The organism is Afipia felis ATCC 53690 (assembly GCF_000314735.2).
In the GTDB taxonomy this organism is placed as follows: Bacteria; Pseudomonadota; Alphaproteobacteria; order Rhizobiales; family Xanthobacteraceae; genus Afipia; species Afipia felis.
Window position 1 is genome coordinate 1 of sequence record NZ_KB375270.1, and the last position, 110,668, is coordinate 110,668.

Genomic DNA, 110,668 nt, shown 5'->3' on the forward strand with positions numbered 1-110,668 from the left:
GGTCGGCGTCGGTTGTGCGACCGCTAACCCACTGAATTACCTTGAGAGGCCGATAACTCTTAATCAGCGGGTCGTAGGTTCGAGCCCTACATCGCCCACCAAAAACACCGAAGGTTATCAATAACTTAAAAAGATGCCGGTGGCCGATCCTTAGACCGGGTTGGCATCCTTTGATGATCCTGTGATGTTTTTGTTCGCGAAAAAGACCCGCTCAGGTTTCCCCGGCGGGTCTTTGTCCGTGTCACCGATCAGCAGCTTGCGGCGGCGGCCGAAGCTTTCGGCCAACCAGAAAATCTTCGGCTTCGCGAACGTTGGTACGCTCCTGATCAGCCCGCTATCAATGCGAGCGACCCGGAGTCCGTGGTGTTCGTCCGGTTGGTCGGCGCTGATCCCGATGTGGTGCTAGCGCCGGAATAATGTCATTTCCGGCGCAGGCTATTTCTCCAACGACGAGTGCGAACAATCCGCAATGGTCTTCCGAGGTAGTATTTCCGCAATAGCTGCCAGCGCCCGAAAAGACTCACGTTGAAACTGTCCGGACTCGGAACATACCAGCTGTTATCACCGGTTCTGCGAACGCGTTTATACCCGTGCGCTTTCATGAAACGATGAATGCTATCGTTTTCGATGTGGTCCTCGATCAAGACAAGGGGCGGTTTCCATCTGCTGATATCGAAACCGGCGAGAACGTCCATTTCTGCGCCTTCGACATCGATTGATATAAAATCAATAGAGGTCGGCTGCTGCGCCTCCAAAATTGAATCCAACGTTACGACGCTTACAATCTCGTATTCATCGTAGCGCCGGTCGTTCTCGAACCGATCCGCTCGGACGGTGCTGAGACCGCCGAGTTTCGCTAGCTTCATGGTCGTGCCGTGCTGCGCAGGGGAGCCGCAGGCGACCTGAATGACTTTTGACGTTCTATTCTTGCGACACCGGATAGCGTGCTCTTCACAAGCCTCGATCATGAGGCCAGACCAGCCATTGTCCTCTAGCCGCTTCGATTGCGACAGCAACTCAGGATCGAACGCGCCAACTTCGATGAAGTAACCCGGTTTTTGATTCGAAAAATAAGTATCAAGAACGTCATCTTCGACCTCCTGCCGAAAAATGGCAGGAGCCAAAAGTGCTCCGAACAAAGCAGAAAACATAATTCCAGCCCAGATAGTCCGCCCAGCCCGAGCGGCGGCATTATTCTACCTGACCAAAAGGATCATCTCAATGCCCTCACGGCATCCTACAGCGCCATGATAAAGCTCGAAGTGAGCGAGGGCATCGTCAGAGAGGGAAACCCCAATAACGGAAGCCATGACGATGGGCCAGCAAGAGCAGGTCGCCCGCATCGAGCGGATGCAGGAGGAGACCCGGAAGTTCGCCGTCATCGCTCAGAAAATAATAAATATAATCAATTAGTTATGATGAGGCGGCTCGTCCGGAGGACAAGTCTTTTTGCTGCCGGATCTGATGCGGAAAAGATGTGAAGTAAGTTCCGTCCGATCAGCCGCGGCACTTAATTCGCATTTAACTAAAACCCGCATTAATGGGCCATCGCGACGTCATGTGGGAATCCCTGCAGATTCAGGGTTGCCGTCATGACAAATCCGCATTTGAATGGCCTATCGGCATGTGTGCACCGCATGCACGATGGGGGCCCGGGGGACGTAGTGCATACCACGAGGCAGATGAAATCACGCCCACGCAGGCCGGTTGATGCGCGCGCGGCTGAGCGCGAAGCGCGCTCGCGCAAAGCCATCCGGCAGACCTTCGTTGGCGGCATCCTGCTGGCGGGTGGCGGACTGTCCTGCCTCTGGATTCTGAACGCGAGCCTCGGCAAGGCCGCCATTCCCGCCCAATCGCTCCCGCAGTTCGATATCGCGACCACCGTTCCCGCCCCGAGCGCCGATCCAAAACAATTCGCTGCGTTGCTCGACACCACGTCCTCGCTTGGACCTGCGACGTCCTTTAACCGGCCTTATGCATTCGAGGAGCGCTGGGCCGGAATAGCCTTCGAGGATCGCTGGGCGGCGGTTGCACCCGCGCCCGCACCGGAGCAGGCCAAGGTCGATGTCGCGACGACTCGTCCTGTGACGCCGCCTGACGATGTGGCGCAGGAGGTCGCGGAAGCCGTGCCGATGCCGCTGCCGCGTCCTTCTATCGATAGCGCGAAGAACGCCCCTTCGCGCCAGGATGCAACCCAGGAGAACAGGGACGTCGCGCTTGCCGAGCCGGCCAAGCAGCCTTCGATCTTCGAGAGACTGTTCGGCAAGCTGCGCCCCGCCAACACGACGCTGGCCTATGCCTCGCCGGATGGGGGCATCTTCAGCAACGGCACCAGCCGTATCGGCGGCCGTTACGACCCCTATACCGCCGTCTACGACATCTCGGCCCGCACCGTTTACATGCCGGATGGCACCAAGCTCGAGGCGCATTCCGGCCTCGGCAGCCGGCTCGACGATCCGCGCTACGTGAATGAGCGGATGCGTGGCGCAACGCCGCCCGCGACCTATGAACTGAAGCTGCGCGAAGCACTGTTCCATGGCGTCGAGGCGATCCGCCTGACCCCGGTGGACAGCAACGTCTACGGACGCACCGGTCTGCTCGCGCACACTTACATGCTCGGACCGAACGGCGACTCCAACGGCTGCGTGTCGTTCAAGAACTACAACGCCTTCCTGCAGGCGTATAAGAAGCAGCACGTGAAGCGGCTCGTCGTCGTCGCTCGCCTCGATACCTGATCTCCTTCTTGTGATCTCTTTCCGGTACGTAGCAGGCCTCGCATGCGACGCGGGGTCTTGCCAAAGCGTGCCGTTCCGCGCGATGCACTACGATATATTGCAGCGGCCGATAATCACGGGCGCCTTCCAAAGGTATAGCGACTGAAATGGAATTCGATTCCCCGCGCGATATTTTGCGTCATCGACCATTTCAGTTTTTCTTCGTCACGCGCAGCTTTTCCCGTTTCGCAAGCCAGATTTCGACGGTCGCGATCGGCTGGCAGATCTACGATCTGACCGGTAGCGCGCTGTATCTCGGTCTCGCCGGCCTCACGCAGTTTCTGCCCACGGCGATCCTGGTGTTCGTGGCGGGTCACGTCGCGGATCGTTACGACCGTCGCCGTGTGCTGCAGGCCTGCCAGAGCGTGGAAGGCCTGACGGCGGTGGCGCTGGCGCTCGGAAATTTCCTAGGCATTCTCACCGTGCCGTGGATTTTCGCAGCCCTTGCGGTGCTCGGTACAGCGACTGCGTTCGAAAGCCCGGCGACGGCGGCGATCCTGCCGGCGGTCGCGCCGCCGGGGCGCCTGCAGCAGGCGACCGCGTTGTCGACCGGCGGCAACCAGATGGCGACCATTGTCGGCCCGGCACTCGGCGGCTTCGTTTATGCGATCTCGCCCGGCGTGCCGTACGCGCTGATGACCGTGTTATGGTTCCTCGCCTCGATCCTGACGCGCTTCATTCACTTCGAGCGGCCCGCGCAACCGAAGGAGATGCCGACCCTGAGCGCACTGTTCGGTGGGGTGCGGTTCGTGCGTGACAACCCGACTATCCTCGGTGTGATTTCGCTCGATCTGTTCGCGGTGCTGTTCGGCGGCGCGACGGCGCTGCTGCCGATCTATGCGCGGGACATCTTGCAGACCGGGCCATGGGGCCTCGGCCTGTTGCGGGCAGGGCCTGCGGTCGGTGCGCTTGCGATGACGGTCGTGCTTGCGCATCTGTCGATCAACCGGCGTGTCGGCCTGCGGATGTTTCAGGCCGTGATCGCGTTCGGGGTGGCGACCATCGTCTTCGCGCTGTCGACAAAAATCTGGCTGTCGCTGCTCGCGCTCGCGGCGATGGGGGCGGTCGATACCGTCAGCGTGGTGATCCGCTTTTCGCTGGTGCAGCTGTCGACGCCCGACGACATGCGCGGACGCGTGGGTGCGGTGAACTATCTGTTCGTCAACGCCTCGAACCAGCTCGGCGAATTCGAGAGCGGCGTGGTCGCGGCCTGGCTCGGCGCTGTCCCTGCGGCGCTGCTCGGCGGCATTGCCACGATCCTGATCGCGCTGACGTGGATGCGGCTGTTTCCCACCCTGCGCAAGGTCGAACGATTGGAATGAAGTCGTCTTGACCGCCCGGTACGACGCCTGAACAATCGTGGCCAAACCGAGCGGGGTGCCGCCATGCCGGGCTTTACGTTTCAATCGACAAAATCGCTGCTGATGGAGCCGGGCGCGTCGGCACGCATCGGCGAACTCGCAAAGGCGCTCGGCTGCAGTTCGGTGCTGCTCGTTACCGATCCGGGTGTCATGGCCGCAGGCTTGCTGCAGGCCGGATTGAAGGGGCTGGCGCAGGCGGGCATTGCCGTCGCGGTTTTTTCCGAAGTCGAAGCTGATCCGCCGGTGCATGTCATCGAGCGCGCCGTTGCGATGGCGCGCTCGGCGAAGGCCGATGGGATTGTCGCCATCGGTGGCGGCAGTTCGATGGATGTCGCCAAGCTGGTCGCGCTCTTGGCGCTCAGCGACGAGAAGCTCGCGGATATCTACGGCGTCGGCATGGTGAAGGGACGGCGCCTGCCGCTCGTTCTGGCGCCGACGACGGCAGGCACCGGATCGGAGGTGACGCCGATCTCGATCGTCACCACCGGCGAGAACGAGAAGAAGGGCGTCGTCTCTCCCGTGCTGTTGCCGGACTGGGCCGTGCTCGATGCCGAACTGACACTTGGTTTGCCCGCGCATGTCACAGCAGCGACCGGCATCGACGCAATGGTTCACGCCATCGAGGCTTACACCAGCAAGCGGCTGAAGAACCCGATGTCGGACGTTCTCGCGCGGGAGGCGTTGCGGCTGCTCGGCGGCAACATTCGCACCGTCTGCCGTGACGGCGCCAATCTCGAAGCGCGGCACAACATGCTGTTCGGCTCGATGCTCGCGGGCATGGCGTTCGCCAATGCGCCGGTTGCTGCCGTTCATGCGCTGGCCTATCCGGTCGGCGCGCGCTTTCATGTCGCGCACGGCCTGTCTAATTCGCTGGTGCTGCCGCAGGTGCTGCAATTCAATGCACCGGCGGCCGAGGCGCATTATGCCGAGATCGCCGACATTCTTGTGCCGGGCGGAGGGAATGATGTGGCATCGCGCGTGGCGGAGATGGTGAAGTGGCTCGCGCAATTACCGTTCGAACTGGGCTTGCCGACGCGGTTGCGCGATGTCGGGATTGCAGAGGCAGATCTCGACGCGCTGGCCGAGGATGCGATGAAGCAGACCCGGCTGCTCATCAACAATCCGCGCGAACTGACGCAGGCGGATGCGCTTGGTATCTATCGTGCGGCGCTGTGATGTGGCAAGGATTGCGCCGTTCCCGGCGTGAGACGTGATGGACACCATTATCCTGCAATTCGGCGATGACGAGACGCCCGCGCGCACTGCTGCGGCCGAGGGGCTGCCATCGCTCGACAACGTCGCCAATCTCGGTCTCGCATTCTTCGATATCGCGCGGGTGCGTGGCGATCATCCGGCCATCGAGACGGAGAAGGGCACCTTCACCTACGGCTGGCTATTGCGCGCCGCCGAGAGCGTGCGCCGCTATTTGTGCAGCCGTCCCGCTTTTGCGCCGGGCGCGCGCGTTGCACTGAAGCTCTCCAATTCGCCGGAGTATGTCGCGGCCTATTATGGCACGCTGCTCGCGGACGGCGTCGTGGTGCCGTTGCCGGTTGCGCTCGAGCCGATGCGACTGAAGCAAATCGAAGACGCGTGTAGCCCTGACATCCTGATTGCGCCGAAAAATCTCGCGGGCGAGGCGGCTGCGACGGTGACGCTGATCGCGGAACATCTCGGCGACATTGCGCGCCCCACGCCGCAACGCGGACGCGACGATCTGGCGATGTTGTTGTTCACATCGGGCTCGACAGGTTTGCCCAAGGGCGTGATGCTGAGCCACGGCAATATTCTGTCCAACGCGCAATCGATCCTGCACGACCTGCCGATCACGGGAGATGAGCGTGCGCTGGTGCTGCTGCCGTTCTGCCATGCGTTCGGCAATTCGATCCTGCAGACGCACATACTGGCGGGCGCGACCATGATATTCGCCGGCGCGCTGATGTTTCCGGCGACGATTCCGCAGGCCATCGCCAAGTTCAACGCCACGAGCTTTTCGGCGGTGCCTGAAGTCTACGGCATGCTGATGAAATACGGCCGGCTCGACGAACAGCAGATGCCGCATCTTCGTTATATGTCGGTGGCGGGTGGCGGATTGCGCCACGATCTCTCGGTGCAGATGGCGGAGCTGATTGCGCCTGCCGACTTCTACGTGATGTACGGCCAGTCGGAAGCGAGCGCGCGGCTTGCGGTGCTGCCGCCGGATCAGCTTACGGTTCGCGAAGGCTCGATTGGCAAGGCGCTGTCAGGCGTCGAACTTGCCGTTCTGGATGAATCCAACCGGTCCTTACCTCAGGGTGAAGCCGGGATGCTGTGCGCGCGCGGGCCGAACGTCATGCTCGGTTACTGGTGTGATGAGGTTGCGACCCATGAAGCGCTCAGCGATGGCTGGCTGCGCACCGGAGATCTCGCCCGCGCCGACGCGGACGGCTATTTCTATATCGAGGGCCGGGCGAACCTGCTCGTCAAGGTGCAGGGCTATCGTGTCCATCCCGTCGAAATCGAAAGCGTTGTGGAGGCGGCCTTTCCGGGCATCCGTGCGGTAGCGGTGCCGATACAGCATGCGGGCGAGACCCGCTTCGCCCTGTTCGTTGCGCCTCAGGGGGGCGCGGCGGTCGATGCCGCGGGCCTGCGCGCGGCCTGCCAGCGCGATCTGCCGTCCTATAAAATCCCTGTGTATGTCGAGATTCTGGAGGAGCTTCCCCTGACATCCGGCTACAAGGTGGATAGGGCTGCATTGAGCAAGCGGCTGCCAGTCGGTTGAGGGGCGGTACTTTTCCTTGAAATAAGGCTATGAGGATGGCCTGCGGGACGCCGCAGCCGAAGATGTTGAATTGGAGATCGAGCGAAGATGGTACCGGAGCGGACACAGGTCGAGGCCGATATTTTGAAGTTCGTGGCGTCGCGCTGCCCTAACTATCCCGGCCTCGCGCTCGATACCGATCTGCTCGAAGAGGGACTTCTGGATTCGCTGCTCCTGATCGACGTGATCTTTCAGATCGAGGAGAAGTACGGCATCAAGCTCGGCGGCGAGCATGTCGGGCCCGCGCATTTCCGTTCGCCCGCCGCGATCGTCGATCTGGTGATGAGCCAGAGCGCGGCGGCGCAGGCGTGAGGATCGCACAGCGATGAAATGGCCTCTCGTCAGCCGCCCGCTGTCGAACGCGGACATCCCGCTCTACAATCGCTATTATCTGCACGCGCCGAAATCGAGCCACGTCGATCCTGTGATCGTGATGGGGACCGAATTCGAGGCCGACGCGCTGCTTGCGTTTCTGCAGCAGAAGAATCGCGCGGGCGGCACCATTCTCACCACCGCGCATGCATTGATCCGCGCTACCGGCCTTGCACTCGCGCAATACCCTGACATGAACACCCGCGTGGTCGGACGCAGCGTTCGTCGTTTTCGCGACATCAGCATCCGCATGGGGTTCTTCCATCGCAAGAACAACGAAATCGACTTGCTGCTGGTGACGTCTCCGGACAAGAAAAGCATCGAGGACATCGCCACTGAGGTCTGGCGGCGACTCCTGGAGGCTGCGCGCGGCAATGGCGGGCGCGACCGCGATCTCGCGCGGATGCGCAAGGTGCCTGCGTTCTGGTTTCGTCAGATGATGCGTGTCTACGGTTTTCTCGACCGTCACTTCCATCTTCCTGCGGTGAGCCGTCTCGATGAATTGCGTGGTGGCAGCGCGATGGTGAACGATCTCTCGCATGCGGGCATGCCGCCCCTGCGCAGCTACAAGCCGAGCCGCTTCGCCGACGGCAGTGACTCCATCAACCTGACATTGGGTCCGGCAGAAACCAAGCTGGTGATGCGTGATGGTGCGCCGGCGGAGGTCAAGGTGATGCCGCTGTTCATGCGCGCCGATCACAGGCTGGCGGATGCCTATCAGATCGGACGTTTTCTCGGCGCTGTGCGCGAGACGCTGCAGAACCCAGAAAGGTTGGCGATTACGCCTGCCGCTCAATAAATCCCAGGCAATACGCGCGCGGTGCGCCGCATGTAGGCGCGGTATTCGTCACCGAACGTGTCGATCATCATCTGCTCCTCGCGCCCGACGCGCATGAAGAACAGGATGCCGAAGCCGATAAGGCCTGCTGGACCCGCGATCCAGTTCGGCAGCAGGAACGCCTGCGCCAGCGCCCACAGCCAGAAGGCCGCGTACATCGGATGGCGGACACGGTTGTAGACACCCTCGGTCACGAGGCGGTGCTGCTCGCGCACTTCGAGCGTGACTGACCAGTTGCGCCCCAGATCCTTGTGGGTGCGGCGGAACATCCACAGCGCCACCACGAAAATGATGCCGCCGATCACGACCTGCGCCGGATGCAGCGGGTAATCGGCGAAGGGAAAGGCATGGCCGAACACGTAGAGCGCGGGCAGGATGCCGAGCCCGGTAGTCGAGGAGCTAAGGAGCAGTTTTTCACGCAGCCCGGACGCCTGGCGGGCCTTCGGCGTGCGTTTCGAGCGGCGGTCATGCGGCAGGCGGATGATGAACCATCCGATCACGCCGATTGCCCAGATGATCTTGCTCGCCAGCAGAAGCACGGTGGTCCCGTTCTGTCCAAAAGATGCCAAAAGAAACGGGGCTCTATCCCATACTCCGGCGCTGAAAGCCACCCGCGGGGCGTTACCGGATCGTCGCAAAACCCGGCAGATTCGGTTCCCGAGTGAGCGAATTTTGCAACACGCATGGCGATAACGGCGATAGCACGGTGAAACCCCCGGGGTTGGCTTGATTTCCGTCTGACGGCTCATTTAAGTGCCGCCGGGAGCAACCCTTTTCATAACGGTGGATGATGCGCACGTTTTGGTTGGCGATTGTTTTTGCAGTCGGATTGATTTTCGCACCCGCAGGCGCACAGGCGGCTCCGGGCCATGTCTATTTGCTCAAGGGCCTTGCGAACGTGTTCTCGACCGGCCTCGATAATTACGCGGCCGAGCTGAACCGTCGCCACATTCCGGTGACGGTCGCCAACCACAGCGAGGCGGCCGGTCTCGCGATCGAAGCGGCGCGGCTCTACAAGGCAGGCAAGGGTCCGATCGTCATCGTCGGCCACTCGCTCGGCGGCGCGGCTTCGACCCAGATGGCGGAGATCATGCAGCAGCAGGGCGCCAAGGTGGCGCTGATCGTCAATTACGGCCCGCCCGGCAATCAGGTGATTCCGGCCAATGTCGCCCGTGTGGTGAACTATTACGGCGTCGTCGGCGGCATCGCGGTGCGTGGTCCGGGCTCGCGCGCGGCAATCACCAACGTCAATCTGAGCGCCGATCCGAACATCAACCACTTCAACATGGACAAGTCGCCGCGTCTCGAAGCCAAGACGATGGCCCAGATTCTGGCGGCGCTGCGCAGCGGCCACCGTGCGGCTCCGAAGGTTGCGGCCACCCCGCAGCATTCGGCATCGGCCACGCCTGCCCAGTAAAAGACTTATCGGTTCAATCGCGACAATCCGCGCGGCGCCAGTCGCGCGGATTTTTTTTATGCCTCGCCAATCGAAAGGCGGCGATGGCGATCGGTTTCCTCGGCGTAGCGGCGCAGCGCATGCGCTTCGGTCAGGATGCCGATGACCCGGCGCGTATCGGCCGTGTCGATCACCGCGAGCGATTCCGCTTCGGCGCGGTCGAATGCCGCCACCGCATCCTGCACGTTCATCTCGGGCAACAGGCAGGCGTCGGGATAGCGAATGATGTCGCCGACCGTATCTGCCGGGGTGTCGAGCGATGCATATGCATCGGCGACGAAGACGATGCCCGCAAATTTCTGCTCGGAATCCACCGCGATCACCTGTGTTTTCGAGCCAAGCGGGTAATCGTGCCGGAAGGTCTCGATCGGCATATCCACAGGCACGGTGGTGATGTCGCCACGCATCATCCTGCCCACGGTGAGATCGCGAATCCATCCGATGTCGGCGGCGCTGCGGATGGTTTCTCCGCGCAGATGGAAGCGCCAGGTCGCGAAGGAGTAGCCGAACAGTTCGCGTGTCATCTGGGTCGAGACGATGACGGCGATCAGCACCGCCGTCGTCACCCACAGGTCGCCGGTGGTCTCGAGCGCGATGAAGGTCATGGTGAGCGGTCCCCCCACCACGGAGGCCGACAACGCGCTCATGCCGATGACGGCATAGACGCTGATGTCGAGATGCAGTCCCGGCACCAGCGTGTTCGCAGCGACTGCGAACAGGTGGCCGCCGAGCGCGCCGCTGAGCAGCGAGGAGAAGAACAGGCCGCCGCGAAAGCCTGAGCCGAGCGAGATCACCGAGGCCAGGATTTTCAACGCGAACAGGAGCGCAACGGTCAGGATCGGCAGCGTCACCACGTTCGTCGTATGCAGCGCGCCATGGCCGGAGGACATGATTTGTGGGGTCTGCAGCGCGAACAAGCCTACCAGCAGGCCGCCGATGGTGAGACGCAGCGGCACCCACAGCCGCGAGCGGGCCATGAGGACATCCCACAGCGCGACCGCGCGCATCACGGCGATGCCAGCCAGCGCGCAGAGAAAGCCGATGACCACCGCGATTGCGATATCCTTGCTTGTCACCTCGCCGACCTGGCTGAGGACGATGCCGGGGATGGTCGGCGCGAGCTGATGGGCCACGGCGTAGCCGATGACCGAGGCGACGCCGATCGGGGCAAGGCTCGCGGGCGTATAGCCGCTGACGATGAGCTCGAAGGCATAGAACGCACCAGCCAGTGGCGCGCCGAAAGCGCCTGCGATGGCGGCGGCACAACCGCAACCCAGAAGGATGCGCTGATCGGAGCGACGCAGGTGAAACGCCTGTCCGAGCACGGAAGCTGCGCCGCTGGAAATCTGGGTGTAGCCCGCTTCGGTGCCGACGGATGCACCGACGCCGCTCGACCAGATCGTCTGCAGCGCCACGATGATGCTGCCGCGGAACGACATCTGACCGCCGTGCAGGGCGTTGGCCTCGATGGGGTCGACTTCCCGGCCGGGCCGCCAGCGGTTGAGAAGGAGCAGCGACAGGCCGAACAGAAGGCCGCCCAGCGTTGGCATGAGAACCGCGCGCCACGGCTCCAGCACCGATTGCGACGACAGCCGCGCGCCGTGGGGGAGATTGAAGAGAACCTCGTGCAGCAGGCCGACAGCGCGGCTCATCAGCACGACGAAAAGCCCGCCGAGAGCGCCGACGATCGCGGCAAGAACGATCAGGCTCGATTCCCGCGCGCGGACGAGGGCGCGCAGACGGCGCGGTGCTTCCAGATAAAGTTTTGAGGTGGGGGCCGTCATACTTCAACGCGGTTGCCGCCGGCGCCGTGCCAGGGATTTCGCGTTCTCTACAGCAATGAAAACGGCATGGGAAACTGAAATGACCGCTGCAATGCGGTCACTTCCGGTTCATTTCGGAAAGAGGAATATAGGGGGATCACATGTTGATCCGAACCTGTCGTGCTCCGAGGTTCCTATCGCAACTCGCGCCAGTCCCGCAGATCCCGGAGGTCGCCCCAGCGTAACCGGCGGCGCGGGGCCGGGCGATTGAGCAGCAGCGCGAGCCCGAACCCGATGGCGCCTGCCGCGAGCAGTGCGCCAAGTGGTCGTTCTCTCATGACGGAGGCGACGGCCCGGTTGCCCTGCCGGTAATACTGCCCGCCGGTTTCGACCGCCTGCGAAGCGAGGTCGGACGCGGCATCTCCGAGATTTTCCGCCGCGTCCTTCGCCTGTCCGTAGATTCGCTGCACGGTACCGGCGGCATCGCGCGCGTGTCCCTTGGCCTGCGCGGCGGTATCGCCGGTCAGGCGTCCATAAGCAGCCTCAGCCTTGCCCGCGACCGAATTGGCCGCACCTTCCAAACGCTTTTCGTCCATGATGTTTTCGCTCCCGTTTCGGAGCGCCAACAGCCGGACGCGGCGCAGGTTCCGTGCGGAACATTCCTCTGTCATTACGCATTGCCCTTACGACACACGAAGCGGTTACGCGCGAAGGGAGAGGTTGATGGACGACAAATTCGATCCGGCACCGCACGACAAACACGCGGAAAGTCCGCACAAGGCCGCGGAGAAAGATCGTCGCGTGAAGAAGGAGCTCGACGAGGGGCTGCAGGATACGTTTCCCGCCTCCGATCCGGTCAGCGTCACGCAACCCACCACCACGAAAAAGGCCGCCGAGAAGGTGACGCGCAAAGGTTAATGCGCGCGCCTTGACGAGGCGCCCTGTGGGTTCATCTTTTTCAAAAGGTGAAACTATCTTGCGCTGCTCTGCAAAAATTGCGACGAAAGTTGAAGGCAATTTTTGAAAGCGCATCCATCAATGGCGTCCGACGTTTCGGCTATCGAGCGAAAATCTCCGTCTCCTGACTCCCCAAGCCGGGACGACGCACCGTCGTCGCAGGCAGATGCGCAGTTGCGCGCGGAAATCCGGCTGCTCGGGCGAATTCTGGGCGATACCGTCCGCGATCAGGAGGGTGACGATGTTTTCGACCTGGTCGAAAGCATTCGTCAGGCGTCGATCCGCTTTCACCGTGACGAAGACGAAGGCGCGCGGCACGAGCTGGAGGCGATGCTGAACGGCCGCTCCATCGCCGAGACGGTACGCATCGTGCGCGCGTTCAGCTATTTTTCCCACCTCGCCAATATCGCCGAAGATCAGAATCACATCCGCCAGACCCGCAACCAGAGTGGGGCGGGATTGGCGACCGCAGCGACCACGCTGGCCGGAACGGTGGAGCGTGCTCGTGACGCAGGCTTCTCTGCGCAACAGCTCCGCGGTTTCTTCGACGACGCGCTGGTGAGTCCGGTACTGACCGCGCATCCGACCGAAGTACGCCGCAAGAGCACCATCGATCGCGAAATGGATATCGCGGCGCTGCTCGACAGCCGCGACCGCACGCAGATGACGGCGGAAGAACTCGCGGATAACGATGAGCAGTTGCGTCGCTGCGTGCTGACGCTGTGGCAGACTAACCTGCTGCGCCGGAGCAAGCTGACCGTGCTCGACGAGGTGCAGAACGGTCTGTCGTTCTACGATTATACTTTTCTCAAGCAATTGCCGCGGCTGCTGAACCTTCTGGAAGATCGGCTCGGCGCCGACGCGGACGGCAAGGAACTGGCATCATTCCTGAAAATGGGAAGCTGGATCGGCGGCGACCGCGACGGCAATCCGTTCGTCACCGCAGACGTGCTGCGTGGCACGCTGCAGATGCAATGCGAACGTGCCCTGAATTTCTATCTCGATGAACTGCAGAAGCTCTACGGCGAACTCTCGCTCGCCCGGGATATCGTCCACGCCTCGGAAGAACTGCTGGCGCTGAACGGACGCTCTCCGCCTGTCTCCGCGCATCGCGATCGCGAGCCTTATCGCCGCGCGGTCAACGGGGTCTATTCGCGGCTCAAGGCGACGGCGAAAACATTCGGTGTCCGTGCTGTCGGGCGGCCGGGAGGCGAGGCTGCGCCTTATGAAAGCGTCGAGGCGTTTCGCGAGGATCTCGATATCATCAACCGTTCGCTGATCGGGCACGGCTCCGGCGTGATTGCGCGCGGGCGGCTGCGGCGGCTGCGGCGCGCGGTGGATTGTTTCGGCTTCCATCTCGCCAGTCTCGACCTGCGGCAGAATTCGGCCGTGCATGAGCGCACCATCGCGGAATTGTTCGAGGCGGTCGCGCCGGGCACGAATTATCTCGATCTGCCGGAAGACGAGCGCTGCGCCCTGCTGGTGCGCGAACTGCACACCGCGCGGCCTTTGATCTCGCCGTTCGCCAACTATGGCGAGGAGACGACGAGCGAACTCGCTGTGCTGCGCACCGCCGCCGAGGCCCATGCGCGGTTCGGGCGGCAGTGTATTCCGCAGAGCATCGTATCGATGTCGGAGGGCGTTTCCGATCTTCTCGAGATCGCCGTGCTGCTCAAGGAGGTCGGGCTGATCGATCCGAACGGCGCGAGCCGGATCAATCTGGTGCCGCTGTTCGAGACAATCGAGGATCTGCGCAACTGCGCCGGCATCATGGATCGCGCGCTGTCGCTGCCGGAATATCGCCATCTGGTCGACAGTCGAGGCGGGCTGCAGGAAGTCATGCTCGGCTATTCCGACAGCAACAAGGACGGCGGCTTCATCACGTCCGGCTGGGAATTGTACAAGGCCGAAATCAGCCTCGTTGAGGTGTTCGCGAAGCATAACGTGCGGCTGCGGCTGTTCCACGGCCGCGGCGGTTCGGTCGGTCGCGGCGGCGGCCCGAGCTACGAGGCCGTGCTGGCGCAGCCGGGCGGGGCGGTGAACGGACAGATCCGCATCACCGAGCAGGGCGAAATCATTTCGTCGAAATACACCAATCCGGAAGTTGGCCGGCAGAATCTGGAAATCCTCGCGGCCGCGACGCTGGAGGCGAGCCTGCTGCAGCCGCAGCACTCGGCGCCGCGTCAGGAATATCTCGCGGCGATGGAGGAGTTGTCGGCGCTCGCTTTCGCATCCTATCGCGGCCTCGTCTACGAGACCGAAGGCTTCGAGGAATATTTCTGGGCCTCGACCGTCATCAACGAAATCTCGACGCTCAACATCGGCAGCCGTCCGGCTTCGCGCAGCAAGGCGCGGCGGATCGAGAACCTGCGTGCGATCCCGTGGGTGTTCTCATGGGCCCAGTGCCGTCTGATGTTGCCGGGCTGGTATGGCTTCGGCAGCGCGGTCAACGAATGGCTGCGCAAGAATCCGGACAAGGGTCTCGATTTCCTGCGCGAACTCTATCGCGAGTGGCCGTTCTTCCGCATGCTGCTGTCGAACATGGACATGGTGCTGTCCAAGAGCAGCATCGCGGTCGCCTCGCGCTATGCCGAACTGGTGCCGGACAAGACGCTGCGCGACACCATCTTCCAGCGCATCCGCGCCGAATGGCAGGGCTCGATCGACTGGCTGTTGAAGATCATGGATCAGGACCGGCTGCTCGGACACAACGAACTGCTCGAACGCTCGATCCGTCACCGCTTCCCTTATCTCGATCCGCTCAACCACGTGCAGGTCGAGTTTCTCAAGGCCTACCGTTCGAAGAATGAAGACCCGCAGGTGCTGCGCGGCATTCAGATCACGATCAACGGCATCTCGGCGGGCCTGCGCAATAGCGGGTAGAGAAGCTCGTTGCTTCAGCGCGTCACGGTCCGGCGGAAATAGGCTTCGGTGTCGGTGAGGCGCTGGTGGCTGCGGCGGACCAGAATGGTGCCGGTGCGCAAATTGCGGTTCGCCATATGCAGAAGCCTGCGTCCTTCACCGACCAGCGCGCGGGCCTGCCGCAACTGCTCGTCGAATGAAGCGGCCGGCGTGGCGGTCTCTGTGCCAACTTCGGCGGCGGTCTGAGCGGAGGTCATGATGCGGCTCCGTATCTGGGTCCCTGGCTGCGTGCACCTCAACGCGCAGGTTGCCAAATCGTTCTGGAGCTGTCCGCCGGCAATTGTGGATTCGGGGCGTCATCCACAGGCCCGTGGTCGCAAGCCTCTTTACAGGGCCCTCAGCGCGGGAGCGTCGCGGTGCGCGGCGGCGTCTGCGTGAGTCGGGCGGTGATGGCCTGAATCAGCGGCTTCATGAAAAAAGCGTCCCCGGCGGGAGAGATGTCGGTCTGCAGGCCGTAGGTTTTCAACTCATTGGAGACGACCGGGCCGATCGAGGCGACCGGTGTCAGCGCGAACCCGAGCCGCAACTGCTCCTCGCTGCCCTCCGCACGGGCGGCCTCGACCAGTCGCCGCACCTGGCCGGAGCTGGTGAGCGCGATGGCGTCGACGCGCCCCGCGGCGACCTCGGCAATGGCGGCGGCAATGTTCGCGTGCGCAGCTTTCGTATCGTAGACATAGGGCTCGACGGGGACAGGCGTCGCGCCTGCCGCGCGCACGGCGTCAAGCAGGGCGCTGTGATCCTTCTCCGGATAAAGCTGCAGGCCGACACGGTGGCCCTTCAGATCGGTGCGGGACACCGTGGCGATGATGCCCTCTGTGGTGGGTGGCTCGACCACGGTTTCGGCGGTCAGGCCGAGTTTGCGCAGCGCGTTCACCGGCTTCGGCCCGCGCGCGTATTTGCGCGGGCGGCCGAGCGCCGCAATGAATTCATTTTCGAGCCCCATCCGGCCCGCTGCGGCGACCAGCCGCCGCACGCCTTCGCCGGTCATCAGCACGAGATCGTCGAGCGGCTCATGGATGGCGTTCCCGATCCAGGCGCCGACTCCGTCATGATCGGGGGTGTCTTCGATGGTGAACATCGGGCACTGGATCACGTCCGCTCCCTGCTCCTGCAGCAGGCGGGAAAACTGCGCTTCCTCCCGGGTTTCCAGAATGAGGATGCGGTATCCGCTTAATTTGCCGGCCATGATACCTCGCAGGGGTCGGGTGGATTCATATCATTTCATCATGTCGGCGTGGACAGGATTGGCGCAAGGGGAGGCGGGTGCTAGAGCAGGGCCGTTTTCATCCCTTCTGCCCACCAAAGATCAGATCCCATGCTTGCCCAGCAATTCGTCCTGACCCTGTCCTGCGACAACCGCCCCGGCATCGTCTCCGCCGTCTCCACCTTCCTGTTCGCCAGCGGACAGAACATTCTCGACGCCCAGCAGTTCGACGACACCGAAACCGGCAAGTTCTTCATGCGGGTGACGTTCAACACGGTGGACGGCTCCTCCGACCTCGCTACCCTGCGCGGCGGTTTCGGCGCCATCGCCGTGCCCTTCGGCATGACCTGGCAGTTACGCAGTTCAACCGAGCGCCATCGCGTCATGCTGATGGTGTCGAAATCGACGCACTGTCTCGCCGATCTGCTCTATCGCTGGCGCTACACCGACCTGCCGATGGTGCCGACCGCGATCGTCTCCAATCATCCGCGCGAGACCTATGACGGCATCGAGTTCGGCGACATCCCGTTCCACTATCTGCCGGTCACCCGCGACACCAAGGCGGAGCAGGAAGCGCAGATCTGGAATCTGGTGCAGGAGACGAAGACCGATCTCGTCGTGCTGGCGCGCTACATGCAGGTGCTGTCCGACGATCTCGCCGCGAAGCTCTCGGGCCGCTGCATTAACATCCATCACTCCTTCCTGCCGGGCTTCAAGGGCGCGAAGCCTTACCATCAGGCGCATGCGCGCGGCGTCAAACTGATCGGTGCGACCGCGCATTACGTCACCGGCGATCTCGACGAAGGTCCGATCATCGAGCAGGATGTCGAACGCATCAGCCACCGCGACCCGCCCGAAATTCTCGTCCGCAAGGGCGCGGACATCGAGCGGCAGGTGCTGGCGCGCGGCTTGCGCTATCATCTCGAGGACCGCGTCATCCTCAACGGCCGCAAGACGGTGGTGTTCAAGGATTGAGCAAGATGGCGGCTGCGCTGCGGCATATCCTCTGCGTCGTGCTCGCGGCTTTCGCGATGGCGGCCCAGCCTGCCGTTGCCGCCGAGCCGACATTGAAGATCGGCCTTGTGCTGCCGCTGTCGGGCCCGCTCGCTATGACCGGCGTGCAGATCGACAATGCGATGCGGCTCTATCTGGAGCAGAACGGCGACACCATCGAAGGCACCCGGATCGAAGTGCTGGTTCGCGACGACGAGGGCAATCCCGATCACACCCGCGAGGCGGTCAGGAGTCTGGTCGAGGAAGACAAGGTCGATGTACTGGCTGGCTTCGGCACGTCGCCCGCCGCTGCCGTCGCCGCGCCGTTCGCGACTCACGCAAAGATTCCCGAAGTCGTGATGGGCGCGCAGACATCGCTCGTCACTACGCGTTCGCCCTTCATCGTGCGCAGCGGCGGGACACTCGCGCAGTCCGCTTCGACGCTGGGAAAATGGGCGGCGAAACACAACATCCGCAACGTTGCGGCGCTGATCTCCGACTACGCGCCCGGCAACGATGCGCTGAGCGAATTCTCCAAGGCGTTTGCTGCCGACGACCGCACGGTGAGCGACGAGTACAGGATTTCTCTCTCGGAGCCGGATCTCGGCCCACCACTGATGCAGATCAAGCAGGCCAAGCCTGATGCGCTGTTCGTGTTTGTGGCGCCGGGACAGGCACGTCAGGTGCTCGATGCCATCGCAGCGCAAAAGCTTGTCGAGAGTGGCATCAAGCTGATCGCGACAGGCGATCTCACCGATGATTCCTTTCTCAAGAACCTCGGGCCGTCCGCGCTTGGCGTCGTAACCGCGCATTTCTACTCGGCGGCTCATCCTTCCCGCGCGAACCGCCAATTCGTCGAGGCGTACCGCGCGGCCAATAACGAGACGCCGGGCGCGATGGCGGTGAGCGGTTATGACGGCACCCGCCTGATCTGCGAGGCACTGCGGGCCACCAAGGGCGTGACGGATGGCGAGGCGCTTCTGAAGGCCATGAAAGGCGCTGCGTGGGAGAGCCCGCGCGGCCCCTTCGCCATCGATCCGCACAGCCGCGAAGTTGTGCAGAACATCTACATGCGCAAGGTCGAAGACGTGGGCGGCGAGAAGCAGAATGTCGAGTTCGCGACCTTCGACAATGTCAGGGACCCGAACAATTCCCGGGAGCACTGATCCGTCTGCGCAATCCAGAATGTCATCAGTGACGTCTTATGTGACATTTCGATTTGGAAACAAAATCGAAAAATGCACGGGTTTATGTGTTGGGCAATATCTGCAATAAGCGTTCGCGTGCTCACCCAAGCAAGGGCTATCGACTTGCTGAATTGAAACGGAGGTGTTGGGTTGCGGATGGATTTTTTACGCATCAATCGAGCGAAAGCTGTTTTCGACGCAATTTATGATTTGGACGATCCAAGAGCTTATTTCTCTGTCCTCGGAGACTTGGATTATATGATCCCGGATGTGGCAGAGCCGGTCGTGCGTCAAATTCTGTCAGCCAAAACTTCGATGACCGGTGTTAAGCCGACCGTGTTGGATGTCGGGTGTTCATACGGCATCAACGCGGCAGTGCATCGGTTTCCCTTGACGTTTACCGGCCTGCGTCATCGTTATGCCCGACGCGAGATGCGGGCGGTCAGTTCCGAGACCCTGGTAGAGCTTGATCGTCATTTTTATGCGGCCTGGCCTGATGTCGGTCTGGCTCGGTTCATCGGGCTCGACGTCTCAGCTCCCGCGATCAGGTATGCGACAGGCGTCGGCCTTCTTGAGCAGGGCGTTGTCGCCGATCTTGAGACGGGCGATTTGTCGGCCGAGGGCGCGCGCATTATCAGCTCCGCTGATGTGATCATGTCGACGGGCTGCATCGGCTACGTGACCGAAAAGACGTTCAGCAAAATCCTCGACGCGACCGAGAGGCGTCCGTGGATCATCTCCTTCGTGTTGCGGATGTTCCCATTTGAGCCTTTGGCGGCGACATTCGCGAAGCGGGGGTTTGTGACCGAACGCCTTGCCGGCGCGACATTCATCCAGCGCCGCTTCCGCGATGCGGACGAATTTGAAAATACCTTGGCCACTCTGGCGGCCCTCGGCATTGATGCGACCGGTCTTGAATCGGAGGGGCTGTTCCACGCCGATCTTGTCTTGTCCCGTCCTGAAGCGGACGCGCGTGCGGCTCCCTTGGAGGATATCGTCACGGTCGCCAGCGGTCGTGGCCGACCGATCGGGTCGCGTTACGTTCATATCCAAGGTGACGAGGGTTTGCAGGTCGCGTTGGAGCCATAGGGCCGGGAATTCGCGGCCTTATGCCGAAGCGGCACGGGCTTCGGCTCGATCGATAACGCCTGTGTGCCGACGAAAGACGGTGCGGGCAGGCGCGGGCGATCATCGAAAGCTGCAGCCGTCAGGGGTGGGCCACGATCCGCCACCGTAACTTGCAGGCCGTGCCCACCCTCGCGCTGCTCCCCTGAAAAACCCGTGATCTCCCAAAGAATCTTGGCTGGTCGGGTTTCGTCTATGGGCAGATAGTGGTAGGAAGCCTGATCGATATCGTTCTGCCCACTCACTCGTCCCCCGCAGGCCTCATGAAAAACGAAGCCCTTTTGGCTGAGATTTCAGACTATTGCCGCCAGGCAGGTTTGGCGGAATCGACCTTCGGTCGCCGCGCGGTGAACGACGGCAAGCTCGTGACCCGGCTGCGCGAGAACAAGCGGATTACCGTCGATACGCTGGAACGGATTCGTGCCTTCATGGCCGACGGAACCCCGGCGCGGCGGCTGCCGGAGCCGCCCATCGAGAAGCGCGATCCGGCCGGCAATTTCCGTTTCTTCGAGAACCGGCAGAAATACCTGCTGTTCGTCCACACCTGCAGCGAGAAGCGCGTCATCGCCCAACGGGTCGCGCTGGAGCTTGGGAGCATCCACCCCAGCCCACCTGCGCTCCGAGTGTTCGACGCCGGGGTGGGCGACGGTACCGTGCTGTCACGCGTGATGCGCTCGATGCACGTCCGCTTTCCGCACATGCCGTTCTATGTCGCTGGCAAGGAGATCAGCCTCGAGGACGTCAAGCTGACGCTCGACAAGGTGCCGGACCGGCTGTTCGAGCATCCCGCGACCGTGTTCGTGCTCACCAACATGAACTACGCCGAGGCGCCGTGGCTGACGCCGAAATCGGCCACCGCCGCCGCCGCGACGATCTGGAAGGAAGTGGTCCTCACCGGGTCTTCGTCCGGCGAGTTCGAGGCGCAGATCGCCGAGCTCGAGCCTTTCCTCGAGGAAAACTGGCGCGCCAGCATCTCGCCGCGGTCGGGCATGCCGGTCTATGAGCGGCCGGTGGCGATCGTGATTTATCGCAACGACCATCGCTTCATGCTGGATTCGGTCATCCCTCGCGCGGGCAAGGTCGAGGCCAACTTCGATCTTGTCATCGCCTCGCAACCTTATCGTGCCAAGTCCTCGCTGAATTTCCGCGCCAAGCGCATCATCGGTCCGTTGGCCCGCTCATTGCGGCCCGGCGGGCGGCTGATCGGCATTCACTCCCACGGCAACGACCCGGGGATGGAAATCATCCAGTCGATCTGGCCGGACGAGAACCCGTTCTCGGTCAATCGCCATGAAGTGCTGCGGGCGGTGAAATACGAACTGGGTTCGGCGGGGCGCGAACTCAACTTCAACGCCTATGCCGATAATCGCTCGATCTTCCGGTACGATATGGAAGCCCTGCCCAACGAGGTCACCGGCGCCATCGGTTCCTCGACCGCTTTCGCGGCGTGGAATGCGGCGGTCTATGTCGCCCAGATCGAGGACGAGCGACTCTCCGGAATTACCGAAAGCGGCCGTTATCTGGAAGCCACGCGCGAGGTCCTGCGGCGGCATAACGGATTGTGGTTTTACGATGAATCTTACGTCATTTCGCGGCGACGCGATTGACGCCTCCCATGGAATTTTCCAAACAACCGCCAGTCAAATCGAAGGAAGACAAGATGCGTTCGTCCTATCTGTTCACCTCTGAATCCGTCTCCGAAGGCCATCCGGACAAGGTCTGCGACCGCATCTCGGACGAGATCGTCGATCTGTTCTTCCGCGAAGGTCCGAAGCAGGGCCTCGATCCGTGGCAGATCCGCGCCGCGTGCGAAACGCTCGCCACCACCAACAAGGTGGTGATCGCGGGCGAGACGCGCGGTCCGCTGTTGCCGAAGGAGCAGCTCGAGCAGGTCATCCGTAACGCGATCAAGGATATCGGCTACGAGCAGGACGGCTTCCACTGGAAAACCGCCGACATCGAAATCCTGCTGCACGAACAGTCTGCCGACATCGCGCAGGGCGTTGATGCGCAGCAGCCGACGAACCGCGAAGAGGGCGCTGGCGACCAGGGCATCATGTTCGGTTACGCCACCAACGAGACGCCGGAGCTGATGCCGGCGCCGCTGCACTACGCGCACAAGATCCTGCGCCTGATCGCCGAAGCGCGCCACGCCGGCACCGAGAAGGTGCTCGGCCCCGACTCCAAGAGCCAGGTCACCGTGCAGTACGAGAACGGCAAGCCGGTTGCGGTGCGCGAGATCGTTGTCTCGCACCAGCATCTCATCGAGGACATGACCTCGAAGCAGGTGCGCGAGCGCGTCGAGCCTTACATCCGCAAGGCGCTGCCGGAAGGCTGGATCAACGACAAGACGATCTGGCACATCAACCCGACCGGCAAGTTCTTCATCGGCGGTCCCGATGGTGACACTGGCCTCACCGGCCGCAAGATCATCGTCGATACCTACGGCGGCGCGGCCCCGCATGGCGGCGGCGCGTTCTCCGGCAAGGACTCCACCAAGGTAGATCGCTCGGCCGCTTACGCCGCGCGCTATCTCGCCAAGAACGTCGTCGCGGCAGGTCTCGCCGACAAGTGCACGCTGCAGTTGGCGTATGCGATCGGCGTCGCGCGTCCGCTGTCGATCTACATCGACACGCACGGCACCGGAAAGGTGTCGGAGGACAAGCTCGAGAAGGCGGTGGCGCAGTCGATGGACCTCACGCCGCGCGGCATCCGCAAGCACCTCGATCTCAACAAGCCGATCTACGCGCGCACCGCGGCCTACGGCCATTTCGGCCGCGCGCCGGACAAGGATGGCGGCTTCTCCTGGGAGAAGACCGACCTCGCCGAGGCGCTGAAGAAGGCGGTTTGATTTTCACGACGTCATTCCGGGATGCGGCGTAAGCCGCAGGCCCGGAATCCCGAACTTCCCAATTCCGGGTTCGCGCGCTGCGCTCACGCCCCGGAACGACATGACACAGACAGGAACACGCAACATGACCACCGCCAAGGATTACATCGTCGCGGACATCGGCCTGGCCGACTTCGGCCGCAAGGAATTGTCGCTCGCCGAAACCGAAATGCCGGGCCTGATGGCGACGCGCGAGGAATACGGCCCGAAGCAGCCGCTGAAGGGCGCGCGCATCGCGGGCTCGCTGCACATGACGATCCAGACCGGCGTTCTCATTGAGACGCTGAAGGCGCTCGGCGCCGACATCCGCTGGGTGTCGTGCAACATCTATTCGACGCAGGATCACGCTGCGGCCGCGATCGCTGCCGCTGGCATTCCGGTGTTCGCCGTGAAGGGCGAGACGCTGAAGGATTATTGGGACTACACCGCCAAGCTGTTCGACTGGCACGGCGGCGGCCATCCCAACATGATCCTCGACGACGGCGGCGACGCCACGATGTACGTCCACCTCGGCCTGCGCGCCGAGAACGGCGACACCGCGTTCCTCGACAAGCCGGGCTCCGAGGAAGAGGAAGTGTTCTTCGCGCTACTCAAGAAGCAGCTCAAGGAAAAGCCGAAGGGTTACTTCAAGGCGATCGCCGACAGCATCAAGGGCGTATCGGAAGAGACCACCACGGGCGTGCATCGTCTCTACGACATGCAGAAGGCCGGCACGCTGCTGTGGCCTGCGATCAACGTCAACGACTCGGTGACCAAGTCGAAGTTCGACAACCTCTATGGCTGCCGTGAATCGCTGGTCGACGGCATCCGCCGCGGCACTGACGTGATGATGTCGGGCAAGGTCGCGATGGTCGCGGGCTTCGGCGACGTCGGCAAGGGTTCGGCGGCATCGCTGCGTCAGGCCGGTTGCCGCGTTCTGGTCTCCGAGGTCGATCCGATCTGCGCGCTGCAGGCCTCGATGGAAGGCTATGAGGTCGTGACGATGGAAGACGCCGCACCGCGTGCCGACATCTTCGTGACCGCGACCGGCAACAAGGACATCATCACCATCGACCACATGCGCGCGATGAAGGATCGCGCCATCGTCTGCAACATCGGCCACTTCGACAACGAGATTCAGGTCGCGACCCTGAAGAACATGAAGTGGACCAACATCAAGCCGCAGGTCGACGAGATCACCTTCCCGGACGGCAAGCGCATGATCCTGTTGTCCGAAGGCCGCCTCGTGAACCTCGGCAACGCGATGGGCCATCCGTCCTTCGTGATGTCGGCGTCGTTCACCAACCAGACGCTGGCGCAGATCGAACTCTACGCCAACAACAAGGACGGCAAGTACAAGAAGGAAGTCTACGTGCTTCCGAAGTCGCTCGACGAGAAGGTCGCGCGCCTGCACCTCGCCAAGATCGGCGTGAAGCTCACCGAGCTGAAGAAGGACCAGGCCGACTACATCGGCGTGAAGGTGGAAGGCCCGTACAAGGCCGAGCACTACCGCTATTGATTTTCGCAGAGGCGAGAAGGAAAGCCCCGGAGCGATCCGGGGCTTTTTGTTTGTGCATCTGCTGGTCATAAGGTCTGCCGGAAGCGGCAATTCGCCTCCCAATGACCATAATTGAGCCCTTTGGCTTTGGCCCGGGCCGTGCTATGGACGCGCATATTCGATTGCTGGCCCTTCTTTTGTTAACGCGCCGCCAGGCTCCTTTCCCAAAGACGATGCTGAAATTGGATGCTTCACGCATGGTGCGTGAGCGCGCATTCGCGCGTCTATTGGAAAGATGAGACACATGGCTCAAGGTACAGTGAAGTGGTTTAACGCCCAGAAGGGCTTCGGATTTATCGCCCCGAACGACGGCGGCAACGATGTGTTCGTTCACATCAGCGCGGTCGAGCGTGCGGGCCTCAGCAATCTCGCCGAAGGGCAGAAGATTGAGTTCGAAGCCAAGACGGACAAGATGCGCGGCAAGACCAGCGCGGAAAACCTCCAGCTTCTCTAAGCAAATCATCGGCCGCCTGCTGTCATCCTGATGTGATGACGCGGGCGTACCATGCAGGGATTCAAAAGCGTCGTCACCGCGGATGTACCGGGATGCGCTTTTAGAGTTTCACGCCTCGTTTCACGGATGTACTGAAACGGACGTTCAGGGGCCTCGTCAGAAATGACGGGGCTTTTTGCTGTGCGGGCAGGGATGGCACAGGAACCCCGACCGCATGCGTACGTTTTCTCGCGGAATTGCCAATCGCGAGGGACCGATGGAACATCTGCAATATCCCAATGAGAGCGCGGAGTATCGCGCCGCGCGCAACGCGCTGCTGGACGAGGAGATCAAACTGCGCGCGCAGATCGAGAAGGTCGCCGCACAGCGCCGCGCGCTGCCGCCGGGCGGAGAACTCAAAGAGGATTATGTGTTCGAGCGCATCGGGCAAAACATCATGCCCGAGAAAGTGAAACTGTCCGAACTGTTCGGCGCGCACGACACGCTCATTCTCTACAGCTTCATGTACGGCCCGGAGCGGGCTTCACCATGTCCCGGCTGCACGCATCTGCTCGACGGCATCGATGGCGCCGCGCGGCATCTGTCGCAGCGAACGGCGTTTCATGTGGTGGCGAAATCGCCGATCGCGCGTCTTGCAGCATGGGCGCACCAGCGCGGCTGGGAGCACATGTCGCTGATCTCGACGGTGGGCAATTCCTATGACGCCGATTACTTCGGCGACACGTCAAAGTTCTCAAAGGGCATGCGCGCGCAGCACAAGGTGCCGGACGGTGAGAACTGGGACGAGACGATCTTCAACGTGTTCAAAAAAGAGGGCGGAAAAATCCGTCACTTCTGGGGATCGGAAATGGCCTTCGCACCAAGCGAGCCGGGCCAGCATCACCGCGCCGGCGACATGGCCGATCCGTTATGGAATCTGCTCGACATGACGCCGGAGGGAAGAGGGAAGGAGTGGTTTCCGAAGGTGGGGTATTGAAATTCGCCCGCGACATCATTTTGTTGAATGAATTATCAGTGGCCTAATTACGTTCCAAATTGCTTTCAGGTCCGATTTTCCAGGATGAAAATTCGCATTGTGAACATACTGATGCATCGAGTGGGCGGATACTATCGGCTTATCACTTTCGAATTTTCGAATAATGCTGCGGCCTTTTTGGTCAATAAACCCCCGATTTTGCATTGAATCTGCAATGGCTGAAACCTGTTGAGCGAAAGTATTGGCTCTGGGAAATGTAATTCCTTGTTCGCGTGCATAATGCGTAATCGCCAGATCGAGCAACACTCTCATTAGAACTGCGATGGCGTTGTCATGGGCGTCGAATTCCAAGTTAAATTGCAACTCGCGCCAAATCTGATCTGCTCGTTCGCAGGATGGGAGATTTACAAATGGATTGTCGTCGGCATGCGATATTAGATTTTTATCTCTAGGATTTCTTTTTCTGTGTTTTGGTGGTGTGTGCGATGGGCCTTCGTTTTCAGCAGGTGTTTGAATCTTTGCTGGGGCTCGATCTATCGCATGACCGTCCGTTTTTAGCTGATCGAGATATTTATGCTTTCCGGCATTATTCCATAAATCGCCTAAAACGATTTTTTTGTTAGACAAATCATTTGAAACCCGCTGAAGGGTTTTAAGATTGTCCTCTTTGTTGCCGAGATAGACAAGGCTGCCTCCTGAAAAAGATATGCCTGCTCTTTTTCGAATTGGCTCTGAACTCAGTAGGCGATCTAGGTTTGATCGAGGTACTTGAATATCTGCGCCAATCAGATTTTCCGCTTTCAAGACCTTCTCGATGGTCTCCGCCAAGCCAGCGCTTTCTTTGCCGGTCCGTTGTAGGAAGTTTGATTTTGCTTCTGGGTCCCATTGGCTTTGGCCGACGCCGTCTTGGCTCCCAGTGTGCCTGCGGTATAGGGTCTCTTCTATGATGTCCAAATCTGACTCTACTTCGCATTCGATCTTCGAAAATGCATTTCGCATTTCAGTTTGGTTATGGGATGCGAAGAAGTCTTTCCACTTCTCGCTCGGAGCTTTTGTGGGATCCAACAGAAGTTTTATGCAGCTTGTTCGCCGGTTGCCGTCATAAACAACGTACAAACCGCCTTCTTTCCTAACTAAAGGACGCTCGAAGAGTTTTTTTGTGGCGGCAAGATCGGAAGCTAGCGCGCGCATGTGTTGTTCGCGCTTTTCGAGTAACCATTGTATCGATGCTGCCTCATCGCGCAGCGATCCATGCCGATCATTGTCTCTATTGACGCTAAGATCAGAGACCAAAATTTCTTTGATTTCCATTTGTCAGCCAGAACCATCAAAATATGCCCAACTCTGGGTTGAGGTGCTGGATGCGTCAATAGTGCAGATGTTGAAGGCCGGATTAAATCTGCAATTTTGAGATCATATTTTTGGTGCTTAGTTCAGTCTCAATGGTTTTTCGCAATGCGGAAATTGCAGGCGTGGCGATCATCCCCGGCAGGTCTTTAAGCTTTTGCACTCGCCGTCGGCGTTTGACGAAAAAACGCCGAACATCCTTATCCCCGGTCGCCCAACCTCGCTTATGATGCGCCTGTCCTGCCCCATGATTGAGGGGCGTTTCGCGATCGTCACGATGCGCGGGGCGGGATGCGGTGGACGCCGCTCGCGCGAGACGAACGTGCGAGAAGCGTACGGCCCAAGTCGCGATATCCCGGCGCATCGCCTTGCGCCATGGGGCAGCGCCAAGGCTTTCTCCTCGTACAGAGGGAGGGCGGCGGCGTGTCAGTCCCCTCCAGCGGTGATGGACCGAAGGGCCGGTCACCGGGGGTTTTCGCGGAGCAAGCCGTTAAAACCATTGCGTGCGGAACGCCGGATGTTGCGGCGTGACCGTGGTGACTATGCTCGTGCGCTTGTTTCTCAATGCGCATGAGGCTGCGGATGCGTTCGCGCATCCGGCGTTCCGCGCGCCCTTGTTTGAGGGTGGGAATGCGAGAGGTTCAGACGCGCCCGCGTCTTTAATAACAGGGTGGCTGGCGCACACCCTCAACGCATGACCCCGAAAAGTGTGAAGCGGTTTTCGGATCAGGTCATGCGCAATAAAGCCAATTGGCTAAAAGCGATCTTCCCTCAAAGCTGCGATAATCCATTTCGAATCACAGGATGTTTTTCTGCCATGCCCACAACCATCTTCCTGTCCCTTCTCGCCGCGCTCGCGGGTGCTGCTGTCGTCACCCAGCAGATATTCAACGCCAATCTGCGCGGCGTCCTGAACTCTGCGCCGTGGGCGGGTTTGGTCAGCTATGCCGTCGGCACGCTGTGCATGATCGCGTTCATTCTCGCGACGCGGGATTCGGTGCCGTCACTCTCCATGGTGCGCGGTGCGCCATGGTATCTGTGGATCGGCGGGGCGCTGGGCGCGGTCTTCATCGCGCTTGCGATCTTTCTGGTGCCGAGGCTGGGGGCAGCGGCGTTCATCGCGTTGCTGGTCGCCGGGCAGATGCTGGCCTCGATGGCCTTCGACCATTTCGGTGCGTTCGGGCTGGAGAAGCAGGCCGCCAGCCCGGTCCGGCTGTTCGGCGCGGCCTTGCTGATCGCGGGCGTTGTGCTGATCCGCCGATGAAGAGGAATTGTCGATGATACGCTTTGCAACATTCGCTGTCCTTGCCGCCGTCGTGCTGGGCGGCACGCCGCTTCATGCCGAAAGCCAGCCCGCGCAAACGGAGACGGCAAAGCCCGTTATCGTCCGTCCAGTGATGTCGGCCGTGACGACATCGAGCGGCCAGCCGATCGTGCTGCCGCAAAAGGATGCGCAGGTCGTCGTCTCCACTTACGAGATCGCGCCCGGCGCGGTGCTGCCGGTGCACAAGCATCCGTTCCCGCGCTATGCCTATGTGCAGGCGGGCAGCCTGCGCGTCACCAACAACGACACCGGCAAGAGCGAGGATTTCAAGCCCGGCGATTTCATCGTCGAGGCGGTCGGCCAATGGCACTTCGGCACCAACACCGGCAAGGACGCCGTGAAGCTGCTGGTCATCGACATGGTGGAAAAGGGCAAGCCGAACACCATTTTGCACGGCGCCCATTAAGGCCGAGGCAGTCGAAAAAGCCCCGTCAGCTCTGCATTTTGCTGCGGACGCACATGGAACTGCGGGTGTAGCATCGCATTGTTATCACAGCCCCTGTAGGAGTGCTGAGCGATGCGGATCGAACCGTTCCGGGATCCTCGCGAAAGCGATCAGGGCTGGCGTGCCAAACGCCTCGTCGATATCGGTAGCATCCTTGCGCTGCTCGCCGTCATCCTGGCGGGTTATTACTACTTCACCCAGCCTGAAACCGCCCCGACACAAACATCCTTCATCGTGCCGAGCCAGCACGTGCACTGGTAAGAGTGCCGCGTTGCCTCAGGCGATATTGATCGACAGCGGCTCCAGCCCGTCGACGCCGCATTCGATGCGGTCGCCCGGTGCCAGCGCGGAGACGCCCTTCGGCGTGCCGGTCATGATGATGTCGCCCGCGCCGAGCGTCACCTGCAGCGACAGCCGCGCGATGATTTCCGGCACGTTCCAGATCATCTGCTCGAGGTCGCCGATCTGGCGCTCCTTGCCGTTGACGTTGAGCCAGATCTTGCCCTTCGCCGGGTGACCGATTTCGGACGCTGCACGCAAGGGCCCGCACGGCGCGGAGTTGTCGAACGACTTGCCGATCTCCCAGGGCTGCTCCTTCTTGCGCGAGGCCATCTGCAGGTCGCGGCGGGTCATGTCGATGGAAACGCCATAGCCGTAGACGTGTTCGAGCGCCTTTTCGGGCGCGATGTTCGCACCGCCGGATTTCAGCGCGACGATCATCTCGACCTCGTGCTGGCAATCCTTGGTGAGGCCGGGGAAGGGGATGGTCGCGCCGCTCGGCACGATCATGTCGGCATGCTTGGCGAAGAAGAACGGCGGCTGCCGCTCGTCGTTGCCGAGTTCGCGGATGTGCTCGAGAAAATTGCGCCCGACGCACCAGATCCGCCGCACCGGAAATTTCTTCGCCGTGCCGGCGACCGGCAGCATGGGATAGTCAAGCGCGGGGATCACGGTTTCTGGCAGGCTCATGGGGTGCTCTCGGAAAATCTAGGCGTTGGCGGCAAGCGGGGTGACGTTGTGTTCCTCGCGCTGCTGCAGGCGGAAGAAGGAGGCGTAGCGCCCGCCCGCGCGCAGCAGTTCGTCATGCTGGCCGGTTTCGACGATCTCGCCGTTCTCGATCACCAGAATGCGGTCGGCATGCATGATCGTGTGCAGGCGGTGCGCGATGACGATGGTGGTGCGGTCCTGGCACAGATGGCCGAGGGCTTCCTGCACGTATTTCTCCGATTCCGAATCCAGCGCGGCGGTAGCCTCGTCCAGCAGAATGATCGGTGCGTTCTTGATGAGTGCCCGCGCGATGGCGATACGCTGGCGCTGGCCGCCGGACAATTGCGTGCCATGCTCGCCGACCGGCGTGTCGTAGCCTTGCGGGAAGCTCATGATGAAATCGTGCGCGAAAGCGGCCTTCGCGGCGGCGACGATCTCCTCCTCGGTCGCACCGATGCGGCCGAAGGCGATGTTGTCGCGGACGGTCGCGCGGAACAGATAGACGTCCTGTCCCACATAGGCGGTCTGCTGGCGCAGCGAGGTGCGCGAGCAGTCGGAGACGATCTGGTTGTCGATCACGACGGCGCCGCGATCCACTTCATAAAGCCGCAGCAGAAGCGCCAGAACCGTGGACTTACCGCCGCCTGAGGGGCCGACCAGTGCGGTCGTCTGGCCGGGCTCGGCGACGAGGTTCATCCGCCTCAGTACCGGCTCGTCTTCGCGATAGGAGAACGAGACGTCGCGCAACTCGACGCGGCCTTCGCCGATTCGCAGCGCCGGCTTGTCGTCATCGCTTGGCTCGGAAGCAGGGCTGTCGACGATCTCGAGCAGCTTGCGCGCGCCGATCAGAAGGCCATTGAGGTCGATGTTGAGGCGGGCGAGGCGCTTGGCGGGCTCATAGGCCAGCAGGAAGGCGGTGATGAAGGAGACGAACTGGCCGGGCGCGGCATTTGTCGCGATCACGCGGTAGCCGCCATACATCAGCGCGCTGGCGATGGCGATGCCGCCCAGCATCTCCATCAGCGGGCCGGAGCGGTTGGAAACGCGCGCCATCTTGTTGGAGTAGGCTTCGACGTCCGCGATGCTCTTGTTGATGCGGGCCTGCATCACCTCTTCGAGCGTGAAGGCTTTCACGGTGCGAATGCCCTGCAGCGATTCCTGCACCGTCTCCATGATGTTCGTGGTGCCGGTGAACTGGTCGTGGGCGAGATGGCGGATGCGCTTGACGAGCTTACGGATGAACAGGAACGCGGGCGGCGCGACCACGAAGCTCAGGAGCGACATCAGTGGGTCCTGAACGACCATCACCACCAGCAGGCCGATCAGCGAGAGGAAGTCGCGACCGAGCGAGGTGACGAGCAGTGCCAGCACCTGCGTAACGGCGGATGCGCCTGCCGAGAGGCGGGCGAGAAATTCGGAGGAATGGCGTTCCGAGTAGAATGTCAGGTTCTCGCGCATCAGCTTGGCGAACAGCTTGCGCTGGTTGTTGGCGAGGATGGCGTTGCTGATCCGCGACAGGATCACGGCCTGCCCGTAGGTTGCCGCCCCCTTGATCGTGAACAGCGCGATGATGATCCCGGACAGGGTGACGATGCCCGAGATGCTGCGGTTGACATAGGCCTGGTTGATGACCTGACCGAGCAGATAGGCGGAGCCCGCGGTTGCGCCTGCGGAAAGCCCCATCAGGCAGAAGGCAACCGCATAGCGGTGCCAATAAGCGAGGCCCTGCTCGGCAACCAGCCGCTTGATCAGCTCGGCTGCGCCATAGGGGTCATCGGTGATCTTGCGGGGAACCTGGGTCATTCCCGTGCCGCGCTGCAATGAAACATGCGCCTCATTGCCCGCTATGGCGGGTGTTTTCAAGACAAAACACGGTTTTGAGGGTCAGGCCGGAACCGCATCCTGCCGGGTGGCGAGGCGCTCCTGGAGCAGCTTTTCCTCCCAGGCGAGGGCATGGGTAGCGATGGTGTCCAGGTCGTCGTAGCGGGGCGTCCAGTCGAGCGTCTGTCCAATTCGGGTCGTGTCGGCGATCATGGTCATGATGTCGCCGGGCCGGCGCGGACTCATCTGGACTGCGAAATTGCGGCCGGCGACGCGGCGGACCGCTTCGATCGTTTCCAGCACGGAATAACCGCGGCCATATCCACAGTTCAGCGTCACCGATGCGCCGCCCTGATTGAGATAGGACAGCGCGGACAGATGTGCCTGTGCGAGATCGGTGACATGGATGAAATCGCGGATGCAGCTTCCGTCCGGCGTCGGATAATCGGTGCCGAACACGTCGATCTTGGCGCGCTGGCCGGTGGCTGCTTCGACCGCGATCTTGAGAAGATGCGTCGCGCCCACGGTCTGCAAACCGATGCGTGCCTGCGGATCGGCGCCCGCCACGTTGAAATAGCGCAGCACGACATAATTCAGGCTATGCGCGGTCGCGACGTCGTGGAGCATGATCTCCGTCATCAGCTTTGAGGAGCCGTAGGGAGACAGCGGCCGCGTCGGCGCGATCTCCGGCACCGGTACCTGATCGGGGTTGCCGTAGACGGCGGCGGTTGAGGAGAAGATAAAGTTCTGCACACGACCCTTGATCGCGGCATTAAGCAGGTTGCGCGTGGTCATGGTGTTGTTGCGGTAGTAGGCGAGCGGATCGCGCATCGAATCCGGCACCACAACAGAGCCCGCGAAATGGATGATCGAAGTGATGCCATGGGCGGCGATCACGCCTTCGACGAGATTTTCGTCGGCTGCGTCGCCGATGAACAGTGGCACGCCTTCCGGCAGCGCTGTCGAGAAGCCGGTGGAGAGGTTGTCGATGACGACTACGTTCGCGCCGGATTCCACCAGGGCGAGAACGGTGTGGCTGCCGATGTAGCCGGCGCCGCCTGTGACGAGAACGGTCATAAGCGCTTCCATTATTCGTTGGCCGCTCGCGGCGGCAGCCTTCTGTCGACACCCATGGTGTCGCGCAAGCAAGGAATGGAAGTCTTAAACCTGCGGCTTTCGTGGCCGATTTCGTGGCTTTTCCGCCGGGAAACTGCTTTATGGTTTCCAAACCGTAAGACTATTTCTCCAAACTCGCGCCCGTTCAATGACAACCGTTCTTGTTGTGAAAACCTCCTCGCTGGGCGACGTCGTGCACCAGATGCCAGCCATGACGGACGCGCGGCGGAACCGTCCCAATGTGAGACTTGTGTGGGTCGTGGAGGAAGCCTTCGCGCCGCTCGCGCGATTGCATCGCGGCGTGGCCGATGTGATTCCCGTTGCGACACGGCGCTGGCGTTCGCAGCTTTTGTCGTCCGCGACGTGGGAGGAGGTCGGCGATTTCAGAATGCGGTTGCGTGATGCCGGGCCGGAAGCGGTCATCGATACACAGGGCTTGCTTCGTTCTGCGCTGATCGCGCGCGCGACTCCCGGCAAGCGTCACGGCTACGACTGGTCCAGTATTCGCGAGCCACTGGCGTCACTGTTCTATGACGTGAAGCACAGCGTGTCGCGTGCGCAGCATGCGGTCGTGCGCAACCGTGCGCTCACGGGTTTAAGTCTCGGCTATACGCCGGACGGCGCGCCCGATTACGGTCTCGTGCGGCCGCCTGCGGCAGAGGGGGCGCGTTATGCGGTGCTGCTGCACGGCACCTCGAAGGCCACGAAGGAATGGCGTGAGAGCGAGTGGATCGGTCTCGGCAAATGGCTGCACCAGCAGGGGTTGGAAGTGGTGCTGCCATGGGGCTCGGAGCGAGAACGGCTGCGATGCCAGCGTCTGGCGGGCGGCATTCCCGGCAGCCGTATTCTCGACCGGCAGCCGCTCGATGCGACGGCGAAGGTGATCGCCAATGCCGCGCTGGTCGTCGGCGTGGATACGGGGCTGCTGCATCTCGCCGCCGCCTATGGCGTGCCGTTGCTCGCGGTGTTTCTGGCGACCGATCCCGGTTTGACGGGACCTGTCGGCAGCGGGCCGATCGTCATTCTGGGCGGCAAGGGCGCACAGCCTGCGTTCGGCGAGGCGATCAGGGCGGTGGAGAGCAACGGGCTTTTGCCGGTGCAGGCCTAACTACTGTTGCGCGAGAATGTTTGCGACAAACGCATCGATGTCGCCGCCTTCGAACAGATAGCCCGCGATGTTGGCGGCGCGCGCTGCCTCAAGATCGCTATCCTTGTCACCGATCACAAAACTGCGCTCGGCGTCGACCGGCCAATGCACGATCAGGTCGTGGATCATGCCAGGCTTCGGCTTGCGCCAGGGATGGTCGCCACAGAATTCAGGAACGCTGCCGTCGATGTGATAAGGACAGTAGCGGATGTCGTCGATGCGCGCGCCCTCGCGCGACAATTCCTCGATCATCCATTGGTGAAGCGCGCGGACATCTTCTTCGGTGAAAAGACCACGTGCCACGCCGGACTGGTTGGTGATAACGAAGACGAGATAACCAGCTTCGTTAAGACGGTGGATCGCGGCGGCGACGTTCGGCATCCAGCGCACGCGTTCGCGCGTGCCGATATAGCCGTCGTCGTGATTGAGAACGCCGTCGCGATCGAGAAACGCCGCCGGACGAAGCTCGGCCGTGTCGCTCATGCCTTGCCGGGCTCGTTCATCACCGCGCGCTCGACGTCGTCGCAGATCGCATGCGCGGCGACCATGTGGATCTGCTGGATTACCGGTGTGTCGTCGCTCGGTGCGATGAGCAGGTGATCGCAGAGCGAGCGCATGCTCTCGCCCTTGGTGCCGGTGAAGCCCACGGTAATGACGCCAAGTTCGCGCGCGACCTGAAGCGCTGCAAGAATGTTCGGCGAGCGGCCCGAGGTGGTGATCGCGATCAGCACGTCACCCGCGCGCGCCAGTCCTTGCACCTGTCGCGAGAACATCTGTTCGATGCCATAATCGTTGCCGATGGCAGTGAGTGCCGAGGTGTCGGTGGTGAGCGCGATGGCGGCCCACGCCGGGCGTTCTTTCTTGTAGCGGCCGACGATCTCGGCGGCGATGTGCTGGGCGTCGGCGGCGCTGCCGCCATTGCCGATCAGGAGCAGCTTGTTGCCGTTGCACAAGGCATTGGTGATGGCATCGGCGATGGCTTTGACGGTGGCCTGCAATTCCTCGCTTTGCGCGGCGCGCGTCAGCCCTGCGAGCGAGTTCTGGAAGTGATCTGCAATCGGATTCTGGCTCACGGGTCACCCTGATCGGAAAAGGCTGGCGAACGTATATCGTAATGGCGGGACGAAAGGGCGCTTAAGTTGATACCGGCACGGGCCGGTTCTGTGTTTTCTCGGCGATCACCTCGAGCGCCGTGTCCACCACCTCGTTTGTGGTGATGTCGCGCATGCAGTGATGATCGTAGGCTGTGCAGATCGGCTTGTGGCAGGGCTGGCAGGGCAGATTGGTCGCACGCTTCATGGTAGCAGCGAGCCCGTTCAGGGGCGCCCAGTGGTAGGGACTGGTCGGCCCGAAAATGCCAATCGAAGGCGTGCCGATCGCGCCCGCGACATGCAGCAGGCCGGAATCGTTGGAGATCACCTCCGTCGCCGCCGCCAGCGCGAGGATGCCGTTGCGCAAATCGGTGCCGGTGAGGTCGCGCACGCGGGGTCCTCCCGCGGCGGCGATCTCGGTGGCTTGCTGCTTCTCGCCGGGGCCACCGACGACCCAGATGTCAAAGCCACGATCCGCAAGCTGCTGTGCGGCTTCCTCGTAATAAGTCCAGCGCTTGGAGGGGCCGACCGCGCCCGGCGCGAGCGCAATGGCAGGGCCTTCGCCGAGGCCGTTCTTCGCGCGCCATGCGGCAATCTCGGCTTTCGGCACTTCGAGCTGCGGCATAGGCCAATCGCGTGCCTCGTGCACGGCCCCGGCGGGAAGAACAAGCGCCGCCATCTTGTCCACCATGCGCGGCAGGGCGCGTTCACCCCAGCGCAGGTCGGTGACGACGCCGAACCGCGCTTCGCCGATGAAGCCGATGCGCTCCGGGATGCCGGCCAGCGTCGGGGCCAGCGCCGATTTCCAAGTCCGCGGCATCATCAGCGCGGTCTTGTAATCCTGCTGACGGAGGACCGCGGCCAACTCCTTCTGCTTGTCCAACGCAATGCGGCCGCGCGGCAGGTCGTAGACGATGGCCTGCCGGACGCCCGGCATGTAGTCCGCCAACGGCGCACACAGGGTCGTGCTGAGGAGATCGACCGGCCGGTTGGGCCAGCGTTCCTTCAGAAGACGGACGGCCGAATGCCCGCGGACGAAATCGCCGATCCACATATAGGGGACGATCAGAACGGGGTCGGTCCGGGTCGGGTCCGGGCGGTTGTTGCCTATGGTTGAATTTTGATTCATTCTTCGGATGAGAAGCCTGCCAAAGATAGGGCAATCGGGGTATCGCTTTCCCGAAAGGCCGTCTAGAAGCGTTTTGGGCCGGTTCGGGGAAGACCGGCCGATTGGATGGAATGGCGAGGCCGAAAGGTCGCGGCCGGGAATAGGGTATCTCGATGTTTCTGGTGACCGGGGGCGCAGGGTTTATCGGCTCCAACATTGTCGCGGCCTTGAACGATGCCGGTCATGCGGACGTCGTGGTGTCTGACCATCTCGGCAGCGAAGGCAAATGGCGGAACCTCGCCAAGCGGCAGCTGGCCGACATCGTGCCGCCCGAGGAGTTGATGGCGTGGCTGCGCGGGCGCAGGCTCGCCGGAGTCATCCACATGGGCGCGATTTCCGCGACCACCGCGACCGATGGCGATCATGTGTTCGAGACCAATTATCGCCTTTCGATGCGGCTGCTCGACTGGTGCACGGCCAACCCGACGCCTTTCATCTATGCTTCGTCGGCTGCAACCTATGGCGACGGCGAGCAGGGTTTCCGCGACGACAACAGCCTTGAGGCGCTGAAGGCGCTACGGCCGATGAATCTCTACGGCTGGAGCAAGTACCTGTTCGACGTTGCGGTGGCGACGCGGGTGGCGAAAGGCGAGAAACTGCCACCGCAATGGGCGGGCTTGAAGTTTTTCAACGTGTTCGGCCCGAACGAATACCACAAGGGCGCGATGATGAGCGTCCTGACGAAGACCTTCGACGACATCAAGGCGGGCAAGACCATCCGGCTGTTCAAGTCGCATCGGGACGGCATTGCCGACGGCGACCAGCGGCGTGATTTCATCTACGTCGATGACGTGCTGCGGGTCATCATGTGGCTGGTGCAAAGCCCGAATGTGAATGGCATCTTCAATGTCGGCACCAGCCATGCGCGCAGCTTCCGTGATTTGATCGTGTCGGCCTATGCAGCGCTCGGCGCGAAAGAGAATATCGAATATGTCGACATGCCCGAACAGATCCGTAACAGCTACCAGTATTTTACCGAGGCCGACGGCGAGCATCTGTGCCGCGCCGGATACAACGGCGGCTTCACGCCGCTTGAGGATTCGGTTGCCTCTTATGTGAAGAATTTTCTCGATCGTCCGGATCGCTATCGTTGAGTGACGCATGATTGATTTCGATACCCTGTCGGAGCGGATGTCGCGCCAGACCGTGCTGTGCATCGGCGATCTGATGCTGGACGAGTTCGTCTATGGCGAGGTCTCGCGTGTCTCGCCCGAAGCGCCGGCACCGGTGATCGCGGCACAGCGCAGCGAACTCAATGTCGGGGGCGCGGGCAATGTCGCGCGCAACATCGCCGCTCTTGGCGGACGCTGCATCTTCATTGGTCTGATCGGCGAGGATGCTGCCGGTGCGACGCTGACAACCGAACTGGCGAAGGATACATTGATCGAGACGCATCTCGTCGTCGATCCATCGCGGCCGACCACGCGCAAGGTCCGTTTTGTTTCAGAGCATTACGCTACGCACATGCTGCGAGCGGACTGGGAGGTGGCGCAGGCCGCGTCGCCCCAGACCGAGGCGAAGCTGATCGTGGCGATCAAGGATGCGCTGCCTCGCGCGGACATCGTGCTGCTGTCCGACTATGCCAAGGGCGTGCTGACCCATCGCGTGATCCGCGAGACGATCGATACGGCGCGGCAGATGGGCAAGCGCACCATCGTCGATCCGAAGAATTTGAATTTCGCGGTCTATCACGGCGCTTCGATCCTGACGCCGAACCGCAAGGAGTTCACCGAGGCGACCCGCAGCCGTGCACGCACGCCGGAGGAGATCGGCACTGCCGCGCGCGACGCCATAGAGATCGCCGGGTGCGACGCTATGCTCGTGACGCAAAGCGAGAACGGCATGACGCTGGTGGCGAAGAACGGCGACGTGCTGCATGTGCCGGCCTATCCGGTTAAGGTGCGCGACGTCTCCGGCGCGGGCGATACCGTGGCGGCGACGCTCGCGCTCGCGCTGGCGAGCGATGCGGCGGAAGAAGATGCGGTGCGGGCAGCTTCGGCAGCGGCGGCGGTTGCCGTCGGCAAGCGCGGCACCGCGAGCGTCACGCAGGCCGAGTTGCGCAAGAAGATTTTGCCGCATGCATCGCTGACGATGGAAGAAAAGATCGTGTCCGACTGGAAGACGATCGATGAGCGTCTGGATGACTGGCGCCGCGAGGGTCTGCGGATCGGCTTCACCAATGGCTGTTTCGACATTCTGCACCCAGGCCATGTCAGGGTGCTGACTCAGGCCCGCGCCACTTGCGACAGGCTGGTGGTCGGCCTCAACAGCGATGCCTCGGTGCGGCGGTTGAAGGGGGAAACCCGCCCGGTGCAGACCGAACTGGCGCGCGCCGAGGTGCTGGCCGCGCTGGAGGCGGTCGATCTTGTCGCCATTTTCGAGGAAGACACGCCGCTCGATCTGATCCGTCAGGTCAAGCCGAGCGTGCTGGTGAAGGGTGGCGACTACACGCGCGAACAGGTAGTCGGACACGAGTTCGTCACCGCGCATGGGGGCGAGGTCGTGCTGATCGACATTTTGCCCGGCCACAGTACGACGTCGCTCGTGAACCGGGCGCGAAGCAATCAGGGCTGAGAGACGATCACCTTAATCGATCCGTGGTACGATCGCCGCCGCCTTGTCCCGCTTTTCCGGGCTCGACACCCAGATCAGTCCGCCCATCGCGCCGACGATGAAGGATACGACGCCGAACAGGATCGACACCACGGTGCCTTCGCTCGTCATCAATCCGGCATAACCGAACGCGATTGTCATCGAAGCTTCACGCACGCCCCATCCCGCGATCGAGATCGGCAGCATGGTGATGAGCATGATCGGCGGGATCAGCAGGAAGACCTGCCAGAACGACACCGATGCATGGATCGCCATCGCGCAGCACCAGGCGGTGACCACGGCAAGGACGTGAATCGCCAGCGACAGCACGGCCACTCTCGGGCCGGAGCGCAGGTTGAACAGCACCTTGTTGGCGATCTCGCCGCAGGCATGGACATGGCGCAGGGGCCACCAGCGCTTCAACCAGGCCCATGAAAGGCTTCCGACCAGAAGAAAACCTAGACTGGCCGCGAGTGCCGCCACGCCGATGACGACGAGCGCGATCTGTCCTTTAGGTCGCGTGATGAGCGGATAGCTCCACGGCAGGCTGCCGACGATAATGATCGCGAGTGCGACGAGGCCGATGGCACGGTCCACCAGCACCGAGTAGGTCGCCTCGCGCCAGCCCGAGATGCGGCCGACCAGCCAGAGCCGCATGGCGTCGCCGCCGATGGAGGAGGGTAGCGTCTGGTTGAAGAAAGTGCCGATCATGTTGAACTTGATCGCGCGGGCGTTATCCAGCGGCTTGCCACAATGCTCCGTCACCTCGCGCCAGCGGAAGGCGCTGATGACGACCTGCACCAGGGTGGCGAGAACAGCGAGCGCGAACCAGCCGAAGCTGAAATGGTCCAGATGCGCCCGCAGGGCATCGAAACGGATGCCGCGCAGCGACAGGTACAGCAGCCCGACCGACATCAGGATACGGATGACGAGGAAAAGAGCTGGGCGCATCGGGCCGGTCTATGCCGTGGGAGGAAAGCGTATCGTGAATTAGCACGCAGTACGGATATATTTTCGCTGCGTGGTATGGTTTTACACCGCAACTAGCAATAGGAAAGCCGTGAAGACGCCATCTTTTCCGTCAACCGTTTGAGATCAATGTCCAAGCAAACGATCCTCGTAACCGGTGCGGCCGGGTTCATCGGCTTCCATGTTTCGCAACGTCTGCTACAGGGCGGCCATCAGGTCGTCGGGCTCGACTGTGTGAACGATTATTACGACCCGAGCCTCAAGGAGGCCCGGCTCGCGATCCTGCGCAATGATCCGAACTTCTCCTTTGAAAAGATCGATCTGGCTGACCGGCCCGCGACCCGGGGCATATTCGAACGTCACCGTTTTCCGGTCGTGATCCACCTCGCCGCGCAGGCGGGGGTGCGTTACTCCATTGATCACCCGACGGCCTATATCGACGCCAATCTGCAGGGCTTCGCCAACGTGCTGGAAGGCTGCCGTCACAATGGCTGCGAGCATCTCCTGTTCGCGTCTTCGTCCTCGGTCTATGGCGCGAACACCAAGCTGCCGTTTTCCGTGCACGATAATGTCGATCACCCGATCAGTCTCTATGCCGCGAGCAAGAAGGCCAACGAGTTGATGGCGCATTCCTACAGCCATCTTTATGGATTGCCGACGACCGGCCTGCGCTTCTTCACCGTCTATGGCCCGTGGGGCCGTCCCGACATGGCGATGTTCCTGTTCGCGAAGGCGATCACGGAGAACAAGCCGATCCGCCTGTTCAACCACGGCGACATGATGCGGGACTTCACCTACATCGACGACGTCACGGAAGCGGTGGTGCGTCTTGCGCAACGTCCGGCCACGCCCAATGCATCCTGGGATGCGAAACGGCCCGATCCTGCGACGAGCCGAGCGCCATGGCGAATCTACAATATCGGCAACAACCAGCCCGAGAAGCTGATGGATCTCGTGCAGGTTCTCGAGAAGGAGCTCGGCCGCACCGCGCGCAAGGAATTGCTTCCGATGCAGGCGGGCGACGTCTACGCCACCTATGCCGATATAGACGATCTGCAGCGGGAGGTGGATTTCCATCCGTCCACGCCGCTGGCTGACGGTGTCGCGCGCTTTGTGGCATGGTATCGCGAATATCACCGAATTTGATCGCACGAGATTTCAGGAAAGCGGTTTTCGATGACGAAACGTATCGTTCCGTTGATCATGTGCGGCGGTGCCGGAACGCGGCTCTGGCCTGCGTCGCGCGAGAACAGGCCGAAGCAGTTTCTGTCGCTGTTCGGCAACCGTTCGACGTTTCAGGATACGCTCGTGCGGATCAGCGATGATGCGCTGTTCGACCGGCCGGTCGTTATCACCAATGCAGCCTATCGTTTCATGGTGCGTGAGCAGCTCGCGGAGATCGAACGCGATGCGGATATTTTGCTCGAACCCTGTCGCAGGGATTCCGGCCCCGCGATTGCGGCTGGTGCTGCCTTTGCCTCAGGCCGCGATCCGCGGGCCGTGGTGCTGGCACTTGCCGCAGACCATGTCGTGGGTGACGAAGTTGCTTTCGCCGAGGCTTGCCGTCAGGCGGTCGAGGTTGCGGCATCGGGCCGGATCGTGACGTTCGGCATCAAACCGGAACGTGCCGCAACCGAATATGGCTATATCCAGGTTGGCGACAAAATCGCCGGCGAGGTGTCGTCGGTTGCGAAGTTCGTCGAAAAGCCGGACGAGGTGACAGCGGCGGCTTATGTACGCGACGGCTTTCTCTGGAACAGCGGTAACTTCATGTTTGGCGCGCAGGCGTTGCTCGACGAATATGAGAAAACCGACGTTGCCAGTGTCGCGGCGGCCCGCGAGGCGGTGGAAAAAGCAGGTAACGATCTGGGTTTCGTTACGCTGCAGGAAGATGCCTTCGCGCGCGCGACGCCGATGTCGATCGACTATGCCGTGATGGAAAAGACCTCGCGTGCGGCGGTCATTCCCGTGTCATGCGGTTGGTCGGATGTCGGCTCGTGGCATGCGGTGTGGGAATTGTCACCGAAGGATGAGGACGGTAACGCGGCGCAGGGCACCGCTGTGTTCGAGGGCGCGCGGAATTGTAACGTCTCCTCCGACAAGACGCTGGTGGCGCTGGAGGGTGTCGACGATGTCGTGGTCGTGGCGACGCAGGACGCGGTGCTGGTGTCACGGCAGAAGGACCAGAGTGCGCTGAAGCGCCTTGTTGCAAAACTGAAGAAGGTGAGCCCGGAGGTGACGGAAGATCACCTCAAGGTGCATCGTCCGTGGGGATCGTACCAGTCGCTCGACACCGGTGAGCGGCATCAGGTGAAGCGGATTATCGTCAAGGCGGGTGGGCGGTTGTCGCTGCAGAAGCACCACCACCGCTCCGAGCACTGGATCGTGGTGCGCGGTGCAGCCAGAGTGACGGTCGACGACCTCGAGAAGATCGTCCACGAGAATGAGTCGGTCTACATCCCGATCGGCGCGACCCATCGACTTGAGAATCCGGGAAAAATCCCGCTGGAGCTGATCGAGGTCCAGACCGGAAGCTATCTCGGCGAGGACGACATCATCCGCATCGAGGACGACTACCGCCGCTAGGACCGGTTTTTGAAGCCCTCCAGGAGAAGCCGGGCGTGTCCCGGTTCTGACATTTTTTGCATCAAAACGTGTTCTGACACCTGCCGGAGAGGGTCGGCGGGGCGATTTCGCCGTGCTAGGAAAACGGCGCGGTGTTCCCGCGATTCAGGGGTGAAAGATCAATGACTTCCAAAGGATTGACGCGCGGCAAGAGTGATCTGCGCGTGGGTGTTATCGGTGCGGGTGTGATGGGCAGCAACCATGCGCGCGTGTTGGCGCAGTTGCCCGGCGTGAAGCTCGCGGGCGTTGCCGATCCTTTGGCCGAAAGCCGTTCGCGCGTAACCGGTTTCGTCGATTGTCCGACTTTCGAGACGGTGAATGAACTGCTCGCGGCGGGCGTTGATGCTGTCACTATCGCGGCCCCCACCCATCTGCATCGCGACGTGTCGCTCGCCTGCATCGCAAACGGTGCCCACGTGCTCGTCGAAAAGCCGATCGCGACTACCGGAGAGGAGGGGCGCGAAATCATCGATGCCGCCCGCAAGAAGGGCGTGACGCTGATGGTCGGTCATGTCGAGCGCTTCAATCCGGCCGTTGCCGCGATCAAGGAAGCGATCCGTGGCGAGGAGATTTTGTCTGTCGCCATCACCCGCGTCGGCCCGTTCCCGCCGCGCATGTCGAATGTTGGTGTGGTGATCGACCTCGCCGTGCACGACATCGACCTCATCAGCTGGTTCACCGAATCCGAGATCGACGAAGTACAGCCGCAGCTCGCGAGCGCGGTGGCCGAGCGTGAGGACATCGCGCTGCTGCAGTTCCGCACCAAGTCGGGCGTGCTTGCGCACATCAACACCAACTGGCTGACGCCGTTCAAAGCGCGTACGGCGACCATCGCGACCCGCAACAAGTATATCCAGGGCGATCTGCTGACCCGGCAGGTGACGGAATGCTTCGGCTTCCAGCGCGATGGCAGTTATTCGATGCGGCATCTGCCGGTAGGCCATGACGAGCCGCTGCGCGCCGAATTGATGGCGTTCGTCAATGCGATCAGGAGCGGCGGCAAGCCCGCGATCACCGGCGAGGACGGCGTTGCCAGCCTTGAGATCGCGATCAAGTGCCTTGAGACGCGAGCCAAGCCCGTTGCCGCGCCGCAGCCGCGCGCGGCTTCGAAGTGACATGCTTTTCATTTTCTTTTCCTGATTGGTGCATTCAATGAATCAACGTCCCGATCCTGTCGCCTTTATCGATATTGGCGCGCAGCGCCGCCGTCTTGGCCCGGCCATCGACGAGGCCGTCGGCCGCGTGCTGACGCATTGCCAGTTCGTGAGCGGTCCCGAGGTCGCGCAGTTCGAAGCTGATCTCGCGGCGTTTTGTGGTGCAAAGCATGTCATTGCCTGCGCGAGCGGCACAGATGCGTTGCTGATGGTGCTGATGGCGAAGGGGATCGGTCCCGGCGACGCGGTGCTGGTGCCGTCGTTCACGTTCTGCGCCACCGGCGAAGTCGTGGCGCTGGCCGGTGCGACGCCGGTGTTTGTCGATGTCGATGAGACGACCTTCAATATCGATATCGCCTCGCTCAAGCGCGGCATTGCTACCGCCAAGAAAGCAGGATTGAAGCCGAAAGCCGTCATTCCGGTCGATCTGTTCGGACAGAGCGCCGATCATGATGCTGTGGCAGCGGTTGCGGCGGCGGAGGGACTGTTTGTGCTCGATGATGCCGCGCAGAGCTTCGGCGCGACCTACAAGGGCAAGCGGCTCGGCACCTTCGGCCTTGCGACCGCGACGAGCTTCTTCCCGGCCAAGCCGCTCGGCTGTTTCGGCGATGGCGGCGCGATCTTCACCGACGACGCATCGCTTGCGGAGGCGCTGCGCAGTGTGCGCGTGCACGGGCAGGGCAGTGAGAAATACGACAATGTTCGCCTCGGCCTCACCGGTCGCCTCGACACCATGCAGGCGGCGATCCTGATCGAAAAGCTGAAAATCTTCCCCGACGAGATCGAGGCGCGCAACCGTGTCGCCAATTACTACGCCAAGAGTCTCGACGGCGTGGTCGCTGTGCCGAAAGTACCGGAAGGCAATCTCTCGGTCTGGGCACAGTACACCATCCGCGTCAAGGACGGCACCCGTGAGGCCTTCGCCGAATCGCTGAAGGCCAAGGGTATTCCGACTGCGATTTATTATCCGAAGTCGATGCACCAGCAGACGGCCTACCGGCATTTCCCGGTCGCGGATGGCGGCCTGCCGGTCTGCGAAAAGCTGTCGCGGGAATGCATCAGCCTGCCGATGCACCCCTATCTGGACACGGCGTCGCAGGACCGCGTTATTTCGGCTGTGCGCGACGCGGTTCGCGGCTGACATAGCCATTTTGCGGCGGCGGCCAATGCGCTAAGAAGCGGCGGATGCTCGGCCGGATTTTCACCGTTGGCGGTTATACGCTGCTGTCGCGCCTGACGGGCTTTGCGCGCGACATCATGCTGGCCGCTATTCTCGGTGCTGGCCCGCTCGCGGACGCTTTTTTCGTGGCGCTGCGGCTTCCGAATCACTTCCGGGCGATTTTCGCGGAGGGCGCGTTCAACGCGGCCTTCATTCCCGCCTACACCCATGTGCAGGATAAGGGCGGCGTTCAGGCTTCGCGGCTGTTCGCCGATCGCATCTTTACGCTGCTGTTCGCGAGCCAGCTCGTGCTGCTGGCCTTGGCATGGTTGTTCATGCCGCAGGTGATCTCGCTTCTCGCGCCCGGTTTCTCGGATGATCCTGCGCAGCGCGAATTGGCGATCGAACTCACCCGGATCACATTCCCGTACCTGTTGCTGATTACGCTCGTCACGCTCTATGGCGGCATCCTTAACGTCATGCACCGCTTCGCGAGTGCGGCTGCAGCGTCGATCTTCCTCAACCTCGCGATGATGATGACGTTGGCGCTTGCCGCGTTCTTCCCGACAGCGGGTCACGCAGCGGCGTGGGGCGTGCTGATTTCCGGTTTTCTGCAATATTTCCTGCTGGCAGGGGATGCCGCACGTACCGGCGTGCTGCCGCGCTTTGCCAGGATCAAATTCGACGAGGACGTGCTCGGCTTCTTCCGCGCGCTCGGGCCTGCGACGCTCGGCTCGATGGGTACGCAGATCGCGCTGTTCGCCGATACCATCATCGCGACCTTCCTCGCCTCCGGCGCGCTGTCGGCGCTCTATTATGCGGATCGTCTCAATCAATTACCGATCGGCGTCATCGGCATTGCCATCGGCACCGTGCTGCTACCGGACATGTCGCGGCGGATCAGTTCGAACGATCATGCGGGTGCAATGGCGGCGCAACGGCGTGCCTTCGATTTCACGCTGCTGTTCTCGGTGCCGTTCGTCGCGGCGTTCCTGACGGTGCCGGATATCATCATGCGGGCGATGTTCGCGCGCGGTGCTTTTACCAAGGCGGATGCTGCTGCGGCTGGCGCGACGCTGGCGGCCTATGCGGTCGGGCTCATTCCATTCGTCCTGATCCGCAGCGCGGTCGCGACCTTCTACGCGCGCAAGGACACCGCGACGCCGGTGAAATCTGCGCTGACGGGTATAGCCGTCAATCTCGCGCTGAAACTCGCGCTGGTGGGGTCGCTGGCGCAGATCGGTCTCGCATTGGCGACCGCCGTCGGGCAGTGGGTCAACCTCTTGCTGGTGATGGGATTTGCGATCAGGCGAGGTTTTCTGGAAATGGACCGCGTCTTCACGCAATCGCTGGCGAAGTTCGCCGCGGCCGGATTTGGCCTTGCCGCCGTGCTATGGGGTGCATCGCGCGCCTCGGCGCACTGGATCGCCACGCTGCCGACGGCGCGCGACGAAGTTGCGCTGCTTCTGCTGGTTGTTGTCGGGGCCGTTGTCTATGCTGCGCTCATTATTGCGCTGTTTGGTGTGCGCTGGCTGAAGGCGCTGGTGCGGCCGTGAGGTCCATCACGGCCGCACGATCGTCGTTACTTCGTCACCTGCGCGCGAATTTCTCCACCCGGATGAGCCTTGGTATGGACGTTGAGATACATCTTGCCTGCCATCAGGTCGGTGGCTTGCGTATCAGTCAACGTGGCGCTGCCTTGGGCGCCGCTGGCGACGTCCTTGAGCGGAACCATAATGCCCGCGTTTTTGCCCGGCTCGGCCGGCCCGTGGAAGTGAGCCATCGTGGCGGGGCCGGTGAGGCCGGAATAGGTGACCTTCCACGTCAGCAATTTCGACGCAGTATCGAAATCGACGTCGGCGGTGCCTGTGCCTTTGCTATCGTTCGGGGGCACTTCGCTGGCGCCGTTGAGGTTGAGCTTCATAGCGATCTTTTCGGCGCTGGCCGGTGAGGCCATCGCAAGTGCTGCGAGCATCACGGCTGCAGCCCCAATGGTTTTGCCGTACATGGAATTCTCCCTTGGCGTGTATATAAAACAAACCACCTTATAACCCCGGCCGGGACGATTTAGTTCGCCGCTGGCGGAAGTTTGATCGGAGGGCTAGTGTCAGCCCAGATCATTCGAGGGCTGTTGAGACCATGGCTTTTCCGGTGGCGCTGACGATCGCGGGTTCGGACACGATCGCAGGCGCGGGTATCCAGGCGGATTTGAAGACGTTTTCCGCGCTCGGCGTGTATGGCACCACCGCCATCACGGCGCTGACGGCGCAGAACACCAGGGGTGTTTCGGGCATCAGCGAGACGCCGGCCGACTTCGTCAAAAAACAGATCGACGCCGTGATGAGCGATCTGAACGTCGGTGCGGTGAAGATCGGCATGACTGCGTCGCAACCGATTATCGAGGTGATCGCGGAGCGACTGTCGCACTGGAAGGCAAAGAACGTCGTGCTTGATCCGGTGATGATCGCGACGTCCGGCGACCGCCTGCTGGCCGATGGTGCCGTCGATGCCATCCGCACCCTGCTGGTGCCGCGCGCGACGCTTGTGACGCCGAACTTGCCGGAAGCCGCCGCGCTTCTCGACGAAAAAGTAGCGTGCACCGAAAATGACATTGTCGCCCAAGGCCGCCGCATTCTGGAATTCGGGGTGCCGTCGGTTCTTATCAAGGGCGGGCATGGGGACGGGTCGGAGAGTGTCGATTATCTCATCAGTGCGGAGGATGTCGTTCGCTTTGCCGCTCCGCGCATGAATACGAGGAACGTGCATGGCACCGGCTGCACGCTGGCATCCGCCATTGCCGCGGGCCTTGCCAAGGGTGAGGGGCTTGAAGCGGCGGTGAAGCAGGCGAAGGATTACGTCAGTGCCGCCATCGCCAATGCGGACCGGTTGCAGCTCAGCAACGATCACGGCCCGGTCCATCATTTCCACGCCTTCTATTGAGTGTGGCCCGGCCGTTGTCGTCGAACTGTCGCATGACGCTGTTACCTGCGATCCATCGCAACGCTCCGATTCCCGGAGCCTTTCTGGATCGCGACGATGAGCTCAGACCTCGACAAATCGACCGTAGAAACGGCTTATGCCCGCTGGGCGCCGATTTATGATGCGGTGTGCGGACCAGTGATGGTCAAGGGCCGCCGCGCGGCGGCTGCCGCAGCCTGTGCTATCGGCGGCAAAATTCTCGAAGTCGGCGTCGGCACTGGTCTTTCGTTTGACGATTACGATGCCTCGACCGAAATCACCGGTATCGATATGAGTGAGCCGATGCTGACCAAGGCGCGGGCGAAAATGACGAGTGGTCGCTATCCACACGTCAAGGACGTGCTGCAGATGGATGCGCACAAAATGTCGTTCCCCGATGCGATGTTCGATTGCGTTGTGGCGCAGTTCGTTATCACGCTGGTGGCGAACCCGGAGCAGGTGCTGTCCGAATGCCATCGCGTGGTGAAACCGGGCGGCCGTATCATTCTCGTCAATCATCTCTACTCGGAAAAAGGCGTCGCGGCCGCGGTCGAGCGCTGGGCGGCGAAACGCACGCGCGGTCTAGGGTTGCGGCCGGAATTTCCGTTCGCGCGGTTAGCCGCTTGGGCGCAGTCGAACGACGGCGCCGCGCTGATCGAGCGGCGGAAGGTTGCGGCTTTCTACACACTGGTCTGCTTCGAGCGGACCGGCCCGGTTGCAGCCTGATGGTCGCCCGGTTTCGTCATTCACCCGTCACACAAATCTGCTAGCTGCACGCCCATGGAAAAAGCCTTCAGCTCCGATGGCGCTCCGGAACGAACCTTCCGAACTCTGTTTATTTCGGATGTGCATCTGGGGGCGAGGGGATCTCAGGCCGGGCGGCTTCTCGATTTCCTCCGCGTGCACGATGCCGAAACGATCTATCTGGTCGGCGACATCATCGACGGCTGGGCGTTGAAATCGAGTTGGCACTGGCCGCAATCGCATAACGATTTTGTTCAGAAGATGCTTCGCCGTGTCCGCAAGGGTGCGAAGATTTTCTACATCCCCGGCAACCACGACGAATTCCTGCGCTCTTATTACGGTACGCATTTCGGCGGCATCGAAGTCGTCGAACAGGTGATTCACGAAGGGCGGGACGGAAAGAAATATCTGGTCATCCACGGCGATCTGTTCGATCTCGTGGTGCAGAACGCGCGCTGGCTCGCCCATCTCGGCGACAAAGCCTACGACCTCGCGATCCAGGCCAACCGTTTCGTGAACATGTTCCGCCGCATGTTCGGTTCGCCCTACTGGTCGCTGTCGCAATGGGCGAAGCAGAAGGTGAAAAACGCGGTGAACTACATCGGCGCTTTCGAGCAGACGCTGGCGGCGGAAGCTCGCAGGTACGGTGCGGACGGCGTGATCTGCGGTCATATCCATTACGCCACGATCCGCGATCACGACGGTATCCGTTACATGAATTGCGGCGACTGGGTCGAGAGCTGCACCGCGCTGGTCGAACATCATGACGGCCATTTCGAGATTCTCACCTGGACCGCGCCGTTGCGGCAGGTTGCGCCGGTGCCCGCGGTGAAAGCTCAGGCAGCCTGATGCGCATTCTGATCGCGACCGACGCCTGGCATCCACAGATTAATGGTGTGGTTCGTACCCTGACGATGATGGCGGATGCTGCGCGGGATGTCGGCACCGATATCTCGTTTCTCACGCCGCAATCCTTCGCGACAGTGGCCTTGCCGAGCTACCCGGATTTGCGGGTTGCCGTTCCCGGTCCGGCCCGGATTGCGAAGCTGATCGCGGACGCGCGCCCTGACAATATCCATATCGCGACCGAAGGCCCGATCGGCCTCTTGGTGCGCCGCTATTGCTTGAAGCGCGGGCTGCCTTTCACCACGAGTTTTCATACTCGCTTTCCGGAATATATTTCGGCCCGCTCGCCGATCCCGGAATCGTGGGTATGGGCGGGGTTGCGGCGTTTCCATGCCGCTAGTCAGGCGGTGATGGCGGCGACGCCGGCGCTGGCTGAGGAATTGGGCGCGCGTGGTTTTCGCAACGTCACGCTGTGGCCCCGGGGCGTCGACACCAACCTGTTTCGCCCGCGGGATTTCGATCTCGGTCTGCCGCGCCCGATCTTTCTGTCGGTCGGGCGTATTGCCGTTGAGAAAAACCTCGAGGCGTTTCTCGCGCTCGACCTGCCCGGCACCAAGATCGTCGTAGGCGACGGTCCTGCGCGCGCGGAGCTTGAGCGCAAATACCCCGACGCGGTATTCCTTGGGGCCATGCAGGGCGAGCGGCTTGCGGAGGCCTATGCGGCAGCCGATGTGTTCGTCTTTCCCAGCCGGACCGACACGTTCGGCCTCGTGCTGCTGGAAGCGCTGGCGAGCGGCGTGCCGGTCGCGGCATTTCCTGTCTGCGGCCCAAAGGACGTCATCGGCGGTGTGCCCGTCGGAGTGCTCGACGAGGACTTGGCCGCAGCCTGCCGGGGCTCGTTGACGATCTCCCGCGAGGAATGCCGTGCATTCGCGCTAAAGCACACTTGGGAAAACTGCGCGCGCGCTTTCATCGACAACATCGTCCATGCGCGCAGGGACAACCACAGCACACGTACGGCGGCCTGAAGGCTGGCCTTGATCGGCCGTAGCCCGCCACGATAAGACGGGTCATGAGCGAATTATCCCTGCCTGTTTACGCCGATATCGAGGCTGCCGCCCGCGCCCTTGCGCCGGTTGCTGTCAGAACCCGACTATTAAGTTCGCCCGCGCTCGACGCGCAGACCGGCGCACGCGTTTTCATCAAGCCCGAAGTTTTGCAGCGCACCGGCTCGTTCAAATTCCGTGGCGCCTATAACCGGCTGTCGCTTATCCCGGTGGGTGAGCGAGCGAAGGGGGTGGTGGCGTTCTCCTCCGGCAATCACGCACAGGGCGTTGCCGCCGCAGCGCAGTTACTGGGCCTGCCCGCAACCATCGTGATGCCGGCGGATGCGCCTGTGTTCAAGCGTGAGCGGACCAAGAGTTACGGGGCGCGTGTGGTGCTGTATGACCGTGACCGCGAGAGTCGCGAGGAGATCGCACAGAAGATCGCAGCAGAGAGCGGCGCGACACTGGTGCCACCATTTGATGACCCGCACATTATCACGGGGCAGGGTACTGTCGGCCTCGAGATCGCCGAGGATATGCAAACGCTCGGTCTTGCGCCCGACATCGTGTCCGCGCCGGCGTCTGGCGGCGGGTTAATGGCAGGCATCGCCCTGGCGATTCACCATCACTTTCCGCAGGCGAAGCTCTTTACGGCAGAGCCGGACGGCTACGACGATCATGCGCGTTCGCTCGCGAGCGGTCAGCGGCAGCGGCATCACGCGCAAAATCGCACCTTCTGCGACGCGTTAATGGCGCCCGAGCCGGGCGAACTGACATTCACGATCAATAGCAGACTTCTGGCCGGAGGCGTTGTCGCCACGGACGCTGAAGTGACGCAGGCGATGGCGTTGGCGTTCCGCGAATTGAAGCTGGTGGTTGAGCCGGGCGGCAGCGTTGCGCTTGCAGCGCTCTTGGCAGGGCGCATGGAGGCGGGCGGCAAGACCGTGGTGATCGTCCTGTCCGGCGGCAATGTCGACGCCGGACTGTATGCCGATGCGATCCGCGAGGGCGCGGTTTAGCTGAAAAACGCGATCCGCTCGGCGTGGCTCATGCGGCGGATCGGCGCGAGCAGGTCAGGGCGGGCGTTGGACGGCCGTGCCACGACACCCTGTGCGATCAGGCTTGCTCCGAGGGAGGCCTCGTGAACCGGATCTAGTGGCGGTAGTGGCGCGATTTCGCCTGCGATGTCGGCCCAGAGATCGTCCTCGGAATTGCCGCCATTGGCGACGGTGACTGGGTCTGCGCCTTCGGGCGCCGCTTCGATGTCAGGATGATCCATTGCCATGACCTCGACCGGAACTTCGTCAGCGATGTGCTCGGCCATTGGCTGAGGCGCCGGCTGCGCAGCCGAGGCGGTCATGATCGAACGCGGCGCTGCGGGCGTCGGGGCAGGCTGAGGCGTCTCGGAAGCGGCTGCTATGGGCGCGGGCTCGGCGATGTCCTCGGCAAGAAACGCGGCTTCAAGCGCGACGGCTTCGGGCGATGTCGTGATGGGCGTAGGTATATCAGCCGGAGTTGCCGCAGCAGCTTCGGTTTCCGCGACGGCAGGTTCAACGACCGCAACTTCCACAGTGGCGGTCTCTGCGACTTCAACGGCGGCGGTTTCCACAACAGGTGCTTCCGCGATGGCGGTTTCCGCGGGGGGCGCCTCGACCGTAAGAGCCTCCATGACAGGAGTTTCCGCAGCTTCTGCGACGACCGGCTCGGGTTGAGGCTCAATGGATTGCACCGGCGCAGGCGCTACGGCCGCTGCGACTTCGGCGGCGGCACAGGTCGCGCTTGCTTGCTCGGTGCCGCTCGCCTCCACGGCTGTGGCCGGAGCGACTTCCTCCTGATCCTGCGATGCCGCCGCGTCGAGCGCTGCCAGAATCCGGTCGCGGATATCCGCCAGCGGGAATTCGTCGCAAGCTGCCTCGATGGCGCGGACTTGTCCGTCGAGAATATTGCAGATGCGGGGATCGGCGCCGGATTCCCGCAGGCCCCACACGATCTCGCGAATGATTCGGGCGCTCTTGCGCCACGGCATCAGTGCCGGGTCGAAGCCGGTTTCGCTGAATTCGTGGCGGATTGCCGCGCGAGCCTTCTCCAGCGCAGCCTGCATAGTTTCCGGGAGGCCTTCGGGAGGTTGCGGGGTGGCGGCTTCCTGATGCGCCGCACCAAGGTTCTGCTCGATCCGTGCCACGGCTTCCAGCACCATCGCGGTGTCGGCGTTGCGGTTGCGCTTGGCGTATTCGTTCAGAAACCAGCGCCCGCGGGCGGTTTCCATGAAGGCTTCGCGGATGGCATGATAATCGGCGTCGGTCGGGACCGCGGCGCTTGCCGAAATCGGCGATAATGCAAAGGCTTCCTCAGCCATGGGCGTTACTCTCACTCGTTCGCGCAAGTGATTGGCAAGTGACTGCACCCGCGGGAATACGGCTCCCGAATCGGGAGCGTGAACCGGTCCCATCGAATCCGATTTGATTGCGGCAGGCAATCGGCCGATCCGAGTTATCGACCGACTTATTTTCGTGTCGTGAAGGCTAGCCCCAGAGCGCTGCATCCGGCGGGTGGACGGTCGACCCATCATAGCGCAGGGCGTGCTCGCGATCCTTCGCCAGCAGCAGCGGACCGTCGAGATCGACGATGAAGGCCGGCTGCGCCACGATCAGGGCAGGGGCCATCGCCAGCGAGGTCGCGACCATGCAACCGACCATGACGCGCAAGCCGAGGCGTTCGGCCTCGCGGCTCATCGCCAGGGCCTCGGTCAGGCCGCCGGTCTTGTCGAGCTTGATGTTGACCGCGTCGTAGCGTCCTTCAAGCTCCTTGAGCGAGGCAGTCGCGTGGGCGCTCTCGTCGGCGCAGACCGGGATCGGTCGCGCGATCCGTTCGAGTGCGGCATCCTGTCCCGCAGGTAGCGGCTGCTCGACAAGCGCCACGTCCGCCTTGGCGCAGGCGTCGAGATTGCGTTGCAGATTGTCGTTGGACCAGGCCTCGTTGGCATCGACGATCAAGGTCGCGTCGGGCGCGGCGCGGCGCACCGCGGCGATGCGTGTCTCGTCGCCTTCACCGCCGAGCTTGATCTTGAGCAGCGGACGATGCGCTGCTGCGTGCGTCGCCTGCGCCATCTCCTCCGGCGTGCCGAGTGAGATCGTATAGGCAGTGGTGAGAGGGCGCGGTGCGGGAAGGCCTGCAAGCTCCCAGATGCGCTGCTTCGCTTCCTTGGCCTCTAAATCCCACAGTGCGCAGTCGAGCGCATTGCGTGCCGCACCGGGCAGCATTCGCATATTCAGCACGTCGCGCGTAAGACTCGTCCAGTGGCCCACCGAATGTATCGCATTGACCGTCGCTTCCGGCGTCTCGCCGTAGCGCGGATAAGGCACGCATTCGCCGCGTCCCGTCAGTCCGTCACGACAGATTTCGGCGACGACGACGACGGCCTCGGTCTTGCTGCCGCGGCTGATGGAGAAACGGCCTGCGATAGGCCAGCGCTCGATGCGAACTTGTAGCTGGAAGGGAACAGAGGTCATTGAAATGTGACGGTTGGTTGATGATGGGCTTGCCGATGTGCCACAATTATGGCTCTTAGCAGGTTCTCCGTACAAGCCGGACCGGGAACCAAACGCTCGCGTTGTGTAGGCGTAAAAATGCGGGAGCCTTTCGTGAACGGGAATCCAACCCTCGAGCAGACGCCGCTTGGCGCCGGTGTGGCGTTGCGCGCGGCCGGGGAATGGACCGTGCACCATGCGCCCGCTCTCGAGAAGCTTGTGGAGCACACCGAGCGTTCCCGTGACGGCGGACGCGCAAGCCTCGTCATCGACGTCTCGCAGATATCCCGACTGGATACGTTCGGCGCCTGGCTGATCGAGCGGTTGCGCCGCGCTCTGACACGCGGCGATACCGCTCCGATGATCGCAGGCCTGTCGGCGGATTACGCAAGCCTCGTCGAGGAAGTGAAGCGCGTGAAGGCCGTGCCGGAGCCGGCAAAGCCGTCGTTCGGTCCGATCCGCGCTGTCGAGGCAATTGGCCGCAGCGTCGCGGAGGTCGGAGATACGCTGCTCGGTCTTCTCAATATGACGGGCTCGATCCTCTATGCGTTCTGGCGCGTGATCCTGCATCCGTCCCGTTTCCGCCTGACTTCGACCGTCCATCAACTGGAGCAGGTCTGCTGGCGTGCGGTGCCGATCGTGGTGCTGATCACCTTTCTGATCGGCTGCATCATCGCTCAGCAGGGCATTTTCCAGTTCCGCAAGTTCGGCGCGGACGTGTTTGTGGTCGACATGCTCGGTGTGCTGGTGCTGCGCGAGATCGGTGTGCTGCTGGTGGCGATCATGGTCGCGGGCCGTTCGGGCAGCGCCTACACGGCCGAACTCGGCTCGATGCGGATGCGCGAGGAAATCGATGCCTTGCGCACCATGGGATTCAATCCGACCGAAGTGCTGATTCTGCCACGCATTCTCGCGCTGGTGATCGCGATGCCGATTCTGGCCTTCCTCGGCGCGATGGCTGCGCTTTACGGCGGTGGCCTCACGGCATGGATCTATGGTGGCGTGCAGCCCGATGCGTTCCTGTCGCGATTGCGCGAGGCGATCTCGATCAACCATTTCACCGTCGGCCTCGTGAAAGCGCCTTTCATGGCGCTCATCATCGGCGTCATCGCCTGTGTCGAAGGTGCTGCGGTGCAGGGCAGCGCGGAATCGCTCGGCAAGCACACCACGGCATCTGTGGTGAAGTCGATCTTCTTCGTCATTGTTGTTGATGGCCTGTTCGCCATCTTCTTCGCCTCGATCGGAGTCTGAGCGATGGTTGCCACTCCGAACGATGCGATCATCCGGGTCCGCGACCTCACGGTGGGATTCGGCAACAGGCTGATCCTCGACAAGCTCAGCCTCGACGTGAGGCGCGGTGAGATCCTTGGCTTCGTCGGTCCCTCCGGCGCAGGCAAGTCGGTGCTGACCCGCACCATTCTCGGCCTGATGCCGAAACGCTCGGGTACCATCGAGGTGTTCGGCATCAACATGAACGAGGCCGACGACAAGACCCGCAGTGCTGTCGAACGTCGATGGGGCGTGCTGTTCCAGCAGGGCGCGCTGTTTTCCTCGTTGACGGTGCGGCAGAACATCCAGTTTCCGGTCCGCGAGTTCATGAAGGTGTCGGAGCGGCTGCTCGATGAGATTGTCGTCGCCAAGCTCACCATGGTCGGGCTGCGGCCTGAAACCGCCGACCTTTATCCGTCCGAATTGTCAGGCGGCATGATCAAGCGCGTGGCGCTGGCCCGCGCGCTGGCGCTCGACCCGGAGATCGTGTTTCTCGACGAGCCGACCTCGGGCCTCGACCCGATCAGCGCCGGCGATTTCGACGAACTCGTCATGACCTTGCAGCGTGCTTTGGGGCTGACGGTTTTCATGGTAACGCACGACCTCGATAGCTTGAAAACCGCATGCAACCGGATCGCCGTGCTCGGCGACAAGAAGGTGCTGCTGGTCGGCACCATGAACGACATGCTGGCGTCCCGGCATCCGTGGTTGCAGGAATACTTCCATGGCAAGCGTGCGCGTACCGTTATTGCGTAGACCGGAGTTTGAGTGATGGAAACGCGGGCGAACTACCTTCTGATCGGCACCTTTACGCTGGCGGTGATCGCTGCGGCGTTCGGTTTCGTGTTCTGGTTTCAGAACCTCGGCGCGGTCGCGCAGCGCACGCCGATCCGCATCATTTTCGAAGGCGCGGCCTCGGGCCTGCGCACTGGCGGCAACGTCAATTTCAACGGCATCAAGATCGGCGAGGTGACCTCGATCAAGCTCGACGATCCGAAGCGCGTGGTGGTGATCGCCTCCGTCGACAAGAGCGCGCCGATCCGCGCGGACACCCTCGTCGGACTGGAGTTCGCGGGTCTCACCGGTGTATCGGCGGTGTCGCTGAAAGGCGGCTCGCTGGAGGCGGGCGGCATTCCGGTGGCCGACGACGGCGTGCCGACCCTCACCGCCGATCCGAACGCCATCATGGATATCGGCGAGGCTGTGCGGGCGACGCTGCAGAATGTCAACAAGCTCGTCACTGATAATCAGGTCGCTCTGCATGACAGCATGGAAAACCTGAAGACCTTCTCCAAGGCTTTGGCGGATAATTCGAATCGCATCGATAGCATCATGGTCGGCGTGGAATCGCTGATGGGCGGCAAGGAAGGCGAGGAAGGTGAATTGCAGAAGGCCGCGCGGTCGTTCCGCGAACTGGCCGACAATCTCGACAAGCGGACAGCGGTCCTGACGTCGGATGGGCGCGCGCTGATCACAGATAGCCGCCGCACGCTTGGCGACATCAGCCGCGCCGTGAACAATTTTGACCGCAACCCGACCCGCGTGCTGTTCGGCGCGAGCAATACAGACAATCGCGCTGCACCCCCGCAACAGGCTCCTGCTCCACCGGCGCGGGGGCACCGTCCGGCCCGATGAACGTAACGACGCCCGCAGGACTGGATGACCTGCGGGTCATCGGCGATATCGGCGGTACCCATGCCCGCTTTGCGCTGGCGCAGCGCGGGGCTTACAGCCATCTGCAACGTGTCGACGTCGCAAAATACGATTCGCTGATTGAGGCGCTGAAGGATTATCTCGCCGTGCTGCCGTCGGGACTGCTGCCGTCGGTCGCGGTGATCGATGTCGCGGGCCCCGTGCGCGGCGATCATGTGAAGATGACCAATCTCGCCTGGTCGTTCTCGGCGGATGACATGAAGCATCGCCTTGGCCTGAAGGCGTTTCGTGTGCTGAACGATTTTGCCGCAGCCGCATCCTCCATTCCCTATTTGCCGCAAGCGGATTGCTTTCCGATCGGCCCGGATATCTCAGGCGTGAAAGGGCCGATCGGCGTGGTCGGTCCCGGCACGGGACTGGGCGTCGGCGCGCTGGTGCCGAACGGTGACGGCTGGACGCTTATTCCGGGCGAGGGCGGTCATGTTAGCCTTCCGCCATCCAGCGAGATCGAAGACCGCATCCTTGTCATTCTTCGTAAGCGATTCGGGCATGCCTCTGCCGAGCGCGCGCTTTCGGGCGTGGGTCTCGTCAATCTCTATCACGCGCTGTGTGAGATCGATGGCGTGGCGGCCGCACCGTTCACGCCGGCCGATGTGACCGATCATGCTATTCGCGGCACCGATCCGCTTTGCGTAAAGGCGTTCGCGCATTTTTGTGAGATGCTCGGCACGGTGGCGGGGGATCTTGCCCTGACGCTCGGTGCAAGCGGCGGCATCTATATCGCAGGCGGCATCTTGCTGCGTTTCAAGGAGGCTTTCGCAGCCTCCGGCTTTCGCACGCGGTTCGAGAGCAAGGGCCGCTTCCGCGATTGGCTGCAAACCGTTCCGACACGGCTCATTCTGGAAGAGTCGCCGGCGCTGCTCGGGCTTGCCAACGTGCCGATCGAGGTCGGCGTTTAAAGACATAAAAAAAGCGGAAGCCTTGGCTTCCGCTTTTTTGTTTCATGTGTTCGTTGTTCGCTGTCAGCCGAGGCGGCCTGCAGCGTGGGCGAGCAGCGTGTAAACCAGCCCCGTCTCTGAGGTCAGATGGCCGCGCAGCACGGCCGGGCCGCGCTCGTCACGCGACACCTCGTCCAGCAGCCGTTCGAACTCGTTGATGTAACGGTCCACAGTCTGCTTGAAGGCGCGGTCTGCGCGATACTTGCGGGCAACCTCGTCGAACGCCTTCTGACCTGACGGCGTGTAGAGGCGCTTGTTGAAGGCCTTGCGCTCGCCGCGCTGGTAGCGGTCCCACATCTCGGCGGCGAGATCGCGGTCCACCAGACGCGAGATATCGAGCGAGAGGGCATCCAGCGGATTGCCGCTCGGCGCACGTGCCGCCTGCTGAGGCGCACGGCCACGCTCGTTGACGGTGGCATCGGTGCGGTTGAGCAGGTCTGACAGCCAGCCGTCACGCGCCTGATCAGAGCCGGCGGGGCTGACGGACGGCGCTTCGGTGCGGCGTGCGTTCGACGCGCCGAGGTCGGGCGGTGGCAGATTCGAGGCGCTGCCATAGTCGCGGCCGCGCGGAGCCGGTGCAGCAGCCCGGTTGCTCGCCGCAGCCACCGCAGGTTCTTCCTCGCGCTGACGCGTCGCGGCGACGTCGAGGCCGCGGCCGTGACGGGCGACGATGCGATTGAGTTCGGCCAGCGCTTCGATCTGATCGACGATGACCTTGCGCATCTGCGCGGTGCTCTCGGATGCCTCCTGCGGCAGTTCGAGAACGCCGCGGCGCAGTTCGGCGCGGGTACTGTCGAGTTCCTGATGCAGTTCGGCCGCCATCTGCTTCATCGACTGAACGATGTTGCCGAACTTGTCGTTCGCCTCCGCGAACATCGCGGCGGCATCCTGGGTCCCGCGATCGTAGATGTCGCCCATTGCTTCCAGCGTCTGGCGACGCTCGTCCTCGACAGCCATGCGGACTGCCTCGAACTGGCGGCCGACCGCGGAGGAGCTTGCTCCGGCGCTCTCGGCAACGACGCGGGCGATATCGCGCGCGCGCAACTCGGCGGCGTTGAGCGATTCCTCGAGGAGGCTGACGAAGCGGTTGAGGCGTTCGTCGAGATCAAGGGTGCGGGTGTCGATCGTGGTGGAGAGCTGCTCCAGCAGGCTCTGGCGTTCGGCAACGGTCTGCGAGGTGCGTTCGTTGCTGGCCTCGACCGTGCTGACGGCCTCGGAGAGCAGGCGGCCATGACTTTCGAACTGGCTCGAGAGACTGCTGAGGCCTTCCAGTGCACCGGAGGTGGACTCGTTGAACGTACGCAGTTGGTCTTCCAGCGCGGTCGTCGAGGCGCTGTTGCGGCTGGTGACGTCGTTGAGCGCGGTGACGAAATCGGCCACGCGCGTGACCAATGCCCGCTCCAGCGAGTTGAGGTTTTCGTGGGCGCCGGTGAGCACCTCCTGCAGCAGGATGTTGCCTTCACGCAGCCGCTCGAACAGTGCGACCGTATCCGTGCGCAGGATCTTGCTGGTCTCCTGCATCTCGGTGACGGCCGCGGCCGCGACCTGACGCGACTGGTCGATCGCGGCGCGCGTGCTGGTCTCGACATCCTTCAGCGCCTTGCCGACGGAGCCGGTGGCCAACTCGCTCGCGGCGGCGATCTGCCGCGAGATGTCCGAGCTCTGGCTCATCAGCTGCATAGTGAAGTCGCCGCTCTGAGACTCGATCGACTTGAGCGCGCTGGTGGTCGCACCACTGATTGTGTGAGCGAGCTCGTGCGTCTTGGTGCTGAGCGCCTCGACGAGTTGCGCGCTCTTGCCGTCGATCATCAGGCTGAGCTGTCCGCTCCGGTCGTTGAGGGTCGCCGTGAGCTGGTTGCTCTTGTCGCCCAGGATCGCCGCAAGCTGTTCGGTCTTGCCGCCGAGAACCGCAGCAAGCTGTTCGGTCGTGCCGCCAAGGACCGCCGCAAGCTGCTCGGTTGTGCCGCCGAGGGCTGTTGCGAGTTGGTCGCTCTTGTCGTTGAGGGTTGTGGCGAGCTGGCCGCTCCTCTCGTTGAGGGTTGCAGCGAGTTGTTCGGTCTTGTCGCCCAGGATGGCTGCAAGCTGCTCGGTCTTGTGGCCGAGGGTCGCCGCAAGCTGACCGCTCTTGTCGCCGAGAACCAAGGCGAACTCTTCGGTCTTGGCGGCGATCGCTTCGGTGAGCGGTCCGCGCTTGTCGTCCAGCAGGAGCGAGATGCGTTCGGCGTGATCGCGAACGCCGCCGGTGATTTCCTCGACCTTGGTGTTGAGCGACAGGCCGAAGGTTTCGGTACCGGCGGAGATGGTGCGCTCGATCTCGGCGGATGCCGACTTGATCTGGGCGCTGGCATTGTTCGAGGCGAGAAGGAGAGTGCCTTCCGCGTCGCGTGCGCTCGTCTGGATGGTGCGTTCCACCTCGGTCGTGGTGGTGCGCAACTGCGAGCCGACTTCGCCAGACAGAGCCAGCAGCGACTGCTGTGCGTTGCGGGCGCCGGCCTGAATGGCCTCGCTGGTTTCCACAACGAGATTGGTCAGCGAGCGCTCCGAATCCTCGACGCGCGATTTGATGCTCTGCGTGATTTCGTCGGTGCGCGCCAGCAGGGTTTCGCTGGCCTTCTGGCCGCTCGCCTCGACACGGCTGGCGGCGGACTCCACGCGGATGTCGAGCAGGTTCTCGAAGCGCACGACGCGGGCCTCGATGTCGGAGGCAACCGAGCCGGCATGGGCTTCGATGCCCTTCTGCATCTCGCCGAAGCGGGTGGAGAGGGTGTCGGCGAGAGCGGTGCTCTGCGCATCGATGGTCTGGGTGACGACCTCAGCGCGCTTGTCGAACGAATGTTCGAGCGCGGAGAGGCGATGGTCGATGGTGTTGTCGAATGCCTTGATCGTGGTGTCGAGCGACACTTCGAGCGTGGTGACGCGGGAGTCGAGGGCGCTCTGGAAGGCACCGAGCCGTTCGTCGAGGCTGTCGCGAATCTGCGCGCCGTGCGTGGTGACGCGCGTATCGAAGCTGTCGACATAAGTCTTCAGGCTGTCGGAGATGTTTTCGGTGTGCTGGCCCATGCGTTCGACGATCTCGCCGCCATAGGTCTTCACCGTGCGGTCGAATTCGGCGACGTGGCGGGTGATCAGCGCGCCAAGCGTGCCGCTGTCGCGGGCAAATTTCTCGGCGAGTTCGCCGCCCTGTTCGCGCATCAGCGTTTCGAACGAAGCGATGCGGGAGGCAAGGGTTTCGTGCGCGCTTTCGGTCTGGCTTGCGACCTTCGCCACCAGTGTATTGACGGTGACATCGAGTCCTTCGCTGACTGACTCGCCTGTCGTGAGGATGCGGTCGGCAAGGCGGCTGCCTGCTTCGTCCACCTTCGCGGCGAGATCGATTGAGCGCAGCTCCATCTCGTTCAACAGCGAGTCGCCGGAATTCTTGAGCGTGTCGTGAACCTGCTCGGTGCGCAGCGTGATGCCATCGACGATCGCATTGGCGCGCTGATCGAATTCTCCGGTGATACGTTCGACGCGGTCGTTGAGCAGTTCGTGAATGTTGTCGGCGAGTTCGGCGAACTCGTCGTGGATATGGTTGGTCTTGAAGTTGAGGTTTGCAGTGAGCTGTTCGCTCGCCTCCAGGACCGCATTGGCGGTCTGGTTGCTGGCTTCCTCAAGGCGGTCGAGCAGGTCGCCGCCGCGCTCGCCGAGCGCGATGATCATGTTGTCGCCGGCAGCGGCGAACGCACCGGTGATGTGATCGCTACGCTCTTCCAGCATGTGGGTGATGTTGTTTGTCACCTCGTCCACGCGCGAGGCAATGGCATCGCTGATGATGGCAATGTCTTGACGCAGATCGATCTGCACGCCGGAAATGGCATTGCGAACCTGTTCAGCCTGGCCGACGAGCGCGTCGCGCTGGACCGAGATATCGTCGAGCAGGGCGCGGATGCGGACTTCGTTGTCGCTGTAGGCGCGCTCCAGCGCGGAGACTTCGTTGGTGACAAGGGCTTCGAGTTCGCCCGCGCGCGCGATTGCGCGCTCGACGCCGTCGCCCATAGCCGCGACTTCGCGGCGGATGGCCTGACCAACGGTGACCATGGCATCACTAGCGACGTGTTCGGGCTCGGAGAAACGTACGGCCATCTGCGCCATCGACTGGGCGATCATGCTCAGTTCCTGGCTGCGCCAGGAGACGCTCGCGATGAAATAGAACAGTACCAACGGTGTCACGAACACGCAGGCGAGGCCGACGAGGGCCAGCGCGCCACCGTTTGAGCCGACCATGGCTTCGAGCGAAGGCAGGAAGGAGACGATCAGAAAGCCTGCGGCGGCGATCCACAGTGCTGAGAAGATGGCGGCGAACGTGTAGGCGCTGCGGCGGGGGCGGCCGCGCTGAAGCGATTGCAGGACCGCGCCGATGGCTTCGCGGTCGTCATTAGCGGCCTGGCGGCCGAAGCGGGAATCGCCGAAATCGCCTTCGGGCGCACGAAGCGGCTCGTTGGGCAGGGACAACTGGTCGTCGGCCGCTTGCGAGGGATCGGAGATGTTCAAGGCTTCCTGAATCGCCGAGAGCGCGACTTCAGTTGGGTCTTTGACCTTCGGATTCTTCGCCATTTACAGGTACGCCCTTGTTTTTTCACGCACTTAAGGAGGGTGCTGCGGTCTTGTCTGCCGCGCCGTCCCGTCCTTGCCACATCCCGCAGGCCATGACTGCTGCGGATAGTGGCTTGTCCCCCATTTCCGCCAACATCCTATTGGCTGATTAGGTCGAATGAAATGGTTCGCGTTAAGAACATTTTAATCATCGTTAACACGGGCCCGGGCACCCCTACCAAAACCGCTGTTTTAGGGGCTCCCTGAAATTGTGGCGAAATCGTGTTGGGGATAGCGGGGCCGATTTTGAAAGATTGCGTTAACCGAATTCGTGTTCGCTGGCGGTCCAGCCGTCTTGCGGGCAGGGTGCGATGCAGTTTTCAATCGAACAGGTTCCATGGATGCCTTCGCCGCCGCTGGTCCCGATGCCAACGCCGCTGGACTTGTCCTATCTGCGGAGCATGACGCTCGGCGATGTGCATCTCGAGCGCGAAGTGCTGGAGATGTTCAAGACGCAGACCCGCGATCTGCTGGCGCAACTTGCTTCGCATCCTGAAAATTCCGCCGAGCTTGCGCATACGCTGAAAGGCTCTGCGCGCGCGGTTGGCGCGTTCGAGGTCGGCGAGGCTGCTTACGCGCTGGAAATCGGACTGCACGAGCGCAGCGGCTTCGGCGCCGCGTTCCGGCAGTTGCAAGGATGTGCGCGCGAAGCTTTCGAGGCGATCGATACGCATCTCGCGCGCGGCAATTAATCCAGATAATACGCGGCTTGACGCTGGTATGACGCTGTTGGAGCGGCTATAGACTGCTGCAAACTCCTCGCCGTATTCAAGAGATCCATGGTCAAAATCAACTTCATCGATCACGCCGGCACCACCCGTACCGTTGACGTCGATGCCGGCGCGACGGCGATGGAAGCCGCCATCCGCAACGCCATTCCCGGCATCGATGCCGAATGCGGAGGCGCGTGTGCCTGCGCCACCTGCCACGTCTATGTCGACGAAGCCTGGCAGGAAAAGGTCGGACCACCTTCGCCGATGGAAGAGGATATGCTCGATTTCGGCTACGACGTGCGCCCCAATTCGCGCCTCTCCTGCCAGATCAAGATGACCGAGGAACTGGACGGTCTTGTGCTGCGGACGCCCGAGCGGCAGGCCTGATCAGCCGCCGGTTCATTTAGAATTCTTCTATTTTTGCAATCTGTTAGCGACAGGGGCGGGGCTGGTATTTTAGCTCTTTCCCCAGCGGCGATCCTTGGCTAGACAGACGCCGACTGCGGCCGCCTTTTCGGCCCTGCCGCGCCCAATGCATTTTGACAGTGACGAAAAAACCATCATGAGCGAAGCGATCAAGACCGATGTGTTGATCATCGGCGCAGGCCCCTGCGGACTGTTTGCGGTTTTCGAACTCGGTCTTCTCGACATGAAGACTCATGTCGTCGACATCCTCGACAAGATCGGAGGCCAGTGCGCCGAGCTCTATCCGGAAAAGCCGATCTACGACATTCCCGGCATTCCGATGGTGACGGGTCAGGGCCTCACTGAAGCGCTGATGGAGCAGATCAAGCCGTTCAATCCGACCTTCCATCTCGGCGAGATGATCCTGAGCGTCGAGAAGATCGGCGACCCGCTGTTTCGCGTCACCACCGACGCAGACAGGGTGTTCGAAGCCAAGGTTGTTGTGATCGCCGCGGGCGGCGGCTCGTTCCAGCCGAAGCGGCCGCCGGTGCCGGGCATCGAAGCCTATGAAGGCACCTCGGTGTTCTACGCCGTGCGCAAGATGGAGCAGTTCCGGGACAAGGAGCTTCTGATCGTCGGCGGCGGCGATTCCGCGCTCGACTGGACGCTCAACCTTCATCCGCTTGCCAAGCGTGTCACGCTCCTGCATCGCCGCGATGATTTCCGTGCAGCGCCGCATAGTGTCGAGCAGATGCGCAAGCTGGTGGCGGAAGGAAAAATGGATCTGAAGATCGGTCAGGTCACGGCGCTCGAAGGCGAGCACGGTGTGCTGAAGGGTGTTCAGATCAAGGGCGCCGATAATTCCATGTCGACGATCTCCTGCGATACGATCCTGCCCTTCTTCGGTCTCACCATGAAGCTCGGCCCGGTCGCGGAGTGGGGTGTGAAGCTCGAGAACAATCTCGTGCCGGTCGACACCGAAGCGTTCGAAACCAACGTGCCTGGCATCTTCGCCATCGGCGACATCAACACCTACCCGGGCAAGCTGAAGCTCATCCTTTCCGGTTTCCACGAGGGCGCGCTGATGGCGCAGAAGGCAAGCCGCTACGTGTTCCCGGACAAGCGTGTCGTGTTCCAGTACACCACATCGTCATCGAGCCTGCAGAAGAAGCTCGGCGTCAACTGACGCACAAAGTCGCGCGGCCGCGTTGCCGCGCGACTTCATCCAGTCACATCTACTGTTTCAACTGAACCGGATCGATCGGTTCGCGCGTGACGTCGGCTTCCACCGGCGGCAGGCCGAGGATCGCGGCTGCGGCTGGCCACGCAGCGTCCGCCATTGCGGCATGGCCTTCGGCGGTCGGGTGGATCGCACCACCATAAACTGCTGACAGCACGCCCCATGTGGCGTCGTGAATGTCCGTCGGCTGGCTCGATGTCCGCGTGGCGAGCGGATAGGTCATCGCGGTGAAGTAACTGTCGTCCGCATCCCTGATCCAGCGCGCGCGCGGCAGATAGGCGCGGAAGCGGCTTGCTCCCTGACCGCAAGTCAGCGGATTGGAGGCTCCCGCGACGATGTCGGTGGTGAAGCTCTTGCCGTCGGCGCGGAAGCATTGCTGGTCGAATGCGGGATCGGTGGCGGCGCGGGCGCAGAAACCGTGGTTCTGGAACGCCACCTGATGCTGATCGACGAACGTCATCGCGTCGCGTGGGCTGCTGCAGATCGTGCCGCCGGCGCACAGCACGATATTCTTGAGCTGCGGCAGGAATTCGCTGTCGACGAATTGCGATGTCTTGGCGAGCCGTTCGGGCGCGGCATTGAATGCAGGGTGGATATCGAAGCCCGCGAGGCCGCCGGGGCAGGGCGCGCCGTTGAACAGCGTCGGATTGGCGTAGGATGTGAACACCACGCGCGACAGGTCGCCGCCGAGAAGCGGTTTCAGCGCGGCGCGCAGCCGCTGGAAATTCTGCGGTAGCGTGCGTGTCAGCGTGCTGCGTGAATCCTCGACGCTGCCGATCATGCCGCTGCGCTGGAACAGGGTGCGCTCGGTTGTACTGTCGACGATTACGTCGGCAACGAGGCCGGAGAAGTTAATGTCGTTGGCGCCAATCGACAGAAGGATCAGATCGAGCTGCCGCTCGGGCTGGCGGCGCTGCGCGGCGGCAAGCGCTTCTTTCAACTCGGCGACCTGCGAACCGACGGTACCCGCGCAATTCATCGAGGTCTTGGTGATGAGGCATTCGCGCGCGCGGAGCGAGCCGAGCAACCCCTCGTCGACCGTCGCGCCGGAACAGGCGAGTGGCAGGTAGGTCACCGCGATGTGGGTATATTGTATGGCGAGCGCGAGCGCGGCGCGGGTCTGGTAGCTGTAGAGCGAGCGGTGGCAGGCGGCGTTGAACCATTGCGCGCCGAATTTCTGCCACGCGAAGAGTTCATTCGAACCTGCTGCGCTCTCGCAGGCGCGTGCGCCTTTGTAACCTTTGCGGCTTGGCCGATAATATTGCCCGGTCGAACCTTCGAGATAGGAGCGGAAGCAGAACCCGTCGTCGGCGAGCGCCACCGGCCGGTCCGGATTGCCTTCGCCCGAGGCGATGGAATCACCGAGTCCCGCGATCAGGATATCGCGCACCGTGATCTGCGTAGAATCGTGCAGCGGCGTATCGCTGCCGCCGCTCGAGACATCGACGCTTGCGATTGTGGTCTTGCCATTGCGGACGCGGAAATTGATCGGCTCGGAGCAGTCGAGCGTGGTCTGGATCGGTGGGCCTTCATTGTCGTTGAACGACCATGCGCAGACCGAGCCGACCGGTACGGCGCCGGTCAAGCGGACCGTCACCGCATGATCTACTGGCGCGAGATAATCTTCTTTCACGCCATCGCGCGTGCACGGATTGCTGACATGCCCCGCCGGATCGATGCACAGCCTGCCGACCGTATTACGCGCCCAGCCGCGTCCGTCGCTCTGGATTTCCAGCGCATCCTCAGCGGCGAGCACGGTACGACCGGAGGCCATGGCCTCGACCTGAAGCTGGAAGTCGCGTTCCTCGCGAAACAGCCGGAAGCGGTTGCGCACTTCCCACGAAATTTGGATGCCGCCTGCCGATGGGGGCTGTGCAGTGTCCTGCGCGCGCGCGCCGTCAGCCCACGACAGGAGGGCGAAAGCGAGGGCGAGAAGGGCGGTGGTCTTGCGGATCATGGCCTCGTTTCACAGCGCATTGTCGGGAGCGTCCGGCTGCAAGGAGTACAATGCCTGTCAGCCGTTTCGGTTCTGCGAGGACGGCGGCGCGGCCGCCCGTGCCGGGCTCATGCAGGCCTTGCGCTTATGCTGCCAGGGCAGGATGACGCTGAGCCACAATTCGCGCATTCCCATGATCGAGATGGCGATCGCGAACGGGATGAAGAAATAAAGCATGCGGAAAATAAGCAGCGAGGCCAGCAGTTGTTCGTGGCCGAACTGGTTCAGCCCGACGAGCATGGCGGCATCGAACACGCCGAGGCTGCCCGGGGCATGGCTCGCGAAGCCGAGCAGGGTCGAGAGGATGAAAACGACAGCCATCGACATAAAGTCGATCGGCGGATCGTTCGGCAGCAGCAGGTACATGGCAAGCGCGCAGAAACCGAGATCGATGACACCGATCAGGATTTGTACCAGTGTCAGGGGCGCGGAGGGCAGCACCACCTTCCAGCCGTCCCTGCCGAGTTCGCGGCGATTGCGGCCGACCGCGATCCAGCACAGGTAGGCGACGATACCCGCGATCAGGCCGAGGCCGATCAACTGATTGATGATTTGCGGCAGCAATACGATAGATTCCGCGGCGGCGGGGTGCCAGATCAGCCCGATGCCGAGCACGAAGGCGTTGCCGAGCCAGAAGGTCAGGCCGGAGATGAAGCATATCTTGGCGACATCGATGGCGGATAGATTCCAGTCCGAATAGATGCGGAAACGGATCGCGCCACCGGTAAAGACCGTGGCGCCGATATTGTGGCCGATTGTGTAGCTCGTGAAACTCGACAGCGCCGCGATGCGATAGGGCACATGGAATTTGCCGAGGGTGCGGAGCGCGAACAGATCGTAGAACGTCAGCGTGCAGAACGCGCAGACGACGCACAGCGCCGCGAGCGCGATGTTGCCGAGCGACTTGTCTTCAAGCGCCGCCAGCACAGCCGAGGTGTCGATACCCTTCAGCGTCTTGACGAGATGGAGCACCGCGATGGTGACAATGGTCAGGCTGGCGAGAATGCCGAGCCGTTTCCACCCGATCCATCTGTCGAACACGCTCCGCGACGCGCTAAGCAAACCCTGCATTCATCCTCCGGCGACCGTCATGAGCCGATTGAGGGATACGAACGCAAACGGCCTAGCCGGATACTCATATGGCAAATCGCGAGCCGGAAAAACAGGCCAATTTGGCTTTGCATGGCAAGCCTTAACGGACAACATGACGCAAGAGGGCGACGGGCGGGTTCATTACTCTCTACGTCATATCGATGACAAAAGCGGCTCAATTGCGCCCAAACGGCGATTTGGCGTGTCCGCATAAAAAAGCTGGTTTTTGAGAAACCTGCGCTGCCGGCCCTCGTTGAGCGGACATTCCACAATCCGGACGGCGGCGTCCAGCCGCCGTCTCGCATGCCAACCCAAGGGAGCCGCCGATGGGCCTGTTCAGCAAGGATATCAAGACGCTCAACGATCTGTTCGTGCATCAGCTCGAAGACATTTATTACGCCGAGAAACAGCTTGTGAAAGCCATTCCGAAGCTGGCCGACAAGGCGACCAACCCGCAGCTCAAGCAGGGCTTCCTGTCGCACCTGGAAGAAACCAAGGGGCACGTGACGCGGCTGGAACAGGTGTTCAAGATGCATGGCGTCGAGGCCAAGGCGGTGAACTGTCCGGCGATCGACGGCATCATCGAGGAGGCCGACGAGGTGTCCGGCGAGGTGGCCGACAAGGAGGCGCTCGATGCCGCGCTCATCAACGCGGCACAGGCGGCCGAACATTACGAGATGACCCGTTACGGCACGCTGGTCGCATGGGCGAAGCAGCTTGGCCGGAACGATTGCGCCGCTGTGCTACAGAAGACACTGGATGAGGAGCACGCAGTGGACAGGAAGCTCACCGCGCTCGCCGAGTCCAAGATCAATCTGAAGGCGGCAAGCTAGAATCGGGAAGAAGCGCCGCGCAGATATCTGTGTAGCGCTTTTTAATGTCGCGCCAGAGCGAAATGCGCGCCCGCGAATGCCATCGCGGCGCCGAGTATTAGTGCGACGATTCCGTTATAGAAACCGTGCAGCGTCGGCACCGCGCTCGGACCCGAGGCGGCTTGGCCCGCCGCGATCAGAAGCAGCAGCCCGCCCGCGATCAGCGCATGCTGCAGCCGGCGTGGCAGATGGCCCGACACAGCGCTGTAGAGCAGCGATGCGGTGATGTATCCGCCGACAAAGGCAACCGCCGCGATCAGCCACCATGCGATGGCGGCGGTTGCGGGGATGATGCTGTTGTTGGACGTGCCCCACAAATCCCCGAGATCGAGGCCGAAGCGCTGGCCGAGAATGTGCACGCCGAGCGCAAGCAGCATGCCGAACATCGCTGCGCCGGTCAGGATCAGGCGGGGGGAGAAGTAGGGCGTGCCGGGCATCATGCGCGAAATTCCGTTTGACCGGTTGTAGGATGGTGCGGGCATGCGGGCAAGAACGGCCGCTTAACGCGCGTTGCTGTCGGCCTTCAGTTGTTTGGGTGTCATGAATTCACGAAGCGTGTTGGCCTGCAGGGCGAGCTTCGACCATGTGGGAATCGGGCAATCGAACATCACCGTGCCGCAGGTCGGCAGGTTTTGCGCAAGCGTATCGCGCTCGGACGCGGGAGCCTCGCCGATGAGATTCCATGCCAGTTCGTGCAGACCGGGATTGTGGCCAAGCACGAGTAGCGAGGTGATCGAATCCGGGGCGCGGCGGATTGCCTTAAAGATCTGCAGTGGGTTTGCGAGATAGAGCGCATCCTGGAATTCGACCCGGCAGCGGGGAAGATGCGGCGCGAGGAGGTCCCATGTCTCGCGCGCGCGAACGGCGGAGGAGACGAGCGCGAGTTCCGGCACCTGCCGCGCGGCGAGCCACGCGCCGATCAGCGCGCTGTCCAGCTGGCCGCGTTCGTCGAGGCGGCGATCGTAATCCTCCCCGCTCTCGGAATCGCGTTCGGTCTTGGCGTGGCGCAGCAGGATCAAATGGCGCATCGGTCTCCCTATGGCTCAAAGGCAGCGAAATGGCACTTAGGCCCTGTACGCCATCGTGACAAGCATGGCGTCCGTCGCTAAAGAAATCCAATGACAATTCCGCCCTCCGAGACGTCTGTCCACGCCCTTTGGGGCGATTTGCCTGCGGCAGAGCCGCGCGCGGCGTTGACGCTCGATCTCGACGTCGACGTCTGCGTTGTCGGCGGTGGGCTGGCAGGACTGACGGCAGCCCGGGAGGCTGCGCGGCGCGGCATGAGCGTCGCGGTGCTGGAGGGACAGCATGTCGGCTGGGCTGCGTCCGGTCACAATCTCGGTTCGGTGCTGCCGGGGTACGGCGTGCCGGTCAATGATCTGATCGCGCGGATCGGGATCGCGCATGCGCGCGAATTGTGGATGCTGGCGGAAGCAGGCAGCGATTACATCCGCGAGACAATCGTCACCTCCATGCCCGAGATCGCGATGGCGCCCGGCGCGCTCGAAGTTTCCACCACCGATTCCGGGGAGCGGCTGATCGGCTGGCTGCAGACCATCGGCGACAAATTCGGCACCGAAGTCGAAGGCTGGCAGATCGAGCGCGTGCGCGAGGCGCTGCGGACACGCCGCTACTTCCATGCGCTGCATTTTCCGAAAGCATTCCAGATTGACGGCGCGCGTTACCTGCGCGCTCTGGCGGCGCTCGCGGAAGGCGAGGGTGTGCGCATCTTCGAGAACACGCCGGTGGTCAGCATCGATTCCGCCGGCATCCGCAAGCGCATCATCACGCCCTCGGCGAAGCTGCGTGCCGCGCACATCGTGCTGGCGGGCAATATCCATATCGGCACCCCCGCGCTGCGGCTTGCGTCCACATTGATGCCTGTGTGGCGCTACGCTGCGGTGACGGAGCCGCTCGGCGATCTGTTGGGCGAAGTTATCTCCTATCGCGGCTCGGTGCTCGACGATGACAGCATCGATCATTTTCGTATCGTCGACGGCGACCGCCTGTTGTGGTCGAGCCCGGAGACGACGTGGCGCGGCAAGCCGGAACGGTTTGGCCGCCTGATCCGCCGCCGCATCGCGACGGTTTTCCCGCAACTTGCGCAGGCGAGGATCGCGCGCGTGTTTTCGAGCGCTTTCGGCCAGACCGTGCACGGCATGCCGCAGATCGGGGAGTTGCGGCCGGGTCTGTGGGTCGCGAGCGGCTTTGGCCGTCAGGGGCTGAACACCAGCGCCATGGCGGGCCGCCTGATTGCGGGCGGCATTGCGGACGGCGACGACCGGTGGCGGCTGTTCTCGCCGTTCGAACTGGTCTGGGCTGGAGGCAAGGTAGGTCGCGTTGTCGGTCAGTTTGCCGATGGGGTGTCACGTGGACGATCCGCGGCGGTCGGCACGTTGGCCCGCTGGCGGGAGCGTGCCGTGGCGCGCGAGAGGGTGCGTGAGGAGCGCCGCAGCGCGCGAATTGCGGCAGTGCAGGCGCGCACCGAGCGGGTGGCGCAGGATTTCGGATCGGACCGGCGTTAGCCCGGGCGGAAAATCTGCCGGTGCAACGTAACGTGGGCGGCGCGGTTTCGTATCTTGGGTAATCGGCATCCATGCGGAGGTATCGCCATGATCGACCGGCGTCTTCTTTTGTCCACGGCAGCAGGGCTTGCGGCGATGCGCTGGCTTCCATTTTCAAGCAAGGCCCACGCGGCTGAAAAGACATTCGAGGTTCAAAAGACCCCGGAGGAATGGAAGCGGCAGTTGACGCCCGCGCAGTACCACATCCTGCGTGAGGAGGGCACGGAACCGGCCTTTTCGAGTCCGCTCAACAACGAACATCGCAAGGGCACATTCGCCTGCGCGGGCTGCGATCAGGCGCTGTTCGCTTCTGAGACCAAATTCGACAGCGGTACCGGCTGGCCAAGCTTCTACGATCATCTGCCGAACGCCGTCGGCACCACCACCGACCGCAGCTACTTCATGGTGCGTACCGCGGTGCATTGCAGCCGCTGCGGCGGGCATCTCGGCCACGTCTTCAATGACGGCCCCAAGCCGACCGGCCTGCGCTATTGCATGGACGGTCTCGCGCTGAACTTCAAACCGGCGGCACCTTCGGCGTCCTGAGGTCGTGCTCCGGCAATTCTTGCCGGGATAGGCAAGAGCGCCCCGGTATTCCGGCCGGGGTATTTTTATAACTCATTGCCAAACCTCGTCTTCTTCTTTGGCACGAGGCTTGCGACTCCTTCTTCGAATGCGGCCTTTTCGGCATCCCGGTGGCCGCCCGGATCGAAGCTGGAGACGATAGTAATGGGTATTTTCGGCGCTCTCACCACCTCCGTCGCAGGCTTGCGCACCCAGTCCTATGCCCTGGAGAACATCTCCGGCAACATTGCGAACTCGCAGACCACCGCTTTCAAGCGCATCGATACGAGCTTCCTCGACCTCATCCCCGATACCGGATCGAACGCGCAGCTTTCGGGCAGCGTGAGCGCGAGCTCGCGCGAAACCAACACGGTGCAGGGCGACGTACAGGCCGCGTCGGTCGCGACCTACATGGCGATCAACGGTGATGGCTTCTTTGCTGTGCAGAAGCCCGGCAGCTTCACCGACAACAACCCGGTTTTCGACGGCGTCGATCGCTTTACCCGCCGCGGCGACTTTACGCTCGACAAGAACGGCTACCTCGTCAACGGCGCGGGCTACTACCTCGAGGGCATTCCGATCGACCCGACCACCGGCAACCTCACCGGCAGCGTGCCGCAGGTGCTGAAGTTCGGCAACGACTTCCTGCCCGCGCAGCCGACCACGACCGTGACCTATCGCGCCAACCTCGCGAGCTATCCGCTGACGACCAAGCACGACACGTCGGTGCCGGGCTCCGAACTGTTGAATGTCGGCGACTTCACTTCGAACCCGCTGATCGTTGGCACGCCGGCGCAGCCTTATGTGAACGGTTCGAAGAGCGGCTCAGCTCAGAACAGCAAGGTGACCACACCCGCGCCTGCGCAGATTACGTCAGCCACAACGCTTTCGGGCGCGGCTGATACCGACTCGATCGGCGTCGATTTCGCGGTCGGCAACACCATCACCATCAATGGCACCCAGACTATCACGTTCGTCGCAGCCGGCACCGACACGACCGGCAATCCGAACCAGATTGCAATCGATGACACGATCGGTAGCCTGCTCTCCAAGATCGACACGCTGAACGGCAATACCAACCCAGCCACCGCGTCGTCGGTGAGCAACGGTATCGTTACTCTGAACACGGGCCTTGCCAACAATCTGTCGATTACCAGCAGCAATGGCGCGGCCTTTGCCACGTTGGGCTTCCCGACGTCGACGGTGACAGCCACTCGCAGCGGCGGCGGCACCGCGGGCACCGGTACGGTGATCGGCTCGGACTCGCAGAACTTCATTGACGAGTCGGTGTCAGGCGGCGCGACCACCGCCTACGACGTCTCCGGCTCACCGGTCAGCCTGCAGTTGCGCTGGGCGAAGACCGACAGTGCAAGCCTCGGCGCTGGCCACACCGACGTCTGGAACCTGTTCTATCAGACCGATCCGAATGCAACGGGCAGCGATGTTGCCTGGAAGAACGTCGGCGTGAATTTCACCTTCGGACCGAACGGCCAGATGAATCCGGCGGTGCCTTCGGTGACGCTGACCAACGCCACCATCGGCGGCATCGTGCTCGGCGACGTAACGATGAATTTTGGCGCGACCGGCCTCACGCAGTTCGCGGACGCTAATGGCAATGTGCAGGTCAACCAGATCCAGAACGACGGTTTCCCCGCCGGTCAGTTGCAGACGGTGTCGATCTCCAACAATGGCCGCGTCGTCGGCAACTATTCCAACGGCCGCAACATCGACCTCGCGGCGATCACGCTTGCGACCTTCAACGGCCCGAACTTCCTCAAGCGCGTCGATGGCGGCGCGTTCGAGGTGACCGATGAGTCCGGCCAGGCGCTGTACGGCAAGGGCGGCACCATCGTCGGCTCCTCGCTGGAAGGCTCCAACACCGACATCGCCGACGAGTTTACCAAGCTGATCGTTACGCAGCAGGCTTATTCCGCGAACACCAAGGTCATCACCACGTCGAACCAGATGGTTCAGGATCTCCTGAACGTTCTGCGCTAGCGCAATCCGCGCGTTCGTAGCTGAGATGGGCAGTTAGTTATGGGTCTGACACAAGCTCTTGCTACCGCGATGTCCGGTCTGCGTGCAAACCAGGCCGCGCTCACGCTCGTTTCTTCGAACGTCGCCAACGTTGAGACGCCGGGTTACGTTCGCAAAAGCGTCAATCAGGTTCAGACGACGACGGGCACGGGCAGTGCCGGTGTCACCGTCACCGGCGTCAACCGCGAACTGGATGTTTATGTCCAGAAGCAGGTTCTGACCGAGACCTCGGGTGCCTCTTACGCGAGCACGCTCGCGAACGCCTTGCAGCGGTTGCAGGGCATCTATGGTGACCCGAGTTCGGACACGACGCTGGAGGCGGCGTTCAACCAGTTGACGGCGGCGCTGCAGGCGCTGTCCACCACGTCGGATTCGCCGGCCGCGCGCACGACGGCGGTGAACGCGGCGCAGTCGCTCGCGCAGATGCTGAACTCGGCCTCTGCGGGCATCCAGTCGCTGCGTGCAGACGCCGAGTCTTCGATCAAGAGCTCGGTCGATGCTGCGAACAACGCGATGAAACAGATCGCGACCATCAACAACCAGTTACTGGGCACGACCGGCGATGATGCGGCTGCGGCCTCGCTGCTCGACCAGCGCGATCAGTACGTCGCGCAATTGTCGCAGTTGATGGATATCCGCGTCATCACCAACGATCGCAATCAGGTCACGGTGTTTACCAATTCCGGCGTGCAACTCGTCGGCAGCGAAGCTGCGACGATTTCCTTCGATGCGCAAGGCACGGTAACGCCGAATACGACCTGGAACTCCGACCCATCGAAAAGCACACTCGGTACGCTGACGCTGACGTTCCCTCATGGCGGCGATATTGATCTGATTGCGACCAACTCGATTCGCTCCGGTTCGCTCGCGGCCAATCTTCAATTGCGCGACCAGACGCTGGTGCAGGCGCAGGCGCAGATCGACCAGCTGGCCGCTTCGATGGCGAGTGCGCTGTCGGACAAGGTCACGTCCGGTACCAAGGCCGATGGTCCGCCGGCCAACTTCTCGCTCGATCTGACCGGACTGCAGAATGGCAATAACGTCCAGTTCACCTATACGGATTCGGCGAACAAGACCCACACCGTCACACTGGTGCAGGTCAACGACCCGTCAGTGCTGCCGCTGAAGAACAGCGCCACCAATGATCCCAACGACGAGGTTTTCGGCGTCGATTTTTCCCAAGGCGTGGGTGCCGTCATCTCGCAACTGAACGGCATGTTCGGCGGTGCCGGATTGCAGTTCTCGAATCCCACCGGTGAGACGCTGCAGATCAGCGGCGACGCAGGTGGAAATGCGGTGGTCAATTCGGCGACGTCGACGATCACTATGACGAATCTGACGAGCGGCAATCCGGAGTTGCCTTTATTCGTCGACAACGGCGTACCTTACACCGGCGCGATCACCGCGACTGGCTCGCAGCAGATGGGTCTCGCGGGGCGGATCAGCGTCAACAACCTTCTGCTCGCCGATCCGTCACGGATGATTATCTACGGCGCGGGGACGCAGTCGGGCGACACCACGCGCTCGGATTTCATTCTCTCCAAATTGACCCAGAGCTCGTACTACGTGTCGCCGCAGACCGGGATCGGTTCGAGCTCGACGCCGTTCAAAGGCACGATGCTGAGCTTCCTGCAGCAGTTCACCACGATGCAGGGACAGGCGGCTGCTTCCGCGCAGCAACTCGCCGACGGCCAGAACGTCGTGCTCTCGACGCTGCAGAACAAGCTGAACTCGTCGTCCGGCGTGAATATCGACGAAGAGATGGCGCATCTGCTGGCGCTACAGAATGCCTATTCGGCGAATGCCCGCGTCATGTCCACGGTGAAGGACATGTTCGACTCGCTGCTGCAATCGATGTGAGGCTGCAATGACCATTGAAGGCGTAAGCGGACGGACCTCCTACCTCGGCACCTCGCTGATCAACATCAAGACCCAGCTCGATACGCTGACCCAGCAACTGGCGAGCGGCAAGAAGTCGACGACCTATGCCGGCCTCGGTTTGGACAGCGCGTTCGCGACCGGTCTGCGGTCGCAGTTGTCGATGCTGTCCGGTTACCAGAGCACGCAGACCAACGTCACGACCCGCATCAATGTCGCCAACCTGTCGCTGCAGAGCCTTGTCGACATGCGCACGCAGGTGCAGTCGGCGGCCACCGGGGCATCGCAGGTTCTCAACGCCAGCGGCCAGACGTCGGGCCAGCAGATCGGCTATGCAGCGTTCACGCAGGCGATCGCAGTTCTCAATACGCAATCGGGCGACCGCTATCTTTTCTCCGGGCGCGCGACCGACACGCCTGCCACGGCGTCTGCCGATGACATTCTCAACGGCGCCAACGGCAAGGATGGCCTGAAGGCGGTGATCGCCGATCGCCTGATCGCCGATCAGGGCACGGGCAGCATGGGTCGCCTCACGACCGACGCGACCACCACGCCCGGCGTGGTGACCGTGGGCGAAGATGCCGCCGGCTCGCCGTTCGGCTTGAAGCTTAGCCGCGTTTCCACCTCGATCGGTGGCGCAGTGGTGTCGCAGCCGTCAGCGCCCGATCCGGCAACGCCCTCGTCCGAGACGATCGATCTCAACACCGCGACGCCGAAGGAAGGCGACACCGTCACGTTCACCTTCACTCTACCGGACCAGACCACGGAGACGGTGCAACTCACAGCGACGACCGCATCGCCGGCGCCGAGCGGCAGCTTCACCATCGACGCCGATCCGACGGTGACAGCGGAGAACATGAAGACCGCGCTCGACTCCTCAATCCAGACGCTGGTGAAGGGGCCGATGGTGGCCGCGTCGGCGATGGCGGCAGGCCAGAACTTTTTCGACAATCCGCCGCAGCGTGTTGGTGGCGGCTCTCCGGTGTCGCCAACGGCCACCACGCTGGTCGATGGTTCGGCCACGACCGTGCAATGGTACACCGGCGAGCAACTCGCCAACCCCGATGCCGATGCACGCGGCACCGCGGTCGCGCAGGTGGACGGCTCGGTTTCAGTGAGCTACGGGGCGGCTGCGAACGAAAGCGCATTCCGTAACCTGCTGCAGAACATGGCGGTGTATGCGGCGGTAACGACGACGGTCGATCCGAATGATCCGAATGGCCAGACCCTTGCCAATGCGCAGATCTCGGCACTGAACCAGCGCGTCAATTCCAATCTCGCGGTCCAGCCCGGTGCGACCTCGGTCGAGGATATCGAGGCGCAGTTCGCCGGCGCTCAGGCGGCCACGAAATCGGCGACCACGCGGCAGACGCAGACGACATCTATGGCCCAGACGATGCTCGACCAGATCCAGGGCATCAACGACGACGAAGTCGCCGCCAAGATCCTGGCGCTGCAGACCAGCCTGCAGGCATCCTACCAGACCACGGCGTCGCTCTATCAGTTGAACCTGCTGAAATTCCTCTGAAGCAGATCGAACGAAAAAAGGGCTTCCTTCTGGAAGCCCTTTTTTTCATGACCGTGTGGAGGTTGTCAGGCGACGCCTTGAAGTGACGAAGCCGAAGCGTTGCGGCGGGCCTGGTCGAGAAGCTCTGCCTCGTGAGCGATCAGCTTCCGCGATTCCTTGAGCGCCTTGTAATAATCGCCGCTTAAGATGTGGTTATTGATCTCCTGGATCGCCGGTATCGAACTCGGCATCGCGGCCAGAAGGTCGCGCACCAGATCAAAATAGACCGCGTGATGTTTCTGCGGATCCTGGGTGATGTACATCAACTGTACCGCCAGATAGAGCAGCTTAGCCGGCGTATCGGCGGTGGCGGGCGTAAGAATGTCCTTCTCGCGCAGGATCGGGATGCGATCGCCCTCGATCAGGATTTTGGCGCGCTGCTCGGTATTGGTGATCACGCACGAGCCGATGATGATTTTCTCGTGCGGCTTGAGCTCGACTTTCAAGGCCATCTGTTGCCCCCGGATTTGATGTGGTTGTTATTCCCGGATTTGACGACGCCTCGTCGTCCGCAGGGCGATCCTTTCCGATCATAGTTAAGGGACGGTAAATAAAGCGGGTCGCCGCTGTTGTGCCGCATTCGGAAAATGTCGAGCGTTTTCAATGAAATCGCTCAAGCTGCGGCATTTGGAATTCCGGACAAAGTGCGGAAAACCGGCACAAACCGATTCATACCTTCTTAGAGCGTTCGTCCCAATGTCCCGAGCATCGTCACCAGTAAAGGTGGCGTCACGCTCACACACGACGTGCTCTTACCAGAAAGGTTAGTACAATGTCAGATATCGTTCTCTCGGCGTCGGTGCGCCAGAACCTCCTGTCGCTGCAGTCGACCGCCGACCTTCTCTCCACCACCCAGACCCGCCTTGCCACCGGCAAGAAAGTCAACTCGGCCCTCGACAATCCGACGAACTTCTTCACCGCTGCTGGCCTCGACTCGCGCGCCAGCGACATCAACAACCTGCTGGACTCGATCGGCAATGGCGTGCAGGTGCTGCAGGCTGCCAACACCGGCATCACCTCGCTGCAGAAGCTGGTCGACAGCGCGAAGTCGATCGCCAACCAGGCTCTGCAGGTTCCGACCGGCTATTCCACCAAGTCGGAAGCCAGCGCCACCATCACCGGCGCAACCGCGGCAAACCTGCTGGGCACCACGACCACGACCTATGCTGCCGGCTCCTACACGGGCTCGGTGGTGAAAAACGACAATACCGGTACTGCAGCTAACATCACCGGCTCTACCATTCTCGGTGGTACTGCGGGCGCCGGTTCGGACAACCTCGGTTCGGCGGCTGCGCTGGACGGCAAGACGCTGACCATCAACGGCAAGACGCTCACCTTCTCCTCGTCGGCCTCGACGGACGCTGATCTCTCCAGCGGCGGCACGATCAGCACGACCGGTACGGTTCAGAACGTCCTCGACGCGATCAACTCGATCGCTGGCGCGGGCACGGCGTCGATCACCGGCGGTCAGATCTCCATCAGCTCCGGTACGACTGCTCAGGGCGTCACACTCGGTGGCTCGGCTCTGTCGGCCTTCGGCCTTAACAGCGGTACGGCTGCCGGTCTTGGTAGCGCTGCGGACGGTGCGACGACCATCAACTCTGCTGGTACCGCGATCGTCGGCGTCGGCACCACCACGGGCGGTCTGTCGGGTCTCGAACTGGACATCGCTGCGACCGATGGCGGCCAGGCCCTCAAGATCACCTTCGGCAGCGGCACGAACTCTTTCAACGCCAGCACCGGCGTTGCGACCAACGTGTCTACGCTCGACCAGCTCAACACCGCGCTGGCCGCCAACAACCTGCAGGCGTCGATCGACTCGAGCGGCAAGCTCTCCATCACGACCACCAATGACCATGCATCGGCGACCATCGCTGCACTCAGCGGTACGGCCACTGGTGCGGGGTTGTTCACCGCAGGCGTCGGTTCTGCCCCGGTGAAGGATGCCAACTCGCAGAACACCCGCGCGAGCTTGATCGCCCAGTACAACACCGTGATCGACCAGATTCGCACCACCGCGCAGGATGCGTCCTTCAACGGCATCAACCTGCTGAACGGCGATCAGCTCAAGATGGTGTTCAACGAAACCGGCAAGTCGACGATCAACATCACCGGCGTCACCTTCGACCCGGCTGGTCTCGGTCTCGGCACGCTGGCCGCCGGCACGGACTTCGTCGACAACTCCTCGACCAACAGCGTGCTGACGGCGCTCAACAACGCCAGCACCACGCTGCGTTCGCAGGCGTCGGCCTTCGGTTCGAACCTCTCGGTCGTGCAGATCCGTCAGGACTTCAACAAGAACCTGATCAACGTGCTGCAGACCGGCTCGGCTAACCTGACTCTCGCCGACACCAACGAGGAAGCGGCGAACAGCCAGGCGCTGTCGACCCGCCAGTCGATCGCGGTGTCCGCGCTGGCGCTGGCCAACCAGTCGCAGCAGAGCGTTCTTCAGCTCCTGCGCTGATACCAGCGACCTTTCACGAGACGAAACGGCGGGGGAAACCCCGCCGTTTTTTTGTTGTTTTGCAGAATCTCGCCGGGCAGGCGGCGGGTATGCCTTTCTCCCGGCCGCAGCCGTCGATGGTCATACTTTATAAAGCAAACAATTTAAGTGCTCTTTAACCATAATTTAAACGGTGCCTCCTAAGAATCCAGGGAAAGACGACCGCTTCGTCGGCAGACGTCGTTGTCCAACCGGTTTGCTTATCCCAAGGAAGGTGCTCACATGTCCGATATCGTTCTTACGGCGTCAGTTCGCCAGAACCTGCTGTCGCTGCAGTCGACTGCGGATCTGTTGGCCACAACCCAAAACCGTCTTGCGACCGGCAAGAAGGTCAACTCGGCCCTCGACAATCCGACGAATTTCTTCACCGCGGCCTCCCTCGACGCGCGTGCCTCCGACATCAACAACCTGCTCGATGGCATCGGCAACGGTGTGCAGGTGCTTCAGGCCGCCAATACCGGCATCACCTCGCTGCAGAAGCTGATCGACAGCGCCAAGTCGATCGCCAACCAGGCGCTGCAGACCCAGGCCGGTTACACCAAGTCTTATGTGAAGACAGGTGCTAACCTCGGCGCAAACGGCTCCAACATTCTCGGGACCTCGACGCCTGCGACGCCTGGTACGGTTACAGCCGGTGCATTTACACCGGTCAACGTGTCGACCGTGGGCACTCCTGCGACGACCGCATCGATCGACGCCGGAACCTTAGGCACGGTGGACCTGTCAGGTGCGGGCACGATCAGCTTCACGGTCAATATTGACGGCACCAACCACAACATCACGCTGGACAACACCATCACTGCTGTCGATAAGACCCAGGTCACCGGCAACGAACTCGCTGCGGCGATCAATGCGCAGATCGGCGGTGGTAGTACGGCAGCGAGCTTCGCCAGCGGTCATCTGACCTTTACCTCGCCGACGGCGGGTGCAGGCGGCTCTGTTACGATCTCGGGAACGACTGGTACGCAGGCCGGAAACTCCGGTATTGCCGACCATGCTATTGTCAGCGGCACGAACACCGGCGCCGATTCACTGAGCTTCTCTGTCACGGTCGATGGCGGTGCAGCGCAGCCCGTGACGATCAGTTCGGCAACCGTCGCAGCCTACAACACCGCGCACGGCACCTCGTTTAATTCCGCCAGCCTGAGCGCCACGCAGATCGCGGCGATGACGAACGCGCAGGTGGGCAGCAACGTCGCTTCGGTGTCGAACGGAAATCTTGTCTTTACGTCTCCAACTGCAGGCGTGACGTCGACGATCGCGGTCAGCGCCGTGACGACCGCCGGTGCAACCACCAACACGACAGGCATCGTTGCGGCGAACAATGTCGGCGCGCCCAGCAGCGGCGGCCTCAACGGCACGACGCTGACGATCGCTTCCACTGGCGGCGGCACCGCGACCACCATTGTCTTCGGCACTGGCCAGGGCCAGGTCTCGACCATCAACCAGCTCAACGCCGCGCTGCTTCCGAATAATCTTCAGGCCAGCATCGACACCACTGGCGCTATCACCATCACGACATCGAACGATGCCGCATCCTCGACCGTCGGTGCGCTCGGCGGCTCCGCCACCAACCCGGGCGGACCGTTTGCCGGCCTCAGCATCGAAGATCCGACCCTCGATCCCACGTCGCAGTCAACCCGCGCCAATCTGGTGGCGCAGTACAACAACATCATCAATCAGATCAAAACCACCTCGCAGGACGCATCGTTCAACGGCGTCAACCTGCTCAACGGCGATCAGCTCAAGCTGATCTTCAACGAAACCGGCAAGTCGACGCTGAACATCACCGGCATCAATCTCGATCCGGCGGGCCTTGGTCTTGGTACGCTGACGGCGGGCACGGACTTTGTCGACAACATCGCGACCAACAAGGTGCTCGATGCGCTCAACTATGCGAGCAGCTTCCTCCGCTCGCAGGCGTCGACTCTTGGTTCGAATCTGTCGATCGTGCAGATCCGTCAGGACTTCTCGAAGCAGCTGATCAACGTGCTGCAGACGGGATCGACCAACCTGACCATTGCCGATACCAACGAGGAGGCGGCGAACAGTCAGGCGCTGTCGACTCGCCAGTCGATCGCGGTCTCCGCGCTTGCGCTGGCCAACCAGTCGCAGCAGAGCGTTCTCAAGCTCCTGCAATAATTCGGGCATAGTAAAGCGGCGGACCCGGTCCGCCGCTTTTTACCGGTCGGCGGCAGTTAAACGCGACCAATCTGCGTAAACTTATTTTAAGCGGATATCTTTACAATTATCCGAAGACGACGAAGCCAATCATCGGGGTCATCTATGTCGAATGCCGCTCAAGCGTATGCCCGCACTGCTCAGACCACATCTTCCCCCCGTGAAATCGAAGCGCAGGCGTTGTTGAAGGCGGCCAGAAAACTTCAAGACGCGATGAGCAACTGGGATCATACCGACGCCGCCGTCAACGATGCCCTGCTGTTCAATCGTAAGCTCTGGTCTATTCTGTTGAGCGCGGTGATGAGCGACGAGAGCCCGCAGACCATCGAGGTCCGTCAGAACATTGCCAACATCGGTACATTCGTCATGACCCAGACGGCCGAGATACAGATCGCGCCGAATCCGGAATTGCTGAAGCCGCTGATCGAGATTAACCGCAATCTCGCCGCCGGCCTGTCCGGACGTGCCTGATCGCAAACGGCGAGGGTGAGCCCGTGGCCGACATCTACAGCATCATCTCGTCGAACTACGTTACCGTTGGCAACAATATCTCGGGCTTGGCGAATTCGAGCACGCCCTACGTTCCGGTCGATGCCTCCCTGTATCAGGGCAGCTGGACCGGAGCCTATGCCGACAACACCAAGTTCACGATCCAGATTTCGAACGTGACAGGTTTTCGCGCCAAGGTCCGCTACCAGAGTGGTTCGACCCTGAAGTACCAGGACATCCTCATCAAGGATAACTCGTTCAAGTTCGGCGATTCGAAATTCACCCTCACCCAGACGGGCAAGGCGCAGGTCAAGACTGTGATGACAAATGCAGCGACCGGCGCGCAGTCTCTCGAGACGGCCTACGCCACGATGGACTGAAAGCTCTCATTCGGATTCATATGAAAAGGCCGCAGGAACTCCTGCGGCCTGTTTTGTTTGAATGGGTATTCGACCTGCTTACGCATGGCGGTCGGCGCGATGCTCAGCCTTCTTTTCCTGCTTGGCTTCATCCTGCGCACGCAGGTAAGCCCGCGCCCGCAACCGCGTCTCGTCAGGATACTGATTGACGACGAGGTTGGTGCGGTTGTCGACCACCTGATACACGACCTCGGCAGCCGCTCGATCGATCATGATCTGATGGCCGAAATTGCCGTTGGCGCGGGGATCGGAACTGTTCGTCTGAACGTTCGAAGTCGCGATCACGGCCTTATCGGAATCAAGCTGTGTCCGAACAGCCGACTTCGCGGCTTCGGGTATCTGCTGCACGACAGCAGGCGTCACGACCGACGCTCCCACCGGTCTGATGCTGAAATCCGTGCTCATGGCTGCCTCCTGGCCTCCTTTGAGTCAAAGTGCTTCCTTTGGGAACACCTTGGAACAGGAAGTCTGAAGGCAGTGCTAGGAGCGGGGTCGCAATTTGAATCGAATTGTATCGTGTGGCGCGCAACGATGCGCCGACATCCTCTGGATTCCCGTTTTCACAGGAATGACGAAGAGAGGGTCCTTAAAGCGAGCGGCTGAGCGTCAGCGGTGCGGAGTAACGATGGTTCGGCGCCGCGCGTTGGCCCGCGGCAGTATAACCTTGCGGGTTGCGGCGCCGCTGGATTTCGCCGTTCACGCCGCGAATGATGCCTTCGGACACCGCATGTGCGGTCGCGAGCACGGTAAGGTTGACCTGCAACATGGCGCGGAAGGTGTCGTGATGGCGATGGAGTGTTGCCAGTAGTTCAGGTGTCGATCGCTTGAGGTAGGGGGCGCTGTGCTTGATCTCGGAGACAGCACGCATGTAGTTGCGCGAGGCTTCGCCTTTCCTGTCTTCGAGTGCGATCGCCTCACGCACCTTGCCCGCGCGCACGAGTTCGGTTTCCTGCTCCACGATGTCGAGCAGGCTCGCCATGATGCTCATCAATCCGTCCGCTAGCCGTCGCGCATCGGCCGGCGTCGAGGCCGGGACGATCGGCGCTGGCGCATTGTGTTGTGAAGACATGGTGTTCATGGGGAAACTCCCGGCTTAAGCTGCTTTGTTGGCCTGCTGCGTAATCAGCGTGCGATAGACTTCATCGCCGATACCGATGCCGCCGGCCTTGGCGAACGAGCGCGCATACTGGTCGGTCATCATCGAGCGCCAGACGCCGGTGCCCGGCGTGTCGCCGAACGGGCCTTCGCCTTTCAAGCCGGACGTCATTTGCGAAAACATCGAATTGAGGAACACCGCCTCGAAATCTTCCGCCTTGGCTTTCGCCTTGGCCCGGTTCTCAGGCGAGACCTTCTCGAGTGCCTGGGCGAACAGCGGATCGGTGCGACCGTTGATGAGCGGCATGGAGGGTGATGCGGTCATCACATCACCTCGATGTCGGCCTGGATCGCGCCCGCGGCCTTGATCGCCTGCAGGATGCTGATCATGTCGCGCGGGCCGATGCCCAATCCATTGAGGCCGTCGACGAGTTGCTGGAGCGAGACGCCGTCTTTGACCAGGGCGAGCTTTCTGCCGTCTTCCCGAACACCGACATTGGTGTTCGGCGTCACGACAGTCCGTCCGTTGCCGAACGCATTGGGCTGGCTGACTTGGGGGCTCTCTGAAATCGTCACGGTGAGATTGCCTTGTGCCACCGCGACCATGCTGACGCGCACGTCGCGGCCCATGACAATGATGCCCGAGCGTTCGTCGATGATAATCTTGGCGCCGATGTCCGGTTCGACCTGGAGTTGTTCGATCTCGGTCAGCAACGCGACGACATTGCCTTTGAATTCCGCCGGAATGCTGAGCTGCACGGTCGACGGATCGACAGGCTCGGCGACCTTGTTGCCGAGATAGTCGTTGACGGCGGCGGCGATGCGCTTCGCCGTGGTGAAGTCGCTGTTGCGCAGCGCAAGCCGAACGTTTGGCAGGCGGTTAAGCGCAAATTCGATCTCGCGTTCGACCAGCGCGCCGTTGGCGATGCGACCGTTGGTCGGTACACCCTTGGTGACGCTGGCCGCCTGGCCTTCCGCCGAAAAGCCGCCGATCGCAAGTGAGCCTTGCGCAACCGCATAGACGTTGCCGTCGGCGCCGAGCAGGGGGGTGACGAGCAGGGTGCCACCCTGCAGGCTCTTGGCGTCGCCCATCGCCGAGACGGTGACGTCCATTCGCGTGCCTTGGGTCGCGAAGGCGGGCAGGTTGCCGGTCACCATGACCGCGGCGACGTTGCCAGTGCGGATCGTGGCGCCGCGGATGTTGACGCCCATGCGTTCCAGCATCGCCTGCAGCGATTGCTTGGTGAAGGGGATGTTGTTGAGGGTATCGCCGGTGCCATTGAGGCCGACGACGAGACCGTAACCGATCAACTGGTTCTGGCGCACGCCTTCGATATTGGCGAGATCCTTGATGCGCGATGTCGCGCAGGCAGGCCCGATCGCGATCAAAGTCGCGATGGCCGCTCCGCACAGCGCCTGAAATAGCCGAACCATCCTCGCTCCCCGCTGAGGTTCCGTCTCACTTGGTCCACCCGCTCCCACAGGAGAACCGGCGATTGCCTTGCGAGAGCCGTGCCAGTTTCCGGTAGAGTTGATTCATTGAAATTGCTTGGCTTTTCTGACCGCATATCGATCTTTGGACCGGTGCGGCTGCTCCGAACTTGCCGGACCGGCAAATTCTGCCGGGTCGTTTAGGAATTCTTAACCATGAAGGCGCAAATCTCGCGGCATAGCTCGTGTGTCCCTTCGTCGGGCTGAGACGCTGCAGGGCAGGCAACTAGGCCAACGGCCGAGCGAGACGATCATGCGAATCAACGGACCCAACGGCACCACTTTCGGAACGGCCACATCGAGTGTGCGGCGGACGAGTTCCGGCGGTTTCACCCTCGATGAGATGACGACGGCGACCGAGACCCGCGCCGCGACTGCGCCACGCGCCGCCGCCGGCATCGATGCGTTGCTGGCGCTTCAGGGGATCGAGGAAGATCCGACCCAGCGCCGCAGACGCTCCGTCGCGCGCGGCAAGAACGCGCTCGACCTTCTCGATGATCTCAAGATCGGAATGCTGTCGGGGACGCTGGATCCGTCGATGGTGAACCGGCTCCGCGGAGCGGCGACCGAATTGAAGATGGGTTCGGGAGATGCGGGCCTCGACCAGGTGCTCTCCGAGATCGAGTTGCGGGTCGAAGTCGAGATCGCAAAAGCTGCGCGCTGAAATAGGTCGCGGATTCACTCTGGCGATATTTGGCGAAGTTTCTCATTTTTCGCGTCAGAAGCTCCGTTTTGCGGGCATTTTCGGCAATTCTGTCCCCAGTTCCGCAGTAAACGGGGCATAGCCCGGGCGGAGGGCTTTCCCTGTATTGTCTGTCATGGATCGCCGCTATATAAGCACCGCCCGGCGACCCGGATCGCCCTGGCTGGGGGATGAGAATCGGTGTTGGAAAAAGTGAAGCCTTATAAGCCGTCCGAGAAGGAGCCGTTCATGAACGAACGGCAGCGCGAATACTTCCGCGCCAAACTTCTCGCCTGGAAGGAGGAGATCCTGCGCGAGGCGAAAACCACGCTTCAGCAGTTGCAGGAAGAGAACGTCAATCACCCCGATCTTGCCGATCGTGCATCGTCGGAAACCGATCGTGCCATCGAGCTTCGTGCTCGAGATCGCCAGCGCAAGCTGATCTCTAAGATCGACGCTGCGATCCAGCGCATCGAGGACAACACCTACGGTTATTGCGAGGAGACCGGCGAGCCGATTTCGCTGAAGCGGCTCGAAGCACGGCCGATCGCGACGCTGTCGGTCGAGGCGCAGGAGCGTCACGAAAAGCGCGAGAAGGTCTATCGCGACGAATAGACGGCTTTGATTGTTGTAGGGTTTTGCGGCGCGCGATGACGGTTCAGTCTCGCGCGCCGTTTTCGTTTGACGTCGTCCGATCAATTTATGCCGTTCAGCTTGATAAAGCCCCCGCAAGTTACGTGGGTGGAGACACAACGGCGGGCGGAAAGAGGGCAGTCAATAGTGCCACCAGCAGGATCACGATTCCTGCGCCGACTCCCATTCCTATGATGATCCCGAGAACGAGATCGGGAATTCCATCGTTCTGGTCGTCTTTCATGGCGAGCGGAACGGTACGCCGGTTTTTACCGGCCAGAAATTTCAAAAAAGAGGTATCGATGCCCAACGCTGCCTTGGTGGCCACGTTCGTGTTCATGCCTCTCCCGGAAACGGTCGCGGCCTCCGCCAGGGGAGCTGGCGAAGGCCGCGTCGTATACGCCTTTCCATGCCTAGGTTCACGGATTGGCGTGGGAGCTCGGAAGATCGCGAAGGGAGAGTTCGCGATCAGAACGGAAGCAGGATGTCCATCACCTGTTGTCCCAAGCGCGCCTGCTGGACGTCGGTGATTTGGCCGCGGCCGCCATAGGCGATGCGGGCCTGCGCGATCTTGCTGGAGTCGATGGTGTTGTCGCTCTGGATGTCTTCCGGCCGCACGATGCCCGCGACCACCAGTTCGCGAATTTCAAAGTTGACGCGGATCTCCTGCTTGCCTTCGACCACGAGATTGCCGTTCGGCAGCAGCTGCGTGACCACGGCGGCGACGTTGGTCTGCAAGGCTTCCTGCCGCGTGATCGAACCCTTGCCGTCGGTAGAGGAGGTCGAATCCGTCGTCAGCATGTTGCCCGCGGTATTGGTGCCGGGCACCTTTTTCACGCCGAAGAAGCTGGTGATGTTGGAATCCTCGGTGCCGGACCGGCTGCGCTGGGTTTCGTTGGCGATGTTGGCCTTGTCGGTGATGTTGACGGTGATGGTGAGAATGTCGCCGACCTGATGGGCGCGCTGATCCTTGAAGAAGGCGCGTGAACCGTTCCGCCACAGCGAGTTGGGATTGTAGGACGCAGGCTGCGGTGTTGGCATCGGCATCGACACTGGCTTGTAGCCCGCCTTCGTCGTCGGGTTGTCGATTGTCGAGAGTTTCGGCTGCTCGCCGACATTGGCGAGGCGTTCGAGTGAGGAGCAGCCGCTCGCGAGGCATCCGATCGTCGCGAGCGCGGCGACAGTGCGGAGGAGGTGAAGCTTGCGATGCCTGTACATTACTCGGTCTTTCCGGCTGCAGCCGTATTGGCGGCGAGGGTGGTGGGCCGCAGGATGCGCGGCTGGGCAGCGATGATCGCGACCTGACCCGGCCCGACGACGATGCCCTGCACGGTGCGTTTCGATTGCAGGTTTATGACGTTGACGGTGTCGCCCTTGGTGCCGGCCTCGAGCGACTTCCCGCGGCCTGTGAGGTAGATGCCTGGTGCTTCGTAGATCAGCGTGATCGCCTGGTCGCGCGTCACGAGATCCGCCTTGGCGAGATCGAGAGTTCGGAGCGCCTGTCCGGCGCGCATCGCGCGGCGCATCTGCATGCCGACCGCGCGATCGAGCGAAATTCCGTCGGAGCCGACTTCGGCCTTGGGGCGGCGTTCGATGCTGACGTCGGAGGCCTTGATGACGTCGTTGCGCTCCATCGGGCGCATCAGCACGGCGGCCTGCACGGTCTCGATCGCGGTGCCGGTGAAGCGCAGCTTCGCGGGCGTTGAGGATGCGTCGCTGGCGATGTCGAACAGCACGTCGAAGCGGCCGCTGCGCGCATCGTAATAGGTTGCGACCGGGATCATGTCGCCGGTGAGCGCGGGATCAAGCTGTACGTCGCGCAGTTCGCGGTCGAAGGTCAGCGACAGATTCTCGGCGTCGCCAAGACCGCCACGATGCGCAAGCGCCTTCGCCACCTGCTGCTCGATATCCTTAGCAGGCAGCGGACGCGACGCGCGGGTGATCGCGATCTCCTTGAGGTTGTGGGTGTCGACGCCGATCACCTGATTGGCGCGGAGCGTTTCGATGAGTTGCGCAGTTCGCAGCATGCCGGTGGTGCCGAGGTCGGGCGCGCGGTAGATCGCGATCTGCGCCGCGGTGCCGGCGTTGTCGACGAGATCGCCGATCCGCACCACCTCGCTCGTGATGACGACGCTGGAGCGCAGCGAAGGGCCGTGAGTGACGTCCTGCATGGGCTCCGCGAAGGCGGGCGCTGCAGCGAGCAGGAAAGCGGCAAAGGCGAGGCCGGTTTTCATGATGGAGTTTTTCATGATCGTGCTCATGGCTTAGCGCAGCATGCCAGTGGTGGATTGCATCATCTGATCGGCAGCGCTGACGACCTTGGCGTTCATCTCATAGGCGCGCTGAGCCGCGATCAGATCGGAAATTTCGGACACCACCTCGACGTTGGCCTGTTCGAGGTTGCCCTGCTGGATGTCGCCGAAGCCGTCCGCATTGGCGAGGCCGTCCTGCGGCGGGCCGGAAGCGGGAGTGTCGGTGAAGAGGTTGTCGCCAACCGATTGCAGCCCCGCTTTGTTGATAAAACGGGTGAGCCCAATCTGGCCGAGCACCGAAGGTGTGGTGGAGCCCGGCAGCATCACCGAGACCTGCCCCTGCGCGTTGATCGTGAGTTGCGAGGCATTCTGCGGAATCGAAATGGTCGGTTGCAGCAGATTGCCCTGCGCGTTGACAATGCGTCCCTGGCCGTCGGTCGTGAACGAACCGTCACGGGTGTAGGCGTAGGTCGAGTCTGGCAACTGGATTTTGAAGTACCCCTCGCCGCGAACTGCGATGTTAAGATCGCCGCCGACAGGCGAGAGTGTGCCTTGCGTCATCAAGCGTGGCGTGCCGACGGTCTTGACGCCGCCGCCGATGTCGATGCCAACCGGCAGCACAGTGCCCTGATCGGACGCCTGCGCGCCGACGCGCTGGACGTGCTCGTAGAGCAGGTCCTGGAAGCTCGCCATCTGCTTTTTGTAGCCGGTGGTGCGCAGGTTCGCGATGTTGTTGGAGATGACCTGAACGCTCAGTTCCTGAGCGGCCATTCCTGTCGCGGCGGTGTAGAGGGCGCGCATTGTTCAATCTCCTCAGGCCGGGACTTCAGCGAGAGACTGGATCGCGTTCTTCCGCAGATCCGCCTGCTGCTGCAGCAAATTCGAAATGTTCTGGTAGGTGCGGGTGATTTCCAGCATCCGGCTCATCTCGGCGATCGCGTTGACGTTCGAGCGCTCGACGAAGCCTTCCTTAACGGTGGACTTTGTATCGACCTGCCCGACAACGTTCGCGGGCGCGGAGAACAGGTTCGAGCCTTGCTTCTGCAACTGCTGCGGGTTGGCGAACGAGGTAAGCTTCAGCTTGCCGCGAAGCGAGTCGGTCTGGGTGATGGTGCCTTCGAGAACCGTGATAGTGCCGTCGTCGGTGATCTTGATGTCGTGGTCGGTCGGCTGGAAGGTGATGACGCCGTTGGTGCCGAGCACGGGATAGCCGCTCGAGTTGACGAGTTGGCCCTGCGCGTTGATCTGGAAACGGCCATCGCGGGTGTAGCGCTCGCCTCCCGGGGTCTGGACCGTGAAGAAGCCGTTGCCGCTGACGGCGACATCGAGCGGGTTTTTGGTGTTCTCGAGCGGGCCTTGCGAAAAGTCGCGCACCGTGGCGCGATCGTGCACGAAGCTGACGCGGCGGTCGCTCCCGGTGAAATTGTCCTCGTGGGCACCCGAACGCAAATATTCCTCGAACAATGAGGAATCGGACTTGTAGCCGTTGGTGCCGACGTTCGCCACGTTGTTGGCGACGACATCGAGCTGCCGCTCAAGCGTCATCTGGCGCGATAGCGCGATGAGAGTCGTGTTCTCCATCGCAGTTCTCCCCTTGCAAAACCGCCCTCTGCCTCTCCCAAAGCCGATGGTGGTTCGTTAAACCGTCTGCTCTCCCAAGCGGCCGGTTCGGGTTGAGTAATGCGAGGGTCGTGCCAACCTGGAAAATTGTTTGATATCAGCTGATTAGGTGAACGGCCCCACATGGGTGGGGCGGCAATTAAGGGCTCATTGACCATGTTTGCCCGGCAAAATTTTCCCAGTTCGGGACCAAAAGAAAGAAACCGTTAACCATTGCGACCTAGCGTCGACCAAATAAGGCGCTCATGCGCCGGCGGCCTTTGTTTCGCGTATTCAAGCCAGTTCGGCACATCGGGCTCTTTCCTGACGGGATGGGGCGATGGCAGACGAGGATCAGGCCGTAGAAGGCACCGAAGAAGGCGCGGCCGAGGCTGCGCCGAGCGGCAAGCGCAAGATCTTCATGATTGCAGGTGCGGTGGTGCTGACTCTCGCGGTTGGCGGCCTCGGCTGGTACGTGTTCCTGCGCAGCCATGGCGACGAGCAACATGCGGACGCACAGGCCAAGGTTTCGACGCCGCCGGTGTTTCTCGATGTGCCTGACGTGCTGGTGAACCTCGCCAGCAATCCGGGCGAGCGCATTCAATATCTTAAGGTCAAGGCCGTTCTCGAACTGAAGGACGCGCCGCTGGTCGAGAAGGTCAAGCCGTCGATGCCGCGGGTGGCCGATCTGTTCCAGACCTATCTGCGCGAACTGCGCTCCAACGACCTCAATGGCTCGATCGGTCTGTTCCGGATGAAGGAGGAGTTGACCAAGCGCGTCAACGCCGCGATCGCGCCGGAGCACGTCAACGCCGTGCTATTCAAGGAAGTGGTGATCCAATGACGGGTGACGTCGATCAGGACGCACTTGCCGCCCAATGGGAGGGCGCACTCGACTCGGAGGATCCGGAAGAGGCGGCTGCCGAAGCCGCCGCCAATGAACTCACGGAGTCGATGGCGGAACAATGGGCCGCCATGGTCGATGGCGGCAGTCGCGGTCTCAGCAGCGGCAAGTCCAGCGGCGAGCGGGTGCTGTCGCAGGAAGAAATCGACAATCTGCTCGGCTTCAGCGACGGCGAAGTCCATCTCGAAGATCATTCCGGCATTCGGGCGATCATCGATTCGGCGATGGTTTCCTACGAGCGTCTGCCGATGCTCGAAATCGTGTTCGACCGTCTGGTGCGGTTGATGACGACGAGCCTGCGTAACTTTACTTCGGACAACGTCGAAGTCTCGCTCGACCGCATCACTTCGGTGCGTTTCGCAGACTATCTCAATTCGATCCCGCTACCTTGTGTGCTCACCGTATTCAAGGCGGAGGAGTGGGAGAACTTCGGGCTGTTCACCGTCGATTCCAGCCTGATTTACTCGATGATCGACGTGCTGCTCGGCGGCCGGCGCGGCCAGACCTCGCTGCGCATCGAGGGGCGTCCCTACACCACGATCGAAACCAATCTCGTCAAGCGTCTCGTTGAAGTCGTGCTGGCGGATGCCGAGCAGGCGTTCCGGCCGCTGTCGCCGGTGACGTTCACGATCGACCGGCTTGAGACCAATCCGCGCTTCGCTGCGATCAGCCGTCCCGCCAACGCTGCCATTCTAGTGCGGCTGCGCGTCGACATGGAAGACCGTGGCGGCAACGTTGAATTGCTGCTGCCTTACGCGACCATTGAACCGATCCGCAACGTGCTGTTGCAGATGTTCATGGGCGAAAAATTCGGCCGCGACCCGATTTGGGAAGGTCATCTCGCGACCGAAATTGCCCAGGCCGAATTGTATGTCGATGCGGTGCTCTATGAGGCCGACCTGCCGCTGAAGCAACTGATGTCGCTGAAAGTCGGGGACACGCTGCCGCTCGATATTCGCCCCGACGCGATGGTGTCGGTGCGCTGTGGCGACGTCACTCTCAGTGAGGGACGGATGGGCCGGGTTGGCGACCGCGTCGCAATCCGCGTCTCGAAGCCGCTGCACAAGCCGCACACGACCTACGCGATGTTCGAAAAGCAGGACGAACAAACAAAATTGATGGAGGCACAATGAACCACCTGATGGGAATGGCCATCGAGAGCCTCGTCGCTCTCCTGCTGGTCTGGACAATCGCCTATTGCCGCATTCTCAACAAGCGGCTCAAGATCCTCAAGGCTGACGAGCAGTCGCTGAAGGCGACGATTTCGGAATTGATTACCGCGACCGAAATCGCCGAACGCGCCATTGGCGGTCTCAAGATCACCGTGCGTGAATGCGACGAGAATCTCGGCGCGCAGCTTTCCGAGGCCTCCGATCTGTCCGGCTCGCTCGGCAAGCAGATCGCAGTCGGCAGCGAAATCCTGAAACGGCTCTGCGACATCGCGGTGGCAGCACGTGCTTCGGCCGATGGCGTAGCTCCGACGGGCACCGATGCGAAGTCGGTGGTCGCCGCCGCCCAGGCCTTCTCCGAACGCCGGCGCGGTCTTGCTGCATGAAAAGTCTGCTCCGCGAATTCAGGATTGTCCCGCTGCTCTTGATCGCGGCCAGTTGTCTGGCCGTGCTCAAGATCTCGGGCCTGCTTCTGGATGGCGGGTATATTTTCCGGGATGATCCGGCGCGGCCCAAATCCTGGGCCGAGGCGACCCTGAATTTCCCGACCGGCCGCAAGAACACGTTCGACCCATCCGACATCACGGGCTCGGTCGAGCATGCACCGGAATCGAAGCCTGCCGAGCCGAACCCGGTGTCCACGACCCGGCCGGAAGATGTTGCGGCGCAGCCCGATCCGGCGACAGCCGTGTCGCCCGCGGAGCGCGCGGTGCTGGAGCGGTTGCAGGCGCGGCGGCAGGAGATTGAGACCCGCGCCCGTGAAATCGACATCCGCGAGAGTCTCGTCAAGACCGCCGAGCAGAAGCTCGAAGGCAAGCTGCAGGAATTGAAAGCGACGGAAGCGCGCATTACGGCAGTGGAGAGCCAGAAAGCCAAGGCCGAAGCCGCGCGGCTGAAGGACCTCGTGACGATGTACGAGAACATGAAGCCGAAGGATGCCGCCAAGGTGTTCGACCGCCTCGATATCGCCGTGCTCTACCAGATTGCCTCGCAGATCGCGCCCCGCAAGCTCTCCGACATCGTCGGCCAGATGCAGCCAGAGAACGCCGAACGGCTGACGGTCGAGATCGCGCGCAGGGCGGGCGGGGAGAAATCGGCATCGCTATCCGACCTGCCAAAGATCGAGGGGCGTCCGGTCAATTAAAGGCAATCGGAAGCGCCATGATTAACAGCGCGTTAAACGCAGGATTCTAGGGTGATCCGGTTATCCGGACCCCGGCGTTCGGGAGAGCCAAAGAGACGGACCACATGGCCGGGCAGGCTGCGTTGCAATCCATGAGGAAGCGGGGAGCGTGCGGACGGATGGTTCGCGTGCGTGCCTTCATGCGCGCAGCGTTCTCCGTTGCGCTGATGGCTGCCGCTCTGGCATGGCCGGGCCGCGCCTTTGCCGATCCGGTGAAGGGTGAGGCAATGCTCACCCAGGAGAACGGTTACGCGCGCCTGTTGTTACGTTTCTCTGAGGAAGTGCCGACTGAAGTGTCGATGGCGGGTGCGATCATGGTCATCCGCTTCGCCAAGCGCGTCGACATGCCGGTGGATGTGCTCAACGATGCGGTGCCTGCCTATGTCGGCACCGCGCGTGGCGATCCGGACGGCGCGGCGATCCGCCTCGCGCTCAACCAGAAGGTTCGCGTCAATCAGATGACCGCAGGCGAGCGAGTCTATATCGACCTGCTGCCCGAAAAATGGGTCGGCCTGCCGCCGCCGCTGCCTGCTGAGGTGGTGAAGGAATTATCCGAACGTGCGCTCGCCGCCGAGCGCATTCTGCGGATGCAGAAGAAGGTCGAAGCCGCGGAGAAGCGTCCGCCGGTGCGGGTGCGCGCGGCGGTGCAGCCGACCTTCGTACGGTTCGTGTTCGAACTGCCGGAAGGCGTCAGCGTTTCGTCGTCGCTCAACGCGGATAAATACACGCTGTCGTTCTCGGCGCCGCTAACGTTCGATCTTGCGGACGCCAAAGTCGCGGCGCCCTCGAACATCAAAAGCATGAAGCAGTCGATATCCGGCGATAATTCCGCCGTGGAAATCGCACTGATCGGCGAAGTCGATGTCCATGGCTTCCGCGAGGAGCGCAATTACATTGTCGATATCGGCTTCGACAGTGGCAAGGCGGGCATGGCGTTGAGTCCGGCCCTTTCGCGCCCGGTGGCGCAACCGGCTGCGAAGCAGGACGCGGCTGCGCCGTCTGCAAAACCTGCTACGCCTGCTGCAACGACACCGGCGGCATCTGCTGCGCCTGCAACCGCGCCGACGGCGCCTGCCGCCGCTCCGGCCGCCTCAACTCCACCGACACCTGCGCCAGCCGCGCCGAAGGCTGCCGACGATCGTACCGACCTGCCGCAGCGGCCCAAGGAGGCCGATGCATCCAGGTCTTCGGATCTTCCCAAAGCGTCCGATGCGGTGGCAGCCAAGACCGCGCCTCCGGCATCTTCACCACAAGACACGGCAGCGGATCGCTCCACACAGGACATCGCCGCCAAGCGGACCAGCAAAGACTTCAAGGTCACATTCCCGTTCGGAAGTAACGTACCGACGGCACTCTTCAGGCGCGCGGATTCGATCTGGATGATCGTCGCGGATAGCCGTCCGCTCGACCTGCAGCCGATCAAGACCGAAGGTGGCACGCTGGTCGCGGCGGCGGCGACCGTCCCGATGCAGGGCGGGCAGGCGATCCGCATCAAGCTCAATCGTCCGCAACTGGTCTCGCTCTCGGGCGATCAGCAGACGCTGGTGCTCACGCTCGCCGATCAGGATGTATCAGCCTCGCAGCCGCTGGTGGCCGAGCGCAATGTCGGCGATCCGACCCGCGCCAATGTCAGCATCGCGATTACGCAGCCCGGTCCGCTCTTTCGATTTCATGATCCCGAAGTCGGCGATACGCTTTCGGTCGTCACGGCGCCGCTGCCCGCGCGTGGTTTTCTGCGGCCGCAGAACTTCGTGGAGTTCTCGCTGCTGGAATCGACGCAGGGCATAGCAGTTGCGACGAATTCCGATGATGTCAATGTCGAAGCGCGACCGGACAAGGTCGTTATCAGCCGTCCCGGCGGATTGACGCTGTCGGCGGCGAGCGTGACGCCTGACCGCATGGGCGCGCCGGGTGGGGCGGTGTTCGATCTGGCTGAATGGACGAGGAACCAGAAAGCGAGTTTTCTGCCGCGCCTCGATCGGCTGATTAATACAGCTTCCACTGCGTCCGATGATGAACGTCTCGCCGCCAATCTGGCTTTAGGCAAATTCTATCTGGCACGCGGCTTCTATCAGGAAGCCAAGGGTGCGTTCGACCTCGCGCTGGCGAAGCCGCAGGCGCAGGACGGCGTTCAGCCGGTGCTGATGGCGCGCGCAGTCGCGGAAATCCTGGTTGGTCGCTTCGAGCTCGCCATGAAGGATCTCAGCAATCCGGCTATCTCGGGCTCCTTCGATTCGGAATTGTGGAAGGGCCTTGCGAGCGCGCGTCAGGAGAAGTGGGCCGCCGCACGCGAGAAATTCAAGAATGTCGAATCCGCAATCATCTCGCTACCACTCGATCTGCAGCGCATCATCCTGATCGAAGCGATGCAAGCTTCGCTGGAAGTGCGCGACTACGACGGTGCGGCTGCGCGCAGCAACGATCTCGATACGATCGGCCCGATGCCGGATCAGAAGATGCGCCTGCGGCTCTTGCGCGGCCGTCTCGCCGAGGCGCTCGGACGTGACCGCGAGGCGCTGGCCAGTTATCGTGCGGTTCGTGCCTCGTCCGACCGGCCTTCGGCGGCGGAAGCAACGCTTGCCGAGATTTCGCTGCTGCAGCGGACCAACAAGATCGCGCCGGATGTCGCGCTGACCGATCTCGAAACCCTGTCCGTGCTGTGGCGTGGTGACGAGACCGAGGTCAAGAACATGCAGATGCTCGTGCATATCTATGCCGAGCAGGATCGTTATGCCGACGCGCTCGCATCGGCGATGACCGCGACGCGGCTGCGGCCCAATTCTGAAGCCTCCCGCGCGATGCAGGACGAAGCATCGGCGCTGTTCGCGCAATTGTTCCTGACCGACAAGGGCGACAGTCTGCTGCCGATCAAGGCGCTCGGTTTGTTTTATCAGTATCGCGATCTCACCCCGATCGGCCGCCGCGGCGACGAGATGATCCGCAGGCTCGCGGACCGGTTGGTGGCCGTCGATCTGCTCGATCAAGCGAGCGAACTTCTGCAATACCAGATCGATCATCGTCTCGAAGGCGCGGCGCGCGCGCAGGTCGCCGCACGCCTGTCCATGATCTATCTGATGAACCGCAAGCCGGCCCGCGCCATTGCGGCCTTGCGTTCGACCCGCATCGGTGATCTCGCCGGGGAAGTGCGCCAGCAACGCCTGCTGCTCGAGAGCCGTGCGCAGAGCGATGTCGGGCGCTATGACCTCGCGCTGGAATTGATCGCGAACGTGCAGGGCCGCGAGGCAATCCGGCTGCGCTCCGATATCTATTGGGCGGCGCGGCGCTGGCGGGAATCCGCCGAGCAGATCGAGGTGCTTTACGGGCAGCGCTGGCGCGACTTCCAGCCGCTGACCGATACCGAAAAGAGCGACGTCATTCGCGCTGCGATCGGTTACGCGCTCGCCAACGACACCCTGGGTTTGTCGCGTTGGCGCGAGAAGTACGGGCCGAAAATGGCGAGCGAGGCTGACCGGAACGCCTTCGACATCGCATCGCGGCCGGGTTCAGCCGATCCGGCGGCACTGGAACGCATTGCCAAGATGGCGGCGACAGTCGATACGCTGGATGGCTTCCTGCGCGAGATGCGCAAGCGTTTCCCTGATGCGGTGGCGCGCGCGAAGATTCCGAACGTGCCTAATGACGCGGAGACCACGGGCGCGTTGCCGAAAATCCCCGAGAGAGTCTCGTCCGCGCAATAAGGCCGTTCGTCAGCCACCGCCGTAGCTCTGCACCAGACTGCCGGCGACCAGTGACCAGCCGTCCACCAGCACGAAGAAGATGAGCTTGAACGGCAACGACACCACGACCGGCGGCAACATCATCATGCCCATCGACATCAAGACCGACGACACCACGAGGTCGATGATGAGGAAGGGCAGGAACAGCAGGAAGCCGATTTCGAACGCACGCTTCAACTCCGAGATCATGAAGGCGGGGACGAGAATGCGCAGCGACATTTCTTCAGGCGTCGCCGGCGGCGGCTCGCCGGACAGGTCCATGAATAACTTGAGATCTTTTTCGCGAACGTTCTTCTGCATAAAGCCGCGCAGCGGCGCGACGGCCAGCGGCAAGCCTTGTTCGACCGTGAGCTGGTTGGCGATCACGGGCTTCACGCCGTCGTCATAGGACTTCTGCAGCACCGGCCCCATCACGAATCCGGTGAGGAACAGCGCCAGCGCGATCATCACGGAATTCGGCGGCGCGGTCGCGGTGCCCATCGCGGTGCGCAGCAGAGAGAGCACGACCACGATCCGGGTGAAGGAGGTCATCATGACCAGGATCGATGGCGCGATCGACAATACCGTCAGCAGCGCGATGAGCTGAACCGCGCGCTCAGTGACGCCGCCATTACCCTGGCCGAAATTGATGCTGATATCCTGCGCGAGCGCAGGCGTGGCCAGCGTTGCGGCAATCAGGACGGAAAGAAAAAGAACTCTACGCGGAAGTTTCGCCGACCTCACGTCGGGTTCTTCGGGCGGCCGAGCAGGCTCGCCATCTCGTCCTCGAGATTCTCGAAGGCGGGACGGGCGGGGTCGGCTTCTTCAGCGGCGTCGTGTGAACCGGCGCGCGGCGCGGGCGCTTCTGGCGCCACCGATGGGGCACCAATCCGTTCTGACGAATTCACGGTGACGGTGCGGGTCTCGCTTGCCTCGACGCGCGTGCCGGGGCGGCGCAGGGCAGCTTCAAGCCGCTGCGCCATTTCAGCGAGGTTCTGGTCGGCGGCGGAAATGGACTCGGGTGCGCGTGGTTCGGGTGCACGCGGCGCTGGCCGCGCTGGCGTGGCAGGATCGAGGCGCGGCGTGCGCGACAGCGAGGGCTCCAGCCGTTCGCTGCGCGGCAGCGGACGCGCGGGACGATCGGCGCGCAGCGCCGGGTCTGGACGGACAACCGGCTCCTGTGCGGGCGAAGCGAGAAGATCGTCTCGCGTGCGATCCGGGGTGACGGACGGCGCTCGGCGGAGATCGTCGCTGAGAGAGGGCCGCGGCGTCGGGCGCGGTGGAGGCGGCGGCACGACTGGCTCCGGAAAATCGAGAGACTCGGCAGGACTCGCCGCAGGCTCCGGCCAGTTGGTGTCCGGCAACGGAATCCGCGGCGGCAGGTCGGTGCCGGCGGGCTGGCGCGGGGTGGCTGCGGCATCACGGGTTGTGCCGCTGCGCACGATGTTGGGCTCGACGACGATGTCGCTCGGGCCGCCGATCATCAGCAGATGCTCGACGTTATCCCGGCGCACCAGCACCAGACGGCGGCGGCCGTCGACCGCGGCGGCATCGATCACGGCGAGGCGGGGCATCCGCCCGCGACTGTTACTCGATCCGATTCCGCGTCCGGCGAAGCGGCGCACGAGATAGGCGGCCGCGCCTATCAGCGCCAGCACGATCAGGATGGCGAAGAAAATCCACACAATCTGCGACATCCGGTGTGTCCTCGTTGGAATCCGATGGCTTCACGTTTTGGGACCGGCGCAAAAACAACGGCTCAATCGGCCAGGAAGTTTCGTGCCATCCGTTAATCTGTTCCGGCGGAAAAATGACCGGAGACCAAGTCACTTCATAGACCAGGAATCGGCCAAACCCAACCCTCTTCAGGGACTTAGCCGAGCTGTTCACGCAATCCTGTTGAAAATACAATGGGCGTGGCGCGGTCCGATCGCATCCATTGGTTAACGTTGGGGCCGATTTTAACGCTCCGTTAACCATACAGGCGGCAAATTCTGCCTAGCTGCGGCGCCTTGGCCGAAGCGCACCCGGGCGGAGGCCGTCATGGCGATCACCGATCTTCCGATGTTGTCGATGCTGCGGACCAAGATGCAATGGCATCAGGAACGTCAACGCGTACTGGCCGAAAACGTCTCCAATTCCGATACGCCGAATTTCCGCCCGCGCGATCTCGTCGATCCGACTTTCGACAAGACCGGCATCAACGGCATGCATGAAATCTCGATGGTGCGCACCAGCGCCAACCATATCCAAGCGGCGGGCGTCAGCGAGGCGTTCGGCTCCAACACCGGCGGCTACGAGACACGGCCCGCGGGCAATGCCGTCAACATCGAGGACGAGATGCTGAAGGTGGCCTCCAACCAGATGGACTACGCCGCCGCTGCCTCGCTCTACAGTAAGAGCCTCGACCTCATCAAAACCGCCATCGGCAAGCGCTAAGGACAAGGAGAGGCGTCATGGCTGAAAGCATGGACTTCCTCAAATCGATGAGCATCGCGACTTCCGGGCTGCGCGCGCAGGCGGGGCGGATGCGGGTGATCTCCGAAAACATCGCCAACGCCGATTCGACCGCGAGCACCGCGGGCGGTGATCCCTATCGCCGCAAGGTGCCGACTTTCTCCTCGGCGCTCGATCGCTCGCTGGATGCGCAGGTGGTGTCACTCGGCCGGATCAAGACCGACACCACGTCGAGCTTCCGCATCAAGCATGAGCCGGGCAATCCGGCGGCGGACGCCAGCGGCAATGTCAAATATCCGAACGTCAATTCGCTGGTGGAAATGACCGACATGCGCGAGGCGCAGCGGTCCTACGAAGCCAACCTCAACATCATCAGCGCGACGCGTCGGATGATCCAGCGCACTCTCGACATTCTCAAGGCCTGATCGGAAGGGATTCAATCATGGCAACGCCTTCAGTCGCAGCTAACGCTTACGCAAGCCTATCGCGCATCATGGAGTCCGCCACGGGCTCCGGCGCCGCAGGGAAAACCGCCCAGAGCGGCGGTCCCTCGTTCAGTTCGCTCGTGAAGGAGGCGATGAACGGCGTGCTCGATGCCGGCCGCAAATCCGACGCGCAGACGGTGGCGATGGCCTCCGGCAAGGCGAACGTGATGGACGTGGTGACGGCGGTCGCAGAAACCGATGTCGCGGTCTCCACGCTCGTGTCGGTGCGCGACAAGGTCATCCAGTCCTACGAAGACATCATGAAGATGCCGATCTGATCGGCTGCATTTCGCTCTCACGCAAGGAAGATATTCATGACCGGCCCCGAAGTTCTGGAAGTGGCGCGCGATTCGATCTGGACCATCGTGCTGGTCTCGGCGCCGGTGCTGGTGGTCGGCCTCGTGGTCGGCGTTTCGATCTCGCTGGTGCAGGCGCTGACCCAGATCCAGGAACAGACACTGGTGTTCGTGCCGAAGATCTTGGCGGTGTTCATCACGCTCCTGGTCGCGCTGCCGTTCATGGCAGATGCCCTGCACAGCCACATGATGCGGATTTCGTCGCGAATCATCGGCGGATAAGACAAACTATGCGGCAGCCATGCGCATCGACATCTCATTTCTGCCGGCACTGGCGGCGACCTTCATGCTGGTCTTCGCCCGCGTTGGCGCGATGATGATGCTGTTGCCTGGCTTCGGCGAGGCCAACGTCCCGGTTCGTCTGCGTCTCGGCATTGCGTTGATGCTCACGCTCATCATGCTGCCGCTGCATCGCGCGGCCTATCACGTCGATCTCTCGTCCACGACTGCGGTGATGGTGCTGATGGTCCATGAGATCATCGTCGGCGTGGTGCTTGGCGCCACCGCGCGCTTCACACTCGCGGCGCTGTCGGTGGCGGGTTCGATCATTGCCCAGCAGGTGGGGCTGGGCTTCGTCACGGCGGTTGATCCGACGCAGGACCAGCAGTCGGTGATCGTGGCGAACTTCCTCACCATTCTCGGCATCGCACTGATCTTCGCGACAGACACACATTACCTCGTGCTGGCGGCACTGAACGACAGCTATACGCTGTTCTCGCCCGGCGAACTGATGCCGAGCGGCGACGTCGCCGCGCTGGCGACCAAGGCATTCACGACAGCCTTCAAGATCGGCGTGCAGTTGTCGGCGCCGTTCATCATCTTCGGTCTCATCTTCAACCTCGGTCTTGGCCTGCTGGCGCGGATGATGCCGCAGATGCAGGTCTATTTCGTCGGCGTCCCGCTTTCTATCCTTGCGGGCTTTCTGCTGCTCGGCGTCGTTCTCGTCGCCGTGATGGGCACCTTCCTCGATTATTTCAGCGGCGTGATGCACCAGCTCGCGCCGGTGAGCGGCGGAGGGTAGGCCGTGGCGGAGGGAAGCGACGAGGACAAAACACAAGACCCCACAGCCAAACGGCTGGAAGAAGCGCACAAACGTGGCGACGTCGCCAAGAGCATCGAGGTCAACACCTGGTTCATGATCGCGGGCGCGACCTTCGTGATGTCGTCGTTTTCCGGGTCGATCGCCAACAACCTCACCGTGCCGCTGAAGAACCTGCTGGAACATGCGGGGCAGATGAAAACCGACGGGGCGAGCCTGCTGCTTTTGGTGGGACGGCTCGAGACCATGATGCTGGCGGCGCTCGGCATTCCGTTCGCGTTGCTGATTGTGGCCGCAGTCGGCGGTCATCTGATCCAGCACCGGCCGGTCTGGTCGGTCGATCCGATTACGCCGAAATTCAGCAAGCTGTCGCCGATGTCAGGCGCGAAGCGGCTGTTCGGCAAGCAGGCGGCGGCGAATTTCGCCAAGGGACTGTTCAAGATTCTCGTGCTGGGCGTCGTGATGGCGTGGGTGATGTGGCCCGAGCACGAACGCGCCGACGTGATGGTGCGGATCGATCCCAATCTGATGCTGGACCTGACGCGCTCGATGGCGCTGAAGCTGATGGGAACCGTGGTGGCGCTCCTCGCGATCGTCGCCGCACTGGACTATCTGTTCCAGTATCGGAGCTGGTTCGAGCGGCAGAAGATGTCGCTTCAGGAGGTGAAGGACGAATACAAGCAGTCGGAGGGCGACCCACACATCAAGGGCCGCATTCGCGCACTGCGCGTGGCAAGGATGCGCAAGCGCATGATGGCGGCGGTGCCGACGGCGTCCGTGATCATTACCAACCCGACCCACTACGCGGTGGCGCTGAAATACGAGCGCGGCATGCCCGCGCCGATCTGCGTCGCCAAGGGCGTCGACCTGATCGCCTTCAAGATCCGCGAAGTCGCAGCCGCCCACGATATTCCAGTTGTGGAGAACGTGCCGCTGGCGCGCGCGCTTCATGCCTCCGTCGAAATCGACGACGAAATTCCGGTGGAACACTACCATGCGGTGGCCGAAGTCATCGGCTACGTCATGCGGCTGAAGCGCAGCCTGCGGGGAAACTGAGGAACGGCTGACGTGGCGCTTGCATTGCAGACCCCGATTCAGGCACTGAGGGCTTATTCTGCGCTGGTTTTCCTGACTTCGCGGCATGAACTGAAGAACTTTGGACCAGGACCTTTCGTGTCGCAACCCGATTCACTCCGCTTTGGCGGCACCCGATGAAGGCAGACCTGACCACCGGCAGGCCGGATAACCTCGCCCCCGTTGCTGAGCCCGCGAGGCGAGGCGGCATCGCGCTCGTCCTCATCATCGCGGTCGCTGTGGTGGCGGCGGCCGTGGGCTTCATGGTGCTCGGCCGCAGCCAGGCGCAACCCTTCATCCTCGGGCTGATTTCCCTGCTGGCGATGGTCGGCCTGTTCACGCTGTTCGCCTTTGCGGCCGGCATCGTGCGGTTTGCCGACCGGGTCGCGGAAAATCCGCTGATGCGGCCGATGGCGGACAACGCCTTCGACGGCCTCGCGGTGACCGACGCGCGTGGCCACATCGTTTATTACAACAATGCCTATCTGGCCCTGACGGGCGCTGCGAGCGCGCAGGACGTGCGTCCGGTCGAGCGGGTGTTCATCGGCAATCCCGATGTGTCCGAGGCGGTGTTCCGGCTGCTGAAGGCTGCCAAGGAAGGCAAGCGCCAGCAGGAGGAGGTCCGTGTCACCGATGCCGAGCGCGGCGCGCGCTGGCTGCGGATGCGAGTGCAGCCGCTCGGCCATAGCCGGCGCGAATCTCGTTACGCGGTGTGGTCGGTCGCCGACATCACCCGTGACCGCGAGCGGCAGGAGGATGTGTTCCAGGAACTGCAGCACGCCATCGAATATCTCGACCATGCGCCGTGCGGGTTTTTCTCGGTAACGCCGGGCGGCGAACTGGCCTACGTCAACGCGACGCTCTCGAACTGGCTCGACTACGATCTCGCCGAGATCGGCTCGGGCGGGTTGAGGCTCACCGACATTCTTTCTGGTGACGGCGCCGCGCTCTTGACCTCGATCACGCCGGAGCCCGGCGAAGTCAAAACAGAAGTGTTCGACGTCGATCTGCGGATGCGCAGCGGCAAGACCATGCCCGCGCGGCTCTATCACAAGCTCGCTTTCGGGGCCGATGGCGTACCGGGCGCCTCGCGCACGCTGGTCATCAACCGCGCCCGCGACGAACATGCTGATCCGCAGCGCGCCGCCGAAGTGCGGTTCATGCGTTTCTTCGACCACACGCCGATGGCGATCGCCACGGTCGATCGGGACGGTCAGATCGTGCGCGCCAATGCGCGTTTCGCGAAGCTCACCCAGAGCCTGTCGGCGCAGGCGAGTGCCAACAAGTCGATCTTCGCGGTGGTGCACGAGCGCGACCGCGGCGAGGTGACTGCGATCATCGGCCGCGCCGCCGAAGGGCAGGGCGACATCCCGCCGGTCGAGGCAATGCTCGACGGCGACAAGGACCGCTGGGCACAGTTCTTCGTCACCTCGGTCGAGCACGACGAGCGCGACGCGGAAGTCGCCATTGTCTATCTCTTGGAGACCACCGAGAAGCGGCAACTGGAGAACCAGTTCGCGCAGTCGCAGAAGATGCAGGCGGTGGGCCAGCTCGCCGGCGGCATCGCCCACGACTTCAACAACGTGCTCTCTGCCATCATGATGGCGAACGACTTCCTGTTGAACGCGCACAAGCCGACCGACCCGTCGTTCCAAGACATCATGCAGATCAAGCAGAACGCCACGCGCGCCGCCACGCTGGTGCGGCAGCTGCTTGCGTTCTCTCGCCGCCAGACGCTGCGCCCGCAAGTGCTTGATCTCGGCGATGCGCTGTCCGACCTCACCATGCTGCTCAAGCGTTTGATCGGCGAGAAGGTGAAGCTCGACGTTGTCCATGGCCGCGATCTGTGGCCGGTGAAGGTCGACGTCTCGCAGTTCGAGCAGGTGATCGTGAACCTCGCGGTCAACGCGCGCGACGCAATGGCCGAAGGCGGCAAGCTCGTCGTCAAGACCAGCAACGTCGCGTCTCAGGACGTGGCGCGGCTGCAGGCCAAGGGCATGCCGGCGGCGGATTACGTCCGCATCGATGTCAGTGACACCGGCACCGGCATGACCGCGGAGATCGTGGACAAGATCTTCGAGCCGTTCTTCTCAACGAAGGAAGTCGGCAAGGGCACAGGCCTCGGCCTCTCGACCGTCTACGGCATCGTCAAGCAGACCGGCGGCTTCATCTACGTGGACTCGACGCCCGGTCAGGGCACGATGTTCAGCATCTATCTGCCGCGCCATATCGTCGAGAAGGAAGCGGAGGCGCCCGTACCGGCAACCGAGGCGGCTGCGGCCAAGGCCAAGCCCGCCGATCTCACCGGCCAGGGCACCATCCTGCTCGTCGAGGATGAGGACGGCCTGCGCTCGCTGAATGCGCGCGGCCTGCGCTCGCGAGGCTACACCGTGATCGAGGCAGAGAATGGTCTGGATGCACTGGATGCGCTGGAGGCCGAGGGCGGAGTGGTCGATCTTGTCGTCTCCGACGTGGTGATGCCGGAAATGGACGGCCCGACCATGCTCGCGGCGATGCGTAAAACCAACCCGTCGTTGAAGATTATTTTCGTCTCGGGCTATGCCGAGGATGCCTTCGAGAAGAGCTTGCCGGATGGTGAGCAGTTCGCCTTCCTGCCGAAGCCCTTTACCCTGAGCCAGCTCGTGGGTGCCGTCAAAGAGACGATGAACGGCTGAGTCGCCGGGGCTGCTCGGCCGGTCTGCCCGCGACTGACCGACGCAGGAAATGCGCTCGTTTCCATCTTCCCTTTTGGCTCGAATTCACCATTTTGTTGGGGACGTCCCCATGTCGGGGATGGAGGATTATTCATGATCGTCTCGCAGCGCGCTCGCGCTTGGCTCAAGACCCTCGTTGTTATTCTGTCCGTGACGGTGCCGCTTGCAGCGACCATGTCGAGCGCCGATGCCCGTGCCGGCCGCGGCGTCAGTTCGGGTTCGCGCGGCATGCGCACCAGCGCGCCGCCGCCGATGACGCAGACCGCGCCGAGCGCGGCCCAGCCGATGCAGCGGACCATCACCCCGAACACGACCGCGCCGGTCAATACGGCGAACCGCGGCGGCTTCTTCAACCGTCCGGGCCTGCTCGGCGGTCTCGCCGCGGGCTTCCTCGGCGCGGGTCTGTTCGGAATGCTGTTCGGCAACGGCCTGTTCGGCGGTCTCGGTGGCCTGTCGTCGATTTTCGGCCTGCTGGTCCAGCTTGTGCTGATCTATTTCGTGGCGCGGCTTGCCATGTCGTGGTGGGCGAAGCGCAATGCTCCGTCCTACGCCAATAACGCACCGCCGCCGTCGCCGAACGAGGGGCAGAACTATGCCCGTACCGGTTTCGGCTTGGGTACGGGCAGCAACAGCGCTCCGCTGGAAATCACCCCGGAGGACTATGAGGTGTTCGAGCGCCGCCTGAGCGAGGTTCAGGATGCGTGGTCCAACGAAGACATGAACCGCCTGCATTCACTCGCGACGCCCGAGATGGTGTCGTATCTCTCGCAGGACCTCTCGGCGAATTCGGCCCGCGGCGTCGTCAACAAGGTATCCGACGTCAAGCTGCTGCAGGGTGATCTTGCGGAAGCCTGGCGCGAGGGACCGACCGACTACGCCACCGTCGCGCTGCGCTTCTCGCTTGTCGACAAGACGATCGATCGTGCGAGCGGCCGTGTGGTCGAAGGCAGCGACGTACCGCAGGAGGCCACGGAAATCTGGACCTTCGTGCGACGCCCCGGCAGCGAATGGGAATTGTCGGCGATCCAGCAGACCAACTGAGGATCGCTTTTTCCGACACAACGAAGACGCCGCGTTTGCGCGGCGTCTTTTTTATTGGCGCATGTCCGCGAAACAATCGGGGTTCCACACCGTTGACTGCGAACGGAACGGAGCTGGGTGATGCCATACGAACTGTTTTACTGGCCAGGCATTCAGGGGCGGGGTGAGTATATACGGCTCGCGCTGGAAGAGGCGGGCGCGGATTATATTGATGTTGCGCGTCGCAAGGGCGGTGAGCAGCGGATGATGGCGATGATGAAGAACCGGCGGCTCGACCCGCCGCCTTTCGCGCCGCCGTTTCTGAAAGCGAACAAGCTCGTCATCGCGCAGGTTGCCAACATCCTGTTTTATCTCGGTGCGCGTCATGGCCTTGCGCCCAAATCGGAAGCCGGGCGGCTACGCCTGCATCAGCTGCAACTTACGATCGCCGATTTCGTCGTCGAGATTCACGATACCCATCATCCGCTTGGGCCGACGCTCTATTACGAGGACCAGCGGCGGCAGGCCGTGAAGCGCACCGATGAATTCTGGAAGGCACGCGTGCCGAAATTCCTCGGTTATTTCGAGGATATCGCGGCGCGCGGCGACGGCCCCTATCTCGACGGGCGTCGCGTCAGTTATGTCGACTTGTCCATATTTCAGATCGTGGACGGGCTGCGCTATGCTTTCCCCAATCGCATGAAGCGTTTCGAGCGGAAAATCCCGCGTCTCGTCGCGTTGCATCATCGCGTCGGCACACGGCCCAACATTGCCGCCTATCTGCAAAGCAGCCGGCGCATTCCTTTCAATGCCGACGGTATTTTCCGTCACTACCCGGCGCTCGACCGATAGCCGGATCAGCTTTACCGACGAACGCTGTTTGCTAGGCTGCCGTCGAGATATGAGGAGAACCGCATGAAGATCACGCATCCCGGAGACGTACCGTCGCGTCGGCCGCCGGAGGAATATTTCACCGGCACGGTCTGGATGGACCCGATGGTCCAGGCGCCGGCCCCGGCGCGGCTGCAGGTGGCGAAGGTGAGCTTCGAGCCCGGCGCGCGGACGGCCTGGCATACCCATCCGCTCGGGCAGACGCTTTATGTGCTGTCCGGCTGCGGGCTGATCCAGTGCGAGGGCGATCGTATCCGCACCATGAAGCCCGGCGACGTGATCTGGATTCCGCCTGGAGAGAAGCACTGGCACGGCGCATCTCCGACCAACAGCATGGTTCATCTGGCGATGCAGGAACTGCAGAACGGTTCCGCCGCTGAATGGCTCGAGAAGGTCACCGACGAGGAATATGCCGGGCGTTCCGCGTAACCGGAACGTGAAAGGGCGGGGCGCTCTGGAACTCTTGCCAAGTGCCCCAATCCTGACTCATTGTGAATGTGAGGTGAATGGATTCGCCCGACTTGTGCGCTGAGAGCGCACGATCCTCAGGACGGAGGTACCATGCGCATCATTACCCCTGTGGTCTATGCCGGACTGCTCGCGGTTTCGATCTACGCCGCGCTGGCCCAGACTTCGCCGATCCAGTATACGCCGCCGGCGCCGGACGTGCAGACTCCCACCAAGCTTGCTTACGCTACGCCGAACGATGGCGCGCAGAAATCCGCCAAACCTGCGTTTCGCGTCAGCAAGCGCGATGCTTGCCGTCAGAAGATCGCGGCCAAACATCTCAAGCATCGCGATGCGCGCGACAAGATGCAATTGTGTGTGGCGGAAGCCCGCGTCGAATGTCTGAAGCAGGCGATTGACCGGCACGTGCATCCGAGTCAGCGCCGCCTGTTTGTGCGAAGCTGCGTGGCATCCTGAACAGATACAGATATAGTTAGCGACAAGGCCGGGCTTTGAGCCCGGCCTTTTGTTGTGCGGATGTGATGGGGTTGTCATGAGTAAACAGACGAATGGAGCGCTCAACGCCGTGTGGGATCACGTCCACCTGCGTGTCAGCGATCCGGATGCCGTGGCTGCGTGGTTTCAGGACGTGCTGGGCGCGGAAGAGGTGCGTGCGCCCGGCCGTGTCGATGTCATCCTCGGCGGCCAGAAAATCTTTCTGCTGAAAGCGCCCGACACCGACAAGCCGTCACCTGCGCATCCGCATCGCGGGCTCGATCATTTCGGCATCCGCGTGACGGATATCAATCAGGTCACGGAGCATTTGAAGGCGAAGGGCGTCCGCTTCACCGCGGAGCCGCATACCCCGCGCCCTGGCATACGCATTGCGTTCATCGAGGGGCCGGAGGGCATCTCGATCGAAATCCTGGAGCGGGACGAAAAATATAAGTAACGGCGTAGTTCACAGCGGAGGAGAGTTGGATGGCGAAGAACACGATCTGTCTCTGGTACGACAAGGATGCTGAAGCTGCGGCCCGCTTTTATGCCGAAACCTTTCCCGACAGTGCCGTGAGTGCCGTTCACCGCGCGCCGAGTGACTACCCTTCGGGCAAGAAGGGGGATGTGTTGACCGTCGAATTCAAGGTCGCGGGTATCCCTTGCCTCGGCCTCAACGGCGGCCCGGCCTTCAAACAGAGCGAAGCTTTCTCATTCCAGATCTCAACCGACGATCAGGCTGAAACCGATCGCTACTGGAATGCGATCGTCGGCAACGGGGGGCAGGAGAGCGCGTGCGGCTGGTGCAAGGACAAGTGGGGCGTGTCGTGGCAGATCACGCCGCGCGTGCTGATGGAGGCGCTGGCGGCCGGCGGCGATGAAGCGAAGCGCGCGTTTGACGTGATGATGACTATGACGAAGATCGATGTTGCGGCCATCGAAAAAGCCCGCCGCGGGTAGGGAGCCCCTTGCTTCCGGGGTAGCCGTCTCACGCGGCTCCAATCATTCCTTCTCCCGCGACACCGTGATGTTGGTGCCGGTTTTCGTTCCGACGCAGTGGATGTCGAGCTTGCGGTAGCGGGTCTTGATATCCTTGCCGCGCAGCAGGCCGATGCGACCGAGACATCGATTGACGCCGCGCAGGGCGTCTTTTTTCGGAATGGTGAAAATCTGTGCCACCGCGCCCGCGACGAACGAAGTGAATTCCGCCGAGGGCTTCTTCTGGTTGGTCGCCGCGTAGAAATCGCTCTGGCGGTTGCGGCTGGGGCAGCCGAGCGACGCCTGCGAGGCAGCGGGATGCTGCAGATAGATGATGCTGCCGCGCGCCCGGCCGACTTTTAGGCCGTCTATCTGCTGGGAGAGCGAGCGGGCCAGTTCGTCGCAGGGGTCAGCCTTTGCAGGGGAAATCGCGCCGGACACGGTGAGGAGAGCGGCGGCGGTGGCGAAATGCAGGCATGCGGGTCTGAGGTTCATGGCGGCATTGAAGCGTGGGAACCGCCTTTGGGCAAGGCGGACGTTTTGCAACGGGCAGGGCGACTTTCGGGGTCTTTGCCGGACGGTTGAAAGCGATTAGAACGCTTCGAAATTATCTCCTGCCGCCCTCAAAGAGGCCATTATGAACGCTCCCTTCGCCGCCCCCGCCGTGCCGCCCTACAAGCACACCCCGCTGTTTCCGCTGGGCAAGGACAAGACGCCTTACAAGAAGATTTCGTCCGAGGGCGTGCGGGTCGAAACGATCTTGGGCAAGGAAATGCTGGTCGTCTCGGGTGAGGCGCTGAAGGCGCTGGCGGAGGCTGCCTTTGTCGATATCAACCATTATCTGCGGCCGGGCCACCTCGCGCAGCTTCGCAAGATTCTCGCCGACCCCGAGGCGAGCGACAACGACAGGTTCGTGGCGTTCGACTTCCTGAAGAACGCAAATATCGCCGCCGGCGGCGTGCTGCCGATGTGCCAGGACACCGGCACTGCGATCATCATGGGCAAGAAGGGCAACCGCGTCCTCACCGATGGTGACGATGAGGCTGCGCTCTCCGAAGGTGCGCGCGATGCGTACCTCAAGCGCAACCTGCGCTATTCGCAGCTCGCGCCGATCTCGATGTTCGAGGAGAAGAACACGCGCAACAATATGCCCGCGCAATGCGAGATCTACGCGGAGGGCGACGACGCCTACAAGTTCATGTTCATGGCTAAGGGCGGCGGTTCGGCCAACAAGAGCTTCCTGT

At 62.2% G+C, this 110,668-nt stretch carries 108 protein-coding genes (1 of these 108 cut by a window edge); 71 read left to right on the plus strand and 37 right to left on the minus strand.

Annotated elements, in window-relative coordinates:
• Positions 1 to 150 precede the first annotated feature (150 nt).
• Together HMPREF9697_RS21610 and HMPREF9697_RS00005 are read right to left on the minus strand one after the other, a co-directional pair.
• Positions 151 to 285, minus strand: coding sequence for a hypothetical protein (locus HMPREF9697_RS21610; RefSeq protein WP_283804936.1), 135 nt, complete (start codon positions 283 to 285; stop codon positions 151 to 153).
• A 134-nt stretch (positions 286 to 419) separates the two neighbouring features.
• On the minus strand, positions 420 to 1,151 hold the full coding sequence (locus tag HMPREF9697_RS00005) for an FkbM family methyltransferase (RefSeq protein ID WP_051053892.1): 732 nt from the start codon (positions 1,149 to 1,151) through the stop codon (positions 420 to 422).
• A 531-nt stretch (positions 1,152 to 1,682) separates the two neighbouring features.
• Here HMPREF9697_RS00005 and HMPREF9697_RS00010 point away from each other — a divergent pair.
• The 6 genes from HMPREF9697_RS00010 to HMPREF9697_RS00035 all read left to right on the plus strand — a co-directional run bounded on the left by HMPREF9697_RS00010 (position 1,683) and on the right by HMPREF9697_RS00035 (position 8,103).
• Positions 1,683 to 2,735: a DUF2778 domain-containing protein gene (locus HMPREF9697_RS00010; RefSeq protein ID WP_040307747.1), complete on the plus strand. Its 1,053-nt coding sequence runs from the start codon at positions 1,683 to 1,685 to the stop codon at positions 2,733 to 2,735.
• 146 nt (positions 2,736 to 2,881) lie between these two features.
• Complete coding sequence (locus tag HMPREF9697_RS00015) at positions 2,882 to 4,096, plus strand: MFS transporter (protein ID WP_002715079.1); 1,215 nt, start codon at positions 2,882 to 2,884, stop codon at positions 4,094 to 4,096.
• Positions 4,097 to 4,159: 63 nt separating this feature from the next.
• A complete protein-coding gene (locus tag HMPREF9697_RS00020; RefSeq protein ID WP_002715080.1) occupies positions 4,160 to 5,311 on the plus strand; it encodes an iron-containing alcohol dehydrogenase in 1,152 nt (383 codons plus the stop codon).
• Positions 5,312 to 5,348: 37 nt separating this feature from the next.
• Positions 5,349 to 6,893 (plus strand): class I adenylate-forming enzyme family protein, encoded by a 1,545-nt coding sequence (locus HMPREF9697_RS00025; protein ID WP_002715081.1) that lies wholly within the window; start codon positions 5,349 to 5,351, stop codon positions 6,891 to 6,893.
• 87 nt (positions 6,894 to 6,980) lie between these two features.
• The gene (locus tag HMPREF9697_RS00030; protein WP_002715082.1) at positions 6,981 to 7,244 is read left to right on the plus strand and encodes an acyl carrier protein; all 264 of its coding nucleotides are present in this window, start codon (positions 6,981 to 6,983) and stop codon (positions 7,242 to 7,244) included.
• Positions 7,245 to 7,257: 13 nt separating this feature from the next.
• On the plus strand, positions 7,258 to 8,103 hold the full coding sequence (locus HMPREF9697_RS00035) for a 2-oxo acid dehydrogenase subunit E2 (RefSeq protein WP_002715083.1): 846 nt from the start codon (positions 7,258 to 7,260) through the stop codon (positions 8,101 to 8,103).
• On the opposite strand, the gene HMPREF9697_RS00040 is transcribed toward HMPREF9697_RS00035, so the two are convergent.
• The gene (locus HMPREF9697_RS00040) at positions 8,097 to 8,681 is read right to left on the minus strand and encodes a protein-S-isoprenylcysteine O-methyltransferase (RefSeq protein ID WP_002715084.1); all 585 of its coding nucleotides are present in this window, start codon (positions 8,679 to 8,681) and stop codon (positions 8,097 to 8,099) included. The two genes, HMPREF9697_RS00035 and HMPREF9697_RS00040, sit on opposite strands and share 7 nt — an antisense overlap.
• A gap of 251 nt (positions 8,682 to 8,932) precedes the next feature.
• On the opposite strand from HMPREF9697_RS00040, the gene HMPREF9697_RS00045 reads away from it, so the two are divergent.
• Entirely contained in the window at positions 8,933 to 9,559 is a 627-nt protein-coding gene (locus HMPREF9697_RS00045) for a PGAP1-like alpha/beta domain-containing protein (protein WP_002715085.1), read from the plus strand.
• A 56-nt stretch (positions 9,560 to 9,615) separates the two neighbouring features.
• Here HMPREF9697_RS00045 and HMPREF9697_RS00050 read toward each other — a convergent pair whose 3' ends face one another.
• Both HMPREF9697_RS00050 and HMPREF9697_RS00055 read right to left on the minus strand, forming a co-directional pair.
• On the minus strand, positions 9,616 to 11,382 hold the full coding sequence (locus HMPREF9697_RS00050) for a chloride channel protein (RefSeq protein WP_002715086.1): 1,767 nt from the start codon (positions 11,380 to 11,382) through the stop codon (positions 9,616 to 9,618).
• A 173-nt stretch (positions 11,383 to 11,555) separates the two neighbouring features.
• Entirely contained in the window at positions 11,556 to 11,957 is a 402-nt protein-coding gene (locus tag HMPREF9697_RS00055; RefSeq protein WP_002715087.1) for a CsbD family protein, read from the minus strand.
• Positions 11,958 to 12,084: 127 nt separating this feature from the next.
• Between HMPREF9697_RS00055 and HMPREF9697_RS00060 the strand changes: the two genes are divergently transcribed.
• Positions 12,085 to 12,279 carry a hypothetical protein gene (locus HMPREF9697_RS00060; protein ID WP_002715088.1) on the plus strand — a complete coding sequence of 65 codons (195 nt, stop codon included), beginning with the start codon at positions 12,085 to 12,087 and terminating at the stop codon, positions 12,277 to 12,279.
• 120 nt (positions 12,280 to 12,399) lie between these two features.
• Positions 12,400 to 15,201 carry a phosphoenolpyruvate carboxylase gene (ppc, locus tag HMPREF9697_RS00065; RefSeq protein ID WP_002715089.1) on the plus strand — a complete coding sequence of 934 codons (2,802 nt, stop codon included), beginning with the start codon at positions 12,400 to 12,402 and terminating at the stop codon, positions 15,199 to 15,201.
• A 14-nt stretch (positions 15,202 to 15,215) separates the two neighbouring features.
• Here the strand turns inward: ppc and HMPREF9697_RS00070 are convergent, their stop codons facing one another.
• Together HMPREF9697_RS00070 and HMPREF9697_RS00075 are read right to left on the minus strand one after the other, a co-directional pair.
• A complete protein-coding gene (locus HMPREF9697_RS00070; protein ID WP_002715090.1) occupies positions 15,216 to 15,437 on the minus strand; it encodes a hypothetical protein in 222 nt (73 codons plus the stop codon).
• 140 nt (positions 15,438 to 15,577) lie between these two features.
• A complete protein-coding gene (locus HMPREF9697_RS00075) occupies positions 15,578 to 16,426 on the minus strand; it encodes a uroporphyrinogen-III synthase (protein ID WP_002715091.1) in 849 nt (282 codons plus the stop codon).
• A gap of 129 nt (positions 16,427 to 16,555) precedes the next feature.
• Here HMPREF9697_RS00075 and purU point away from each other — a divergent pair, with 129 nt between their 5' ends.
• The 8 genes from purU to HMPREF9697_RS00115 all read left to right on the plus strand — a co-directional run bounded on the left by purU (position 16,556) and on the right by HMPREF9697_RS00115 (position 25,606).
• Complete coding sequence (gene purU, locus HMPREF9697_RS00080; protein WP_002715092.1) at positions 16,556 to 17,419, plus strand: formyltetrahydrofolate deformylase; 864 nt, start codon at positions 16,556 to 16,558, stop codon at positions 17,417 to 17,419.
• Between the two features lie 5 nt (positions 17,420 to 17,424).
• Positions 17,425 to 18,603: an ABC transporter substrate-binding protein gene (locus tag HMPREF9697_RS00085; RefSeq protein WP_002715093.1), complete on the plus strand. Its 1,179-nt coding sequence runs from the start codon at positions 17,425 to 17,427 to the stop codon at positions 18,601 to 18,603.
• A 177-nt stretch (positions 18,604 to 18,780) separates the two neighbouring features.
• Entirely contained in the window at positions 18,781 to 19,713 is a 933-nt protein-coding gene (locus HMPREF9697_RS00090) for a hypothetical protein (RefSeq protein ID WP_040307748.1), read from the plus strand.
• A 299-nt stretch (positions 19,714 to 20,012) separates the two neighbouring features.
• Positions 20,013 to 21,356, plus strand: a complete 1,344-nt coding sequence (locus tag HMPREF9697_RS00095; RefSeq protein ID WP_002715095.1) for a hypothetical protein — start codon at positions 20,013 to 20,015, stop codon at positions 21,354 to 21,356.
• Between the two features lie 53 nt (positions 21,357 to 21,409).
• Entirely contained in the window at positions 21,410 to 22,600 is a 1,191-nt protein-coding gene (metK, locus tag HMPREF9697_RS00100; RefSeq protein ID WP_002715096.1) for a methionine adenosyltransferase, read from the plus strand.
• 124 nt (positions 22,601 to 22,724) lie between these two features.
• Positions 22,725 to 24,137 carry an adenosylhomocysteinase gene (ahcY, locus tag HMPREF9697_RS00105; RefSeq protein WP_002715097.1) on the plus strand — a complete coding sequence of 471 codons (1,413 nt, stop codon included), beginning with the start codon at positions 22,725 to 22,727 and terminating at the stop codon, positions 24,135 to 24,137.
• A 283-nt stretch (positions 24,138 to 24,420) separates the two neighbouring features.
• Positions 24,421 to 24,630: a cold-shock protein gene (locus HMPREF9697_RS00110; protein ID WP_002715098.1), complete on the plus strand. Its 210-nt coding sequence runs from the start codon at positions 24,421 to 24,423 to the stop codon at positions 24,628 to 24,630.
• A gap of 256 nt (positions 24,631 to 24,886) precedes the next feature.
• Positions 24,887 to 25,606 carry a DUF899 family protein gene (locus HMPREF9697_RS00115; RefSeq protein WP_002715099.1) on the plus strand — a complete coding sequence of 240 codons (720 nt, stop codon included), beginning with the start codon at positions 24,887 to 24,889 and terminating at the stop codon, positions 25,604 to 25,606.
• A gap of 15 nt (positions 25,607 to 25,621) precedes the next feature.
• Here the strand turns inward: HMPREF9697_RS00115 and HMPREF9697_RS20755 are convergent, their stop codons facing one another.
• Together HMPREF9697_RS20755 and HMPREF9697_RS20760 are read right to left on the minus strand one after the other, a co-directional pair.
• Entirely contained in the window at positions 25,622 to 26,917 is a 1,296-nt protein-coding gene (locus tag HMPREF9697_RS20755; protein ID WP_002715100.1) for a hypothetical protein, read from the minus strand.
• 82 nt (positions 26,918 to 26,999) lie between these two features.
• Entirely contained in the window at positions 27,000 to 27,317 is a 318-nt protein-coding gene (locus HMPREF9697_RS20760; protein WP_147293874.1) for a hypothetical protein, read from the minus strand.
• Between the two features lie 453 nt (positions 27,318 to 27,770).
• Between HMPREF9697_RS20760 and HMPREF9697_RS00120 the strand changes: the two genes are divergently transcribed.
• The 3 genes from HMPREF9697_RS00120 to HMPREF9697_RS00130 all read left to right on the plus strand — a co-directional run bounded on the left by HMPREF9697_RS00120 (position 27,771) and on the right by HMPREF9697_RS00130 (position 28,983).
• Positions 27,771 to 28,217 (plus strand): DMT family transporter, encoded by a 447-nt coding sequence (locus HMPREF9697_RS00120; RefSeq protein ID WP_002715101.1) that lies wholly within the window; start codon positions 27,771 to 27,773, stop codon positions 28,215 to 28,217.
• Positions 28,218 to 28,230: 13 nt separating this feature from the next.
• Positions 28,231 to 28,683 (plus strand): cupin domain-containing protein, encoded by a 453-nt coding sequence (locus tag HMPREF9697_RS00125; RefSeq protein ID WP_002715102.1) that lies wholly within the window; start codon positions 28,231 to 28,233, stop codon positions 28,681 to 28,683.
• A gap of 111 nt (positions 28,684 to 28,794) precedes the next feature.
• Positions 28,795 to 28,983, plus strand: a complete 189-nt coding sequence (locus tag HMPREF9697_RS00130; protein ID WP_002715103.1) for a hypothetical protein — start codon at positions 28,795 to 28,797, stop codon at positions 28,981 to 28,983.
• A gap of 15 nt (positions 28,984 to 28,998) precedes the next feature.
• Here the strand turns inward: HMPREF9697_RS00130 and HMPREF9697_RS00135 are convergent, their stop codons facing one another.
• From HMPREF9697_RS00135 to galE, 3 genes are all read right to left on the minus strand, one after another.
• Positions 28,999 to 29,691 (minus strand): fumarylacetoacetate hydrolase family protein, encoded by a 693-nt coding sequence (locus HMPREF9697_RS00135; protein WP_002715104.1) that lies wholly within the window; start codon positions 29,689 to 29,691, stop codon positions 28,999 to 29,001.
• Between the two features lie 18 nt (positions 29,692 to 29,709).
• Positions 29,710 to 31,512 (minus strand): ABC transporter ATP-binding protein, encoded by a 1,803-nt coding sequence (locus tag HMPREF9697_RS00140; RefSeq protein WP_040307749.1) that lies wholly within the window; start codon positions 31,510 to 31,512, stop codon positions 29,710 to 29,712.
• Positions 31,513 to 31,593: 81 nt separating this feature from the next.
• Complete coding sequence (gene galE / locus HMPREF9697_RS00145; RefSeq protein WP_002715106.1) at positions 31,594 to 32,607, minus strand: UDP-glucose 4-epimerase GalE; 1,014 nt, start codon at positions 32,605 to 32,607, stop codon at positions 31,594 to 31,596.
• Positions 32,608 to 32,794: 187 nt separating this feature from the next.
• On the opposite strand from galE, the gene waaC reads away from it, so the two are divergent.
• The gene (gene waaC / locus HMPREF9697_RS00150; RefSeq protein WP_002715107.1) at positions 32,795 to 33,754 is read left to right on the plus strand and encodes a lipopolysaccharide heptosyltransferase I; all 960 of its coding nucleotides are present in this window, start codon (positions 32,795 to 32,797) and stop codon (positions 33,752 to 33,754) included.
• Here the strand turns inward: waaC and HMPREF9697_RS00155 are convergent, their stop codons facing one another.
• The 3 genes from HMPREF9697_RS00155 to waaF all read right to left on the minus strand — a co-directional run bounded on the left by HMPREF9697_RS00155 (position 33,755) and on the right by waaF (position 36,013).
• The gene (locus tag HMPREF9697_RS00155) at positions 33,755 to 34,276 is read right to left on the minus strand and encodes a D-glycero-alpha-D-manno-heptose-1,7-bisphosphate 7-phosphatase (RefSeq protein WP_002715108.1); all 522 of its coding nucleotides are present in this window, start codon (positions 34,274 to 34,276) and stop codon (positions 33,755 to 33,757) included.
• Positions 34,273 to 34,866, minus strand: coding sequence for a D-sedoheptulose 7-phosphate isomerase (locus HMPREF9697_RS00160; protein WP_002715109.1), 594 nt, complete (start codon positions 34,864 to 34,866; stop codon positions 34,273 to 34,275). Before HMPREF9697_RS00160 ends, HMPREF9697_RS00155 begins: the two co-directional genes overlap by 4 nt.
• A 61-nt stretch (positions 34,867 to 34,927) precedes the next feature.
• Positions 34,928 to 36,013 carry a lipopolysaccharide heptosyltransferase II gene (waaF, locus tag HMPREF9697_RS00165; protein WP_002715110.1) on the minus strand — a complete coding sequence of 362 codons (1,086 nt, stop codon included), beginning with the start codon at positions 36,011 to 36,013 and terminating at the stop codon, positions 34,928 to 34,930.
• Between the two features lie 152 nt (positions 36,014 to 36,165).
• Between waaF and rfaD the strand changes: the two genes are divergently transcribed.
• Together rfaD and rfaE1 are read left to right on the plus strand one after the other, a co-directional pair.
• Complete coding sequence (rfaD, locus tag HMPREF9697_RS00170) at positions 36,166 to 37,146, plus strand: ADP-glyceromanno-heptose 6-epimerase (protein ID WP_002715111.1); 981 nt, start codon at positions 36,166 to 36,168, stop codon at positions 37,144 to 37,146.
• Positions 37,147 to 37,153: 7 nt separating this feature from the next.
• Positions 37,154 to 38,626 carry a D-glycero-beta-D-manno-heptose-7-phosphate kinase gene (gene rfaE1, locus HMPREF9697_RS00175; RefSeq protein WP_002715112.1) on the plus strand — a complete coding sequence of 491 codons (1,473 nt, stop codon included), beginning with the start codon at positions 37,154 to 37,156 and terminating at the stop codon, positions 38,624 to 38,626.
• A gap of 12 nt (positions 38,627 to 38,638) precedes the next feature.
• Here rfaE1 and HMPREF9697_RS00180 read toward each other — a convergent pair whose 3' ends face one another.
• Positions 38,639 to 39,595: a lysylphosphatidylglycerol synthase transmembrane domain-containing protein gene (locus tag HMPREF9697_RS00180; protein ID WP_002715113.1), complete on the minus strand. Its 957-nt coding sequence runs from the start codon at positions 39,593 to 39,595 to the stop codon at positions 38,639 to 38,641.
• A 147-nt stretch (positions 39,596 to 39,742) separates the two neighbouring features.
• On the opposite strand from HMPREF9697_RS00180, the gene HMPREF9697_RS00185 reads away from it, so the two are divergent.
• The 5 genes from HMPREF9697_RS00185 (at position 39,743) to murJ (ending at position 46,107) form a co-directional block, all read left to right on the plus strand.
• Positions 39,743 to 40,759, plus strand: a complete 1,017-nt coding sequence (locus HMPREF9697_RS00185) for an NAD-dependent epimerase (protein ID WP_002715114.1) — start codon at positions 39,743 to 39,745, stop codon at positions 40,757 to 40,759.
• 30 nt (positions 40,760 to 40,789) lie between these two features.
• Complete coding sequence (locus tag HMPREF9697_RS00190; protein ID WP_002715115.1) at positions 40,790 to 42,199, plus strand: mannose-1-phosphate guanylyltransferase/mannose-6-phosphate isomerase; 1,410 nt, start codon at positions 40,790 to 40,792, stop codon at positions 42,197 to 42,199.
• 161 nt (positions 42,200 to 42,360) lie between these two features.
• Entirely contained in the window at positions 42,361 to 43,353 is a 993-nt protein-coding gene (locus tag HMPREF9697_RS00195) for a Gfo/Idh/MocA family protein (RefSeq protein WP_002715116.1), read from the plus strand.
• Between the two features lie 37 nt (positions 43,354 to 43,390).
• On the plus strand, positions 43,391 to 44,533 hold the full coding sequence (locus tag HMPREF9697_RS00200; RefSeq protein WP_002715117.1) for a DegT/DnrJ/EryC1/StrS family aminotransferase: 1,143 nt from the start codon (positions 43,391 to 43,393) through the stop codon (positions 44,531 to 44,533).
• 44 nt (positions 44,534 to 44,577) lie between these two features.
• Entirely contained in the window at positions 44,578 to 46,107 is a 1,530-nt protein-coding gene (murJ, locus tag HMPREF9697_RS00205; RefSeq protein ID WP_002715118.1) for a murein biosynthesis integral membrane protein MurJ, read from the plus strand.
• A 26-nt stretch (positions 46,108 to 46,133) separates the two neighbouring features.
• On the opposite strand, the gene HMPREF9697_RS00210 is transcribed toward murJ, so the two are convergent.
• Positions 46,134 to 46,559, minus strand: a complete 426-nt coding sequence (locus tag HMPREF9697_RS00210; RefSeq protein ID WP_002715119.1) for a CHRD domain-containing protein — start codon at positions 46,557 to 46,559, stop codon at positions 46,134 to 46,136.
• Between the two features lie 131 nt (positions 46,560 to 46,690).
• Here HMPREF9697_RS00210 and thiD point away from each other — a divergent pair, with 131 nt between their 5' ends.
• The 5 genes from thiD (at position 46,691) to HMPREF9697_RS00235 (ending at position 51,164) form a co-directional block, all read left to right on the plus strand.
• Positions 46,691 to 47,491 carry a bifunctional hydroxymethylpyrimidine kinase/phosphomethylpyrimidine kinase gene (gene thiD, locus HMPREF9697_RS00215; protein ID WP_002715120.1) on the plus strand — a complete coding sequence of 267 codons (801 nt, stop codon included), beginning with the start codon at positions 46,691 to 46,693 and terminating at the stop codon, positions 47,489 to 47,491.
• A gap of 96 nt (positions 47,492 to 47,587) precedes the next feature.
• The gene (locus HMPREF9697_RS00220; RefSeq protein ID WP_002715121.1) at positions 47,588 to 48,235 is read left to right on the plus strand and encodes a class I SAM-dependent methyltransferase; all 648 of its coding nucleotides are present in this window, start codon (positions 47,588 to 47,590) and stop codon (positions 48,233 to 48,235) included.
• A gap of 54 nt (positions 48,236 to 48,289) precedes the next feature.
• Positions 48,290 to 49,102, plus strand: coding sequence for a UDP-2,3-diacylglucosamine diphosphatase (locus HMPREF9697_RS00225; RefSeq protein ID WP_002715122.1), 813 nt, complete (start codon positions 48,290 to 48,292; stop codon positions 49,100 to 49,102).
• Complete coding sequence (locus HMPREF9697_RS00230) at positions 49,102 to 50,127, plus strand: glycosyltransferase family 4 protein (RefSeq protein ID WP_002715123.1); 1,026 nt, start codon at positions 49,102 to 49,104, stop codon at positions 50,125 to 50,127. Before HMPREF9697_RS00225 ends, HMPREF9697_RS00230 begins: the two co-directional genes overlap by 1 nt.
• 44 nt (positions 50,128 to 50,171) lie before the next feature.
• On the plus strand, positions 50,172 to 51,164 hold the full coding sequence (locus HMPREF9697_RS00235; protein WP_002715124.1) for a threonine ammonia-lyase: 993 nt from the start codon (positions 50,172 to 50,174) through the stop codon (positions 51,162 to 51,164).
• Here the strand turns inward: HMPREF9697_RS00235 and HMPREF9697_RS00240 are convergent.
• Together HMPREF9697_RS00240 and dgcA are read right to left on the minus strand one after the other, a co-directional pair.
• Entirely contained in the window at positions 51,161 to 52,501 is a 1,341-nt protein-coding gene (locus tag HMPREF9697_RS00240) for a hypothetical protein (protein ID WP_002715125.1), read from the minus strand. The two genes, HMPREF9697_RS00235 and HMPREF9697_RS00240, sit on opposite strands and share 4 nt — an antisense overlap.
• A 166-nt stretch (positions 52,502 to 52,667) precedes the next feature.
• The gene (dgcA, locus tag HMPREF9697_RS00245) at positions 52,668 to 53,654 is read right to left on the minus strand and encodes an N-acetyl-D-Glu racemase DgcA (protein ID WP_002715126.1); all 987 of its coding nucleotides are present in this window, start codon (positions 53,652 to 53,654) and stop codon (positions 52,668 to 52,670) included.
• Between the two features lie 132 nt (positions 53,655 to 53,786).
• Between dgcA and HMPREF9697_RS00250 the strand changes: the two genes are divergently transcribed.
• From HMPREF9697_RS00250 to glk, 4 genes are read left to right on the plus strand one after another with little or no spacing between them, the layout of a single operon-like run.
• Positions 53,787 to 54,923 (plus strand): ABC transporter permease, encoded by a 1,137-nt coding sequence (locus HMPREF9697_RS00250; protein ID WP_172583889.1) that lies wholly within the window; start codon positions 53,787 to 53,789, stop codon positions 54,921 to 54,923.
• Positions 54,924 to 54,926: 3 nt separating this feature from the next.
• Complete coding sequence (locus HMPREF9697_RS00255) at positions 54,927 to 55,697, plus strand: ABC transporter ATP-binding protein (protein WP_002715128.1); 771 nt, start codon at positions 54,927 to 54,929, stop codon at positions 55,695 to 55,697.
• 15 nt (positions 55,698 to 55,712) lie between these two features.
• Positions 55,713 to 56,576 carry an MlaD family protein gene (locus HMPREF9697_RS00260; protein ID WP_002715129.1) on the plus strand — a complete coding sequence of 288 codons (864 nt, stop codon included), beginning with the start codon at positions 55,713 to 55,715 and terminating at the stop codon, positions 56,574 to 56,576.
• Complete coding sequence (gene glk / locus HMPREF9697_RS00265) at positions 56,573 to 57,553, plus strand: glucokinase (RefSeq protein WP_002715130.1); 981 nt, start codon at positions 56,573 to 56,575, stop codon at positions 57,551 to 57,553. The genes HMPREF9697_RS00260 and glk overlap by 4 nt, the downstream gene beginning before the upstream one ends.
• 63 nt (positions 57,554 to 57,616) lie before the next feature.
• On the opposite strand, the gene HMPREF9697_RS00270 is transcribed toward glk, so the two are convergent.
• Entirely contained in the window at positions 57,617 to 62,185 is a 4,569-nt protein-coding gene (locus HMPREF9697_RS00270; RefSeq protein WP_002715131.1) for an apolipoprotein A-IV repeat region-like domain-containing protein, read from the minus strand.
• 350 nt (positions 62,186 to 62,535) lie between these two features.
• Here HMPREF9697_RS00270 and HMPREF9697_RS00275 point away from each other — a divergent pair, with 350 nt between their 5' ends.
• The 3 genes from HMPREF9697_RS00275 to HMPREF9697_RS00285 all read left to right on the plus strand — a co-directional run bounded on the left by HMPREF9697_RS00275 (position 62,536) and on the right by HMPREF9697_RS00285 (position 64,528).
• On the plus strand, positions 62,536 to 62,916 hold the full coding sequence (locus tag HMPREF9697_RS00275; RefSeq protein ID WP_002715132.1) for an Hpt domain-containing protein: 381 nt from the start codon (positions 62,536 to 62,538) through the stop codon (positions 62,914 to 62,916).
• A gap of 87 nt (positions 62,917 to 63,003) precedes the next feature.
• Complete coding sequence (locus HMPREF9697_RS00280; protein ID WP_002715133.1) at positions 63,004 to 63,324, plus strand: 2Fe-2S iron-sulfur cluster-binding protein; 321 nt, start codon at positions 63,004 to 63,006, stop codon at positions 63,322 to 63,324.
• 175 nt (positions 63,325 to 63,499) lie between these two features.
• A complete protein-coding gene (locus tag HMPREF9697_RS00285; protein ID WP_040308049.1) occupies positions 63,500 to 64,528 on the plus strand; it encodes an NAD(P)/FAD-dependent oxidoreductase in 1,029 nt (342 codons plus the stop codon).
• A 49-nt stretch (positions 64,529 to 64,577) separates the two neighbouring features.
• Here HMPREF9697_RS00285 and HMPREF9697_RS00290 read toward each other — a convergent pair whose 3' ends face one another.
• Both HMPREF9697_RS00290 and HMPREF9697_RS00295 read right to left on the minus strand, forming a co-directional pair.
• Complete coding sequence (locus tag HMPREF9697_RS00290) at positions 64,578 to 66,539, minus strand: SGNH/GDSL hydrolase family protein (protein WP_002715135.1); 1,962 nt, start codon at positions 66,537 to 66,539, stop codon at positions 64,578 to 64,580.
• 57 nt (positions 66,540 to 66,596) lie between these two features.
• The gene (locus HMPREF9697_RS00295; protein WP_002715136.1) at positions 66,597 to 67,649 is read right to left on the minus strand and encodes a lysylphosphatidylglycerol synthase transmembrane domain-containing protein; all 1,053 of its coding nucleotides are present in this window, start codon (positions 67,647 to 67,649) and stop codon (positions 66,597 to 66,599) included.
• Positions 67,650 to 67,996: 347 nt separating this feature from the next.
• Here HMPREF9697_RS00295 and HMPREF9697_RS00300 point away from each other — a divergent pair, with 347 nt between their 5' ends.
• Positions 67,997 to 68,503, plus strand: coding sequence for a YciE/YciF ferroxidase family protein (locus tag HMPREF9697_RS00300; protein WP_002715137.1), 507 nt, complete (start codon positions 67,997 to 67,999; stop codon positions 68,501 to 68,503).
• Between the two features lie 41 nt (positions 68,504 to 68,544).
• Here HMPREF9697_RS00300 and HMPREF9697_RS00305 read toward each other — a convergent pair whose 3' ends face one another.
• Both HMPREF9697_RS00305 and HMPREF9697_RS00310 read right to left on the minus strand, forming a co-directional pair.
• A complete protein-coding gene (locus HMPREF9697_RS00305) occupies positions 68,545 to 68,979 on the minus strand; it encodes a hypothetical protein (protein WP_040308050.1) in 435 nt (144 codons plus the stop codon).
• Positions 68,980 to 69,042: 63 nt separating this feature from the next.
• Complete coding sequence (locus HMPREF9697_RS00310; protein ID WP_002715139.1) at positions 69,043 to 69,570, minus strand: SixA phosphatase family protein; 528 nt, start codon at positions 69,568 to 69,570, stop codon at positions 69,043 to 69,045.
• 90 nt (positions 69,571 to 69,660) lie between these two features.
• Here HMPREF9697_RS00310 and HMPREF9697_RS00315 point away from each other — a divergent pair, with 90 nt between their 5' ends.
• The 5 genes from HMPREF9697_RS00315 to HMPREF9697_RS00335 all read left to right on the plus strand — a co-directional run bounded on the left by HMPREF9697_RS00315 (position 69,661) and on the right by HMPREF9697_RS00335 (position 77,113).
• Positions 69,661 to 71,067, plus strand: a complete 1,407-nt coding sequence (locus HMPREF9697_RS00315) for an NAD(P)/FAD-dependent oxidoreductase (RefSeq protein ID WP_002715140.1) — start codon at positions 69,661 to 69,663, stop codon at positions 71,065 to 71,067.
• A gap of 87 nt (positions 71,068 to 71,154) precedes the next feature.
• On the plus strand, positions 71,155 to 71,652 hold the full coding sequence (gene msrB / locus HMPREF9697_RS00320; protein WP_002715141.1) for a peptide-methionine (R)-S-oxide reductase MsrB: 498 nt from the start codon (positions 71,155 to 71,157) through the stop codon (positions 71,650 to 71,652).
• Positions 71,653 to 71,835: 183 nt separating this feature from the next.
• The gene (locus tag HMPREF9697_RS00325) at positions 71,836 to 73,668 is read left to right on the plus strand and encodes a flagellar hook-basal body complex protein (protein ID WP_002715142.1); all 1,833 of its coding nucleotides are present in this window, start codon (positions 71,836 to 71,838) and stop codon (positions 73,666 to 73,668) included.
• 39 nt (positions 73,669 to 73,707) lie between these two features.
• Positions 73,708 to 75,567: a flagellar hook-associated protein FlgK gene (gene flgK / locus HMPREF9697_RS00330; RefSeq protein WP_002715143.1), complete on the plus strand. Its 1,860-nt coding sequence runs from the start codon at positions 73,708 to 73,710 to the stop codon at positions 75,565 to 75,567.
• A gap of 7 nt (positions 75,568 to 75,574) precedes the next feature.
• A complete protein-coding gene (locus HMPREF9697_RS00335) occupies positions 75,575 to 77,113 on the plus strand; it encodes a hypothetical protein (RefSeq protein WP_002715144.1) in 1,539 nt (512 codons plus the stop codon).
• Positions 77,114 to 77,178: 65 nt separating this feature from the next.
• Here the strand turns inward: HMPREF9697_RS00335 and flbT are convergent, their stop codons facing one another.
• The gene (gene flbT, locus HMPREF9697_RS00340; protein WP_002715145.1) at positions 77,179 to 77,604 is read right to left on the minus strand and encodes a flagellar biosynthesis repressor FlbT; all 426 of its coding nucleotides are present in this window, start codon (positions 77,602 to 77,604) and stop codon (positions 77,179 to 77,181) included.
• 320 nt (positions 77,605 to 77,924) lie between these two features.
• On the opposite strand from flbT, the gene HMPREF9697_RS00345 reads away from it, so the two are divergent.
• The 4 genes from HMPREF9697_RS00345 to HMPREF9697_RS00360 all read left to right on the plus strand — a co-directional run bounded on the left by HMPREF9697_RS00345 (position 77,925) and on the right by HMPREF9697_RS00360 (position 82,705).
• Positions 77,925 to 79,616, plus strand: coding sequence for a flagellin N-terminal helical domain-containing protein (locus HMPREF9697_RS00345; RefSeq protein ID WP_002715146.1), 1,692 nt, complete (start codon positions 77,925 to 77,927; stop codon positions 79,614 to 79,616).
• Positions 79,617 to 79,877: 261 nt separating this feature from the next.
• The gene (locus HMPREF9697_RS00350) at positions 79,878 to 81,797 is read left to right on the plus strand and encodes a flagellin N-terminal helical domain-containing protein (protein ID WP_002715147.1); all 1,920 of its coding nucleotides are present in this window, start codon (positions 79,878 to 79,880) and stop codon (positions 81,795 to 81,797) included.
• Between the two features lie 144 nt (positions 81,798 to 81,941).
• Positions 81,942 to 82,307 carry a flagellar biosynthesis regulator FlaF gene (flaF, locus tag HMPREF9697_RS00355; RefSeq protein ID WP_002715148.1) on the plus strand — a complete coding sequence of 122 codons (366 nt, stop codon included), beginning with the start codon at positions 81,942 to 81,944 and terminating at the stop codon, positions 82,305 to 82,307.
• Between the two features lie 23 nt (positions 82,308 to 82,330).
• Positions 82,331 to 82,705, plus strand: coding sequence for a hypothetical protein (locus tag HMPREF9697_RS00360; RefSeq protein WP_002715149.1), 375 nt, complete (start codon positions 82,331 to 82,333; stop codon positions 82,703 to 82,705).
• Between the two features lie 78 nt (positions 82,706 to 82,783).
• On the opposite strand, the gene HMPREF9697_RS00365 is transcribed toward HMPREF9697_RS00360, so the two are convergent.
• The 4 genes from HMPREF9697_RS00365 to HMPREF9697_RS00380 all read right to left on the minus strand — a co-directional run bounded on the left by HMPREF9697_RS00365 (position 82,784) and on the right by HMPREF9697_RS00380 (position 85,273).
• Positions 82,784 to 83,149: a hypothetical protein gene (locus HMPREF9697_RS00365; protein ID WP_002715150.1), complete on the minus strand. Its 366-nt coding sequence runs from the start codon at positions 83,147 to 83,149 to the stop codon at positions 82,784 to 82,786.
• A gap of 181 nt (positions 83,150 to 83,330) precedes the next feature.
• Positions 83,331 to 83,822, minus strand: a complete 492-nt coding sequence (locus HMPREF9697_RS00370; RefSeq protein ID WP_002715151.1) for a hypothetical protein — start codon at positions 83,820 to 83,822, stop codon at positions 83,331 to 83,333.
• Positions 83,823 to 83,837: 15 nt separating this feature from the next.
• Positions 83,838 to 84,164, minus strand: a complete 327-nt coding sequence (flgJ, locus tag HMPREF9697_RS00375; protein WP_002715152.1) for a flagellar assembly peptidoglycan hydrolase FlgJ — start codon at positions 84,162 to 84,164, stop codon at positions 83,838 to 83,840.
• A complete protein-coding gene (locus tag HMPREF9697_RS00380) occupies positions 84,164 to 85,273 on the minus strand; it encodes a flagellar basal body P-ring protein FlgI (RefSeq protein WP_002715153.1) in 1,110 nt (369 codons plus the stop codon). Before HMPREF9697_RS00380 ends, flgJ begins: the two co-directional genes overlap by 1 nt.
• A gap of 310 nt (positions 85,274 to 85,583) precedes the next feature.
• Here HMPREF9697_RS00380 and HMPREF9697_RS00385 point away from each other — a divergent pair, with 310 nt between their 5' ends.
• On the plus strand, positions 85,584 to 85,994 hold the full coding sequence (locus HMPREF9697_RS00385) for a flagellar assembly protein FliX (RefSeq protein ID WP_002715154.1): 411 nt from the start codon (positions 85,584 to 85,586) through the stop codon (positions 85,992 to 85,994).
• 267 nt (positions 85,995 to 86,261) lie between these two features.
• A complete protein-coding gene (gene dksA / locus HMPREF9697_RS00390) occupies positions 86,262 to 86,627 on the plus strand; it encodes an RNA polymerase-binding protein DksA (RefSeq protein ID WP_002715155.1) in 366 nt (121 codons plus the stop codon).
• A gap of 118 nt (positions 86,628 to 86,745) precedes the next feature.
• Here the strand turns inward: dksA and HMPREF9697_RS00395 are convergent, their stop codons facing one another.
• The 5 genes from HMPREF9697_RS00395 to flgF form a co-directional block, all read right to left on the minus strand.
• On the minus strand, positions 86,746 to 86,985 hold the full coding sequence (locus tag HMPREF9697_RS00395) for a hypothetical protein (protein ID WP_002715156.1): 240 nt from the start codon (positions 86,983 to 86,985) through the stop codon (positions 86,746 to 86,748).
• Between the two features lie 128 nt (positions 86,986 to 87,113).
• A complete protein-coding gene (flgH, locus tag HMPREF9697_RS00400; protein ID WP_002715157.1) occupies positions 87,114 to 87,863 on the minus strand; it encodes a flagellar basal body L-ring protein FlgH in 750 nt (249 codons plus the stop codon).
• Positions 87,863 to 88,894 carry a flagellar basal body P-ring formation chaperone FlgA gene (gene flgA / locus HMPREF9697_RS00405; protein ID WP_002715158.1) on the minus strand — a complete coding sequence of 344 codons (1,032 nt, stop codon included), beginning with the start codon at positions 88,892 to 88,894 and terminating at the stop codon, positions 87,863 to 87,865. Before flgA ends, flgH begins: the two co-directional genes overlap by 1 nt.
• 15 nt (positions 88,895 to 88,909) lie before the next feature.
• Entirely contained in the window at positions 88,910 to 89,698 is a 789-nt protein-coding gene (gene flgG / locus HMPREF9697_RS00410) for a flagellar basal-body rod protein FlgG (RefSeq protein ID WP_002715159.1), read from the minus strand.
• 12 nt (positions 89,699 to 89,710) lie between these two features.
• On the minus strand, positions 89,711 to 90,478 hold the full coding sequence (flgF, locus tag HMPREF9697_RS00415; RefSeq protein ID WP_002715160.1) for a flagellar basal-body rod protein FlgF: 768 nt from the start codon (positions 90,476 to 90,478) through the stop codon (positions 89,711 to 89,713).
• A gap of 358 nt (positions 90,479 to 90,836) precedes the next feature.
• Between flgF and fliL the strand changes: the two genes are divergently transcribed.
• From fliL to HMPREF9697_RS00440, 5 genes are all read left to right on the plus strand, one after another.
• Positions 90,837 to 91,340 (plus strand): flagellar basal body-associated protein FliL, encoded by a 504-nt coding sequence (gene fliL, locus HMPREF9697_RS00420; RefSeq protein WP_002715161.1) that lies wholly within the window; start codon positions 90,837 to 90,839, stop codon positions 91,338 to 91,340.
• A complete protein-coding gene (fliM, locus tag HMPREF9697_RS00425) occupies positions 91,337 to 92,533 on the plus strand; it encodes a flagellar motor switch protein FliM (RefSeq protein WP_002715162.1) in 1,197 nt (398 codons plus the stop codon). Before fliL ends, fliM begins: the two co-directional genes overlap by 4 nt.
• Positions 92,530 to 92,955 carry a DUF6468 domain-containing protein gene (locus HMPREF9697_RS00430; RefSeq protein ID WP_002715163.1) on the plus strand — a complete coding sequence of 142 codons (426 nt, stop codon included), beginning with the start codon at positions 92,530 to 92,532 and terminating at the stop codon, positions 92,953 to 92,955. The genes fliM and HMPREF9697_RS00430 overlap by 4 nt, the downstream gene beginning before the upstream one ends.
• Positions 92,952 to 93,713, plus strand: coding sequence for a MotE family protein (locus tag HMPREF9697_RS00435; RefSeq protein ID WP_002715164.1), 762 nt, complete (start codon positions 92,952 to 92,954; stop codon positions 93,711 to 93,713). The genes HMPREF9697_RS00430 and HMPREF9697_RS00435 overlap by 4 nt, the downstream gene beginning before the upstream one ends.
• Positions 93,714 to 93,817: 104 nt before the next feature.
• Positions 93,818 to 97,450, plus strand: a complete 3,633-nt coding sequence (locus tag HMPREF9697_RS00440; protein WP_002715165.1) for a hypothetical protein — start codon at positions 93,818 to 93,820, stop codon at positions 97,448 to 97,450.
• Positions 97,451 to 97,459: 9 nt separating this feature from the next.
• Here the strand turns inward: HMPREF9697_RS00440 and fliP are convergent, their stop codons facing one another.
• Positions 97,460 to 98,212: a flagellar type III secretion system pore protein FliP gene (fliP, locus tag HMPREF9697_RS00445; RefSeq protein ID WP_002715166.1), complete on the minus strand. Its 753-nt coding sequence runs from the start codon at positions 98,210 to 98,212 to the stop codon at positions 97,460 to 97,462.
• On the minus strand, positions 98,209 to 99,165 hold the full coding sequence (locus HMPREF9697_RS00450) for a flagellar biosynthetic protein FliO (RefSeq protein ID WP_002715167.1): 957 nt from the start codon (positions 99,163 to 99,165) through the stop codon (positions 98,209 to 98,211). Before HMPREF9697_RS00450 ends, fliP begins: the two co-directional genes overlap by 4 nt.
• 346 nt (positions 99,166 to 99,511) lie before the next feature.
• On the opposite strand from HMPREF9697_RS00450, the gene flgB reads away from it, so the two are divergent.
• The 13 genes from flgB to HMPREF9697_RS00515 all read left to right on the plus strand — a co-directional run bounded on the left by flgB (position 99,512) and on the right by HMPREF9697_RS00515 (position 109,406).
• A complete protein-coding gene (flgB, locus tag HMPREF9697_RS00455) occupies positions 99,512 to 99,907 on the plus strand; it encodes a flagellar basal body rod protein FlgB (protein ID WP_002715168.1) in 396 nt (131 codons plus the stop codon).
• A 17-nt stretch (positions 99,908 to 99,924) separates the two neighbouring features.
• Positions 99,925 to 100,350 (plus strand): flagellar basal body rod protein FlgC, encoded by a 426-nt coding sequence (flgC, locus tag HMPREF9697_RS00460; RefSeq protein ID WP_002715169.1) that lies wholly within the window; start codon positions 99,925 to 99,927, stop codon positions 100,348 to 100,350.
• A gap of 17 nt (positions 100,351 to 100,367) precedes the next feature.
• Positions 100,368 to 100,688, plus strand: a complete 321-nt coding sequence (fliE, locus tag HMPREF9697_RS00465; RefSeq protein WP_002715170.1) for a flagellar hook-basal body complex protein FliE — start codon at positions 100,368 to 100,370, stop codon at positions 100,686 to 100,688.
• A gap of 36 nt (positions 100,689 to 100,724) precedes the next feature.
• The gene (fliQ, locus tag HMPREF9697_RS00470; RefSeq protein ID WP_002715171.1) at positions 100,725 to 100,988 is read left to right on the plus strand and encodes a flagellar biosynthesis protein FliQ; all 264 of its coding nucleotides are present in this window, start codon (positions 100,725 to 100,727) and stop codon (positions 100,986 to 100,988) included.
• A gap of 19 nt (positions 100,989 to 101,007) precedes the next feature.
• Positions 101,008 to 101,787, plus strand: coding sequence for a flagellar biosynthetic protein FliR (gene fliR / locus HMPREF9697_RS00475; RefSeq protein WP_002715172.1), 780 nt, complete (start codon positions 101,008 to 101,010; stop codon positions 101,785 to 101,787).
• A gap of 3 nt (positions 101,788 to 101,790) precedes the next feature.
• Positions 101,791 to 102,861 carry a flagellar biosynthesis protein FlhB gene (gene flhB, locus HMPREF9697_RS00480; RefSeq protein ID WP_002715173.1) on the plus strand — a complete coding sequence of 357 codons (1,071 nt, stop codon included), beginning with the start codon at positions 101,791 to 101,793 and terminating at the stop codon, positions 102,859 to 102,861.
• 155 nt (positions 102,862 to 103,016) lie between these two features.
• Positions 103,017 to 105,554 carry a cell cycle histidine kinase CckA gene (cckA, locus tag HMPREF9697_RS00485; protein ID WP_002715174.1) on the plus strand — a complete coding sequence of 846 codons (2,538 nt, stop codon included), beginning with the start codon at positions 103,017 to 103,019 and terminating at the stop codon, positions 105,552 to 105,554.
• Positions 105,555 to 105,686: 132 nt separating this feature from the next.
• Positions 105,687 to 106,634, plus strand: a complete 948-nt coding sequence (locus tag HMPREF9697_RS00490; RefSeq protein ID WP_002715175.1) for a Tim44 domain-containing protein — start codon at positions 105,687 to 105,689, stop codon at positions 106,632 to 106,634.
• A 120-nt stretch (positions 106,635 to 106,754) separates the two neighbouring features.
• The gene (locus tag HMPREF9697_RS00495) at positions 106,755 to 107,465 is read left to right on the plus strand and encodes a glutathione S-transferase (RefSeq protein WP_002715176.1); all 711 of its coding nucleotides are present in this window, start codon (positions 106,755 to 106,757) and stop codon (positions 107,463 to 107,465) included.
• Positions 107,466 to 107,528: 63 nt separating this feature from the next.
• The gene (locus tag HMPREF9697_RS00500; RefSeq protein WP_002715177.1) at positions 107,529 to 107,933 is read left to right on the plus strand and encodes a (R)-mandelonitrile lyase; all 405 of its coding nucleotides are present in this window, start codon (positions 107,529 to 107,531) and stop codon (positions 107,931 to 107,933) included.
• A 132-nt stretch (positions 107,934 to 108,065) separates the two neighbouring features.
• Positions 108,066 to 108,428: a hypothetical protein gene (locus tag HMPREF9697_RS00505; protein ID WP_002715178.1), complete on the plus strand. Its 363-nt coding sequence runs from the start codon at positions 108,066 to 108,068 to the stop codon at positions 108,426 to 108,428.
• Positions 108,429 to 108,504: 76 nt separating this feature from the next.
• The gene (locus HMPREF9697_RS00510; protein ID WP_002715179.1) at positions 108,505 to 108,903 is read left to right on the plus strand and encodes a VOC family protein; all 399 of its coding nucleotides are present in this window, start codon (positions 108,505 to 108,507) and stop codon (positions 108,901 to 108,903) included.
• A gap of 29 nt (positions 108,904 to 108,932) precedes the next feature.
• Positions 108,933 to 109,406, plus strand: coding sequence for a VOC family protein (locus tag HMPREF9697_RS00515; protein WP_002715180.1), 474 nt, complete (start codon positions 108,933 to 108,935; stop codon positions 109,404 to 109,406).
• 42 nt (positions 109,407 to 109,448) lie between these two features.
• On the opposite strand, the gene HMPREF9697_RS00520 is transcribed toward HMPREF9697_RS00515, so the two are convergent.
• Complete coding sequence (locus HMPREF9697_RS00520) at positions 109,449 to 109,919, minus strand: hypothetical protein (protein ID WP_002715181.1); 471 nt, start codon at positions 109,917 to 109,919, stop codon at positions 109,449 to 109,451.
• A 142-nt stretch (positions 109,920 to 110,061) separates the two neighbouring features.
• On the opposite strand from HMPREF9697_RS00520, the gene HMPREF9697_RS00525 reads away from it, so the two are divergent.
• On the plus strand, positions 110,062 to 110,668 hold the start of the coding sequence (locus tag HMPREF9697_RS00525) for a fumarate hydratase (protein ID WP_002715182.1). The gene runs 1,037 nt beyond the window's last position; only the first 607 of its 1,644 coding nucleotides appear in the window; the start codon lies at positions 110,062 to 110,064; the stop codon falls past the right edge of the window.

Excerpts from the sequence above, each read along its gene's own strand:
- HMPREF9697_RS00260 (WP_002715129.1), top strand. The coding sequence starts at position 55,713 with ATGGAAACGCGGGCGAACTACCTTCTGATCGGCACCTTTACGCTGGCG.
- HMPREF9697_RS00095 (WP_002715095.1), top strand. The coding sequence starts at position 20,013 with ATGAAAAACGAAGCCCTTTTGGCTGAGATTTCAGACTATTGCCGCCAG.
- HMPREF9697_RS00325 (WP_002715142.1), top strand. The coding sequence starts at position 71,836 with ATGGGTATTTTCGGCGCTCTCACCACCTCCGTCGCAGGCTTGCGCACC.
- fliQ (WP_002715171.1), top strand. The coding sequence starts at position 100,725 with ATGACCGGCCCCGAAGTTCTGGAAGTGGCGCGCGATTCGATCTGGACC.
- HMPREF9697_RS00045 (WP_002715085.1), top strand. The coding sequence starts at position 8,933 with ATGCGCACGTTTTGGTTGGCGATTGTTTTTGCAGTCGGATTGATTTTC.
- cckA (WP_002715174.1), top strand. The coding sequence starts at position 103,017 with ATGAAGGCAGACCTGACCACCGGCAGGCCGGATAACCTCGCCCCCGTT.
- HMPREF9697_RS00510 (WP_002715179.1), top strand. The coding sequence starts at position 108,505 with ATGAGTAAACAGACGAATGGAGCGCTCAACGCCGTGTGGGATCACGTC.
- dksA (WP_002715155.1), top strand. The coding sequence starts at position 86,262 with ATGAACGAACGGCAGCGCGAATACTTCCGCGCCAAACTTCTCGCCTGG.
- HMPREF9697_RS00085 (WP_002715093.1), top strand. The coding sequence starts at position 17,425 with ATGGCGGCTGCGCTGCGGCATATCCTCTGCGTCGTGCTCGCGGCTTTC.
- HMPREF9697_RS20755 (WP_002715100.1), bottom strand. The coding sequence starts at position 26,917 with ATGGAAATCAAAGAAATTTTGGTCTCTGATCTTAGCGTCAATAGAGAC.
- HMPREF9697_RS00435 (WP_002715164.1), top strand. The coding sequence starts at position 92,952 with ATGAAAAGTCTGCTCCGCGAATTCAGGATTGTCCCGCTGCTCTTGATC.
- HMPREF9697_RS00180 (WP_002715113.1), bottom strand. The coding sequence starts at position 39,595 with ATGCGCCCAGCTCTTTTCCTCGTCATCCGTATCCTGATGTCGGTCGGG.
- HMPREF9697_RS00155 (WP_002715108.1), bottom strand. The coding sequence starts at position 34,276 with ATGAGCGACACGGCCGAGCTTCGTCCGGCGGCGTTTCTCGATCGCGAC.
- flgK (WP_002715143.1), top strand. The coding sequence starts at position 73,708 with ATGGGTCTGACACAAGCTCTTGCTACCGCGATGTCCGGTCTGCGTGCA.
- HMPREF9697_RS00015 (WP_002715079.1), top strand. The coding sequence starts at position 2,882 with ATGGAATTCGATTCCCCGCGCGATATTTTGCGTCATCGACCATTTCAG.
- HMPREF9697_RS00005 (WP_051053892.1), bottom strand. The coding sequence starts at position 1,151 with ATGTTTTCTGCTTTGTTCGGAGCACTTTTGGCTCCTGCCATTTTTCGG.
- HMPREF9697_RS00075 (WP_002715091.1), bottom strand. The coding sequence starts at position 16,426 with ATGGCCGGCAAATTAAGCGGATACCGCATCCTCATTCTGGAAACCCGG.
- msrB (WP_002715141.1), top strand. The coding sequence starts at position 71,155 with ATGATCGACCGGCGTCTTCTTTTGTCCACGGCAGCAGGGCTTGCGGCG.
- HMPREF9697_RS00345 (WP_002715146.1), top strand. The coding sequence starts at position 77,925 with ATGTCAGATATCGTTCTCTCGGCGTCGGTGCGCCAGAACCTCCTGTCG.
- HMPREF9697_RS00490 (WP_002715175.1), top strand. The coding sequence starts at position 105,687 with ATGATCGTCTCGCAGCGCGCTCGCGCTTGGCTCAAGACCCTCGTTGTT.
- HMPREF9697_RS00255 (WP_002715128.1), top strand. The coding sequence starts at position 54,927 with ATGGTTGCCACTCCGAACGATGCGATCATCCGGGTCCGCGACCTCACG.
- HMPREF9697_RS00300 (WP_002715137.1), top strand. The coding sequence starts at position 67,997 with ATGGGCCTGTTCAGCAAGGATATCAAGACGCTCAACGATCTGTTCGTG.
- HMPREF9697_RS00220 (WP_002715121.1), top strand. The coding sequence starts at position 47,588 with ATGAGCTCAGACCTCGACAAATCGACCGTAGAAACGGCTTATGCCCGC.
- HMPREF9697_RS00450 (WP_002715167.1), bottom strand. The coding sequence starts at position 99,165 with ATGTCGCAGATTGTGTGGATTTTCTTCGCCATCCTGATCGTGCTGGCG.
- HMPREF9697_RS00290 (WP_002715135.1), bottom strand. The coding sequence starts at position 66,539 with ATGATCCGCAAGACCACCGCCCTTCTCGCCCTCGCTTTCGCCCTCCTG.
- HMPREF9697_RS00030 (WP_002715082.1), top strand. The coding sequence starts at position 6,981 with ATGGTACCGGAGCGGACACAGGTCGAGGCCGATATTTTGAAGTTCGTG.
- HMPREF9697_RS00295 (WP_002715136.1), bottom strand. The coding sequence starts at position 67,649 with ATGCAGGGTTTGCTTAGCGCGTCGCGGAGCGTGTTCGACAGATGGATC.
- HMPREF9697_RS00500 (WP_002715177.1), top strand. The coding sequence starts at position 107,529 with ATGAAGATCACGCATCCCGGAGACGTACCGTCGCGTCGGCCGCCGGAG.
- HMPREF9697_RS00285 (WP_040308049.1), top strand. The coding sequence starts at position 63,500 with ATGAGCGAAGCGATCAAGACCGATGTGTTGATCATCGGCGCAGGCCCC.
- HMPREF9697_RS00120 (WP_002715101.1), top strand. The coding sequence starts at position 27,771 with ATGCCCACAACCATCTTCCTGTCCCTTCTCGCCGCGCTCGCGGGTGCT.
- metK (WP_002715096.1), top strand. The coding sequence starts at position 21,410 with ATGCGTTCGTCCTATCTGTTCACCTCTGAATCCGTCTCCGAAGGCCAT.
- HMPREF9697_RS00115 (WP_002715099.1), top strand. The coding sequence starts at position 24,887 with ATGGAACATCTGCAATATCCCAATGAGAGCGCGGAGTATCGCGCCGCG.
- rfaD (WP_002715111.1), top strand. The coding sequence starts at position 36,166 with ATGTTTCTGGTGACCGGGGGCGCAGGGTTTATCGGCTCCAACATTGTC.
- HMPREF9697_RS00200 (WP_002715117.1), top strand. The coding sequence starts at position 43,391 with ATGAATCAACGTCCCGATCCTGTCGCCTTTATCGATATTGGCGCGCAG.
- HMPREF9697_RS00050 (WP_002715086.1), bottom strand. The coding sequence starts at position 11,382 with ATGACGGCCCCCACCTCAAAACTTTATCTGGAAGCACCGCGCCGTCTG.
- HMPREF9697_RS00240 (WP_002715125.1), bottom strand. The coding sequence starts at position 52,501 with ATGGCTGAGGAAGCCTTTGCATTATCGCCGATTTCGGCAAGCGCCGCG.
- thiD (WP_002715120.1), top strand. The coding sequence starts at position 46,691 with ATGGCTTTTCCGGTGGCGCTGACGATCGCGGGTTCGGACACGATCGCA.
- flaF (WP_002715148.1), top strand. The coding sequence starts at position 81,942 with ATGTCGAATGCCGCTCAAGCGTATGCCCGCACTGCTCAGACCACATCT.
- murJ (WP_002715118.1), top strand. The coding sequence starts at position 44,578 with ATGCTCGGCCGGATTTTCACCGTTGGCGGTTATACGCTGCTGTCGCGC.
- flgA (WP_002715158.1), bottom strand. The coding sequence starts at position 88,894 with ATGAAAAACTCCATCATGAAAACCGGCCTCGCCTTTGCCGCTTTCCTG.
- HMPREF9697_RS00440 (WP_002715165.1), top strand. The coding sequence starts at position 93,818 with ATGGCCGGGCAGGCTGCGTTGCAATCCATGAGGAAGCGGGGAGCGTGC.
- HMPREF9697_RS00110 (WP_002715098.1), top strand. The coding sequence starts at position 24,421 with ATGGCTCAAGGTACAGTGAAGTGGTTTAACGCCCAGAAGGGCTTCGGA.
- HMPREF9697_RS00035 (WP_002715083.1), top strand. The coding sequence starts at position 7,258 with ATGAAATGGCCTCTCGTCAGCCGCCCGCTGTCGAACGCGGACATCCCG.
- HMPREF9697_RS00195 (WP_002715116.1), top strand. The coding sequence starts at position 42,361 with ATGACTTCCAAAGGATTGACGCGCGGCAAGAGTGATCTGCGCGTGGGT.
- HMPREF9697_RS00130 (WP_002715103.1), top strand. The coding sequence starts at position 28,795 with ATGCGGATCGAACCGTTCCGGGATCCTCGCGAAAGCGATCAGGGCTGG.
- HMPREF9697_RS00520 (WP_002715181.1), bottom strand. The coding sequence starts at position 109,919 with ATGAACCTCAGACCCGCATGCCTGCATTTCGCCACCGCCGCCGCTCTC.
- HMPREF9697_RS00185 (WP_002715114.1), top strand. The coding sequence starts at position 39,743 with ATGTCCAAGCAAACGATCCTCGTAACCGGTGCGGCCGGGTTCATCGGC.
- fliR (WP_002715172.1), top strand. The coding sequence starts at position 101,008 with ATGCGCATCGACATCTCATTTCTGCCGGCACTGGCGGCGACCTTCATG.
- HMPREF9697_RS00190 (WP_002715115.1), top strand. The coding sequence starts at position 40,790 with ATGACGAAACGTATCGTTCCGTTGATCATGTGCGGCGGTGCCGGAACG.
- HMPREF9697_RS00515 (WP_002715180.1), top strand. The coding sequence starts at position 108,933 with ATGGCGAAGAACACGATCTGTCTCTGGTACGACAAGGATGCTGAAGCT.
- HMPREF9697_RS00315 (WP_002715140.1), top strand. The coding sequence starts at position 69,661 with ATGACAATTCCGCCCTCCGAGACGTCTGTCCACGCCCTTTGGGGCGAT.
- HMPREF9697_RS00210 (WP_002715119.1), bottom strand. The coding sequence starts at position 46,559 with ATGTACGGCAAAACCATTGGGGCTGCAGCCGTGATGCTCGCAGCACTT.
- HMPREF9697_RS00430 (WP_002715163.1), top strand. The coding sequence starts at position 92,530 with ATGAACCACCTGATGGGAATGGCCATCGAGAGCCTCGTCGCTCTCCTG.
- HMPREF9697_RS00090 (WP_040307748.1), top strand. The coding sequence starts at position 18,781 with ATGGATTTTTTACGCATCAATCGAGCGAAAGCTGTTTTCGACGCAATT.
- dgcA (WP_002715126.1), bottom strand. The coding sequence starts at position 53,654 with ATGACCTCTGTTCCCTTCCAGCTACAAGTTCGCATCGAGCGCTGGCCT.
- HMPREF9697_RS00070 (WP_002715090.1), bottom strand. The coding sequence starts at position 15,437 with ATGACCTCCGCTCAGACCGCCGCCGAAGTTGGCACAGAGACCGCCACG.
- flbT (WP_002715145.1), bottom strand. The coding sequence starts at position 77,604 with ATGGCCTTGAAAGTCGAGCTCAAGCCGCACGAGAAAATCATCATCGGC.
- flgB (WP_002715168.1), top strand. The coding sequence starts at position 99,512 with ATGGCGATCACCGATCTTCCGATGTTGTCGATGCTGCGGACCAAGATG.
- HMPREF9697_RS00125 (WP_002715102.1), top strand. The coding sequence starts at position 28,231 with ATGATACGCTTTGCAACATTCGCTGTCCTTGCCGCCGTCGTGCTGGGC.
- flgF (WP_002715160.1), bottom strand. The coding sequence starts at position 90,478 with ATGGAGAACACGACTCTCATCGCGCTATCGCGCCAGATGACGCTTGAG.
- HMPREF9697_RS00310 (WP_002715139.1), bottom strand. The coding sequence starts at position 69,570 with ATGCGCCATTTGATCCTGCTGCGCCACGCCAAGACCGAACGCGATTCC.
- flgH (WP_002715157.1), bottom strand. The coding sequence starts at position 87,863 with ATGTACAGGCATCGCAAGCTTCACCTCCTCCGCACTGTCGCCGCGCTC.
- HMPREF9697_RS00140 (WP_040307749.1), bottom strand. The coding sequence starts at position 31,512 with ATGACCCAGGTTCCCCGCAAGATCACCGATGACCCCTATGGCGCAGCC.
- flgC (WP_002715169.1), top strand. The coding sequence starts at position 99,925 with ATGGCTGAAAGCATGGACTTCCTCAAATCGATGAGCATCGCGACTTCC.
- flgJ (WP_002715152.1), bottom strand. The coding sequence starts at position 84,164 with ATGACCGCATCACCCTCCATGCCGCTCATCAACGGTCGCACCGATCCG.
- HMPREF9697_RS00275 (WP_002715132.1), top strand. The coding sequence starts at position 62,536 with ATGCAGTTTTCAATCGAACAGGTTCCATGGATGCCTTCGCCGCCGCTG.
- HMPREF9697_RS00025 (WP_002715081.1), top strand. The coding sequence starts at position 5,349 with ATGGACACCATTATCCTGCAATTCGGCGATGACGAGACGCCCGCGCGC.
- HMPREF9697_RS00020 (WP_002715080.1), top strand. The coding sequence starts at position 4,160 with ATGCCGGGCTTTACGTTTCAATCGACAAAATCGCTGCTGATGGAGCCG.
- purU (WP_002715092.1), top strand. The coding sequence starts at position 16,556 with ATGCTTGCCCAGCAATTCGTCCTGACCCTGTCCTGCGACAACCGCCCC.
- HMPREF9697_RS00230 (WP_002715123.1), top strand. The coding sequence starts at position 49,102 with ATGCGCATTCTGATCGCGACCGACGCCTGGCATCCACAGATTAATGGT.
- HMPREF9697_RS00280 (WP_002715133.1), top strand. The coding sequence starts at position 63,004 with ATGGTCAAAATCAACTTCATCGATCACGCCGGCACCACCCGTACCGTT.
- HMPREF9697_RS00380 (WP_002715153.1), bottom strand. The coding sequence starts at position 85,273 with ATGGTTCGGCTATTTCAGGCGCTGTGCGGAGCGGCCATCGCGACTTTG.
- HMPREF9697_RS00370 (WP_002715151.1), bottom strand. The coding sequence starts at position 83,822 with ATGAACACCATGTCTTCACAACACAATGCGCCAGCGCCGATCGTCCCG.
- waaC (WP_002715107.1), top strand. The coding sequence starts at position 32,795 with ATGACAACCGTTCTTGTTGTGAAAACCTCCTCGCTGGGCGACGTCGTG.
- fliM (WP_002715162.1), top strand. The coding sequence starts at position 91,337 with ATGACGGGTGACGTCGATCAGGACGCACTTGCCGCCCAATGGGAGGGC.
- HMPREF9697_RS00135 (WP_002715104.1), bottom strand. The coding sequence starts at position 29,691 with ATGAGCCTGCCAGAAACCGTGATCCCCGCGCTTGACTATCCCATGCTG.
- HMPREF9697_RS00270 (WP_002715131.1), bottom strand. The coding sequence starts at position 62,185 with ATGGCGAAGAATCCGAAGGTCAAAGACCCAACTGAAGTCGCGCTCTCG.
- fliL (WP_002715161.1), top strand. The coding sequence starts at position 90,837 with ATGGCAGACGAGGATCAGGCCGTAGAAGGCACCGAAGAAGGCGCGGCC.
- HMPREF9697_RS00335 (WP_002715144.1), top strand. The coding sequence starts at position 75,575 with ATGACCATTGAAGGCGTAAGCGGACGGACCTCCTACCTCGGCACCTCG.
- HMPREF9697_RS00225 (WP_002715122.1), top strand. The coding sequence starts at position 48,290 with ATGGAAAAAGCCTTCAGCTCCGATGGCGCTCCGGAACGAACCTTCCGA.
- glk (WP_002715130.1), top strand. The coding sequence starts at position 56,573 with ATGAACGTAACGACGCCCGCAGGACTGGATGACCTGCGGGTCATCGGC.
- rfaE1 (WP_002715112.1), top strand. The coding sequence starts at position 37,154 with ATGATTGATTTCGATACCCTGTCGGAGCGGATGTCGCGCCAGACCGTG.
- waaF (WP_002715110.1), bottom strand. The coding sequence starts at position 36,013 with ATGAATCAAAATTCAACCATAGGCAACAACCGCCCGGACCCGACCCGG.
- flgG (WP_002715159.1), bottom strand. The coding sequence starts at position 89,698 with ATGCGCGCCCTCTACACCGCCGCGACAGGAATGGCCGCTCAGGAACTG.
- ahcY (WP_002715097.1), top strand. The coding sequence starts at position 22,725 with ATGACCACCGCCAAGGATTACATCGTCGCGGACATCGGCCTGGCCGAC.
- ppc (WP_002715089.1), top strand. The coding sequence starts at position 12,400 with ATGGCGTCCGACGTTTCGGCTATCGAGCGAAAATCTCCGTCTCCTGAC.
- HMPREF9697_RS00055 (WP_002715087.1), bottom strand. The coding sequence starts at position 11,957 with ATGGACGAAAAGCGTTTGGAAGGTGCGGCCAATTCGGTCGCGGGCAAG.
- HMPREF9697_RS00010 (WP_040307747.1), top strand. The coding sequence starts at position 1,683 with ATGAAATCACGCCCACGCAGGCCGGTTGATGCGCGCGCGGCTGAGCGC.
- galE (WP_002715106.1), bottom strand. The coding sequence starts at position 32,607 with ATGACCGTTCTCGTCACAGGCGGCGCCGGCTACATCGGCAGCCACACC.
- fliE (WP_002715170.1), top strand. The coding sequence starts at position 100,368 with ATGGCAACGCCTTCAGTCGCAGCTAACGCTTACGCAAGCCTATCGCGC.
- HMPREF9697_RS00495 (WP_002715176.1), top strand. The coding sequence starts at position 106,755 with ATGCCATACGAACTGTTTTACTGGCCAGGCATTCAGGGGCGGGGTGAG.
- HMPREF9697_RS00305 (WP_040308050.1), bottom strand. The coding sequence starts at position 68,979 with ATGCCCGGCACGCCCTACTTCTCCCCCCGCCTGATCCTGACCGGCGCA.
- HMPREF9697_RS00350 (WP_002715147.1), top strand. The coding sequence starts at position 79,878 with ATGTCCGATATCGTTCTTACGGCGTCAGTTCGCCAGAACCTGCTGTCG.
- HMPREF9697_RS00365 (WP_002715150.1), bottom strand. The coding sequence starts at position 83,149 with ATGAGCACGGATTTCAGCATCAGACCGGTGGGAGCGTCGGTCGTGACG.
- HMPREF9697_RS20760 (WP_147293874.1), bottom strand. The coding sequence starts at position 27,317 with ATGCGCCGGGATATCGCGACTTGGGCCGTACGCTTCTCGCACGTTCGT.
- HMPREF9697_RS00505 (WP_002715178.1), top strand. The coding sequence starts at position 108,066 with ATGCGCATCATTACCCCTGTGGTCTATGCCGGACTGCTCGCGGTTTCG.
- HMPREF9697_RS00235 (WP_002715124.1), top strand. The coding sequence starts at position 50,172 with ATGAGCGAATTATCCCTGCCTGTTTACGCCGATATCGAGGCTGCCGCC.
- HMPREF9697_RS00385 (WP_002715154.1), top strand. The coding sequence starts at position 85,584 with ATGCGAATCAACGGACCCAACGGCACCACTTTCGGAACGGCCACATCG.
- HMPREF9697_RS00395 (WP_002715156.1), bottom strand. The coding sequence starts at position 86,985 with ATGAACACGAACGTGGCCACCAAGGCAGCGTTGGGCATCGATACCTCT.
- HMPREF9697_RS00060 (WP_002715088.1), top strand. The coding sequence starts at position 12,085 with ATGGACGACAAATTCGATCCGGCACCGCACGACAAACACGCGGAAAGT.